100 protein-coding genes and 4 tRNA genes (2 of these 104 cut by a window edge) are annotated in these 115,343 nt (G+C 54.6%); 61 read left to right on the top strand and 43 right to left on the bottom strand.

Going from position 1 to position 115,343, the window contains the following annotated elements:
• The 5 genes from FNL37_RS07585 to FNL37_RS07565 all read left to right on the top strand — a co-directional run.
• On the top strand, nucleotides 1–1,022 hold the 3' portion of the coding sequence (locus FNL37_RS07585) for a sensor histidine kinase (RefSeq protein ID WP_159355703.1). 433 nt of this gene lie to the left of the window's left edge; only the last 1,022 of its 1,455 coding nucleotides appear in the window; the start codon falls outside the window, past its left edge; its stop codon occupies nucleotides 1,020–1,022.
• A gap of 509 nt (nucleotides 1,023–1,531) precedes the next feature.
• On the top strand, nucleotides 1,532–2,215 hold the full coding sequence (locus FNL37_RS07580) for a Crp/Fnr family transcriptional regulator (RefSeq protein WP_013442114.1): 684 nt from the start codon (nucleotides 1,532–1,534) through the stop codon (nucleotides 2,213–2,215).
• Between the two features lie 251 nt (nucleotides 2,216–2,466).
• A complete protein-coding gene (locus FNL37_RS07575; RefSeq protein WP_159355702.1) occupies nucleotides 2,467–2,970 on the top strand; it encodes a DUF2059 domain-containing protein in 504 nt (167 codons plus the stop codon).
• A 179-nt stretch (nucleotides 2,971–3,149) separates the two neighbouring features.
• Nucleotides 3,150–3,542, top strand: a complete 393-nt coding sequence (locus tag FNL37_RS07570) for a flagellar brake protein (RefSeq protein WP_013442116.1) — start codon at nucleotides 3,150–3,152, stop codon at nucleotides 3,540–3,542.
• Nucleotides 3,543–3,701: 159 nt separating this feature from the next.
• Nucleotides 3,702–5,339, top strand: coding sequence for a phosphoethanolamine transferase (locus FNL37_RS07565; protein ID WP_159355701.1), 1,638 nt, complete (start codon nucleotides 3,702–3,704; stop codon nucleotides 5,337–5,339).
• A 28-nt stretch (nucleotides 5,340–5,367) separates the two neighbouring features.
• Here the strand turns inward: FNL37_RS07565 and FNL37_RS07560 are convergent, their stop codons facing one another.
• The gene (locus FNL37_RS07560; RefSeq protein WP_159355700.1) at nucleotides 5,368–6,297 is read right to left on the bottom strand and encodes a helix-turn-helix transcriptional regulator; all 930 of its coding nucleotides are present in this window, start codon (nucleotides 6,295–6,297) and stop codon (nucleotides 5,368–5,370) included.
• A gap of 197 nt (nucleotides 6,298–6,494) precedes the next feature.
• Here FNL37_RS07560 and FNL37_RS07555 point away from each other — a divergent pair, with 197 nt between their 5' ends.
• Nucleotides 6,495–7,268 carry a nuclear transport factor 2 family protein gene (locus tag FNL37_RS07555; protein ID WP_041370402.1) on the top strand — a complete coding sequence of 258 codons (774 nt, stop codon included), beginning with the start codon at nucleotides 6,495–6,497 and terminating at the stop codon, nucleotides 7,266–7,268.
• Nucleotides 7,269–7,325: 57 nt separating this feature from the next.
• Here FNL37_RS07555 and FNL37_RS07550 read toward each other — a convergent pair.
• The 4 genes from FNL37_RS07550 to FNL37_RS07535 all read right to left on the bottom strand — a co-directional run bounded on the left by FNL37_RS07550 (nucleotide 7,326) and on the right by FNL37_RS07535 (nucleotide 10,018).
• Nucleotides 7,326–7,401 (bottom strand) — tRNA-Asn (locus FNL37_RS07550).
• A gap of 57 nt (nucleotides 7,402–7,458) precedes the next feature.
• A tRNA-Asn gene (locus FNL37_RS07545) sits at nucleotides 7,459–7,534 on the bottom strand.
• Between the two features lie 132 nt (nucleotides 7,535–7,666).
• Nucleotides 7,667–8,878, bottom strand: a complete 1,212-nt coding sequence (locus FNL37_RS07540) for a pyridoxal phosphate-dependent aminotransferase (RefSeq protein WP_159355699.1) — start codon at nucleotides 8,876–8,878, stop codon at nucleotides 7,667–7,669.
• Nucleotides 8,879–9,007: 129 nt separating this feature from the next.
• Nucleotides 9,008–10,018: a trypsin-like peptidase domain-containing protein gene (locus tag FNL37_RS07535; protein WP_159355698.1), complete on the bottom strand. Its 1,011-nt coding sequence runs from the start codon at nucleotides 10,016–10,018 to the stop codon at nucleotides 9,008–9,010.
• Nucleotides 10,019–10,167: 149 nt separating this feature from the next.
• On the opposite strand from FNL37_RS07535, the gene uvrB reads away from it, so the two are divergent.
• Nucleotides 10,168–12,204 (top strand): excinuclease ABC subunit UvrB, encoded by a 2,037-nt coding sequence (gene uvrB, locus FNL37_RS07530; protein ID WP_159355697.1) that lies wholly within the window; start codon nucleotides 10,168–10,170, stop codon nucleotides 12,202–12,204.
• Nucleotides 12,205–12,358: 154 nt separating this feature from the next.
• On the opposite strand, the gene FNL37_RS07525 is transcribed toward uvrB, so the two are convergent.
• Complete coding sequence (locus tag FNL37_RS07525) at nucleotides 12,359–15,106, bottom strand: Rne/Rng family ribonuclease (protein WP_159355696.1); 2,748 nt, start codon at nucleotides 15,104–15,106, stop codon at nucleotides 12,359–12,361.
• A gap of 547 nt (nucleotides 15,107–15,653) precedes the next feature.
• Here FNL37_RS07525 and FNL37_RS07520 point away from each other — a divergent pair.
• The 4 genes from FNL37_RS07520 to FNL37_RS07505 are packed head-to-tail and all read left to right on the top strand — an operon-like array spanning nucleotide 15,654 to nucleotide 18,614.
• Entirely contained in the window at nucleotides 15,654–16,655 is a 1,002-nt protein-coding gene (locus FNL37_RS07520; protein WP_015829998.1) for an RluA family pseudouridine synthase, read from the top strand.
• Between the two features lie 15 nt (nucleotides 16,656–16,670).
• Complete coding sequence (locus tag FNL37_RS07515; RefSeq protein ID WP_013442125.1) at nucleotides 16,671–17,330, top strand: HAD-IA family hydrolase; 660 nt, start codon at nucleotides 16,671–16,673, stop codon at nucleotides 17,328–17,330.
• Complete coding sequence (locus tag FNL37_RS07510) at nucleotides 17,309–17,671, top strand: Rieske (2Fe-2S) protein (protein ID WP_015829999.1); 363 nt, start codon at nucleotides 17,309–17,311, stop codon at nucleotides 17,669–17,671. Before FNL37_RS07515 ends, FNL37_RS07510 begins: the two co-directional genes overlap by 22 nt.
• Entirely contained in the window at nucleotides 17,664–18,614 is a 951-nt protein-coding gene (locus FNL37_RS07505) for a S49 family peptidase (protein WP_013442127.1), read from the top strand. The genes FNL37_RS07510 and FNL37_RS07505 overlap by 8 nt, the downstream gene beginning before the upstream one ends.
• A gap of 96 nt (nucleotides 18,615–18,710) precedes the next feature.
• Here the strand turns inward: FNL37_RS07505 and pgi are convergent, their stop codons facing one another.
• Nucleotides 18,711–20,366: a glucose-6-phosphate isomerase gene (gene pgi / locus FNL37_RS07500; RefSeq protein WP_015830000.1), complete on the bottom strand. Its 1,656-nt coding sequence runs from the start codon at nucleotides 20,364–20,366 to the stop codon at nucleotides 18,711–18,713.
• Between the two features lie 174 nt (nucleotides 20,367–20,540).
• Nucleotides 20,541–22,721 carry a 1,4-alpha-glucan branching protein GlgB gene (glgB, locus tag FNL37_RS07495; protein WP_015830001.1) on the bottom strand — a complete coding sequence of 727 codons (2,181 nt, stop codon included), beginning with the start codon at nucleotides 22,719–22,721 and terminating at the stop codon, nucleotides 20,541–20,543.
• A 162-nt stretch (nucleotides 22,722–22,883) separates the two neighbouring features.
• Between glgB and glgC the strand changes: the two genes are divergently transcribed.
• From glgC to FNL37_RS07470, 5 genes are all read left to right on the top strand, one after another.
• Nucleotides 22,884–24,164 (top strand): glucose-1-phosphate adenylyltransferase, encoded by a 1,281-nt coding sequence (gene glgC, locus FNL37_RS07490; RefSeq protein ID WP_159355695.1) that lies wholly within the window; start codon nucleotides 22,884–22,886, stop codon nucleotides 24,162–24,164.
• A 71-nt stretch (nucleotides 24,165–24,235) separates the two neighbouring features.
• The gene (locus FNL37_RS07485; protein WP_015830002.1) at nucleotides 24,236–25,954 is read left to right on the top strand and encodes a glycoside hydrolase family 57 protein; all 1,719 of its coding nucleotides are present in this window, start codon (nucleotides 24,236–24,238) and stop codon (nucleotides 25,952–25,954) included.
• 77 nt (nucleotides 25,955–26,031) lie between these two features.
• Complete coding sequence (locus FNL37_RS07480) at nucleotides 26,032–28,038, top strand: alpha-amylase/4-alpha-glucanotransferase domain-containing protein (RefSeq protein ID WP_013442132.1); 2,007 nt, start codon at nucleotides 26,032–26,034, stop codon at nucleotides 28,036–28,038.
• Nucleotides 28,039–28,069: 31 nt separating this feature from the next.
• Nucleotides 28,070–28,999 carry an ROK family protein gene (locus FNL37_RS07475; protein ID WP_015830003.1) on the top strand — a complete coding sequence of 310 codons (930 nt, stop codon included), beginning with the start codon at nucleotides 28,070–28,072 and terminating at the stop codon, nucleotides 28,997–28,999.
• A 95-nt stretch (nucleotides 29,000–29,094) separates the two neighbouring features.
• On the top strand, nucleotides 29,095–30,954 hold the full coding sequence (locus FNL37_RS07470) for a GGDEF domain-containing protein (protein ID WP_015830004.1): 1,860 nt from the start codon (nucleotides 29,095–29,097) through the stop codon (nucleotides 30,952–30,954).
• A gap of 120 nt (nucleotides 30,955–31,074) precedes the next feature.
• Here FNL37_RS07470 and FNL37_RS07465 read toward each other — a convergent pair whose 3' ends face one another.
• From FNL37_RS07465 to FNL37_RS07455, 3 genes are all read right to left on the bottom strand, one after another.
• Nucleotides 31,075–32,061, bottom strand: a complete 987-nt coding sequence (locus tag FNL37_RS07465; RefSeq protein WP_159355694.1) for a hypothetical protein — start codon at nucleotides 32,059–32,061, stop codon at nucleotides 31,075–31,077.
• A gap of 269 nt (nucleotides 32,062–32,330) precedes the next feature.
• Nucleotides 32,331–34,934: a glycosyltransferase gene (locus FNL37_RS07460; protein WP_159355693.1), complete on the bottom strand. Its 2,604-nt coding sequence runs from the start codon at nucleotides 34,932–34,934 to the stop codon at nucleotides 32,331–32,333.
• Nucleotides 34,934–36,580, bottom strand: a complete 1,647-nt coding sequence (locus FNL37_RS07455; RefSeq protein WP_159355692.1) for a glycoside hydrolase family 17 protein — start codon at nucleotides 36,578–36,580, stop codon at nucleotides 34,934–34,936. Before FNL37_RS07455 ends, FNL37_RS07460 begins: the two co-directional genes overlap by 1 nt.
• Nucleotides 36,581–36,777: 197 nt before the next feature.
• On the opposite strand from FNL37_RS07455, the gene FNL37_RS07450 reads away from it, so the two are divergent.
• Complete coding sequence (locus FNL37_RS07450; protein WP_015830008.1) at nucleotides 36,778–37,242, top strand: hypothetical protein; 465 nt, start codon at nucleotides 36,778–36,780, stop codon at nucleotides 37,240–37,242.
• A 117-nt stretch (nucleotides 37,243–37,359) separates the two neighbouring features.
• Here FNL37_RS07450 and FNL37_RS07445 read toward each other — a convergent pair whose 3' ends face one another.
• From FNL37_RS07445 to queG, 4 genes are read right to left on the bottom strand one after another with little or no spacing between them, the layout of a single operon-like run.
• The gene (locus FNL37_RS07445; protein ID WP_159355691.1) at nucleotides 37,360–38,178 is read right to left on the bottom strand and encodes a ChbG/HpnK family deacetylase; all 819 of its coding nucleotides are present in this window, start codon (nucleotides 38,176–38,178) and stop codon (nucleotides 37,360–37,362) included.
• A gap of 3 nt (nucleotides 38,179–38,181) precedes the next feature.
• Nucleotides 38,182–39,180 (bottom strand): glycosyltransferase family 2 protein, encoded by a 999-nt coding sequence (locus FNL37_RS07440; RefSeq protein ID WP_159355690.1) that lies wholly within the window; start codon nucleotides 39,178–39,180, stop codon nucleotides 38,182–38,184.
• Between the two features lie 23 nt (nucleotides 39,181–39,203).
• Nucleotides 39,204–40,823, bottom strand: a complete 1,620-nt coding sequence (locus tag FNL37_RS07435) for an ArnT family glycosyltransferase (RefSeq protein ID WP_159355689.1) — start codon at nucleotides 40,821–40,823, stop codon at nucleotides 39,204–39,206.
• 31 nt (nucleotides 40,824–40,854) lie between these two features.
• Nucleotides 40,855–41,967, bottom strand: coding sequence for a tRNA epoxyqueuosine(34) reductase QueG (gene queG, locus FNL37_RS07430; protein WP_159356172.1), 1,113 nt, complete (start codon nucleotides 41,965–41,967; stop codon nucleotides 40,855–40,857).
• On the opposite strand from queG, the gene tsaE reads away from it, so the two are divergent.
• The 8 genes from tsaE to miaA all read left to right on the top strand — a co-directional run bounded on the left by tsaE (nucleotide 41,968) and on the right by miaA (nucleotide 50,378).
• Complete coding sequence (tsaE, locus tag FNL37_RS07425; protein ID WP_159355688.1) at nucleotides 41,968–42,435, top strand: tRNA (adenosine(37)-N6)-threonylcarbamoyltransferase complex ATPase subunit type 1 TsaE; 468 nt, start codon at nucleotides 41,968–41,970, stop codon at nucleotides 42,433–42,435.
• Nucleotides 42,413–43,798 (top strand): N-acetylmuramoyl-L-alanine amidase, encoded by a 1,386-nt coding sequence (locus tag FNL37_RS07420; protein ID WP_013442145.1) that lies wholly within the window; start codon nucleotides 42,413–42,415, stop codon nucleotides 43,796–43,798. Before tsaE ends, FNL37_RS07420 begins: the two co-directional genes overlap by 23 nt.
• A 25-nt stretch (nucleotides 43,799–43,823) precedes the next feature.
• Entirely contained in the window at nucleotides 43,824–45,179 is a 1,356-nt protein-coding gene (locus FNL37_RS07415; protein ID WP_159355687.1) for an MBL fold metallo-hydrolase, read from the top strand.
• A gap of 68 nt (nucleotides 45,180–45,247) precedes the next feature.
• Nucleotides 45,248–45,619: a putative quinol monooxygenase gene (locus tag FNL37_RS07410; RefSeq protein WP_013442147.1), complete on the top strand. Its 372-nt coding sequence runs from the start codon at nucleotides 45,248–45,250 to the stop codon at nucleotides 45,617–45,619.
• Nucleotides 45,620–45,792: 173 nt separating this feature from the next.
• Complete coding sequence (gene mutL / locus FNL37_RS07405; protein WP_159355686.1) at nucleotides 45,793–47,667, top strand: DNA mismatch repair endonuclease MutL; 1,875 nt, start codon at nucleotides 45,793–45,795, stop codon at nucleotides 47,665–47,667.
• A gap of 2 nt (nucleotides 47,668–47,669) precedes the next feature.
• Nucleotides 47,670–48,494, top strand: a complete 825-nt coding sequence (locus tag FNL37_RS07400) for a DUF817 domain-containing protein (RefSeq protein ID WP_159355685.1) — start codon at nucleotides 47,670–47,672, stop codon at nucleotides 48,492–48,494.
• The gene (gene thiD, locus FNL37_RS07395) at nucleotides 48,491–49,327 is read left to right on the top strand and encodes a bifunctional hydroxymethylpyrimidine kinase/phosphomethylpyrimidine kinase (RefSeq protein ID WP_159355684.1); all 837 of its coding nucleotides are present in this window, start codon (nucleotides 48,491–48,493) and stop codon (nucleotides 49,325–49,327) included. The genes FNL37_RS07400 and thiD overlap by 4 nt, the downstream gene beginning before the upstream one ends.
• Before the next feature lie 94 nt (nucleotides 49,328–49,421).
• Entirely contained in the window at nucleotides 49,422–50,378 is a 957-nt protein-coding gene (gene miaA, locus FNL37_RS07390) for a tRNA (adenosine(37)-N6)-dimethylallyltransferase MiaA (RefSeq protein ID WP_159355683.1), read from the top strand.
• Between the two features lie 36 nt (nucleotides 50,379–50,414).
• Here miaA and dapC read toward each other — a convergent pair whose 3' ends face one another.
• Nucleotides 50,415–51,596, bottom strand: coding sequence for a succinyldiaminopimelate transaminase (gene dapC / locus FNL37_RS07385; RefSeq protein WP_159355682.1), 1,182 nt, complete (start codon nucleotides 51,594–51,596; stop codon nucleotides 50,415–50,417).
• Nucleotides 51,597–51,678: 82 nt separating this feature from the next.
• On the opposite strand from dapC, the gene FNL37_RS07380 reads away from it, so the two are divergent.
• A complete protein-coding gene (locus FNL37_RS07380; protein WP_159355681.1) occupies nucleotides 51,679–52,557 on the top strand; it encodes a DMT family transporter in 879 nt (292 codons plus the stop codon).
• On the opposite strand, the gene FNL37_RS07375 is transcribed toward FNL37_RS07380, so the two are convergent.
• Nucleotides 52,514–53,311: an intradiol ring-cleavage dioxygenase gene (locus FNL37_RS07375; protein WP_159355680.1), complete on the bottom strand. Its 798-nt coding sequence runs from the start codon at nucleotides 53,309–53,311 to the stop codon at nucleotides 52,514–52,516. The genes FNL37_RS07380 and FNL37_RS07375 overlap by 44 nt on opposite strands.
• A gap of 99 nt (nucleotides 53,312–53,410) precedes the next feature.
• A complete protein-coding gene (locus tag FNL37_RS07370; RefSeq protein ID WP_013442155.1) occupies nucleotides 53,411–54,499 on the bottom strand; it encodes a PilT/PilU family type 4a pilus ATPase in 1,089 nt (362 codons plus the stop codon).
• 223 nt (nucleotides 54,500–54,722) lie between these two features.
• On the opposite strand from FNL37_RS07370, the gene FNL37_RS07365 reads away from it, so the two are divergent.
• Entirely contained in the window at nucleotides 54,723–57,080 is a 2,358-nt protein-coding gene (locus tag FNL37_RS07365) for an EAL domain-containing protein (RefSeq protein ID WP_159355679.1), read from the top strand.
• Nucleotides 57,081–57,157: 77 nt separating this feature from the next.
• On the opposite strand, the gene FNL37_RS07360 is transcribed toward FNL37_RS07365, so the two are convergent.
• Together FNL37_RS07360 and mnmC are read right to left on the bottom strand one after the other, a co-directional pair.
• Nucleotides 57,158–59,251, bottom strand: a complete 2,094-nt coding sequence (locus tag FNL37_RS07360; RefSeq protein ID WP_159355678.1) for an O-linked N-acetylglucosamine transferase, SPINDLY family protein — start codon at nucleotides 59,249–59,251, stop codon at nucleotides 57,158–57,160.
• A 9-nt stretch (nucleotides 59,252–59,260) separates the two neighbouring features.
• A complete protein-coding gene (mnmC, locus tag FNL37_RS07355) occupies nucleotides 59,261–61,303 on the bottom strand; it encodes a bifunctional tRNA (5-methylaminomethyl-2-thiouridine)(34)-methyltransferase MnmC2/FAD-dependent 5-carboxymethylaminomethyl-2-thiouridine(34) oxidoreductase MnmC1 (RefSeq protein WP_159355677.1) in 2,043 nt (680 codons plus the stop codon).
• 155 nt (nucleotides 61,304–61,458) lie between these two features.
• On the opposite strand from mnmC, the gene FNL37_RS07350 reads away from it, so the two are divergent.
• Entirely contained in the window at nucleotides 61,459–61,986 is a 528-nt protein-coding gene (locus tag FNL37_RS07350) for a class I SAM-dependent methyltransferase (RefSeq protein ID WP_159355676.1), read from the top strand.
• 6 nt (nucleotides 61,987–61,992) lie between these two features.
• Here the strand turns inward: FNL37_RS07350 and FNL37_RS07345 are convergent, their stop codons facing one another.
• The 12 genes from FNL37_RS07345 to FNL37_RS07290 form a co-directional block, all read right to left on the bottom strand.
• Nucleotides 61,993–63,282 (bottom strand): SAM-dependent methyltransferase, encoded by a 1,290-nt coding sequence (locus FNL37_RS07345; RefSeq protein ID WP_159355675.1) that lies wholly within the window; start codon nucleotides 63,280–63,282, stop codon nucleotides 61,993–61,995.
• Nucleotides 63,283–63,309: 27 nt separating this feature from the next.
• Complete coding sequence (locus FNL37_RS07340; protein WP_159355674.1) at nucleotides 63,310–64,116, bottom strand: DUF1365 domain-containing protein; 807 nt, start codon at nucleotides 64,114–64,116, stop codon at nucleotides 63,310–63,312.
• A complete protein-coding gene (locus FNL37_RS07335; protein WP_159355673.1) occupies nucleotides 64,109–65,347 on the bottom strand; it encodes an NAD(P)/FAD-dependent oxidoreductase in 1,239 nt (412 codons plus the stop codon). The genes FNL37_RS07340 and FNL37_RS07335 overlap by 8 nt, the downstream gene beginning before the upstream one ends.
• On the bottom strand, nucleotides 65,344–66,297 hold the full coding sequence (locus FNL37_RS07330) for an acyl-CoA desaturase (RefSeq protein WP_159355672.1): 954 nt from the start codon (nucleotides 66,295–66,297) through the stop codon (nucleotides 65,344–65,346). Before FNL37_RS07330 ends, FNL37_RS07335 begins: the two co-directional genes overlap by 4 nt.
• Complete coding sequence (locus FNL37_RS07325) at nucleotides 66,297–66,875, bottom strand: lipocalin family protein (protein ID WP_013442164.1); 579 nt, start codon at nucleotides 66,873–66,875, stop codon at nucleotides 66,297–66,299. The genes FNL37_RS07330 and FNL37_RS07325 overlap by 1 nt, the downstream gene beginning before the upstream one ends.
• Before the next feature lie 2 nt (nucleotides 66,876–66,877).
• Nucleotides 66,878–67,510, bottom strand: coding sequence for a DUF6134 family protein (locus tag FNL37_RS07320; protein WP_159355671.1), 633 nt, complete (start codon nucleotides 67,508–67,510; stop codon nucleotides 66,878–66,880).
• 1 nt (nucleotide 67,511) lies between these two features.
• On the bottom strand, nucleotides 67,512–68,297 hold the full coding sequence (locus FNL37_RS07315; protein WP_159356171.1) for a DUF1295 domain-containing protein: 786 nt from the start codon (nucleotides 68,295–68,297) through the stop codon (nucleotides 67,512–67,514).
• Complete coding sequence (locus FNL37_RS07310; RefSeq protein WP_159355670.1) at nucleotides 68,290–68,841, bottom strand: DUF2878 domain-containing protein; 552 nt, start codon at nucleotides 68,839–68,841, stop codon at nucleotides 68,290–68,292. The genes FNL37_RS07315 and FNL37_RS07310 overlap by 8 nt, the downstream gene beginning before the upstream one ends.
• A 14-nt stretch (nucleotides 68,842–68,855) precedes the next feature.
• Nucleotides 68,856–69,902, bottom strand: coding sequence for an SAM-dependent methyltransferase (locus tag FNL37_RS07305; RefSeq protein WP_159355669.1), 1,047 nt, complete (start codon nucleotides 69,900–69,902; stop codon nucleotides 68,856–68,858).
• A gap of 25 nt (nucleotides 69,903–69,927) precedes the next feature.
• Nucleotides 69,928–70,857: a MerR family transcriptional regulator gene (locus FNL37_RS07300; protein WP_013442169.1), complete on the bottom strand. Its 930-nt coding sequence runs from the start codon at nucleotides 70,855–70,857 to the stop codon at nucleotides 69,928–69,930.
• 397 nt (nucleotides 70,858–71,254) lie between these two features.
• Nucleotides 71,255–71,956 (bottom strand): anti-sigma factor, encoded by a 702-nt coding sequence (locus FNL37_RS07295; RefSeq protein ID WP_013442170.1) that lies wholly within the window; start codon nucleotides 71,954–71,956, stop codon nucleotides 71,255–71,257.
• Nucleotides 71,957–71,960: 4 nt separating this feature from the next.
• Nucleotides 71,961–72,524, bottom strand: coding sequence for a sigma-70 family RNA polymerase sigma factor (locus FNL37_RS07290; RefSeq protein WP_013442171.1), 564 nt, complete (start codon nucleotides 72,522–72,524; stop codon nucleotides 71,961–71,963).
• 164 nt (nucleotides 72,525–72,688) lie between these two features.
• On the opposite strand from FNL37_RS07290, the gene FNL37_RS07285 reads away from it, so the two are divergent.
• The 3 genes from FNL37_RS07285 (at nucleotide 72,689) to FNL37_RS14080 (ending at nucleotide 79,010) form a co-directional block, all read left to right on the top strand.
• Nucleotides 72,689–74,425, top strand: a complete 1,737-nt coding sequence (locus FNL37_RS07285; RefSeq protein ID WP_159355668.1) for a pyrroloquinoline quinone-dependent dehydrogenase — start codon at nucleotides 72,689–72,691, stop codon at nucleotides 74,423–74,425.
• Between the two features lie 61 nt (nucleotides 74,426–74,486).
• Nucleotides 74,487–75,659, top strand: coding sequence for a phospholipase A (locus FNL37_RS07280; RefSeq protein ID WP_159355667.1), 1,173 nt, complete (start codon nucleotides 74,487–74,489; stop codon nucleotides 75,657–75,659).
• A 207-nt stretch (nucleotides 75,660–75,866) separates the two neighbouring features.
• Entirely contained in the window at nucleotides 75,867–79,010 is a 3,144-nt protein-coding gene (locus FNL37_RS14080) for a methyl-accepting chemotaxis protein (protein WP_159355666.1), read from the top strand.
• A 99-nt stretch (nucleotides 79,011–79,109) separates the two neighbouring features.
• On the opposite strand, the gene FNL37_RS07270 is transcribed toward FNL37_RS14080, so the two are convergent.
• From FNL37_RS07270 to FNL37_RS07260, 3 genes are all read right to left on the bottom strand, one after another.
• Nucleotides 79,110–80,033, bottom strand: a complete 924-nt coding sequence (locus FNL37_RS07270; RefSeq protein ID WP_159355665.1) for a choice-of-anchor A family protein — start codon at nucleotides 80,031–80,033, stop codon at nucleotides 79,110–79,112.
• Between the two features lie 238 nt (nucleotides 80,034–80,271).
• Nucleotides 80,272–80,347 (bottom strand) — tRNA-Glu (locus FNL37_RS07265).
• A gap of 90 nt (nucleotides 80,348–80,437) precedes the next feature.
• Nucleotides 80,438–80,513, bottom strand: a tRNA-Ala gene (locus FNL37_RS07260).
• Nucleotides 80,514–81,019: 506 nt separating this feature from the next.
• On the opposite strand from FNL37_RS07260, the gene FNL37_RS07255 reads away from it, so the two are divergent.
• Nucleotides 81,020–81,475, top strand: coding sequence for a PA2169 family four-helix-bundle protein (locus tag FNL37_RS07255; protein WP_013442177.1), 456 nt, complete (start codon nucleotides 81,020–81,022; stop codon nucleotides 81,473–81,475).
• 92 nt (nucleotides 81,476–81,567) lie between these two features.
• Here FNL37_RS07255 and queF read toward each other — a convergent pair whose 3' ends face one another.
• On the bottom strand, nucleotides 81,568–81,987 hold the full coding sequence (queF, locus tag FNL37_RS07250; protein WP_013442178.1) for a preQ(1) synthase: 420 nt from the start codon (nucleotides 81,985–81,987) through the stop codon (nucleotides 81,568–81,570).
• 115 nt (nucleotides 81,988–82,102) lie between these two features.
• Here queF and smc point away from each other — a divergent pair, with 115 nt between their 5' ends.
• The 19 genes from smc to FNL37_RS07155 all read left to right on the top strand — a co-directional run bounded on the left by smc (nucleotide 82,103) and on the right by FNL37_RS07155 (nucleotide 103,567).
• Entirely contained in the window at nucleotides 82,103–85,624 is a 3,522-nt protein-coding gene (smc, locus tag FNL37_RS07245) for a chromosome segregation protein SMC (RefSeq protein WP_159355664.1), read from the top strand.
• 52 nt (nucleotides 85,625–85,676) lie between these two features.
• The gene (locus tag FNL37_RS07240) at nucleotides 85,677–87,065 is read left to right on the top strand and encodes a cell division protein ZipA C-terminal FtsZ-binding domain-containing protein (RefSeq protein WP_159355663.1); all 1,389 of its coding nucleotides are present in this window, start codon (nucleotides 85,677–85,679) and stop codon (nucleotides 87,063–87,065) included.
• 24 nt (nucleotides 87,066–87,089) lie between these two features.
• Nucleotides 87,090–89,189: an NAD-dependent DNA ligase LigA gene (ligA, locus tag FNL37_RS07235; protein WP_159355662.1), complete on the top strand. Its 2,100-nt coding sequence runs from the start codon at nucleotides 87,090–87,092 to the stop codon at nucleotides 89,187–89,189.
• Nucleotides 89,179–90,003, top strand: coding sequence for a 3'(2'),5'-bisphosphate nucleotidase CysQ (gene cysQ / locus FNL37_RS07230; protein WP_159355661.1), 825 nt, complete (start codon nucleotides 89,179–89,181; stop codon nucleotides 90,001–90,003). Before ligA ends, cysQ begins: the two co-directional genes overlap by 11 nt.
• A gap of 2 nt (nucleotides 90,004–90,005) precedes the next feature.
• Entirely contained in the window at nucleotides 90,006–90,923 is a 918-nt protein-coding gene (locus FNL37_RS07225; RefSeq protein WP_013442183.1) for a tetratricopeptide repeat protein, read from the top strand.
• A gap of 119 nt (nucleotides 90,924–91,042) precedes the next feature.
• Nucleotides 91,043–92,017, top strand: a complete 975-nt coding sequence (gene msrP, locus FNL37_RS07220; protein ID WP_159355660.1) for a protein-methionine-sulfoxide reductase catalytic subunit MsrP — start codon at nucleotides 91,043–91,045, stop codon at nucleotides 92,015–92,017.
• A gap of 2 nt (nucleotides 92,018–92,019) precedes the next feature.
• Nucleotides 92,020–92,631, top strand: a complete 612-nt coding sequence (locus FNL37_RS07215; protein WP_159355659.1) for a protein-methionine-sulfoxide reductase heme-binding subunit MsrQ — start codon at nucleotides 92,020–92,022, stop codon at nucleotides 92,629–92,631.
• 59 nt (nucleotides 92,632–92,690) lie between these two features.
• Nucleotides 92,691–93,194, top strand: coding sequence for an HvfX family Cu-binding RiPP maturation protein (locus FNL37_RS07210; RefSeq protein ID WP_159355658.1), 504 nt, complete (start codon nucleotides 92,691–92,693; stop codon nucleotides 93,192–93,194).
• Nucleotides 93,195–93,411: 217 nt separating this feature from the next.
• Nucleotides 93,412–94,089: a mechanosensitive ion channel family protein gene (locus FNL37_RS07205; protein ID WP_159355657.1), complete on the top strand. Its 678-nt coding sequence runs from the start codon at nucleotides 93,412–93,414 to the stop codon at nucleotides 94,087–94,089.
• A gap of 105 nt (nucleotides 94,090–94,194) precedes the next feature.
• Nucleotides 94,195–94,527, top strand: coding sequence for a YnfA family protein (locus FNL37_RS07200; RefSeq protein ID WP_159355656.1), 333 nt, complete (start codon nucleotides 94,195–94,197; stop codon nucleotides 94,525–94,527).
• Nucleotides 94,528–94,561: 34 nt separating this feature from the next.
• Nucleotides 94,562–95,179: a cation efflux transmembrane domain-containing protein gene (locus tag FNL37_RS07195; RefSeq protein WP_159355655.1), complete on the top strand. Its 618-nt coding sequence runs from the start codon at nucleotides 94,562–94,564 to the stop codon at nucleotides 95,177–95,179.
• A 122-nt stretch (nucleotides 95,180–95,301) separates the two neighbouring features.
• Nucleotides 95,302–95,595 carry a hypothetical protein gene (locus FNL37_RS07190; RefSeq protein ID WP_159355654.1) on the top strand — a complete coding sequence of 98 codons (294 nt, stop codon included), beginning with the start codon at nucleotides 95,302–95,304 and terminating at the stop codon, nucleotides 95,593–95,595.
• 12 nt (nucleotides 95,596–95,607) lie between these two features.
• Complete coding sequence (locus FNL37_RS07185; RefSeq protein WP_159355653.1) at nucleotides 95,608–97,806, top strand: VTT domain-containing protein; 2,199 nt, start codon at nucleotides 95,608–95,610, stop codon at nucleotides 97,804–97,806.
• Nucleotides 97,807–97,879: 73 nt separating this feature from the next.
• Nucleotides 97,880–98,590, top strand: a complete 711-nt coding sequence (locus FNL37_RS07180; RefSeq protein ID WP_159355652.1) for an endonuclease/exonuclease/phosphatase family protein — start codon at nucleotides 97,880–97,882, stop codon at nucleotides 98,588–98,590.
• Between the two features lie 233 nt (nucleotides 98,591–98,823).
• A complete protein-coding gene (locus FNL37_RS07175; protein WP_013442194.1) occupies nucleotides 98,824–99,354 on the top strand; it encodes a DUF4142 domain-containing protein in 531 nt (176 codons plus the stop codon).
• Nucleotides 99,355–99,561: 207 nt separating this feature from the next.
• Nucleotides 99,562–100,725: a zinc-dependent alcohol dehydrogenase gene (locus FNL37_RS07170; RefSeq protein ID WP_041370406.1), complete on the top strand. Its 1,164-nt coding sequence runs from the start codon at nucleotides 99,562–99,564 to the stop codon at nucleotides 100,723–100,725.
• A gap of 569 nt (nucleotides 100,726–101,294) precedes the next feature.
• The gene (locus tag FNL37_RS07165; RefSeq protein WP_159355651.1) at nucleotides 101,295–102,179 is read left to right on the top strand and encodes a dihydrodipicolinate synthase family protein; all 885 of its coding nucleotides are present in this window, start codon (nucleotides 101,295–101,297) and stop codon (nucleotides 102,177–102,179) included.
• 185 nt (nucleotides 102,180–102,364) lie between these two features.
• Nucleotides 102,365–102,649, top strand: coding sequence for a hypothetical protein (locus FNL37_RS07160; RefSeq protein WP_159355650.1), 285 nt, complete (start codon nucleotides 102,365–102,367; stop codon nucleotides 102,647–102,649).
• A 6-nt stretch (nucleotides 102,650–102,655) separates the two neighbouring features.
• The gene (locus FNL37_RS07155; protein WP_159355649.1) at nucleotides 102,656–103,567 is read left to right on the top strand and encodes a hypothetical protein; all 912 of its coding nucleotides are present in this window, start codon (nucleotides 102,656–102,658) and stop codon (nucleotides 103,565–103,567) included.
• Here the strand turns inward: FNL37_RS07155 and FNL37_RS07150 are convergent.
• Nucleotides 103,564–103,965, bottom strand: a complete 402-nt coding sequence (locus FNL37_RS07150) for a hypothetical protein (RefSeq protein ID WP_159355648.1) — start codon at nucleotides 103,963–103,965, stop codon at nucleotides 103,564–103,566. The two genes, FNL37_RS07155 and FNL37_RS07150, sit on opposite strands and share 4 nt — an antisense overlap.
• Nucleotides 103,962–104,297 (bottom strand): hypothetical protein, encoded by a 336-nt coding sequence (locus FNL37_RS07145; RefSeq protein WP_159355647.1) that lies wholly within the window; start codon nucleotides 104,295–104,297, stop codon nucleotides 103,962–103,964. The genes FNL37_RS07150 and FNL37_RS07145 overlap by 4 nt, the downstream gene beginning before the upstream one ends.
• A gap of 160 nt (nucleotides 104,298–104,457) precedes the next feature.
• Here FNL37_RS07145 and FNL37_RS07140 point away from each other — a divergent pair, with 160 nt between their 5' ends.
• The 8 genes from FNL37_RS07140 (at nucleotide 104,458) to FNL37_RS07105 (ending at nucleotide 109,971) form a co-directional block, all read left to right on the top strand.
• Entirely contained in the window at nucleotides 104,458–104,739 is a 282-nt protein-coding gene (locus tag FNL37_RS07140; protein ID WP_159355646.1) for a hypothetical protein, read from the top strand.
• A 74-nt stretch (nucleotides 104,740–104,813) separates the two neighbouring features.
• Nucleotides 104,814–105,683 (top strand): rolling circle replication-associated protein, encoded by an 870-nt coding sequence (locus tag FNL37_RS07135; RefSeq protein ID WP_159355645.1) that lies wholly within the window; start codon nucleotides 104,814–104,816, stop codon nucleotides 105,681–105,683.
• A gap of 1 nt (nucleotide 105,684) precedes the next feature.
• Nucleotides 105,685–106,026 carry a hypothetical protein gene (locus tag FNL37_RS07130; protein ID WP_211371947.1) on the top strand — a complete coding sequence of 114 codons (342 nt, stop codon included), beginning with the start codon at nucleotides 105,685–105,687 and terminating at the stop codon, nucleotides 106,024–106,026.
• Nucleotides 106,010–106,210, top strand: coding sequence for a major capsid protein (locus tag FNL37_RS07125; protein ID WP_159355644.1), 201 nt, complete (start codon nucleotides 106,010–106,012; stop codon nucleotides 106,208–106,210). The genes FNL37_RS07130 and FNL37_RS07125 overlap by 17 nt, the downstream gene beginning before the upstream one ends.
• Before the next feature lie 112 nt (nucleotides 106,211–106,322).
• Nucleotides 106,323–107,633: a virulence factor TspB C-terminal domain-related protein gene (locus tag FNL37_RS07120; RefSeq protein ID WP_159355643.1), complete on the top strand. Its 1,311-nt coding sequence runs from the start codon at nucleotides 106,323–106,325 to the stop codon at nucleotides 107,631–107,633.
• A complete protein-coding gene (locus FNL37_RS07115) occupies nucleotides 107,633–107,932 on the top strand; it encodes a DUF2523 domain-containing protein (RefSeq protein WP_159355642.1) in 300 nt (99 codons plus the stop codon). Before FNL37_RS07120 ends, FNL37_RS07115 begins: the two co-directional genes overlap by 1 nt.
• Nucleotides 107,929–109,098 (top strand): zonular occludens toxin domain-containing protein, encoded by a 1,170-nt coding sequence (locus tag FNL37_RS07110; RefSeq protein WP_159355641.1) that lies wholly within the window; start codon nucleotides 107,929–107,931, stop codon nucleotides 109,096–109,098. The genes FNL37_RS07115 and FNL37_RS07110 overlap by 4 nt, the downstream gene beginning before the upstream one ends.
• Nucleotides 109,099–109,677: 579 nt before the next feature.
• On the top strand, nucleotides 109,678–109,971 hold the full coding sequence (locus FNL37_RS07105) for a hypothetical protein (RefSeq protein ID WP_159355640.1): 294 nt from the start codon (nucleotides 109,678–109,680) through the stop codon (nucleotides 109,969–109,971).
• Nucleotides 109,972–110,288: 317 nt separating this feature from the next.
• On the opposite strand, the gene FNL37_RS07100 is transcribed toward FNL37_RS07105, so the two are convergent.
• Complete coding sequence (locus FNL37_RS07100; RefSeq protein ID WP_159355639.1) at nucleotides 110,289–111,122, bottom strand: oxidoreductase; 834 nt, start codon at nucleotides 111,120–111,122, stop codon at nucleotides 110,289–110,291.
• A gap of 98 nt (nucleotides 111,123–111,220) precedes the next feature.
• Nucleotides 111,221–111,805, bottom strand: coding sequence for a TetR/AcrR family transcriptional regulator (locus FNL37_RS07095; protein WP_244948224.1), 585 nt, complete (start codon nucleotides 111,803–111,805; stop codon nucleotides 111,221–111,223).
• Nucleotides 111,806–112,031: 226 nt separating this feature from the next.
• Between FNL37_RS07095 and FNL37_RS07090 the strand changes: the two genes are divergently transcribed.
• Both FNL37_RS07090 and FNL37_RS07085 read left to right on the top strand, forming a co-directional pair.
• The gene (locus tag FNL37_RS07090) at nucleotides 112,032–112,442 is read left to right on the top strand and encodes a four-helix bundle copper-binding protein (RefSeq protein ID WP_159355637.1); all 411 of its coding nucleotides are present in this window, start codon (nucleotides 112,032–112,034) and stop codon (nucleotides 112,440–112,442) included.
• Between the two features lie 103 nt (nucleotides 112,443–112,545).
• The gene (locus tag FNL37_RS07085) at nucleotides 112,546–113,025 is read left to right on the top strand and encodes a DUF4142 domain-containing protein (RefSeq protein ID WP_244948223.1); all 480 of its coding nucleotides are present in this window, start codon (nucleotides 112,546–112,548) and stop codon (nucleotides 113,023–113,025) included.
• Nucleotides 113,026–113,135: 110 nt separating this feature from the next.
• On the opposite strand, the gene FNL37_RS07080 is transcribed toward FNL37_RS07085, so the two are convergent.
• From FNL37_RS07080 to FNL37_RS07070, 3 genes are all read right to left on the bottom strand, one after another.
• A complete protein-coding gene (locus FNL37_RS07080; protein WP_159355635.1) occupies nucleotides 113,136–114,041 on the bottom strand; it encodes an SDR family oxidoreductase in 906 nt (301 codons plus the stop codon).
• Nucleotides 114,042–114,159: 118 nt separating this feature from the next.
• Nucleotides 114,160–114,804, bottom strand: a complete 645-nt coding sequence (locus FNL37_RS07075; protein ID WP_159355634.1) for a response regulator — start codon at nucleotides 114,802–114,804, stop codon at nucleotides 114,160–114,162.
• 305 nt (nucleotides 114,805–115,109) lie between these two features.
• Nucleotides 115,110–115,343, bottom strand: the 3' portion of a protein-coding gene (locus FNL37_RS07070; protein ID WP_013442205.1) for a KGG domain-containing protein. It continues 3 nt past the right edge of the window; only the last 234 of its 237 coding nucleotides appear in the window; its start codon lies off the right edge, out of view — the gene reads right to left on this strand; the stop codon is at nucleotides 115,110–115,112.

The raw sequence follows: 115,343 nt of genomic DNA, 5'->3' as shown, positions 1-115,343 counted from the left end.
GGCCCCCGGATGGGCCACCGCCCGACATGCACGACCCCTCCGACATGCATCAGCCACCACCGGGCGAAGGTGCTGAGGACGGGCCACCACCTAATGGCGGCATGCGCTCACGTTTCTGGCGGGTGTTCCCATTAGTCCCGCTGTCGGCAGGGGTGATCGCCAGTCTGGTATTCGCTGCCTTGCTGGCATGGTATTTCTCCAAACCCATACGCAGTTTGCGTCAGGCATTTATTACGGCAACGGATGGCGATCTCGAGGTGCGTGTAGCCGGCTCCATGGGGCATAGGCGCGATGAGTTGAGCGATCTTGGGCGTGACTTTGACACGATGGCATCACGCCTTGGGGCTCTGCTACAAGGTCAATCAAGACTTTTGCATCATGTCTCGCATGAGTTGCGCTCGCCGTTGGCGCGCATGCAGATGGCAATCGGACTTGCACGGCAAAGCCCGGAAAAAGTCAGCAGCTCGCTCGAGCGTATCGAGCGCGAGTCCATACGCATGGATAAATTGGTAGGCGAGCTCTTGGCGTTTTCAAGGTTGGAATCCGGTGTGACCAATATCCACAAAGAGCGCGTTGATCTTAGTGATCTCCTGTTTACATTGGCGGAAGACGCGCAGTTTGAAGGCAAGGATCGCAAGATGGAGGTGAGATTACTGCCACACGATGATTTTGTGCTGGAAGCGCAACCAGACTTGCTGCATCGAGCGCTGGAGAACATCGTGCGAAATGCGCTCAAATATGGTCCCGATGGAAGTGATGTGGATATTGACGTCAGCAGTGATCCCGCCACACGCATGGTACTCATCCGCATACGTGACCAAGGCATGGGTGTTGCCCCACATGAGTTGGAAACCATCTTTCAGCCGTTTTATAGAGCCAACTCTGGATTGGGCTCAGATGGCCACGGCATTGGGCTTGCCTTGGCCAAGCAGGTGGTCGAGATGCATGGCGGCAAAATTGCCGCGCGCAATATTTCTCCTGTAGGCTTTGAAGTCGCCGTCCAACTGCCATATCTGGACTAGCGCTGCATCAACTCGACTCATGAGTGCGATGTAGCGCGCATCATCCCCTCAATATTTTTCTATCATTTCATCTCTCTGCAGATTTTCCTTCTCGCGGCGATTTCCTTCGGGTAATCGCCTGCGCATCGTAATGGCATAAGCCTCTTTTTGTACATTGAATTTATACTTTATTAAAATCAATGGCTTGAGATTTTATTTGGTCGCTTTTGATGCTCTTGCCTGCTTGTTTTTCCGTTTTATAACTTCCTGATAATCCTCTTCCGCACGTCTTCCATATAGCACCTTGAGCCAATGGTTGAGGTGTGAATCTACTGCTAGCCTTTCACTTGTTCATAGCAACTCTCCAGGCTGCAGAAAACTTGGCTTGCTCTGAGCAATGCATGGCAAATCCAAAATAAAAATTGATGAAGGAATGTTGTACCGGGTTGTGCATCCGGCAGCCATCAATACTGATGACCGGATACGCAAATAACTATAAAGCAGGTTCACAAGCGTCTATAGGGGTTCATATGAGTATTACACAAGTTAAAACGCTGCCCTTGCTCCAAGGGCTCCCTCAGCCATTGCTGGATGAGTATTCCCGATATTTCAGGATGTTTCGAATCGAGAAAAAGCATTTTGTATGTCATAAAGGGGATGAGGCCAATGAGTTGTTTTTCTTGCTGAGTGGTCGCCTCATGGTGGTGGATATTTCGCTGGAGGGCCGCCAGACCGGGCTTAATTTTATCGCTCCGGGTGATTATTTTGGAGAGTTGTCGGTGTTGGATGATCTGCCTCGTCCAGCTTCCATTGTTGCGGTTTCAGAGTCCCTCATCGCGGCCTTACCCAAAAGCAAGGTCAACAGCCTGGTCAACCATGTTCCAAAGGTTGCCGAGCGCATGTTGAAGGATATGTGCCATCGCATGCGAATGGTGACGGATCTTCGTTGTTTGCTGGGCGTGCCAAATGCATATAGTCGTGTTTTTTTACTGATTTCCCGCATGGCAAAAAATCAGCCATATGTCGATCATTTCCCCTCGCACCAGCAGGTGGCTATCATGGTTAACACGAGCCGCGAAACCGTCTCACGCGCCCTCGGTTTACTCGTGACTGAAGGTGTGATCGAGAAGGAAGGCATGCGCCTGATCGTCAAAAATCCAGCCGCCTTGCATCAGATGGCGAGTGATTTCATGATCTCTGGATCAAAAGTCTGAAGGGGGAATCAGGCCAGTATCTACCGGGTGCGTGTGGCAGTGACTGCGGGAAAGTGGAGGGGATTGCCTCTGGGTGAGGCAATCCAATGATAGTGAATGGGGGGAGTGAGGTGACTTAATGTTTTTTTGACACAGGGAGTATTTACATTAGCGGAGCACCCACAAGGTGACCCATTAGAGTATGATTTACGTTCGATAGTGGCCTGAATCGGGCTTTTGCCATCTAACCGACATACTCTACAGGAGGTCACGTGACACGTTTTATCGTATGTATCTTCGCTTTGCTTCTCTCTTTTCAATCGCTGGCAGCGGAAAGTGCGCCCACTGATGAGTCGATTAAAAATCTGCTGGATGCCATGAATGCCAAGCAGATGCTGGAAAAAATCCGGGCACAAAATGCAAGCTCGGTAAAAGCCTCGATTCTTGGGCAATTGGGCGGAAAGCAATTGAATCCGCAACAGGAAAAAGTTTTGAATACCACGTCGGAAAAAATTTCCAGCATCATGGCTGAAGTCATGACCTGGGAAAACTTCCAGAGCATTTATACCAGCCTCTACAAAAAGAACTTTACCCAGGAAGAAGTGAATGCCCTGACCGCATTTTATAAAACGCCAGCAGGCAAATCGGCCATGAACAAAATGCCAGCGGTTACCCAGCAAATCATCCTGGAAAGCCAGAAGCTGTTGGTCCCGGTACAGGATCGAATCCAGCAGGCGGCACAAGAGGGGGCTGTCGAGTTTCGCAAAGCACAGTAACAACTTTGCTTGAAATGTAAAAGTCATGCCACGCAAGATTTTCGCGTGGCATTTTTCATTCAGGCAGGAAAAATACCTGCTAGAATCCTACTCAAGGGTTATCGGTTTCAGAGGCGTCAGGGCGCGCCTGAAACCGACTTTCGGTTTTGTAATAACTTTAATTCAATGATAAAAAAACCATGATTCATCCAGAACATAATCAGCGGGAATTTTTCCGTATTCCACCACCGGGGCTGTTGTGCACTATCCCGATGATAGAAAGCGCACCTTCCTTCCCTGTACTTGATATCAGTATCGCAGGGCTGGCATTGGTATTACCCAAGAGCAAGCACAGCACACTTGAGGTTGGGGCGACGTATCACGACTGTAACTTTGTGGTGCCCGAGTTTGGCGAAATCAACGTCACCATGCTGGTCAGAAATGTACTGGAAATGAACGAAGGTACTGCACTACGCCATTTCCGTGCTGGGTTTTCCTATGTGGACGTTAAGCCGCAAACCCAAGCCCGCTTGATGCGCTATATTGCCTATCTTGAGCGCTTGCTGCACAAGCAGCAGATTGCGGCGGAATAAGCCGACTGCATTAATTGAATGAATCAACAGAGCCTGCTGATCGCAGGCTTTTTGTTTGGATTTGCATTGAAGTGATCGCCTGAGCATTTACGCTGGGCTTTGGAGTTTCTCCGTCAACGTGTCAGGCGTTGGCTACTTCATGATAACAATATTAAGGTGATGAACATTTTTACCCGCCAAACCCGCTTTCTCGCGATTGCCTCGCTGTTTTTCATACTCGCGGCCAATCTTTCGCTATGGGCCAAGTTGCTTGAAATTTATCCTCTGGATAAGCCTTTCAGTATCAACTTGCTGCACTTTTCCAGCATTGCCTTATTTTTTGCGCTAAGCACTGTGCTTTTCCTGTTGTGGGTATGCCATGGCAGGATGGGCAAATGGGTACTGACCACCTTGTTGCTTGTTTCGTCGCTGGCTGCTTATTACATGGATCATTACGGCGTGGTGATCGATGTTGTGATGATTAACAATATCTTTGAGACCGATGTCAAGGAAATCGCCGGCTTGGTCAATGCCAGCATGGTCTTGCGGTTCCTGGTTCTGGGCCTGATCCCAGCGGCGATCGCCATAAGCTACTGGCCGGCCTCCGAAGGACGTAAGCGAGAGCTGGTTTCACGCGTCAAACTTTCCTTGTGGCTGTTACTGGCGCTGATTCTGTCGATTGTCATTGCTCTCTCCAATTTCACCGGTTTTGTGAAAGAGCACAAGATTACCCGGCTTTATGCAAACCCAACGGGGTGGAGTTATTCGACCCTGTCATATGTCAGCCAATATGCACGAGCAGCAAGCTTGAAAACCGTGTTGCATGAGTCTGCGGCCGATACGCAGGAGGTGGGTGTGCATCCCGAGAACGAACTTGTCATCCTGGTGGTGGGTGAAACAGCCAGGGCGGATCGTTTTTCGCTCAATGGCTATGACCGCCCGACAAATCCCGAGCTGGCAAAGCGCGATGTCATCAGCTTCAAGCATGTCAGCTCCTGTGGAACATCCACAGGTGAATCGGTGCCTTGCATGTTTTCCTCCTTGGGCCGTGAACATTACACGCGTCAGAAGGCCAGCCAGTATAAAAACGCGCTTGATGTGCTGTCAGAAGAGGGCGTGCAAGTCCTCTGGCGTGATAACAACTCCGACTCCAAAGGAGTGGCTACCCGCGTTGAATATCAAGACTTCAAGAGTCCTACATTCAATCCTGAGTGCGATACGGAATGCCGCGATATCGGCATGCTTTCAGGCCTGGATAAATATATCGAAGGGCATAAAGGCAAAGATATATTGATAGTGCTGCATCAGATGGGTAACCATGGGCCGGAATACTACCGGCGCTACCCCCAAGCCTTTGAGTATTTCAAACCTGTCTGCATGACGGGCGAGCTTCGTAGTTGCAGCCAGCAAGAAATCAATAACGGCTACGACAACGCGGTTCGCTATACCGATTACTTTTTAGCCAATGTTATCGATTTCTTGAAAAAGTACGACAACACCCATGCAACCGCGATGTTTTATGTCAGTGATCATGGTGAATCATTAGGGGAGAAGGGCGTATACCTGCATGCAGCTCCTTATGCCACCGCGCCGATAGAACAAACCCACGTTCCTGCCGTTTTCTGGGCCGGTAAACACTTTGACTACCCGGTCAGCATGATCAAGGCATATGAAGATGCACCGCTTAGCCACGATGACTTGTTCTGTGCCTTGCTGATTGCCTTCGAGATGAAGACCAAAACCTGTGCAGCCAAGGATGACTGGCTATTTAAAAATCCTGATGTCAGCGGTACTTTTCGCGAAAAAAGTGCGCCATGATGCTGCCATGCCCAATGGCGATGTCTCGTCAGTTATAAATCGAATAATGTAGTTTGCGGAATGCATTCGGTGCCATTCCGCTATTGCGTTTAAAAAATTTGACGAAGTTAGTTGCTTCATCAAACCCCAACACTTCAGCGATGATGGTGACCGGCATCTGGGTATGTGTGAGCAGGCGTTTGGCTTCCAGGTTAATTCTGGCTGCAATGTATTCCTTGGCCCCCATGGTAACCGCTGCCTGTGTTGCCCGTGTCAGACTCTTCACTGTGCAGCCCAGTTCAGCAGCATAGTCGGCCACTGCGTGTTGATGCGCGAACTTCTCTTCAACCAGTTTTCTGAATCGCCGGAACCGGGAAAGCTCAGCCGGATGCGGCTCAGTCTCCGCCATCTGTTCTCCCAGCATCGTCAGTCTTAGCATCACCGCCTGCAACTCAAACCTCAGCATGGCATTCTTCATGGCTTTGGTGCCGGCTGCCAGGGTATCTGCATGCATCTGCTTCATGCGTGCGCAAATAATGCTTTCTGCATCCGCCGCCAGATTCAGCTTGGCTGCAGCACCATGCATCGCATTGGCCATGAAGATATTGACGCCTGCATCTTCATTCGAAGACGTCAGAAACTCCGCCTTGAAAATGATCATCCATCCATCGCAACCTTCATTAAGATCAAATTGCAGCGCCTGGTTAGGGCTCAGCAATAGCAGCGTCCCTTTGCTGCATTCAATGGGGCGGTAATCCACCACCGGGGTAGAGCTACCCTCCGTGATCAGCAGCATCAGGTAGAAGTTAATCTGGTGCGCCTGCCGGAAACGGTTTTCAAGAATTCGCGTTCTCAGGATGGCAAATGGAATCACTTCAATGTCCAGCCCATAAGACGCTGGTGGTGTATAGACCACGCGTTCCAGGGCGGGAGGCGATGTTTTTTCGCGCGTGTTCAGAAAATGTCTTTTATTTACCATAAATAGCGCCAAAAATACCTGTGATTACCTCAATCAATTTCCTAATATTACCTCGTCTTATCTTTAATGTCTTTTTCCCTATGGAGCTTTAAATGCGTATGAATGTTGACAAGATGCCATCGCTTTTTGCGATAGGGCTTTTGCTTCTGGCGATGAAAAGTTTCGCCGCCCCCACCTCTGAAAGAAAGGAAACTGCTATGACACCCACAGCAAAGGAACAGGTAATTCAGTTACTCAAAAGTATCGAAACCGGCGAACAGGCACCCGTTGGCTACATTAATGCCGAAAAATATATTCAACATAACCTGAATGTAGGCGATGGTTTGGCAGGGTTTGGTGCGGTCTTGCAGCAATTGCCCAAAGGCAGTGCCAAGGTCAATACCGTCAGGGTGCTGCAAGATGGCGACTTTGTGATCACCCACACGGAATATGATTTTTTTGGCCCCAAGATCGGGTTCGATATATTCCGGTTTGAACATGGAAAAATCGTCGAGCACTGGGATAACTTGCAGCAAACGCCTGCACAAGCCAACCCGAGTGGGCACACCATGACGGACGGGGATAAAACCATCAAAGACCTTGAAAAAACCGCCGCTAATAAAAAGCTGGTGGCCGATTTCGTCGATGATGTCCTGGTGAATGGCAAGCTGGAAAAGCTGGCGTCTTACTTTGACGGTGATCATTACATCCAGCATAACCCGGCAATTGCAGATGGCTTGTCAGGCCTGGGTGCAGCCCTTAAATATCTGGCCGAGCAAGGCATCACCATGAAATATAACCGCGTGCATCAGATATTGGGCGAAGGCAATTTCGTACTGGTGATCAGTGAAGGGGAGTTTGCCGGCAAGTGGACTTCTTTTTACGATCTTTTCCGCGTGCAGAACGGCAAGATCGCTGAACATTGGGACACCATGGAAGCAATCCCGCCGCGGCAGGGTTGGAAAAATCAGAATGGAAAATTCGGATTCTGATTGAGCGCTGAGCTGTAAAACAAAAAAGCCCACAAAACGGTGGGCTTTTTTTATATCTGGCTCCCCGACCTGGGCTCGAACCAGGGACACACGGATTAACAGTCCGTTGCTCTACCGACTGAGCTATCGGGGAATATCGGTCAAAGTTCATCGGAAAAAAAGCCCACAAGACTGTGGGCTTTTTCATATTTGGCTCCCCGACCTGGGCTCGAACCAGGGACACACGGATTAACAGTCCGTTGCTCTACCGACTGAGCTATCGGGGAATCGATGAAGGCGCTACTATAAAGACTCGGCGGGCTTCGGTCAACATTTTTGTGCAAAAAACAGCGTGTAAAATCGACTGTTTTTTTGCGGAAAAATGTGGCTAAAATCCGCCTGATCTTATGCTTTTATAATCAAACAGTAAGTGCCTTTTCAATCCGGTCGAGGGCGTTTCTCAGGTTTTCCATGGACGTGGCAAACGAGATACGGAAATAGCCTTCGGCACCGAATGCAGAACCGGGAACGACGGCAACGCCGACATTTTCCAGCAGGTATTCTGACAAGGCCATATCGGTGGTATCGCTAATTACGCCTGCCTTGTGCAGGTTGGCGATGGCAACGCGCGCATCGGGGAAGGCATAAAACGCGCCGCCAGCCTTGATACACTTGAGGCCTGGCATCTGGTTGAAGCGATTCACCACGTACTCGTGACGCTCGCGGAATGCTTCTACCATGGGGGTGATGCATTCCTGCGGGCCTTCCAGCGCGGCTTGCGCAGCGACTTGTGAGATGGAGGTGGGGTTGGAGGTGGATTGCGACTGCAAAATCTCCATGGCCTTGATGATGTGAGCTGGGCCTGCAGCATAGCCAATGCGCCAGCCGGTCATGGAATAGGCTTTGGATACGCCATTCAGCACTATGCAGCGGCTCTTGAGTTCAGGCGTGGCATTCAGGATGTTATGGAATTTTTCGCCAGTGAGGTTGACGTGTTCGTACATGTCATCTGTGGCAACCAGAATCTGCGGATGCTTCTTCAGCACCTCACCCAGGGCCTGCAACTCAGCCAGGGTATACACCGAACCTGTGGGGTTGGATGGCGAGTTGATCATGAACATGCGGGTTTGCGGCGTGATGGCGGCTTCGAGTTGTGCTGGCGTGAGTTTGAAGCCTTGTTCAATGCCGCACTCGATAATCACGGGCTTTGCACCTGCCACCATCGCGATGTCAGCGTACGATACCCAGTAAGGCGCAGGCACAATGACTTCGTCGCCCGGGTTGAGCACTGCCAGCGCCAGGTTGAAAATACATTGCTTGCCACCTACGCCGACAATCACTTCCTTTTCGGTGTAATCAAAGCCGTTTTCATTTTTGAACTTGGCAACGATGGCTTTTTTCAGGCCAGGAATGCCACTGACAGGGGTGTACTTGGTGAAGCCGCTGTCGATGGCTTTTTTGGCGGCATCCTTGATGTGTTGCGGCGTATCGAAATCGGGTTCGCCAGCGCCGAGACCAATAATGTCGCGGCCTTCAGCCTTTAGCTTGGCTGCACGTGCCGTCACAGCCAGAGTAGGGGATTCTTTGATGGTTTGAACGCGCTGCGAGAGCGGTAAAGCTAAGGGCTCCAAAGTAACTTCCTTGAATGGGGGTGAGTGATAAAGCGCTAATTTTACTCACAAAACCCATCCTGCGGAACTGGCAGCGCGTTTTTTTGATTGTTCTTTCATGCGCTTGTCATGAAATTCATGCTCGGTATTTCAGCATTCCAGCTTGCAACCCACGGTGTTGCCGAATTCCTCTGCGATATTTTTATCCAGATTGAGCAAAGCCACGCTGATTTTATGCACTTCCTGCTTGTCGCCCTTGTCGTTGGCGATAACACCTATCCTGAATAAGGCGTCGGTATTGTTGGCATCCAGCGCCAGCGATTTGCGGTAGTGTTTTTCAGCTTGTTCGGTGCGTGCAAGCTTTTCCTCAGCCCATCCCAATTCGTACCATGCCTCGGTATTGTTGGGTTCTGCCTTGGCCCAGCTCTGGGCGATCTGTTCCAGTTTCAGCCAGTCTTCCTGCAGCTCTGGCACGGCGATGCGCAGGAAGTAGGGTTTGGTATCTTCCTCTTCCTCCCAGAAAGCCTTGCCGGTGATTTGCATGACACTTTCAGCAGGCTGCTGGGCTACCTTGTCCAGCCACTCAATCGGTACCGCATAGAAGTAAGCGACTCGCCCTATGGTTTTGAAGGTATTGATGCCCACCAGCTGACCTTCTTCGTTAAACAAGCCGCTGCCGCTGGCGCCAAGGGCAAAGCGGGCAGTGCTGCGCAGGATGATGCCATCATCCAGCGGGTAAGCTGATTTCACCGTGCCCAGTGACGTGACGGGGGCAGGGGAGCCGCTGGAGTGGCCAATGGCGATCACCTCTTCGCCTTTTTTCATGTCGGAGGCTTTGCCTAGCGTGGCAGGTTTGAATGGCAGGTTGTCTGTCGTTATCAGGCAGAGGTCATGCCAGCGGTCCGCCTGTATCGAGGCAATGGTGTAAGTATCTTCGCCGCGGGATATCCATGGTTCTTTGGTCTGGCGAAAAATATGACAGTTGGTCAGCACTTTATTAGGGGCGACGATCACCCCGGAGCCATAAGCCAGACTACCATTCTGGTTATATCCACGGATCATGACGATCGAGAAAAAGGAATCCATCAGTTTTGCACGGTCAAACGCATGCGCAGTGGGGATAAGGCTTAATGCCGTGAGCAGGGGCAGCAGGTAACGCATGAGTCATTCTCCATAATGTCGTTATTGTTGCGGCCTATGGCCGTCTTGTTTGTAAGTGAGCCTGCCAGAAAGACATTTAATTAATAATCGAGTTCGGCTTAATAGATTTGAACTGCTAGAATACCTATTCGCTTTTATAGGTGTTTGATGTGATTGTTACTTTCCCCAATAGTCGATACCAGCTTCATCAGCCTTTCCCTCCCGCCGGCGACCAGCCTGCCGCCATAGAAAAACTCATCACCGGTATAGAGCAGGGCATGCAATACCAGACCCTGCTGGGGGTAACCGGCTCTGGTAAAACCTATACCATGGCCAATGTGATTGCCCGTACCGGGCGGCCGACCATGGTCATGGCGCCCAACAAGACGCTGGCTGCACAGCTGTATTCGGAGTTTCGCGAGTTCTTTCCGAATAATGCGGTGGAGTATTTTGTGTCCTATTACGATTACTATCAGCCCGAGGCCTATGTGCCCTCGCGCGATCTGTTTATCGAAAAAGACTCCAGCATCAATGATCACATTGAGCAGATGCGGCTCTCAGCTACCAAGTCACTGCTGGAGCGCGAAGACAGCATTATTGTCGCCACCGTCTCGGCCATTTACGGCATCGGGGATCCGGGTGAGTACCATGGCATGGTGTTGCATATTCATCAGGGCATGAAGATCAGTCAGCGCGACATTGTGAACAAGCTGATTACGATGCAATACGACCGTAATGACTTTGACTTCTCACGTGGTGCTTTTCGGGTGCGTGGCGATGTGGTGGATGTGTTCCCATCAGAAAACAGTGAGACGGCCGTCCGCATCAGCCTGTTTGACGATGAAATCGAAACCATACAGCTGTTTGATCCCCTGACCGGGCAGGTATTCAATAAGATTCACAATTTCCGCATCTTCCCTTCCAGTCATTATGTGACCGCGCGGGAAGCGACAGTGCGGGCGATGGAAACCATCAAGCAGGAACTGCGTGATCGCGTGGACTTCTTTATCAAGAACAACAAGCTGGTTGAGGCACAACGCATAGAGCAGCGCACGCGGTTTGACCTGGAAATGCTCAATGAAATCGGTTTCTGCAAGGGAATTGAGAACTACAGCCGCCATCTTACTGGCCGCTCCCCGGGCGATGCGCCGCCGACACTGATTGATTATCTGCCAGCCAATGCCTTGATGATCATTGATGAAAGCCACGTGACTATTCCGCAGATCGGTGGCATGTACAAGGGCGACCGCGCGCGCAAGGAAAACCTGGTGGATTATGGGTTCCGCTTGCCTTCGGCGCTGGATAACCGGCCGCTGCGATTTGAAGAGTTTGAGCGCATCATGCGGCAAACCGTGTTTGTCAGCGCCACGCCTGCCGATTATGAAGCCACGCACCAGGAGCAGGTAGTGGAGCAGGTGGCCCGGCCGACTGGCCTGATCGACCCGGAAATCACCGTAAAACCGGCAGATACCCAGGTGGATGATCTGCTCTCGGAAATCAAGCTGCGGGTGGCCGTGGGCGAGCGCGTGTTGGCGACGACCCTGACCAAGCGCATGGCCGAGGATTTGACAGACTATCTGTCTGAGCACGGCGTGAAGGTACGCTATCTGCACTCGGACATTGATACCGTGGAACGGGTGGAAATCATTCGCGACTTGCGCCTTGGCGAGTTTGATGTACTGGTCGGCATCAACCTGCTGCGTGAGGGGCTGGATATTCCTGAAGTATCTCTGGTTGCCGTGCTGGATGCTGACAAGGAAGGTTTCCTGCGGTCAGAACGCTCCCTGATTCAAACGGCAGGCCGCGCTGCGCGTAACCTTAATGGCAAGGTGATCTTTTACGCCAATAACATTACCCGCTCGATGAAGCTGGCCATGGATGAAACGCAACGGCGTCGTATCAAGCAGATGGCATTCAATGAAGCACACGGTATCGTGCCCAAGGGGGTGACCAAGCGCATCAAGGATATTATTGATGGCGTGTATGACAAGGATGACGCAAAACGCGAACGGCAGGCCGCGCAGGATCAGGCCAGCTATGAAGCCCTGAGCGAAAAGCAGATCATCAAGGAAATGAAACGCCTCGAAAAATCCATGCATGACAGCGCACAAAATCTGGAGTTTGAGAAAGCAGCAGAATTCCGTGACCAGCTGAAAAAACTCAAGGCCAAATTCTACGGAACAGATGTTCCCGATATTCTGCCTTGACGCATGAAAGCCAGTCACTGAAAGATGGCTTGATATGATGTAGCTTAAATCATGGCAGTATCATGGCAGTGCCAGGCATAAAAAAGCCCGTTCCGAGTTGGAACGGGCTTTTTATTTGGCAGCCGTTGACCGGCTGCCAATAGGGTCTACATGTTTACTTCTGTGTTTCGATCAATACCAGTGGCGCTTCAGCACTTTCATCGCTGGTGGCTTTTTGCTGCCATGCCGCTGGTTTACGGCTGCGTGGGGCTGCAGGCTCTGCTTCCACTGGCGCAGCTGCTACCGGCGCATCGGCTTTGGTTTCCACAAGTTGCAAGCCACTTGCTGCGAGATCCAGAGGCTTGGTTTCTGCCTCAGCCTTGCGGCGGCGTGGTGCGCGAGGTTTCTTCTCGGGCTTGTCAGTAGCTTCTGGTTTTTCTGCCTCTACAACAGTTTTGGCTTCGGCTACAGGTTCTGCGGCTGGTGCTGCTTCAGCCACTGCGGCAACAGGTTCTGCTGCCACTACCGGAGCTGGGGTATCACTGACCAGTGCCAGATCCGCTTGTTGAGGTTCCACTGCCTTGGCAACAGGCTCGACTGCGGGGCTGGTCTCAACGGCAGGTGCCGCTGCAACTGTTTCCACGACAGCAGGCGCTTCGTTCACGGTATTGTTTTGAGCAACGGTTTCAACTGCGGCCGCGACAGGTGCTGCTACTTGTTGCGCCACATCATCTGCTACCGGGGCGCCAATAGCGGCATCATCGGCTGCCTTGCGTGCCTGGTTTTCACGTGGCTCGCGTGCTGGGCGCTCACGGCGACCATTACGGCCGCGACGGCTGCGTGGCTCATTGCCAGCTTCGCCATTGGCGGCTTGTTGGGTTGCTGCAGGCGCTGGAGATGCGATGGCCGGTTTTTCACGTGGCTCACCACGCTCTGCACGCGGTTGGTTTTGCTGGCGTGGTTCACGGCCTTCCTGCTGACGTGGCTCCTGGCGATTGCCACGTTCCTGGCGTTCGCTACGCTCATTGGCTGGGCGCTCACCGCGTTCTGCGCGCTCGTTGTTGCGTTCGCCACCACGTTCCGCATTGCGTTCCGCAGCTGGACGTTCACCGCGCTCACCATTGCGGCCATTGCGGTTGTTACGCGCATTGCGTGGCTGATTGCGATTGTTACGGTTGTTGTCGTTGCGTTGCTTGGTGGTTTCAGGCGCAACCACTTCTTCCTTGGTTTCGGTGATCTTGCTAAGCCAGTTCTTGAAACGGCCAAACAGGGAAGGGGCGGCAGGCACTTCAACTGCTTTTTCCGTGGCAATCGGCGCTGGAGATGCAGGGGTAATGCCCTTGACGGCAGCTTCGGCGCGCACGGCTTTGACTTCCTGTTGCGCAGCCGGGTTGTATTCACCCTCGGTTGGCAGCTCTACCATCTGGTAGCTGGCGCGGCTGGTTTCCTCGTTGACATCATCACTGCGAATACGCGAGATGTTGTAGTTCGGGGTTTCCATGTGAATATTAGGGATCAGCACAACCTGTACACCGGAGCGTTGCTCGATCTTGTGTATCTCGGCACGCTTTTCATTCAGCAGGAAGGTTGCTGCTTCCACCGGCAGCTGCACCTGAATAATGGCGCTGTTTTCCTTCATGGCTTCTTCCTGCGTGATTCGCAGGATATGCAGCGCAGTGGACTCGATGCCGCGGATATGGCCTGTGCCATGGCAACGAGGACATGGGATATGGTTGGATTCGCCCAGGCTTGGACGCAGGCGCTGGCGTGACAGCTCCAGCAGGCCGAAGCGGGAAATCTTGCCGGTTTGTACGCGGGCACGGTCATGATGCAGGGCGTCGCGCAGGCGGTTTTCGACTTCGCGCTGATTGCGCTGGTTTTCCATGTCGATGAAGTCGATCACCACCAGACCACCCAGGTCGCGCAGACGGAGCTGGCGAGCTACTTCATCGGCAGCTTCCAGGTTGGTATTGAACGCGGTGTGCTCAATGTCGCTGCCTTTGGTGGAACGACCGGAGTTGACGTCGACGGATACCAGGGCTTCCGTGTGGTCAATCACGATGGCGCCGCCGGAAGGCAGGCGCACTTCACGTGAAAACGCAGTCTCAATCTGGTGTTCGATCTGGAAGCGGGAGAATAAAGGAATCTCGTCGCGATACAGCTTCACACGCGATACATTGCCCGGCATGACGTGGTTCATGAACTGCACGGCTTGCTCGTGAATGTCGGCGGTGTCGATCAGGATTTCGCCAATGTCTGGCTGGAAGTAATCACGGATGGCACGAATGACCAGGCTGCCTTCCTGATAGATCAGGAAAGGGCCGCTTTGCATGGTGGAGGCACCCTCAATGGCTGTCCACAGTTGCAAGAGGTAGTTCAGGTCCCATTGCAGCTCTTCGATATTGCGGCCAATACCTGCGGTACGGGCAATGATGCTCATGCCGTTAGGCACTTCCAGCTGGGCCATCAGATCACGCAGTTCATTGCGGTCTTCGCCTTCGATGCGGCGCGATACACCACCACCACGAGGGTTGTTCGGCATCAGCACCAGATAACGGCCCGCCAGGGAAATAAAGGTGGTGAGGGCTGCGCCCTTGTTGCCACGTTCGTCCTTGTCAACCTGGACGATAAGCTCCTGGCCTTCCTTCAGTACATCCTGAATGCGGGCGCGGCCATCGCTGTCGTTCTGGAAATAGCTGCGAGCGACTTCCTTGAAGGGGAGAAAACCGTGACGGTCAGTACCGTAATTGACAAATGCAGCCTCAAGAGAAGGCTCGATGCGGGTGATGATACCCTTGTAGATATTGCTCTTGCGTTGTTCCTTGCCAGCGGATTCGATGTCGAGGTCGATCAGTTTTTGACCATCGACGATGGCGACACGTAGTTCTTCCGACTGTGTCGCATTGAAAAGCATGCGTTTCATTGTAAGGCTCCCGCGCTCTAAGCGGTCTGGCAGACCTTGTCGCTTCAACGACAAGCAGGATTGCTGATGTCCGGCAGGGAGTGCTCCTGTGAATCACAGTGTATATGAGTGCACTTTTACTGCGTGAGCAGAGTTTGCTGCAGGAGGTAAAACCAGGCGGTTAGGCCGCTTTTTTCATCGCACGGGTTGCGATTCTGTCGCATGGCGGAAAAAAGAATTCTGATCGTTTTAATGTATCAGACTGATTTAGTTGACGAAAAATCTCGTTAACGGGTTGCTTTAAACCTCGGTGCTTTAATTCTGTCTCTGGTTAGCCGTCATATCGGCTAAAATTCTTTAGTTCCAGCAATTCCTGGCCGCGCATTTATTAGCGATTCTGGTTTGCAGCGGCTTGAGCGCAATTAGTAATGTTGCAGAAAATCGCTACGATGTTTTATTTGGCGAGCGAGTTAACCAAGGTATTTTTCAAGGTGTTTTTTCAAACATCAATTCATTCCCGAATAAGCGCTTAGCGCATTTATTTCGAGATTTTCGTAGTATAGGTGAGATGACTAATTTAAGCAAAGCAAGTAATGCAAATGGCACGACCATTGGACCCAACAGCGCAGCCATGCTGACGGTGGACGAAGGTTCGGCTGGCCAGCGCATCGATAACTTCCTCACCAAAACCCTGAAGGGTGTGCCCAAAAGCCATGTCTACCGCATATTGCGTAGCGGGGAGGTGCGGGTCAACAGCAAGCGCATAGATGCGACTTACCGTTTGCAACTGGGGGATCTGGTGCGGGTGCCGCCTATCAGGGTGCAGCCGCAGCCTGTCGCAGAAGAAACTCGGCCAGTTGCCGCCAGGTTCGAAGAGGCCGTCATTTTTGAAGATGAAGCGATGCTGGTCATCGACAAGCCTGCTGGCTTTGCCGTACACGGTGGCAGTGGCGTCAGCCGCGGGGTTATCGAGCAATTGCGTCTGGAACGTCCCCATGCCAAATTTCTGGAGTTGGTTCACCGGCTGGATAGGGAAACCTCGGGTGTGCTGATGGTGGCTAAAAAACGCAGCGCATTGGTCGGCCTGCACGAAGCCATGCGCGCCAATCATATGGACAAGCGTTATCTGATGCTGGTCAGCGGGGACTGGAAAGAAAAGAAAAAGCGCGTGGTGCTTGCCTTGCAAAAGCATGTCACGGCCAATGGCGAGCGCAAGGTGACGGTGGAAGAGGAGGGGCAGAACTCGGAAACCATTTTCCACCTGAAAAAATCGTATGGGGAATTTACCCTGCTGGAAGCGCAACTGATTACCGGCCGCACCCATCAGTTGCGGGTGCAACTGGCCCATTTGGGATTCCCTATCGCTGGCGATGACAAATACGGCGATTTTGCTTTGAACAAGGCGTTGCAAAAACGCGGACTTAAACGCATGTTCCTGCATTCGGCGGAAACCGGCATCCGTCATCCCTTGTCTGGTGACAAGCTGAAGTTGATTGCCCCGCTACCGGCAGCGTTGCAAGCTTTCCTCACCTCCCTCGAAAAATCACCATCCACCAAGAATTCTGAATAGAAGCAAGAGTCCACCATGCGCAGTAATCAATTCGATCTTATTATTTTTGACTGGGATGGCACGCTTGCCAATTCCACCCAACTCATAGTCGACGCCATTTGCCAGAGCAGTGTGGATGTCGGCTTGCCCTTGCCCACCCAAGAGGCCGCGAGCGGCATTATTGGCCTGGGCTTGCGTGAAGCCCTCATTGAACTGTTCGGTACAGTGCAGGAGTCGCAAATTCAGCAACTGATGGCGCGATATGCACTCTATTACAATAGTGGCGAAAACGAGATTCCCCTGTTTAACGGCGCAGCGGAAGCGGTTGCCGAGTTGCATGGCCGCGGTATTGCATTGGCGGTGGCCACGGGCAAGGGGCGGGCGGGCCTGAACCGTGCCTTGAAAAACAGTGGCATAGGGCATTATTTTCATGCAACCCGTTGTGTGGACGAGTGCCATTCCAAGCCGCACCCCCAAATGATCCATGAGTTGATGGACGAGGTGGGTGCGAGCCCGGAGCGTACCTTGATGATAGGAGACACCAGTTTTGATTTGCAGATGGCGAGCAACGCCGGGGTGCGAAGCCTGGGGGTGAGCTATGGCGCACACCCGCTGGAGCGCTTGCTGCCACATGCGCCGCTTGCCCATTTCGATGAATTTACTAAATTAAATCAATGGCTGATAATGAACGCCTGATCTGTGAAAGCGCCAGCCTGCTGGAAAAAGGGCAGGGTGTGCGGTTTGAGTTGCCTGAATTCGGGCAGCGCGTGACCGGGTTCGTGGTGCGCTATAAAGGCAAGGTCTGTGGATTTATCAATCAATGTGCCCACGTGCCGGTGGAGTTGGATTGGAATCCTGGCGATTTTTTTGATCTCACCCAGCAATATATTATTTGCGCCACGCACGGCGCGCACTTTATGCCGGATAACGGGTATTGTGTGATGGGGCCTTGCAAAGGCCGCAGCCTCAAGCAGCTTCCCGTATTCGAGCGGGATTCCTTTGTTTTCATTAACCTTGAAAGTTTGAAGCATGTCTGACACTAATCAAAACGATCCGAACTGGGAACGTCAAACGCTGGAAAAGCTGGCTTTTGCCGCCATTCGGGAGCAACGCCGTAACCGTTTCTGGGGCGTGCTTTTCAAATCGCTTACTTTTATCTACCTCTTCATGTTGTTGTTTTATGCGCTGGACTGGGTAGGGGGCGATAGCAGTGCCAATAGCGACCATACCGCCATCATTGATATTTACGGTGTGATCGGCAGTGATGATCAGGTGAGTGCCGATGATGTCATCGGCAGTCTTGAGTCTGCCTACGAAAACAAGCATACCAAGGGCATTATCCTGCGTATCAACAGCCCGGGTGGCAGTCCAGTGCAGGCGGGCATTATCAATGACGAAATCCATCGTCAGCGCAAACTGCACCCCAATATCCCGGTATACGCCGTGGTGGAAGATATTTGCGCATCCGGTGGCTACTATATCGCGGTTGCGGCTGACAAGATTTTCGTCGACAAGGCCAGTATTGTTGGTTCGATTGGCGTTCTGATGGATGGCTTTGGCTTTACCGGCATCATGGACAAGGTCGGGGTTGAGCGTCGCTTGCTCACCGCTGGTGAAAACAAGGCGATTCTGGATCCGTTTTCCCCTGTGAATCCCAAGCACAAAGAATACGCGCAAAGCATGCTGAACCAGATTCACCAGCAGTTCATTGCCGTTGTGCGTGAAGGTCGTGGCAAGCGTCTGAAAGAAACCGATGATACCTTCAGCGGCTTGTTCTGGAGTGGCGAAACCAGCGTGCAAATGGGCCTAGCAGATGGCTTTGGCAGCTCGGATTACGTGGCGCGTGAAATCATCAAGCAAGAGAAAATCGTCGACTTTACCGCACGTGAAGGCCTGGCAGACAAATTTGCCAAACGCATCGGCGCTTCTATGGGCAATGCCGCCATGGGCACCGTATTCAATGGCATGAAGATGCATTGATCCTGAAAGTCCGGCCTGGCTTGTAGCCAGGCATGGCAATAAAAAAGCCCCGATATTCGGGGCTTTTTTATTGCGGTAAACCGCTGAAGTACGTTGCTAGATGTTTTGTGACTTGATGTAATCAATCAGCTTGTTGGTGGACTCATCGTAATCGCAGGTCAGTTTGCCATCGGTGAGTTGCGGCAGAATCTTCTGGGCAATCTGCTTGCCGTATTCCACACCCCATTGGTCGAAGGAGTTGATGTTCCATACAATGCCCTGCACAAAGATCTTGTGCTCATACAATGCAATCAGCTTGCCCAGGGTTTTCGGGTCCAGCTTGTCGAACAGCATGGTGCTGGTCGGGCGATTGCCACCAAAGACGCGGTGCGGCAGCAGGTTCATGATGGTGTGGTGATCCAGGCCTTGGGCTTCCAGCTCAATCTTGGCTTCCTTGGCGGACTTGCCTTGCATCAGCGCGCGCGTTTGCGCGAGCAGGTTGGCAATCAGGATATGGTGATGTTCATCGCCATTTTTGCCAATCGAGTAATGGCTGTGCAGCGGCATCAGGAAGTCACAAGGAATAAGCTTGTTGCCCTGGTGAATCAGCTGGTAAAACGCATGCTGGCCGTTGGTGCCGGACTCACCCCAGATGATGGGGCCTGTGGTGTAGTTGATGCGTTCGCCCGCACGGTTGACAAATTTGCCATTACTTTCCATATCCGCTTGCTGCAGATATGCCGTAAAGCGTGACAGGCCTTGATCGTAGGGCAGGATGGCGTGGGTTTCTGCCTCGAAAAAGTTGTTGTACCAGATACCCAGCATGGCCATGATGACAGGCAGGTTCTGCTCCAGCGGTGCGCTGCGGAAATGCAGGTCCGTTTCATGACCACCTTCCAGCAGCTGCTCGAAGTTATCCATGCCGATATAAATGGCGATAGGCAGGCCAATGGCCGACCACAGCGAGTAACGTCCACCCACCCAGTCCCAGAATTCGAACATGTTGGCAGTATCGATACCGAAGTCGCTCACAGCCTTGGCATTGGTGGACAGCGCCACGAAATGCTTGGCAACATGGGCTTCATCCCCTGCGGCCTCCAGGAACCATGTGCGGGCAGAACGCGCATTGGTCATGGTTTCCTGAGTGGTGAATGTTTTGGAAGCGACGATGAAAAGCGTGGTGTCGGGCTGACATTTTTCCAGTACCTGCGCGAGGTGGGCGCCATCAATATTGGATACAAAATGCGCATTCAATTCCGGACTGGCGTAAGCCTTGAGCGCGGTACAGACCATGACAGGCCCCAGATCGGAGCCGCCAATGCCGATATTGACGATATCGGTAATGCGCTTGCCGCTATAGCCTTTCCAGTCACCTGAGCGCACCTGCTCGCTGAAGCTGCGCATTTGCCCCAGTACGCGATTCACATCCGGCATTACATCCTTGCCATCGACCAGCACCGGCGTATTGCTGCGGTTGCGCAAGGCGGTATGCAGTACCGCACGGTTCTCGGTGAAGTTGATTTTTTCACCGCTGAACATGCGCTCACGCCACTGCTCAACATCCGTTTCGCGTGCCAATGTGAACAGCAGCGACATGGTCTCCGCCGTGATGCGATGCTTGGAATAGTCCAGCAACAGATCACCCCATTGCAGCGAGAATTTCTCAAAGCGCTTGTCGTCTTGCGCAAACATGTCGCGCATTTGCAGAGGGAATATGTCTTGGAAGTGGCGTTGCAGCTGTTGCCATACAGGCAAATTTGTTGGATTACTCATGCAGTTTTTTAGTTTATTCGGTATTGGAAGGTTGTGTTGTTAGCGGTATGCGCACTTGCTGCGTGGCATTTGGCTACTAGTCTAACTATTTTTACGATATTTCGATACTGCCAGCCCAGTCTAGACTGGCTTAATTAACATTTTATTAATAAATCAGCGAATGTGATGCAGGCCTTATGCAGATTCGGGCTTCAATATCAGTCCGGCAAGCGGTGGCAAGGTAAGTTCAATGGAGTGCTGACAACCCATCCAGGGCACAGGTTCACTGTGCAACAGGCCGCCATTGCCCATATTGCTGCCGCCATAGCATTCGGCATCACTGTTGATCAGCTCGCGATAGCTGCCTGCCTGAGGAACACCAATCCGGTATTGCATGCGCGGCACTGGGGTGAAGTTGAGCAAGACAACCAGAGCTTCGCCCGCCTGACCTGTACGTACAAAGCTGATCGTGGATTGCTCGGCATCGTTGCAGTCTATCCAGCGGAATCCGGTCTGCTCGAAATCCAGCGCGTGTAAGGCGGGATAGTTTTTATAGGCATGGTTAAGATCGCGGCAGAGGCGCTGAATGCCCTGGTTGAAATGCTCTCCCAGCAAATGCCAGTCCAGCGATGCGTTAACATTCCATTCGCGACTTTGCCCAATTTCATTGCCCATGAAGCTGAGTTTTTTGCCGGAAATCGTGGCCTGGTAAGTCATTAGCAAACGCAGGTTGGCAAACTTTTGCCAGGTATCGCCCGGCATTTTTTCCAGCAAGGAGCGTTTGCCATGGACAACTTCATCATGCGAGAAGGGCAGCAAAAAGTTTTCCGTGTAGGCATAGAGCTGCCCAAACGTGAGCTTTTGCTGGTGATAACGCCTATGTATAGGATCATTGGTCATGTACGACAGCGTGTCGTTCATCCAGCCCATATTCCACTTCATGGAGAAACCAAGGCCGCCCAGATAAACCGGGCGTGAAACCATGGGGAAAGAGGTGGACTCTTCGGCGATGGTGAGGGCGCCAGGAAAATCCTCATGCACCATCATGTTGAGCTGGCGCAGAAAGTCGATGACTTCCAGATTCTCGCGGCCGCCAAATTTGTTGGGCAGCCATTGGCCCTCTTTGCGCGAGTAGTCGAGGTAAAGCATGGACGCCACGGCATCCACGCGCAAACCATCAATGTGCAATTCCTTAAGCCAGTAATAGGCATTGCTGATCAGGAAGTTACGTACCTCATTGCGGCCGTAATTGAAAATATATGTGCCCCAGTCCTGGTGTTCACCCAGGCGCGGGTCTTCGTGCTCAAACAGCGCCGAGCCATCAAAGCGGGCCAGCGCCCAGTCGTCTTTGGGGAAATGCCCAGGCACCCAATCCAGAATCACGCCAATGCCCGCCTGGTGACAGCGATCCACGAAGTAACGGAAATCATCGGGACTGCCAAAACGGTTGGTGACACCAAAATAGCCCGTGGTCTGATAGCCCCATGATTCATTGAGGGGGTGTTCGGATACTGGCAATAGCTCAATATGGGTGTAGCCCATGTCCTGAACATAAGGGATCAGTTGCTCGGCCAGCTGCCGATACCCGAGGAAATGGCCGTGCTCATCGCGCCGCCAGGATCCGAGATGCACTTCGTAACAGTTAAGTGGGGCGTGCAGCCAATCCCGTTCTGCACGTGCCTTGAGCCAGGCATCGTCCTGCCATTGGTAGCCGTCCAGCCGGGTGATCTTGCTGGCAGTGCCGGGCAACTGCTCAAAGCTGAAGCCGTAAGGGTCGGTTTTGACATGAAGATTGCCGGTGTTGCGATTGCGAATTTCAAATTTATAGAGCTGATTTTCGGTGAGCTGGGGGATGAAGAGCTCCCACACGCCGCTGGAGCCATGGCAATGCATGGCGTGAACCCGGCCATCCCATTGATTGAAATCCCCGACAACGCTTACACGCTCGGCTGTGGGCGCCCATACGGCAAAGCGAACGCCGGCAACCCCTTGGTGCGTACACAGATGTGCGCCCAGTGTGCGGTAGGCCAGCTTGAGTTTGCCTTCACCTAGCAAGTACAACTCGTCATTGCTGAGCATTGGGCCAAAGGAATAGGGGTCCCAGGTTTCAATGATTTCCCCATGTTGCTCAATCCTGAGCTGGCATGGTGTTTCAGGCTGTTCCTGGCCTGACCACTCAAAAAAACCATCTGATTCGCCACGGACTAGAGGTTGCCAGGCATGCCCTAATTTGAGCCATGCCTGTTCGGCGAATGGCAAAAATGCGCGAAAACTGTGCTGCCCGTCATGCACATGCAATCCAAGCACGTTATGCGGGTTGTAATGTTTCGCTTGAAGAATCAGCGATAATTCATCGTTTTTATTGGGCTTTGGCAAAATGGCAATCGAAAAAAAATATCTGGATTAAGGAATTAAATCTACTGGATATCCGTCAATTATCGTGACTATAATGAGTCACAACGGCCTCTACACAGGCTGTGGAGTCCATAACGGCGGCCTTCACGCACTAATTACAACTATAATTCAGGAGTAGTAATAATGCACCAGGATTTGACCTCAACTCGCTTCATTAGTGCCCTGACCAAAAATACGGTCGCTTTAATTCTCGCTGGCGGTAAAGGTAGCCGTCTCAAAGATCTCACCAATTGGCGTGCCAAACCGGCGGTGCCGTTCGGCGGCAAGTTCCGCATCATTGACTTCCCGCTGTCCAATTGCATGAACTCGGGCGTACGCCGTATCGGCGTTGTCACCCAGTACAAATCACATAGCCTGATGCAGCATATCCAGCGCGGCTGGGGCTTTCTACGCGGTGAATTCAATGAGTTCGTCGAGCTTCTTCCGGCGCAGCAGCGCATTCAGGAAGAGTGGTACAAAGGCACGGCGGATGCCGTTTTTCAGAATCTGGATATCTTGCGTAACACAGGTGCCGAGTATGTGCTGATTCTGGCTGGCGACCATATCTACAAGATGGATTATGGTCAGATGCTGGCTTCGCATGTGAAGAACAAAGCCGATATGACGGTGGCTTGCGTGAATGTCCCTGTGGAAGATGCCAAGGCCTTTGGCGTAATGGGGGTGGATGATGAAGACCGCGTCATCGACTTCAGTGAGAAGCCAGATAATCCCAAGCCACTGCCGGATAATCCGGACCAGGTGCTCGCCAGCATGGGTATTTATGTCTTCAATGCATCGTTTCTTTACGAGCAATTGATTCGCGATGCTGACGCTCCGCATTCGCAACATGACTTTGGTCGCGACATCATTCCCTACATGATCAAAAAGTATCGTGTTTACGCCCACCGGTTTACCGAAAGTTGCGTTGGCGCATCCGACGGCAATTATTACTGGCGCGATGTTGGTACGGTTGATGCTTATTGGGAAGCGAATATGGAGCTGACCAAAGTGATTCCCGAGCTGAATCTTTATGACCGTCACTGGCCAATATGGACCTATCAGGAGCAGCTGCCGCCCGCCAAGTTCGTGTTTGACAATGCAGATCGTTGCGGCATGGCAACCGACTCCCTGGTATCCGGCGGATGCATTATCAGTGGTGCCAAGGTCAGCCGCTCGGTGCTGTTTTCCGATATTCGCGTCAATAGCTATTCGAATATTGAAGACTCGGTCATTCTGCCCAAGGTGGACATAGGCCGCTATGTCACGCTCAAACGGGTAGTGGTCGACAAAGGCACTCGAATCCCCGACGGCATGGAAATCGGGGTAAACCCGGACCAGGATCGCAAGCGGTTTTACGTATCTGAAAAGGGAATCACGCTGGTCACCCCGGATATGCTGGGGCAATCCATACATCAAGCAAGATAGGCGTTCCCGGGCACTGGCCTGGGGACTTTCATTGTTCAGTACAGCAGCAGCCTGCTGTCTTGAGAGGCCACATGACGGATAAACGCCCCAAGCTTTACCTTAATCTTTACTGGCACATGCATCAGCCCGACTATCGCGATACGCTGACCGGGCAATATGTGCTGCCTTGGACCTACCTGCACGCCATCAAGGATTACACCGACATGGCATGGCACCTGGAGGCCAACCCGCAGGCCCGGGTTACCTTCAATTTTGTGCCTGTATTGCTCGACCAACTGGAAGATTACAGCGATCAGTTTGCAACGGGCGATATTCGCGATCCATTGCTGGCGCTTCTGGCTGAAGAGGCGCTGGACAATATCAGCACCGATCAATGCAATCTGATTATTGATAGTTGCTTCAAAAGCCACCACGAAAAAATGCTGGCGCCCTTTGCGCATTACCAGCGACTGCACAATATTTACAAAGCACTGCAGATCGAGGGCAGTGCAGCCTTCAATTATCTTTCTGCCCAGTACAAGGCTGACTTGCTGGTTTGGTATCACCTGGCATGGACGGGCGAAAGCATACGCCGGACCAACACCTTTGTTCAAAAGCTGATGGAGAAAGGGACGCAATTTACCCTGGACGAGCGGCGTGCCCTGTTTCGCCTGATCGGCGAGCTGATCAGCGGCTTGATCCCGCGTTATAAAGCCTTGCAGGATCAGGGGCGCATCGAGCTCTCCACCACTCCGCATTACCATCCCATCGTCCCTTTGCTGCTTGATTTCAAATCTACCCGCGACGCCATGCCGTATGCGCCTTTGCCGCATAGTCCAAGGTATCCGGGCGGTAGCGATAGGGCCTGTGCCCATATCCGCCAGGCGCAGGCATCGCATGCCACGCGTTTCGGCAAGCCGGCAACCGGCATGTGGCCGGCCGAGGGAGCCGTGTCTTACGCCACACTCACCCTGATGGCGCAACACGGACTTAAGTGGGCCGCTACCGGCGAAGGCGTCCTGACGCACAGCCTTTACAAATCATTTGAAGGCTTCGGCCTGGCCAAGCAGGATTACCTGTATCAGCCATACCGCATTACCGATGGTCATCATGACATTCTGTGTTTCTTCCGCGATGACGGGCTGTCGGACAAGATCGGCTTCGAATATTCCAAGCTTTACGCCAGCGAGGCGGTGAGCGACTTTATCCGCTCGCTGGAGCAGATTCAGTCAGCCAATACCCGCACGCAGTGCCCCGTGGTCAGTGTGATTCTCGATGGCGAAAATGCCTGGGAATACTATCCCTACAACGCTTATTACTTTCTCAGCGAACTTTATGCCGCTCTGGTGGATCATCCCAATATCGAGATGGCAACCTTCAGCGACATTCTTGCCATGCCAGGCAATACGGTGGCGATGGAAACCCTGCCGGAGGTGGCAGCTGGCAGCTGGGTCTATGGCAGCTTCAGCACCTGGATAGGTTCTGCCGAAAAAAATCGGGGCTGGGATCTGCTGTGTGATGCCAAGGAATGCTATGACCGGGCGATGCAGGATGGCCTGCTTACTCAGGAGGAAATCGTGGCGTGCGAGCGGCAGCTGGCCATTTGTGAAGGCTCCGATTGGTTCTGGTGGTTTGGCGATTACAACTCCGCCATGAGTGTCGACAGTTTTGACCGGCTTTACCGGCGCAACCTGAGCAATCTGTACCATTTGCTCAAGCTGCCAGTGCCGGAGGTATTGAATCACCCCATCAGCGTGGGCGCTGGAGACCCTGCAGTCGGCGGTACCATGCGGCGTGGGCAGGAAGCCTAACTCATCGCGCTTTAAGTGCATCCCACTTTAAGTCATGAAACATACACTTTTAACGATTGAAGCGACAGGAGCGTAATTTGGCCAAGACCGTTGCACTTTTGCTGGGAGTCCATGCGCACCAGCCCGTGGGCAATTTCGAGAGCGTGCTGGATGATGCGCATGTACGCTGCTATGGGCCTTTTTTGCGTGTGTTGCATGAGTACCCGGCATTCAAGTTTGCCATTCACATCAGCGGCTGGCTGCTGGAGTACATGTTGAACAAATACCCGGAAGACATGGCCTTGCTCAAGGAAATGGTGGCGCGTGAACAGGCGGAACTGGTAGGGGCGGGGTTTACCGAGCCTGTGCTGGCTTCTATTCCCGCTCGCGATCGCGTCGGGCAAATCGGCATGCTTTCCACCTGCCTCAAGAAAAAATTGGGGCAGACGCCACAGGGCGCCTGGCTGACCGAGCGCGTTTGGGAGGCCACGGTAGTGCCCGCGCTGTCGGATTCCGGCATCCGTTATGTCATGGTCGACGATTATCACTTCATGTGCACCGGCCGCGGCGGCGACGCGCTCAAGGGCTACTACACCACGGAAGAAGATGGCCGCCAGATTGATCTCTTCCCCATCTCCGAGTCCCTGCGCTATCGCCTGCCGTTCTCCCCAGCCGAAGAAGTGGTGGGCTACCTGGAAAGTCTGGCTGACGACAGCAAGCAGGCGGCTGCCATTTACTTTGATGACATTGAAAAGTTTGGCATCTGGCCCGAAACCTATGAGTGGGTGTATGAGCGTGGCTGGCTGCGTAACTTCATTGAAGGCGTACTGGCTTCATCGATTATCAAACCCATGCGCTATATTGATTACCATGCCATGGCCAAAACTCGCGGCGTGGTTTATCTGCCAACCGCTTCGTATATTGAAATGAACGAATGGACCCTTCCTGTGCCAGCGGCGCATCATTACGCCGATCTGGTCGGGCAGGAAAAATACAATAATCGCTACGAGATTACCAAGCCCTATGTGCGTGGGGGTATCTGGCGGAATTTCTTCATGCGTTATCCGGAATCAAACTGGATGCACAAGCGCATGCTGGCCTTGTCAGAACGCTTTAACCAGCTGCCGGACAACAAGAAAACGGCCGATATGCGCCAGGCCTTGTATGAATCGCAGGCCAATGATGCCTACTGGCATGGCTTGTTCGGCGGTCTTTACCTGCCGCATTTGCGGCGGGCGGTCTATAACGCTATGCTCAAGCTGGAAAGCCTGCTGGACAAAGTGTCCAGCCGTCCCATCAAGGTCATGGAGGATATCGACCTCGATGGTCACGATGAAGTGTTCTTGCATAGTGGTGAGGTTCAGGCGGTGATTCGTCAGGATGGGACAGCCTCCGTTTGTGAATTTGACACCTACCGCTTGCATCATAATTTCGGCGATACCTTGACCCGGCAAGAGGAACATTATCACCGCAAGGTACACGCCCAGCCCGAGCATACGCATAGCGGGGAGGGCATCGCCAATCCGCATGAGCGCCTCAGCCTCAAGCACGAGATTACCCAGGCTGATCTTGCTACGGACAGTTATCGAAAAGTACTGTTTTGTGACTTTGTCATGCACGAGGCCGATAGTTTTACTGGCCTCAGCTACAAGCCTGCTGCGGGTGGCAAAAATGCGGTGCATTACAAAGCCGAACATAAGGGACTGACTTTCCAGAAGAAAATCAGTGTGCAAGGCGAGTCCCTTGATGTCAGCTATGAAGTAACGTCCAGCGCAAATGGTGTCTTCAAGGTTGAAATCAATCTGGCCATGCCCAGCTGCGATGGTCCCGCCGGTCGGTTTGTCATTGGGGACCACATTCCCGGTGGATTCGGTCAGCCCTTGCAATGGCCCGAACTGAGTCGATTGACCCTGGAAGACGAAGTCCTGGGCGGCGCCCTCCAGCTGGATGTCAATATTCCGTGCCATTTGAATACATACCCGCATTTCAGTGTGTCGCAATCCGAGGCCGGGTTTGAAAAAATCATGCAGGCGGTGACGCTGGAACTGAGCTGGCCATTGAATCAGATGCATGGTCCGTTGACCATCAGTCTGCATGTCAAATAACCGTAAAAGCTGTTGAACAGGGGATAGGCATTTGTTTTTAGGCGTTGATATAGGCGGCACCAATCTGCGAGTGGGCGTGGTGCAGCACCACGCATTGATTCATGAGCAGCGCGCACTGGCTGACTTTTCTGGTCTGTGTGCCCGGCACCCCCCGGACGAGGCATGGCGGCAGATTATTGCGACTACGGCGGCCACCTTGCGCCAGTGCCTCATGCAATATCCCCAGGCAAAGGCCGTTGGTATTGGTTTCCCAGGCTTTATTGATCCGGTGCACGGTACCGTAGCGCAGTCGCCCAACCTGCCTGGCTTGCGCAATGTGGACCTGGCTGGCGATCTGTCGGCCGCCATTGGTCTGCCGGTCGTAGTGGAAAACGATGCTCTGGCTGCGGCCTATGGCGAATATGTACTTTGTGATCCCAAGCCACACAGTCTTCTTTATGCCGGGCTCGGTACTGGTGTGGGTGGCGGCATGATCTATGCTGGCCGCCCATTTACCGGCGAGCACGGGGTTGCCATGGAAATCGGCCATTTGATTGTGGAGCCTGGTGGGCGGTTATGTGGCTGCGGCAATCATGGCTGCATGGAGCAATATGCGTCCGCCAGTGGCATAGCGCAGAGTTACCACATGGCGACCGGTCAGCGCGTGGAGGTCAATGCCATTGCCCAGGCTGCGCGCGAAGGTGGGCAGGCGGCGGTGGAGGCTTTTTCCCTTGCCGGTGCCGCACTGGCACAAGCGCTGGCGCATGTCGTCAAGAGCGTAGATGTCGGGCTTATCGTGATTGGTGGTGGCGTTAGTCAGGCTTGGGACTTGATGGCACCTGCTTTTTTTACCCGACTGGAGCACGACATGATACCGGTGCTCCGCGACAGACTGCGCGTCCAGCCTTCTGCCAGTGGCGATCGCGCTGGCATTATCGGTGCTGCTGCGCTGGCTGAGATCATTCTCGCGTCATCTTCCTGACAAGGGTTTGCCTCAAAACTGCCAGCCAAACTCCGCAAATCTGCCACAAAACTGTCATCTACCGCTGTTAAGCTCGCCTCCGAAAAGGGGGCATCATGAGACAAGTTCATGTACAACAATCGCATTTAAGTGGCTGGGGCGCCAGGGTAGTACTGCAACCCGCACTTGCCGTTCGGGCGGCAGCGCAGGATGAAACAGCCATTTCATCACTGGAATTGCACAAGATACTCAAGCACCGCCAGCTAACGGCGGTCTTTCAGCCGATTGCAGATTTGCGCAGTGCCAGCATTTTTGGACATGAAGGCTTGATTCGTGGGCCTGCCGATACACGTTTACACATGCCACTTGCCTTGTTTGAAGAGGCGGAGCAGCATCATCTGCTGCTCGAAGTGGAACATCTCAGCCGCCAGGTGGTGCTTGAGTCCTTTGCCCAGCAGGGGGCGAATGCTAAACTGTTCCTGAATGTCAGCCCGGCCTCTCTGCTACAGCCGCACGTCGCAAGGGGCGCCACGCTTTCCTATATACATCAGCTTGGGCTGGACCCGCACGATGTGATTATCGAGCTCACCGAAAACTCGCCTACCTTTGATTACGATACCTTGCGCCATGCCGCCGAGCACTACCGCAGCATGGGCTTTGAAATCGCCATGGATGACCTGGGCGAGGGCTTCTCCAGCCTGCGTTTGTGGTCCGAGCTGCGTCCGGATTACGTCAAGATAGACAAGCATTTCATTCGCAATATAGACCGGGATCAGGTGAAGCTCGACTTTGTGCGCTCCATCCAGCAGATTGCGCTCAACTCCGGTACCAAAGTGATAGCCGAGGGCATAGAAACCGAAGCCGAACTCATGATCGTGAAAGATCTGAAAATCCCGTATGGGCAGGGCTATCTGATCAATCGACCGCAAGCCTCCTTGCATACGGCATTAAGCCCGGTGGCGGCCGAACTGATGCAGCGCAATGCCGTGCATGTCTACCAGAGCGCTGCCGTGCCCGTGCAGGCGCGTTCCAACATCAGCAAGCTGATACGCTATGTGTCGCCTGTCAGCCCGCAGACCAGCAATGATGATGTGTATCAGATATTTGAAAAGCAACCTTCGCTGTATTCGCTGCCTGTGGTGGCCCAGGGACGCCCGGTGGGGCTGATCAGCCGCTACAACATGATTGATCATCTGGCGCGGCCATATACCCGTGAGCTCTACGGCAAGCGCTATTGCAGCATTTTCATGGATAACCAGCCCCTGGTCGTGGACAACAGCCTGAGCCTGCAGGCCCTGAGTGACCTCATCATCAATATGGAGCCACATCACTTATCCAATGGCTTCATCATTACGGAGTCGGGCAATTACCTGGGCATGGGCAGTGGTCACGACCTGCTGCGCGAGATCACCCAGATGCAGATCAATGCCGCGCGCTATGCCAACCCCTTGACCATGCTGCCGGGCAATGTCCCGATCAACGAGCACATGGACAGGCTGCTGCAGGCAGGCATTACCTTTCACGCCTGTTATTGCGATCTTGATTCGTTCAAGCCGTTTAATGATGTGTATGGCTTCCGGCGCGGCGACGAGCTGATCCAGTACACGGGCAAACTTTTGAATGAACAGATCGCCAATGAGCTGGATTTTGTCGGTCATGTTGGCGGCGATGACTTCATCCTGATTTTTCAGAGTGAGGATTGGGAAGAGCGCTGCCTGCGTGTTCTGAATATTCTGGCGCAGGCCATACCGGCTTTCTATGATGAGGCAGACCGGCAGCGTGGGGGTATTGCCGCCGAAGACCGTCAGGGGAATCCGCTGTTTTACCCTTTTGTCAGCATGTCAGTCGGCAGCGTCAAGGCAGACCCGGTAGGATTCAGAAGCCATCATGAAGTGGCGGCGGCCATGACAATTGCCAAGAAGCAGGCGAAAAAGATCAGTGGTAATAGCCTGTTTCTGGAGCGCCGTGGCAAATAGCCCATCGCCTGTTGGGGGCTGATGATACACAAAACACCAACGCCCGGGAGATGATCTTCCCGGGCGTTGCTTTATCCATACCTTGCCTGCGCGGCTTACGCCGTAGAGCAGGCGAGGGGATTAATAACGGGTGGTGGTCTTCACTACTGTGCGGTTTGCACGGCAATTGCTACCGGCAATACCACCCAGTGTTGCAGCGACAGCACCGAGCAGAAAGGCCAGAAAGCCCCACAAGGTCAGGTGTGCACCAACGCGTGCAGTCTTGTCTGCCGCTACAGCAGCCTTGTCACCCGCTACTTCAGCAGTGTGGTTAATGGCAGCCTGAGCATCCTTGGCAGACTTTTCCCATGCATCCAGCTTTTGCGCAGCTTCTTCCTTGCTGATGCCGGTTTTTTCAGCCATCAGGTCAATCACTGCTTGGCGATCTTCCGGAGTCGCATTGCTGCCTTTATCGACCAGGGTTTTCACCTTGGCGTAAATTTCGGCTGACTCGCTTTTATTGGCGGCATCCTGATTGGCAGCGGCCTGACCACTTTGATTGGCCGCGTGTGCCAGCAGACCTTGCAACTCACGTTCTGCGGTTTCCCAGGAGAAATTGCTGTTAGCAGCTTCCTGTTTGCCTTGGTTGATCAGCTCAGGGGCTGCGGCTGCGGCACCATGTGCTGCCCCGCTGACTGCCGAGCTGGCAAGATTGCCAACACCCGCCAGCGTGCCACCGATCAGGCTGCCAACCAGATAAACACCAAGCAAGGTGGCGGTTGCCCAGGTAACGATGCCATGCAAGGCACCATCCATTCTGGCCGGCAGGCCTGCCATTTCGCCCGCTACAATACCGCCGACGACCAGGGACAGGAAGAAGGACACAACCCACCATAAGCCAGCGCCCAGGCCAAATGCCTCAGCCGTTGGTGTGCCATTGGCTTGCAGGGGATCAAGCGTGCTGAGGCCGATACCGGCACCCAGCATGCTCAATAAAAACTGGACAGTCAGTGTTACGGCCACGCCTGCAAAAATGGCGGACCAGGAAATAGTTTTAAGGGTAGGTGCGTAGGGGTAGGGCCCGCTTCGTACCGTTGTGGTTTCATCGTAGGTTTGTGTCGTTGCCATGGTATTCCTCCAGCTGAATATTGTTGATCTTGGAAAGTACGATCAGCATGGCATGCTGACACGTACCTCATGCAAGGCACTGATGACTCGGTGTTTGCAGTGGGATCATTCTATGATCAGCGCCAACTAACGCCTGTCAGCGTGCTGCTTGAAATCGGCTAGGCAATCTGGAGCCTGGCTATAAGCTGATTCTGACAAACGCGTAGGTGAATATTGAGTCCACGTGGATGCACCCCATGAAAAAAGGCCCCGAAGGGCCTTTGCTGTAGCTAGTTTGCCGGAAGGGCTTCGGCTGGAGGTGCTGCCTTGTCTTTGCGATCAGGCATTTGCGCCAGAATCTGGCAGGCAACCGTGCTGAGGTAGGGCAGGGATTGCAGCGCCAGCATGGTGACCCATAGCTGGGCATCTGCATTTTCGATGCCACGCGAGTAAATCATGGCGGCAGCGGCGACAATCAGCGCCAGCAACAGCAGGATTTCTTCACGGATGGGGGTGATCAGGCTGCGCTTGCCGGTGCCTTTGCCTTTGGCAGTCGTCTTGAAAACGCCACGTTTTTGCACCAGCCCCGCAATAATGCCGCGGGCAATGGCATGCGAAAGACCCAGGCTAGCCAGCGAAGCGCCAAAGATATCCATCCATTTGCATTCCTTCATCGTCTTGCGATAAAGCACAGGCCCCAAGGCGCCCTTGACCACGAGGAAGCACAAGATCGGCGTCAGCATGATAGGCACCGGCAGACTGAAGGATTTGGGGAAGGCCAGCATGGCCATAGTCCAGCCGATGGAGCTCAGCGTGAATACCAATTGCAATGCATCGCCCAGCCAGCCAAACCAGCCAGTCAGGAAGTGATAGCGCTGACCAAAATTGAGGGTAGAGGATCCCAGCAACTTGGGCATGTGACGTTTCAGGATCTGCATGGCGCCAAACGCCCAGCGAAAGCGCTGCGATTTCAGGGCGTTAAAGTCGGAAGGCGTCAGGCCGCGACCAAAGGTTTCGTCGATGTAGCGCAGCTCATATTGCTCTTCAAGCAGGCGCAGGCCGAGCTCGGTATCTTCACAAATGCACCACTCGGACCAGCCGCCCACATCCACCAATGCCTGGTGACGCACTAGTGTCATGGTGCCGTGCTGAATAAGGGCGTTACGCTCGTGGCGATGGTGCATGCCAATGCGGAAGAAGCCTTCGAATTCCCAGTTGCTCATGCGGCGGAAGAAATTGTTTTCCCATTCACGGTGGGCTTGTGGAGCCTGGACCACGGCCACTTTTTCTTCGCTGAAATGCGGCACCAGCGCACCCAGCCAGTCGGGAGTGACGACGTAGTCAGCATCCACCACGCCGATGACTTCGGTGCGTGGATCGGTCTGTTGCAGGGCAAAGTTGAGTGCGCCCGCCTTGAACCCAGGCCATTGCGGCAGATGGAAGAACTTGAAGTTGTCCGGCATGTTCGCCATGTAGGCTTCCACGGGCTTCCACTTGCTTTCATCCTTGGTATTGTTGTCGACCACAATCACTTCAAAATTGGTGTAATCGAGCTTGCCCAGGCTTTCAATGGTGGCAATCACCATCTCCGGCGGCTCGTTGTAGCAGGCCAGATGCACGGAGACGAATTTTTCCTGATCAGCTGGCAACGGCTGGGCACGCTTGAATGCCCGCAGCCAGCCACCCTTGAACATCACCTCGCTGAACTCCACCCCGTAGATCATCAATACGGCGGAGGTGAGCGCCATACCCACAATCAGGCCAATCAGCACGATAAAGTCACGCAGGCTGTAGTAGTAGTCGCTCGGCAGGTTGTAGGCGATGACCAGCGTGGTAATACACGCTTGCAGCAATATCGCCATGGATAGGCGGCCACCCAGGCCCCAATGCCGGAAACGGTAGGCAATGAAGAGGATAGGCAGGAAGCCCAGGAACGTAGCCCAGCCAGCCTTGATAAGCCAGCGCGTATCGGTAGGTACGGCACCTTGCAGCGAGTATTTCATCTGGCGCTTGCCATCAAACATGCCCCAGTACGCACCAGCCCAGCCTTCAACCTTGACTTTCCATGGCTGGTCGATGGCTTCCATCAGGTAGTAGTCGTAATTCTGGTAAGCGCTTTTTGCCAGGAACTCGCGGACAAACTGCGCCTGATTCACCTTGGAGGCTACCGCAGCACCAATGGCCGGACCTTCGCTCGGCCAGCCGATTTCGCCAATGACGATCTTCTTGCGCGGGTACTTCTCCATCAACTCCTGATAACGCTGAAATGCATAGTCAACGGCTTTGTCCGCAGGCACGCCCTCGTGGTAGGGCAGCAAGTGCACCGTAATGAAATCGACATGGCGCACCAGCTCGGGGTTTTTCAACCAGACGTGCCAGGGTTCGGCGGTGGAGACCGGCACATTGACGTTTTCACGCACCTCATCCAGGTAGCCTATCATTTGCTCCACCGTGAGGTCGGCGCGCAGCAGCGCTTCGTTACCGATGATCACGCGTTCGATTTGCGGATAGGTGGCAACCTGTGTTTCCAGAGCAGCAATTTCGCGACGATTATCGCCGTCGTTGCCTTGCAGCCATGCGCCAGCCGTTACCTTCATGCCCAGGCGCGAAGCCAGCGCCGGGATTTCAGCCAGTTCTAGGGAGCCATAGGTCCGGATGCGATTGGTGTAGTTGTGCAGCATGCGCAAGTCGCGCATCAATTCGGCACTGCTGGGGTACTTTTTATCCAGCGGGCTCTGGTCAAGCTGGTAACCACTGTAGGCGAAGCCGCGAACCAGTGGTGGGGCATCAATCAGCTCAAGCGTGCCATTGGTGGCAGCCCATAATCCGAAATGCGCAGCGGCGATAGCGGCTGCAAACAGCAGCGGGGTGACAAAACGTTTGGCAATAGTCATTAGGCGTTCAGCGTTTTAAGTTTGTGTAAAAGGGTAGTCCGCGGCCAGGTGGCATAGGTCGTCGCCAGCACCAGCAGCAACCAGGCAATGGCCTGGCGGTTTTCTGTTTCGAAGGCAATGCAGGCCACCATGGCGGCCAGTGCCAGCAGATTGATCGCCTTGTAAGGCCGCCATGTATTGCTGCGGCTGATGTTCAATATGGTCAGGCCAATGGCCAGCTGGATAACCGGCAGCGCATACAGCGGCAGCGGGAAATCACGATAGCGACCATCGATCTCGAACAGCCAGCGCGTGGCAAATGGATCGGTAAGCCCAAAAATATTCACGATCTGCAATGTCGGCAGGCTCAACATGCAGCAGGTAAATACGCCAATGGCAATCAGCCACATGCACAGTTTTATCAGCTTGTTACCACTGTCCGACTGCCGTTTGAACTGGGTCGGGATCGCAATCAGCAGCAATATGCCGGCGATGGTGATGCCGCCTAGCAAGCTCCACTCCAGAGTGTTGCGGCAGGCCTCGATCAGGTATTGCCATTGCAGCTTGGCACTCAGCCCGGCAAGTGCACCCAATAGGCCAGAACCAATCAAGGCTGGCAGACGACGTTCGTCAGCCAGCAAGGTAAACAGGATCAGGATCACAGCGCCAGCAGCCAGCCAGATGGCAAGCTCAGCAGGCTGGTCATGACGCTCGCTGACCGGGCCGTTAAACGGGAACTTGGGCTCAAGATCCGTGGTGTAAAGCCCCCAGTAGCCGCCGACCGCGCCTTCCAGTTCGCGCTTCCAGGGTTGATCCATCGCTTCGATCACATTGTATTGCCAGCCATTGTGCTGGGCGGTGCTGACAAAAGCGCGGATGTATTCGGCCTGATTAAGCAGGCTGGGCACCGAGCCATTGCGCTGACGCCCAACAGAAGGCCAGCCAGTTTCGCCGATCAGCAGCGGCTTGGTGAAGCTCGCCTGCAGGCGCTGCATCACGCCAGTCGCATGGCTGATGGCGCGCTCAATCGGTTGCGGATCATCTTCCCAGTAGGGCAGCACATGCACGGTGACAAAATCTACCGAACTTTCCAGTTCCTTGTGCTTCAACCAGAATTCCCACACATCCGCGTAAGTAATCGGCACATGCGTGGCGGCTTTTACCTGATCAAAGTAAGCCTTGAGCTGGTCGGCTGTTTGTTCCTTGCGCAGCAGTACCTCATTGCCAATGACCATGGCGCGGATCGCCTGTGGATACTCATTGGCAAGTTTGATAGCCAGCGCAACCTCGCGATCATTCTCTATCTTGTCGGCACCTATCCAGGCACCCATCAATACTTTAAGACCCAAACGCGCAGCCGCTTCAGGAACATAATCCAGGCCCTGGCTGACTGAGTAGATACGTACACATTCAGAGCGCTTTGCCAGCAACTCCAGATCACGGTCAATTTGTTGACGGCTGATCACGGTGCCCTTGATGAAAGGCGTCTGGTCTTTGCCATAATACGGAGCATAGGACACGCACTGCAGTTTGCCGCTTTCCGGCAGCGTGGCTTCCGTCAGGTTCACTGGCTTGTTTTGAGACCACAGCCATGCACCGAGTAGAACAAGCAGGCTTAAATTGAATATACTGTATATCCACAATCGTGGAGTGCTGACGTTAGGCATAGGTTCCCGAGCGGTAGGTGTTGGACTCTTGGTGACATCTAAATAATGAATGACTGACGCAGGGCGTGCAAATTCTTCCGAATGATAATGCAGGAGCCCGCTTAAGACAAAATGAAACCTGCAAATACCTGCTGAAGCGCGTGGCTTCGCGGTACAATAGCAAAGAATTGTAAATGACTGGTAGAGAAAACAACCCAATGAAAAACCTCATTTTGGCCATCGCATTACTGGGCGTTGCCAGTGTTGCGCAAGCAAAAATCCCTTTTTCCGGCAAGAATTACAGTGGTGTGTATGAATGCAAAGGCAATAATGATCAAGTAGGTGACTACACGGTTACCGCCACCTTGCGTCTCAACAATGTCAGCAGCTCCGGCACGTTTGGCGCATACCATTACGAAGTTGAAACCGAGAACTCGGTAACGTATCGCGGGCAGGTGGCAGCAGACGGCAATCGCCTCGCCATCAGCTTCAATTTCTCCGAAAAGAAAAACCTGGATCACAGCACTGGCGTGGCCTTAGTTAAAAAGAACGCGCAGGGTCACTGGACTTTCCGCCGTCTGTATTACGAAGGTGATGATAACGGTGGCGTATACGGTAGCGAAAATTGCGTACTGAAAGCACCGCTGGCAACCACCGTAAAACCCAAGGATAAAAAGAAATAATCAGTTCAGCTCCCCTGATGCATAAATAAGGTGCATAAAAAAGCCCGGTACATCCGGGCTTTTTTATTGGGTATCAGCTTTTGAAAACAAGTGAATTGCCGAGAGGCGAATTTGAATCTATGTAGATAGGTATGCACTTCCACGTAGCGGGCTGATCGCAAACTGCTGGAGCAAGGAGGCAAAGCCAGAGCCGCCCAGCGCGCTAAACTCGGCGCCACGCGCGTGGGCAATGGGGTCGCTCGCTGGGGCTTTAGCGTCCGGCAGGGCGGGGTGACACATCAGCACTGGCATGTCACCGGCGTCTTGCGCTTGTTGCAGGCAGATACGCAGCCGGTCGAGGTAAGGCATGGAGGTGTCATTGAAGTCATAAACACCCAGCAGGCGACTGCTGCAATGCAGGCCTTGCTTGGTGGCGTCGCGCTGCAGTGCCTGCGCACCCAGGCCGCGAATGATGTGGCCTTTCAGACCATCAGCAGATGGCGGGTTGGAAATACGCAACCAGGGGCCGTGCTGACCGTAGCGCTGCTGGATGATCTCAAGCAGCGCTTGGCGTATCTGCGGAAGCTGATGTACATGCTGATGACCATCGATATAGTCGGGTCTGGTACCCAGCGCCTCTTCAAAACGGTCAAGTTGCACCTGAATGTTCTGGCGAATTGCATGGGCTGACAGGCTATGCAAAAAGGTACGCAGGATAAGTCGGGAAAGAGGCTGGCGCACAGGCGCGCCGAATTCCGTAAAGTCGAGGTGCAGGCCGATATCCGCTTTCTGCCGGATATCAAGAGTCAGCGCTTTGGCGGCCTCTGGCCAGCGCGGGCTCATGACCATGCACGAGGTCGCGGTGAGCCTGCCCTGGCGAATCAGCTCCAGAATGCCATCATCAACTGCCTGATGGTAAGCATAATCATCGGCGCTGATAACCAGGGGATGCGTCACGGCTTACTCGCTCGTGCCCGCAGTTTCGTTCTCGGTGGGCGCCGACTGCGCTTTTTGTGGGCTTGTTACCTCGGCCACGATGTAAGGCGGACGCCCTTTGACTTCATCGTAGATACGGGCCAGATACTCGCCCAGAATGCCGATGAACAGCAGTTGCACGCCTGAGAAGAACATGATGCTGGCGATGGTCGTCGGCCAGCCAGGGATCGATTCATGCAGGAATAGCTTGTCGACCACGACGGTCATGCCGTAAATGAATGCCAGCAATGCCAATATGCCGCCTACCGCGCTCGCGAGCCGTAATGGAATAACCGAAAAACTGGTAATGCCTGTCCACGCCAGGCTCATCAGCCGCAGGCGTGAGAACGCGCTTTCGCCGTGCAGGCGAGGCAAGGGGGTGTAAGGAATGCCTATCGACTTGTAACCGACCCAGGCATACATGCCTTTCATGAAGCGATTGCGCTCGGGCAGCGCACGCAAGGCGTCCACAACTTTGCGGTCCATCAGGCGGAAGTCACCTGCATCGCGCGGGATATGAATCTGCCCACCCAGGCTGATGGCGCGATAAAACAGGCGTGAACCCCAGCGCTTGAAACGTGACTCCACGGCGCGATCATTGCGCACGGCATACACCATGTCGTAGCCCTGACGCCATTGCGCCAGCATGTCGGACACAAGGTCTGATGAGTGTTGGCCATCGGCATCCATGCAAACGACGATGTCACCCGTGGCATATTCGAGCCCCGCGCTGATGGCGTATTCCTTGCCAAAATTCCGCGAAAAACGCACCAGGGTGGTGTTCAGGAAAGGCGGCATATTGCGCACGATCTGCGCGGTACGATCCCGGCTGCCATCGTCGATCACGACGATATCCCAGTTAGGGCTTAGCTGGTTCAGCTGATTGGCAATGTTTTCCAGGGTCAGGTGTATCGCGGCCTCTTCATTAAAAGCCGGTACGATCACCGTAATGTGTGGGTTAGCGCAGGCGCGGTCTAGTACCATAGTTGTCGACTCATGAGTCCGGGTTAATGAGGGGCAGGGCGCGGGAAGCGATACATGGGATGCAGGTTACGCCTGTCCTTGACCACCGCCAGAATAGCGCCCATGCGTTCCACCGTGCCAATAATCTTGCCTTGCAACACTTTATCGCAGTTCATATTGGTGCTGGAAATAAAAAAGTCCGCACTGACCCAGTCACTCGTGATCTGGAAGCGATGATCCAGATAGGCATCACCCTGTATGGATTCGGCGCATACCGCCACTTTGTAAGGGGCATGATTTAGGCCATCTCCGGCCTGCTTGTCTACAGCCTGCAGTTCAGGGAGCTTGTCTTCCAGTATCTCTGCGGCTTCACGCAGGCTGCTTGACCAGTAATCGCCTTCCCAATGGCTTTCTGCATAGGGCATCGAACCCGCCAAACGGTTGTAGTAGATATATTCATACGGGTGAAGCTGCACCATGGTGACGGTCGTTGCCAGCGTAAGGGCAGTCACGACACCGGCACCCAGCCATCTCAGCTTGGGTGTTTTTGCCAGTGCATCCCAGCTCATACTGAGACCCAGGCCCGACAGAATGGCAAGCGGGGGAATCAGGAAGGTGAAGTGTCGCACCCCGTTATACAGGGCCGGTTTGTCCAGTAAAATGAACACCAGCGGGAACAAGGCTGCCACCGCGACCAGTAGCCATGGCAGGAATTGCCGGGATTTGGGGCGCCATTCACGCAGATGGAACAAACCGATCACCAGCATGGCGAGCAAGCCCAATAAAAATACCTCCGGGAGCCGCACCAGCAAATAGGAAGGCAAGTATTCGCGCGGGACTTCGCCTATCTTCATGACCTCACCATCCATCACAGTCAGCATGTTGAAGGCAAAGTGGGAAAATGCCTCTGCCGCCTGCAGAGGATGGTCGGGCGCCATCACGCCCCAGGGCCAGAATAAAGCCATGAGCGCAAAGGCCGTGATACCTGCTGGTAACAGGCGCCAGGCGGAGGTCAGCCAGTAGCGCCATTTTTCGCCAAAGCCAGGTCCGGCGATCCAGCCGCCGATCAACACAGCCAGCAGCAGATAAAACACAGAGAACACGCCACCGATGCGTAACCCCAGCGCACAACCGACGGCAATACCCAGCTTGATGCACAAACCCAGGCTGGGGGTAGGCAATTGACGAGACAAGCGCATGGAGTAATACAGGGCCCACACCATGCAGGTGGCAAACGGAACATCCTTGGTGTGGGTAAACATGGCGCCTGTCCATGCACCCGTAATGGCAAGAAGTACCGCTACGATAAACCCGCTGCGCTCATTGCCCAGCAAGCGGGCTGCCTTGTAGGAAGCAATGATGCCGGACAAGCCGAATGCGGCAGAAAGCAGGTGGCGCAGATCCCAGATCCAGATCGGCACAAATTTTTCCAGCACGGCAGCTACCAGATCAAAGAAGCCGCCATACAAATAGAGATTGCGATAGTGGAACGCATCCTGATCGGTAAACCCGGAGGTATAGAAATCTAGCAGCAAGCGCCCATAAATATGCTGGACCTCTTCATCATTACTGATGCCGTATTGTTCAAAGGTCAGCAGAATGAAAAGCCCAAGGGCAATCAGAAGAATAATCGTCAGGCGACGGAAAACCGATGGATTAAACAATTGAGTTTATGGCACTAGTTGAGGTGCGGCATTATAGCGCTGCCGCCGATAAATGTTCATGCTGTTTTAACGCCCAGCGCACATGCTCGTTGACCAGTGTGGATGGGTGATCCAGCCTTTTCTTCAGGGCGCTGATGACCTCCGGGCTGGACGGGGCATTGCCCAAGCCCACGGCAATGTTGCGCAGCCATTGCTCATGGCCAATACGGTAAATGGCGCTACCCGCCATGCGCTCCTTGAAGGTGGCCTCATCCCAACCGAACAGTTCTACCAGGCTGGCATCATCCAGGCCATGGCGCACATGAAAATCCTCCTGCGCGGTCAGCTGGCCAAACTTGTTCCATGGGCAGGCCAGCTGGCAGTCATCGCAGCCATAGACGCGATTGCCTATCAGCGGCCGCAAGCTTTCGGGAATGCTATCCTTGAGCTCAATGGTCAGGTAGGAAATGCAGCGGCGGGCATCCACTTCGTATGGCGCCACAATGGCCTGGGTTGGGCAGATGTCCAGACAGGCGTGGCAAGTGCCACAATGGTTCTGCCCGGGCGTATCCACCGGCAAGGGCAGATTGGTATAAATCTCCCCCAGAAAAAACCAGGAACCGGCATCGCGCGACAGCAGCAGGGTGTGCTTGCCGCGCCAGCCTAGCCCGGCTTTCTGTGCCAGCTCAACTTCGAGTACCGGCGCGCTATCGGTAAACACGCGATAATCAAAACTGTCGTCTGTCAGCGGGGCAATATGGGCAGCAATACGATCGCACAACTGCTGCAGCCGGCTGCGCAATACCTTGTGATAATCCCGGCCCAGGGCATAACGCGAGATAAAGGCGCTTTCTCCATCGGCCATGACCTCCCAGCTGTCGCGCGTGGCGGGTGGCTGATAATTCATGCGGACTGACAAAATACGTAAGGTGCCGGGGACTAATTCCTGCGGGCGGGTACGTTTGCTGCCATGTTTTGCCATATAATCCATGGCACCATGAAATCCTTTTTCCAGCCAGGCCTGATGGGCAGGCTCAGCGGCGCTGAGATCGGTATCGGTAATGCCAAGCTGGCTGAACCCAAGCTCTTGCGCCCAGCGCTTGATATCCAGCGCCAAGGCTGGCAGATCAATGGGCAACACAGGGCTGTCTGAAGTAAATTGCATATGGCACATGATATTACATTTGACCTGGCCGATGAGGCTGCCACCCTGCATTTCGGGGCGCAACTGGCAAAGGCCGTCACCCCAGGTTTAACCGTTTACCTGCATGGCGACCTCGGCGCCGGTAAAACCACGCTGGTGCGTGGTCTGCTGCATGCATTGGGCCATGTCGGCAAAGTCAAAAGTCCCACCTATACCCTGGTTGAACCTTATGTGCTGGATGCGCTAGCCGTATACCATTTTGACCTGTATCGTTTTGTTGATCCTGAGGAATGGGATGCGGCAGGCTTTCGCGATTACTTCAATCCGGCCACGATTTGCCTGGTGGAGTGGCCGGAAAAAGCCGGTGATCTCATTCCGCAACCCGATCTTGATATTCATCTCCAACCCAACGCTGGCGGCCGCAAGATAACCGTCAGCGCCAATAGTCAAACAGGGGAAGCTGTCGTTGAATCTCTTGCGCACGCTTAAACTGGCATGTTCATTCCTGCTGGTCTTTTTCAGTCTTCAGGCGGTAGCCGCGACTACGGTGACGGCAACCCGCGTCTGGCCAGCACCCGATTACACCCGCATCACCCTGGAGTCGAACAAGCCGATCAGCTATAACCTGTTGCGGCTCAAAGACCCGGAGCGGCTGGTCGTTGATCTGGTAGACGTGGACCTCGGCTCCAATCTCAAAAGCCTGAGCGATCGTGTATTGGCGTCGGATCCGTACATCCGCCAGATACGCGTTGGCAATTTCAAGCCTGGGGTGGTGCGCATGGTGATCGACCTGAAAACCGACATCCGCCCAGAGCTCGCCACGCTGTTGCCTGCCGGTGAATACCAGCATCGCCTGGTGCTGGATATTTATCCTGCGCTTGATCCATTGATGGCCATGCTGGAGCAGCGTGAAACGCCAGCCTCCAGTGCGGAGCAGGTAATGAAGCCGGATGTGAAGGTGCTGGCGCAGCCAGAAACGGCGGCTCCACTGGATACCAGCAAGGCGCCAGAGATCAATCTGCCCGGCAAGCCTGAGCAGACCATGGCGCAGTCCATGCCCGAAGCCGCCAAAGCGCCTGAGAGCGCCAAGGCAGCTCCCGTACTCAAGGCCGAACCCAACAAGAGTCGGGAGGGCGGGCGCGTGATTACCATCGCCATTGATGCAGGGCACGGTGGCGAAGACCCTGGTGCCAAGGGCGCCAATGGTTCCTACGAGAAAAACATCACGCTCGCGATTGCTAAAAAACTAAAGCAGGCAGTGGATGCTGAACCCAATATGCGTGGCGTGCTGACGCGCGATGGCGACTACTTTATTCCTTTGCATGGCCGCGTGGTCAAGGCGCGCAAGCTGCAAGCGGATCTTTTTGTCTCGATTCATGCCGATGCGGCACTCAGCTCTCAAGCCAAGGGCTCGTCGGTATTTGCCTTGTCCGAGCATGGCGCCACCAGTGCCATGGCGCGTTTGCTGGCCCAGCGCGAAAACGAGTCTGACCTCATCGGCGGCGTGAGCTTTGATGTGAAAGATCCTTACCTTGCCCGTACCTTGCTTGATCTCTCGCAAACCGCCACCATCAATGACAGCCTCAAGCTGGGTAAATCCGTGCTGGATAACGTGGGCAAAATCAACAACCTGCACAAGCAAAGCGTGGAGCAGGCCGGATTCGCCGTACTTAAATCGCCGGACATTCCCTCCATTCTCGTAGAAACAGCGTTTATTACCAACCCGGAAGAGGAGCGCAAGCTCAATGATGAAAATCATCAGGACAAGCTCGTCGCCTCCATTCTGACCGGCATCAAAAAATACTTCGCCAGCAATCCAGCCCTGGCCAAGCCTAAAATGGCTGAAAAATAAGCACTAAAAAAACAGGCTTCTGCTCATGAAAATAACCTTCCTCGGCGCCACTGGCACCGTGACCGGCTCAAAATACCTGATCACCAGTGGCAGCAAGCGCGTGCTGGTGGATTGCGGTCTGTTTCAGGGCTTAAAGCAATTGCGGCTGAAAAACTGGGCCAGGCTGCCGATAGACCCCGCCAGTATTGATGCTGTGGTACTGACGCATGCACACATCGACCACACCGGCTATCTGCCTTTGCTGGTAAAGAATGGCTTCAATGGCCGTGTGTATTGCAGCAGTGCCACGCGTGATTTGTGCGAAATCATGCTGCCAGATTCTGCGCACCTGCAGGAAGAAGAAGCCCGCTATGCCAACAAGCGCGGCTTTTCCAAGCATAATCCCGCCTTGCCCTTGTACACCCAGGAAGATGCTGCCCGCGCGGTAGCGCTGCTAACGCCGGTGGAGTTTGAAGAGACAGTGGAAGTGGTGCCCGGTGTGACCATCAAGCTGTCACCTGCAGGTCATATTCTGGGCGCAAGCTTGGTGCTGCTTAAGGGTAGTGAGACTTCCATTCTGTTCTCTGGCGACCTGGGGCGCATGAATGATCCACTGATGCTGCCGCCAACGCCGGTGGCTGAGGCGGATTATCTGGTGGTGGAGTCGACTTACGGGGATAGATTGCATGATCAATCCACGCCCGATGAGCGTCTGGCCGAGATTATCAACCGTACGGCGCGTCGTCGCGGTGTGCTGCTGGTGCCCGTATTTGCCGTGGGTCGTGCACAGGAGTTGCTGTATTACATCCACAAGCTGAAAAAGCAGGGACTGATACCGGATATTCCGGTGTACCTGAACAGCCCGATGGCGGTGGATGCCACGGATATTTTCATGCGGCATGCAGGCGAACACAAACTCAATGCAACCGAGTGCCGCGAGATCATGCAGACCGCACGCATGGTCAACAGCGTGGAAGAGTCGCAGGCCCTGAATGAGATCAACCACCCGGTGATTATCCTTGCCGCAAGCGGCATGGCCTCAGGTGGGCGCGTGGTTCACCATATCAAGGCTTTCGGGCCAGACCCACGCAACACCATTCTGTTTGCGGGGTACCAGGCTGCTGGCACGCGCGGGGCGGCGATGATCAATGGCGCCACCAGCGTCAAGATTCATGGTGGCTATGTGCCCATAAATGCCGAGGTGGAATTCATTTCAAGCTTTTCTGCACACGCGGATTACAATGAGATATTGCACTGGCTGGATAATTTCAGCGCACCGCCCAAGCGCACCTTTATCACGCACGGCGAACCAATTGCGGCTGATGCCCTCAGACTTCGCATTGAGGAACGGTTTGCATGGAATGTGACCGTCCCTGAATATCTTGAGTCCGTGGATTTGTGATCCATAGCCACGACGCAAGCATGATGTCGATGTATCGTTAATTTGTAACACCTGACCAAGGATAGGAAATGAGTAAAACAGCGTTATACGTTCGTCTGGAGGCAAAACCGGAAAAGGCGAAAGAGGTAGAAGAGTTCCTGAAAAATGCGCTGCCTCTGGTGCTGGCCGAGAGCGAAACCATTACCTGGTATGCGCTCAAGTTCACTGATACCGCATTCGGTATTTTTGATAGCTTCAGCAGCGAGGATGGCCGCAACAGCCACCTGAAAGGCAAAGTGGCAGATGCCTTGTTTGCTGTGGCGGATGATCTGCTGGCGGAACAACCCGTGATCATCCCCGTGGATTTGCTGGCATCCAAAATTGGTGCTGAAAGCGAAGTAGCGGGTGCCCAGAGCGTGAACACCAAGAAATACGGCCTGCGCTTTATCGACGGTTTGTAAGCTCTAAGCTTTGTAAGCCGTTTGCCTCCCATGCGCTTGCTTGTTGCATGGTGAGCAAGCCTCCCACCGATTTTAGCCACGCTTGATGGCTAAAATCGCATAGGTAATCATGGCCGGCTGCGGTTAAAATAGGCTTTCCATGATTACCCGGCCCCCTTTGTGCCCATGCATCCATGTCCCTGATTAAACTTCTGCCCGACCAGCTCATCAGTCAGATCGCGGCTGGCGAGGTAGTAGAGCGTCCCGCTTCTGCCTTGAAGGAACTGCTGGAAAACAGCCTGGACGCCGGCAGTTCGGATATCGCTGTGACACTGGGGCAGGGCGGTGTGAAATTGCTGCGTGTAACGGACGACGGCAATGGCATTCCCCATGGCGATCTCACCCTCGCCCTGACACGGCATGCCACCAGTAAAATTGCCTCGCTGGATGATCTTGAAAGCGTTGCCAGTCTGGGCTTCCGTGGCGAGGCGCTAGCCAGTATTGCCTCCATTTCGCGCACCTCCATTACCAGTCGCCACGCAGAAGCCAGCCACGCCTGGCGTATTGCCGCCGACGGCGGACTATTGGGTGATGCGGCACCCGCCGCGCTGGATCGCGGCACGATTGTGGAAGTGCAGGATATTTATTTCAACACGCCAGCCCGGCGCAAATTCCTCAAAACCGAGCAAACCGAATTCGGGCATTGTGAAGAAGCCTTCCGGCGCATTGCCTTGTCGCGCCCCGATGTCGGCTTCATGCTGCAGCACAATGGCCGCGCCCTGATGCGACTCGCGCCAGGCGAGGCCAAGCGCAGATTCACCGAAGTACTGGGGCCGGATTTTTCCGCCGAGGCGTTTGAACTCGATGAGTCTGCCGGTGGTTTGCGCCTGTGGGGCATGGCCGCCAAACCGACGTTTTCACGCAGTGCGCGCGATACGCAATATGTGTATGTCAACGGCCGTTTTGTGCGCGACAAGCTTATCAGCCACGCCATACGTCAGGCCTATCAGGATGTATTGCATCATGATCGCCACCCGGCTTTTGCCTTGTTCCTGGAGCTGGACCCTACGCTGGTGGATGTGAATGTGCATCCCAGCAAAACCGAGGTGCGTTTCCGCGAAGGGCAGGCGGTGCACCGGTTCATTTTCCATGCGCTGCACAAGGCGCTGGCGACCCCTGTTGGCTTGCCAGCCAATGGACTGGTGCCACCGCCTGTTGCCGCACTTGCCACCAGCTATTCCTCCGGCATCCCGGCTGGTCAGCCTTATCCGCGCCAGCAGGGCAGCTTTGATCTGCGCGCCAATGAAGCGCCGGGTTTTTATCAGACCCTGTTCGGCGGCCTGCCTCGCGAGGCGGTGGATACGGCATCGTCATTTGTGCCCAGTGCTATTTCCTCTGCCAATTTGCAGGCAACCTTGTCGCCATCGCAGGCTTCTTCGAGTCTGAGTCCGGAGCAGGCTGCGCAGGAGTACCCCCTGGGGTTTGCGCTGGCCCAGTTGCACGGGGTTTATGTGCTTGCACAAAACGCCCTTGGCTTGATTGTGGTGGATATGCATGCCGCCCATGAACGCATCATGTACGAGCGCCTCAAAAACGCGCTGGATGGCGATAGCGTTCCCATGCAACCATTGTTGTTGCCCGTCAGCTTTAATGCTGACCGCTTTGAAGTCGCCACGGTGCAGGAGCAACTGTCGACGCCAGAAGGCCAGCAAACCCTGCATCAGCTCGGGTTCGAAATTGTGCAATTATCACCATCTACCCTCGCGGTACGCGCCATTCCGGCCATGTTGCAAGACGCCGATGCGGTGGCACTGGCCCGCGATGTATTGCGCGACCTGCGCGAATACGGCGGCAGCCGCGTGTTGACCGAACGCCGCAACGAGCTGCTGGCCACCATGGCCTGCCATGCCGCCGTGCGCGCCAATCGTATCCTCAGCATCCAGGAAATGAATGCCTTGCTGCGCGACATGGAAGCGACCGAGCGTTCCGGCCAGTGCAATCACGGCCGTCCCACCTGGTTCCAGGCGACGATGGCCGATCTGGATAAAATGTTCATGCGTGGCAAGTAAGCATGCATCGCTTTCTCCGCGAGTTCTGGTTATTCGGCCTTAAGCAGGCATACGCATGCATGTTCGGGGGATATTTGCTCGGCTTGATTTTCCTTACTAATTACTGGTATCCATTTTCACTCCCTCGGTATGATTTCCTCTTTTTGGCTGCGGTAGCATTCCAGCTTTTTTTGCTTGGGTTCAAGTTTGAAACGCCCAAAGAAGCTATTGTGATTGTGCTGTTTCATTGTGTGGCCACCGGCATGGAGTTATTTAAAACATCTGATGCCATAGGCTCATGGCATTATCCCGAAGCTTTTTATTTTGGGATCGGTAATTTTCCCTTGTTTGCCGGGTTCATGTATAGCGCTGTAGGGAGTTATCTGGCGCGCATCTGGCGGATTTTTGAATTCAGATACTCGGCGTATCCTGAGGCATGGAAGCCTGTTGTTCTGGTTGTCCTGATTTATATTAATTTTTTCACCCATCATTATTTCTATGATCTTCGATGGATATTGCTGGCGGCCAGCGTGATTCTTTTTGGCAGAACTTACATTTATTTCAAGGTTGATCAGGTATACAGGCGCATGCCCTTATTGCTTGGCTGGCTATTGGTCGCTTTGTTCATTTGGTTTGGCGAAAATATTGGCACCTACAGCCGTGCCTGGGTTTATCCTGATCAATCCTCACAATGGCACATGGTGTCACCAAGCAAATTGCTGGCTTGGTATCTGCTGATGATGCTTAGTTTTGTGCTCGTTTCTTTTGTACATAAACCAAAATTTGTACGCTTAACAATACCGTCTGGGAAAGTTGAGCATGCAACGTCCATGGATACACCCCTGTGAAAACGCATTACACCTATCCCCGTATACTCTCCATCGCCGGCTCCGATAGCGGCGGCGGGGCGGGCATACAGGCGGACCTCAAGACCTTCTCGGCGCTGGGTTGTTATGGCATGACAGCCATCACCGCACTCACAGCGCAGAATACCTGTGGCGTACGTGCGATTCATGGCGTGCCGCAGGATATCCTGCGCGCGCAAATTGACGCGGTGGTGGAGGATATAGGCGTGGATGCGGTAAAGATCGGCATGCTGCATGCGCCTGAGGTCGTCATCACCGTGGCGCAGGCGCTGGATGATCATGGCTTGTCGCAGATAGTGCTGGATCCGGTCATGGCGGCGGCGAATGGCGCCCGGCTGATCAGCGATGAGGCCGTGCAAACCCTGGTGCGTGAGTTATTCCCGCGGGCTAGCGTGGTGACGCCCAATCTGGACGAAGCCGCCATGCTACTGGGACGACCATTGCTGACGCAGGATGACATGCTGCAGGCTGCCTCCGATCTTTTGCAGCTGGGTGCACGCGCGGTGCTGGTGAAAGGTGGCCATATGCCGGGGCACGACGTGGTGGATATTTTTCAGGAAAAGGGTGGCGAGCCGCTGGTCATGCGCTCGCCCCGTATCGTCACCTTGAATCTGCATGGCGCTGGTTGCACGCTTTCATCGGCGATTGCTGCCTTTCTGGGCTTGGGCGAAAGCTTGCCACAAGCGGTGGTTGCGGCCAGAGATTACGTAATGCAGGCCATTGCGGCCGGCGCAGCGGTGAAGATAGGCCAAGGCACCGGTCCCATGAATCATGGATACTCACCGGTTGAAATGAAAATAAAGTTAAATAAATAACAATAAGTTAAGAATTATTATTCATGTTGATTGTAATTAATAACCTGTCCCACATGGATTTCATTGATGCGCATGTACGCATGCGCAGGTTGGCATGAGCGAGCCGCTCGCACTTCCGCCAGCCATCTTTCTGATGGGTCCCACCGCCAGCGGCAAAACCGGTCTGGCTGTCGCCCTTGCCCAGCAGCTGCCGGTAGAGTTGATCAGTGTGGACTCAGCGCTGGTTTATCAGGATATGGACATTGGTAGCGCCAAGCCGGATGCCGCGACTTTAAAGCAGGCGCCACACCATCTTCTTGACGTGATTAGTCCTTTGCAATCGTATTCCGCGGCGCATTTTCGCCACGATGCCTTGCAACTGATGGCCGAGATTACGGAGCGTGGCCGTATACCGCTGCTGGTGGGTGGCACCATGTTGTATTTCAAAGCCTTGCAGGAGGGGCTTAATAATCTGCCGCAAGCGGATGCCGATCTGCGGCAGCGCCTGGATGAAGAGGCCGCTGTGCTGGGCTGGCCTGCCATGCATGCGCGCCTGGCAACCCTGGATCCGGAAACCGCTGCTAGATTGAAACCTACGGATTCGCAGCGCATACAGCGCGCTCTGGAAGTCTGCGAGTTAAGTGGTGGCCCCATGTCGGCCTTGTTTGTCGACGATAACGGCAGCACCTTCCCTTACCGCCTGCTCAAGCTGGCGCTGGTGCCGTCTGATCGGAGCGTGCTGCATGCACGTATTGCCGAGCGCTTTGACCTGATGCTGCAACAGGGCCTGATTGCCGAAGTGGAGCATCTGCGCCAGAAATATCCCGCCTTGCATCTTGGGCTGCCCTCCATGCGGTGCGTAGGCTATCGGCAGGTGTGGGAGTACCTGGATCAGCAGATCGACCATTTCACCATGCGTGAAAAAGGCATCATCGCCACCCGGCAACTGGCCAAACGCCAGCTTACCTGGTTGCGTGGCATGCAGGATACGGTCGAGGTGGATTGCCTGGCCCCTGATCTTGAGGCCAAGGTTTTTTCTACAATTAATCAGTTTCTTGCGGTGGGAACCTGATACCGATTATACGAAATCAGGTAGGGTGCTTGGGGGCTAGCTGAGCGATTGTATGCGCTTGGCTGCGTCCAGGCATTCTTGCAAAGAGGCCACCAGCGCCATGCGAATGAAACCCTTGCCGGGATTGATGCCATGCGCCTCGCGCGCCAGGAAGCTACCCGGTAGCACCGTGATATTCAGGTCACGATACAGGCGAATGGCCAGGTCGGTATCGCTGCCATCTGTTTTTGCCCACAGATAAAACGCAGCATCTGGCCGCGAAGTTTCCATGGCACCTTGCAGCAACGGGGTTACCTGATCAAACTTTTCGGCGTACAGGCGGCGGTTTTCCTGCACATGCACTTCATCATTCCAGGCGGCAACGCTGGCGGCCTGCACCGCAGGGCTCATGGCGCAACCATGGTAGGTGCGGTACAGCAGGAATTTCTCAAGAATGGTGGCATCGCCCGCTACGAAGCCCGAACGCATGCCCGGCACATTGGAGCGCTTGGACAATGAGCTGAAAATCACCAGCCGGCTGAAATCACGTCCCAGCAGATGGGCGGCCTGCAAAGCACCAAGCGGCGCTTCACCTTCCGTGAAATAGATTTCCGAGTAGCATTCGTCGGCAGCAATGGTAAAGCCATAGCGATCCGAGAGCATAAAGGCCAGCTTCCATTGCTCCAGCGACATCACCTTGCCCGTGGGATTGCCCGGCGAGCACAAGTACAAGAGCTGGGTACGCAGCCACACGCTTTCCGGCACGCTTTCCAGATCCATGGCAAAGTCGTTTTCGGGCAGCGTATTCAGGAAATACGGTTCGGCGCCTGCCAAGAAGGCGGCTCCTTCATAAATCTGGTAAAACGGATTGGGGCAGACCACCACTGGCGCTGGCCGACTGTTATCGATCACCGCTTGAGCAAAGGCAAACAAGGCTTCGCGGCTACCGTTGACCGGCACGATTTCCGTTTCGGGATTCATCAACGGGATGCCATAGCGACGGCTTAACCACGCCGCAATGGCTTCACGCAGGGCGGGCACCCCCAGAGTTGTGGGATAATTGGCCAGCCCGGCCAGATTGTCCACCAGGGCTTGCTGAATCAGCGCAGGCGTCGCGTGCTTGGGCTCGCCGATAGAAAGATTGACGGGGCTATAGTCCGGATTGGGCTTGATGCCGGCAAACAGGTCGCGCAGTCGCTGAAAAGGGTAGGGCTGTAATTTATTCAGGTTTGGATTCATTCGTATATTTTAACGCAAGTCCGCCGGGCTTGGGCTGCGGCAGCCAGCCAAATGGCGGCTTAACTTCAAGAAAAGACGTTCTGTGGTATCGCAAAAAACAACACAAACCATCGCAAGCGCAGGCTTGCTGTTTGGCGCCCTCTGTTGGGGTGTGGTCTGGTATCCCTATCGCCTCATGCAGGAGGCAGGCGTCTCTGGCGTGGCTTCCAGCTTTTATACCTATAGCCTGACGGTTTTTCTGGCGGCACTCTTGTTCGGACGGCACTGGCGCGGGCTGTTCAAGCAGCCTGCCAGTATTTTCTGGTTGTGCCTGGTCGCAGGCTGGACCAATCTGAGTTATGTATTGGCGGTCATTGATGGCGAAGTGATGCGCGTCATGCTGCTGTTTTATCTTTCCCCATTGTGGACGTTGATTCTGGCGCATTTCTGGTTGAAGGAGCGGGTGGATGCCAAGCGGTTGGCGGTGATAGCAGTATCGCTGACCGGTGCATTCATCATGCTCTGGCAGCCTGGAGAATGGCCGCTGCCGAGTAGTCGCGCTGACTGGCTGGGGCTGTCTTCCGGTATTGGCTTCGCGCTGACCAATGTCATTACGCGCAAGTCGGCGCATTTGAGCATCGTCGCCAAGTCGATGGCGGTATGGGTGGGGGTGATCGGCATGTGTCTGGTGTTTCTGCCGTTTCAGCCTCTGGCATTCCCGACACCCGCGACTTTCAGTCTCACTAGCTGGCTGATCATGGGCCTGATTTCGCTGTTGCTGATGGCGGCGACCCTGTTTGTGCAATATGGCATCACCCATATACCCGTTACCCGGGCGTCCGTGCTTTTCCTGTTTGAACTGGTAGTGGCCGCGGTGGCGTCGTATTACTGGGCTGGCGAAACCATGCAATGGAACGAGTGGCTGGGGGGCGGGCTGATTATCCTCGCTGCGGTGGCCGCAGCCCGGGCGGAGGCGGCATAGGACGACCATCCGGGCCCAGTGGCATGCTGAACCCATCGGGAGCGCCGACCTTGTCATCGCTCAAGTCCAGAGCCACAGTGATGTTGGCATGATAGCCATCTGCCTTTTCTATCGGCGACAACAGTAGCTGGTTGCCATCTTTGCCATAATGTATGTCACGCGTATTGCGCGTGTCGCGTGGCTTGGGCCGTTTGTATGGCGCATGCTGAAAAACAGCATCGCTCAGCCTGTCATCAAAAAACAGTTGCGAAGTAAATTCGTAACTTGCCCCCACGCTGTTCTGGGTACGTACCTTGAAGTGGACATGCACGGCCCGGCCAGAATACCAGCCGGGATAGATGGTTTTGAAGGTCACGCTCCCAGCCTGATCTGATACCTGATACCCGCGCAAAAACTTCTTGCCCAGCGTATTCATGTCACTCACCCCTGAGTACACCCCCTGTGCGTCGCAATGCCACACATCGACAGTGGCGCCCGCCAGCGGCTCGCAGCTGTGCTGGGCCAGATTCAGCAGGTCTATGCTCAATATCAGCGGTACACCGGGGCTGAACAGATGTGTGACAGGATCAAGGCGTATATCCCTGCGATTCAGCTGATGATCGACAAAATACGGGCCTTCCGTGCGCTCGGGCTTGGCGATGCAGGTGATATTGTTACTGGCGCTCGCCCATATGGCGCGGCCTGCCATTGGCGCGGTCAGCAGAAAAGCAAGCAGTTTGCGGCGTAAGCCGGAGAAAGCGCGGGTAGTGCACATGCGTGGAATCGTCGGGGTAACAGAACGGCACCACTATAGCGCGCTCAGCCTGCCCCGACAGGGGCTCCACAGGCAAAAAAATGTAAAGCCTGATTAAGCTCAGGATTCCTCGGACTCATCCGCAAACCGGATGCGCAAGGACAGGTCATTGCGGGAATCGGCATTTGCCAGCGCATTTTCCTCGGTGATCCTGTCGTTGCTGTACAAGCGGAATAGCGACTGGTCGAAAGTGCACATGCCGATATCGTTGTTGTCCGCCATGACATCCTTGATCTCTTCCAGCTTGGATTTCTGGATCAGCTCGGAGATATAAGGCGTGTTGATCAACACCTCGATAGCCGCTGCGCGTTTGGTCAGCTTGCCCGGGATCAGGCGCTGCGAAACAATGGCCACCAGATTCATGGAAAGCCCCAGCAGCAAACCGGCTTTACCCTCGGGCGGGAAGAAGGAAATGATGCGCTCAATGGCCTGGTTGGCGTTGTTGGCATGCAAGGTAGCCAGGCACAAGTGCCCGGTTTCGGAGTAGGCCATGGCGTGCTTCATGGTTTCCATGTCGCGAATTTCCCCTATCAGAATCACATCCGGCGCCTGCCGCATGGCGTTTTTCAGGCCATTGTCAAAAGACAGCGTATCAATGCCGATTTCGCGCTGATCGACGATGGATTTTTTGTGCTTGTGGATGAATTCGATCGGGTCTTCCAGCGTCAGGATATGGCCGGTGGTATTTTCATTGCGGTAGTCGATCATGGAAGCGAGCGTGGTGGATTTGCCAGACCCGGTAGAACCCACGACCAGCACCAGGCCGCGTGGCTTCATGATCAGCTCTTTCAGGATAGGCGGCAGCCCCAGCGCTTCAAATGTGGGAATCAGCGCCTTGATACAGCGAATGACGATGGCGACATCGCCACGCTGGCGAAAGATATTGACGCGGAAACGCGCATCTTCGATTTCATCCACGCTATAGGCAAAGTTCATTTCCAGCGTGGCTTCAAATTCCTTGATCTGCTCGGGGGACATCAGGGCATAGGCCACCTCTTTTACCATGCCGGGCGCCATCACCTGCGTGTTCACCGGCACGGTTTTGCCCTCAATCTCGATATGGATAGGGGTACCCGTGCTGAAGAAAAGATCTGATCCGTTTTTATCGACCATGAAACGCAAAACCGGCGTGATATCAATGGCTGCCATAGTCCTCCCCTGAGCGTGTAATCGGCCTACTTTACCATAAGGCGACGCCAGCGAAATTCGAGATGACAAAATGCAGTTGCGCGATAATGGTGCGCTATACTTCGCCATGCACGCGATGCTGGCAGACTGACGATTCCCAGGGCCCATAAACGGGCATTCAGCACATGCCGGGGATGGCACAAGGCTTGCATTAACCAACCGGGATTTCACAACGACCTCATCTATGAAGCTTTATCTCAATACACATTATCAAACCCTGAATATCACGGGTGGCAAAGCCATTGCGTCCTTTGAATGTGCGGACGAAGCCGCCTTGCTGGCGCAGCTGGAAGCCATCACCAAGGAATACCCGGCCGCCGCACTGGATGAGGCGCTGGTTTACCTTGCCGAGAGCGATAATCCGGCCAGCCTGGAAGCTGCCCTGGCCGACATCATGCCGTTCCGCACCTTTTATGCGCGCCGGCGTTACCCCTGGTTGCTGGATGATCTTGAGCAGCATGTGCAGATGCATTTTCAGCCCATCGTCGACTTCAGCCAGAATGGCAAGATTTTTGGCTACGAAGCCCTGTGTCGGCTGCGTGATCCCGATGGGCACCTGCTGAATGGTGAAGAGGCCTTTCAGCTGGCACGGCAGGTGCGCCGCACCATGGAGCTGGATATTGTCTGCCAGCGGCTGGCACTGGCCGGCAAGGCGAATTCGATAGCCAAAGGCATCCCAGTCTTCGTGAATGTACTTCCGCAAACCATCATGCGGGACGACTGGTTGCCACCTTTGCTGGAAACTCTGACACGGCTCGGCATCGAGCAGCGCGATGTGGTGGTGGAGATTGTGGAAAGCGAAGATGTCTCGCCCGAGCTTCTTGCCAAGTATTGCGACATTATCCGTACCCATGGCCTGCGTATTGCGCTGGATGACATGGGTTCCGGCTTTAACGGCCTGCGTGCGCTGGCTGCCGTGCGGGCCGACTTTATCAAGATCGACCGCGCCATTGTGCACGAGGCGCAGGGCAGCCGTGTACGCACGGTGCTGCTGGAAGCCATCATTTCCATGGCGCAGCGCTTGGGGTGCACGGTGGTGGCCGAGGGGCTGGAGCGGGTGGAAGACATTACCTACTGTCAGGATCTGGGGCTTACCTATGCCCAGGGCTATTATTTCGCCAAGCCGCAGCAAAAGCCCGTCAGCACGGTAAATTCGCTGCCCACGCGCGATGAATCCCACCGCTCGCACATCCCGGATGAGTTCCGCATTACCGAATATGTGACGCGCGGCATGACCATGGACGTCAATACCCCGATAGATCAGGCCCGCCGGACCTTTCTTGAATTTCCGGATGTGGCCATGGCCGTGGTACTGGATGGGCAGCGCCCGATTGGCCTGCTGAAGCGCGGCAAAGCCTTCAGTTATCGCAACCTGGCGCTCAGCAATTACTGTGATCCACTGCCGCGCATGGTGACCAACCGCATGCCAACCAGCATGCTGGCCCGCGGCTTGTATCTGGAGCGCGGTGAAGTCGAACCCTGGGTGATGGTGCATGAAGATGGCACCTACATCGGCATTCTGCAGCCGCTGGAAATCCTGTCGCAACTGATCAGTCGCAAGACCAGCACCGGTAGCCTGCACCCATTGAGCCAGCTGACCACCGGGCCTACGCTGCGCCAGTCGCTGGATATCAGTCTGCGTAACAATCCGACCACCGAGCTGGTATATATCGATCTTGATCACTTCAAGGCCTACAACGACCGCTATGGCTTTATCCGTGGCGATGCCATGATCCGCCTGCTGTCTGAAATCGTGCGCCAGGAATTCCAGGGCCGGGTTGGCATGCTGGTCGGCCATATTGGCGGCGATGACTTTGTGCTGATTCTGGATCACTACGATCCCGACTTGCCGCAAACGCTGCTGTCGGTCATCCATCATTTCCAGACCCTGGCGATACACCTTTACGACGAAAGCGACTTGCAGCGCGGCTTCTTCACGACCGAAGATGGCAAGGAGCATCCGGTGGCGAGCGTGTCGATTGCCGTGGTCAATGGCAAGCAGGGGCGCTTGTCCAACAGCGTGGCCGCCGCCGAGCGCGCGGCAACGCTGAAGAAAATCGGCAAGTCCAACATCGGCAGCATCATTGTGGTGGAAGATGAGCCGCCACAACTGATCCTGCCGGAAACCGAGGATTATTCCGACTGGCAGGGCCGGGCGCTGGAAGCCTTGCGATCACTGCTGGCATGGCACCGCAGCGAAGATGCCCACTGCCTGGATAGCTGCTTCTCCGAATATCCGTTCTTTGAGGTGGTGTTTGAGCTGGATGACAAGGGCGTGCAACGCTATCCGAACTGGATCAACCCCAATATGTACGGCAAGATCAAGGCCGGCGGCGCCGGGGTAGACAGAAGCCCGCAAGCCTATGCCAATGTCGTGCTGCAAAGCCTCAAGCCGTATATCTCCAGCATTTACCTGTCGACTGCCACCGAGGACTTCTGCCTGACGGTGTCGCTGCCCATGCTGGATGACACTGGCCGCTTGACCGGCATCCTGGTTGCCGACATCAGCATTGCCGCCATGGCCATGCTGAGCAGTACCTGATCGTTAAGTCATTTCTGAATAAAAGCCGGGCGGACTCTGCATAAGGGCCGCCCGGCTTTTTGCATCTTGAGGAATTGCTAGCGCTGCGCCCGCCAGATGTCCTGATATACCGATTCCAGCTTCCGGGCAAAGTGGCGGGTATCAAACAGCGGCAAGTCTGCTGAGGCTTGCTGCAAGCGTTCGCGCAATCCCTCCAGGGTTGCAGGATCATGTCTCAGGCTGATCGCCATGGCCTCATAGGCCGCCATGTCAGGCGCAATCAGTTCGGGCAAATTCACCGCATGCAAAAGACTGCCCGCCACGCGCGAGGCAAAGGTCTCGCCGCTGCAGGTCAGCACCGGCAGGCACATCCACAGGGCATCGCTGGCGGTGGTGTGGGCATTGTAGGGCAAGGTATCCAGGAACAAATCGGCCAGCGCGTGGCGGGCCAGATGGTCGGCCATGGCAACGCGCGGGGCAAACACCAGCCGTGCCGGTTCTACGCCCGCGGCTTTGGCGGCCTGCTGCAGGTTGGCGGTGGCAGTGGCATTGCTCTCCAGCAGCCACAGCACGCTGTCGGGCACCTGCTGCAAGATTCGCATCCAGCAGGCGAAAACTGCCGGGGTGATCTTGAAGCTCTGGTTAAAGCAGCAATAAACGAAAGCCTCTTCAGGCAAGCCATAGTCAACGCGGGCAGGGGTTTTGCCGATAGGGCGGTTTCTGTCATTGGGCTGATAGCTGCCCGGCAGCAACAGCAAGCGCTCGGCATAATCCGGCTGGCTGGCAGCTGGGGTGATGTAGGCATCGCTCAGCACATAGTCAAACAGCGGCTTGCCGTGCAGGCTGCCCATGCTGCCGGGGAAGCCCAGCCAGTTGATGCTGATAGGCGCAGGACGCAAGGCGACAATGCCGGTGCGGCTGCTTTGGGTAAAGCCGGTAAGGTCAACCAGAATATCAATTCCATCAGCATGGATGCGCTTCGCAGCATCGACCAGCGAGAGTGCGCGAATGTCGACAAAGTGATCGACCGCATGCTGCAGGCGTTGCCGCTCGGGACTGTTGTCATCCACGCCATACGAATAAGCAAACACCTCCAGCTGATCGCGATCATGCAGCTCCAGGAGCTCGGTTACCAGCGCCGCCAGCGGATGTCGCCGAAAATCGGCCGACAGATAACCGATGCGCAAGCGCTTGTTCTCATGGCGGATATGGGTAAAGGCCAGCTCGCTGGCCTGGGCGGTCAGGCTGGCATAGCGATTTTCCAGCCAGCGCTCTGCGCACAGGCGCTGCTCGGCGGCCGTGGTGCCCGGCATGGACAGAAAGGCAAACGGCGAAATCTGCGCAGAGGGCGCGCTATGCAGCCAGCCCCGCACTTCGTCTATCTGCTGCTCCAGGCCTCGCCAGTCGGCCGCATGCTGTTGCTGGTGTATCAGGTGAACCCGTGCATGGTAGAGATCAGGCTTTAGCGCCAGTGCGCGCTGGTAGCAGACAATCGCCTCCGGCAGCTGGCCCAGCTCGCGCAAAGCGTTACCCAGATTGTTGTGGGCATCGGCATCGTTAGGAGACAGCGCAATGGCACGCTGGTAGCTGGCGGCGGCCTGCGCGGTTTTGCCCAGCTCGCGCCTGGCATTGCCGAGGTTGAAATGCAGGGCTGCATCGTTGGGCGCCAGCGTCAGCGCTTCTTCGTAACAGCGCTCGGCCTCGGCATAGCGTCCAGCATCCTGGCAGGCATTGCCCCAGCCCAGCAGGCTATGGCCGAGGGCATCCCGCACTTCGGCTTCGCCCGGATGCACGCGCAGTACGCGGCGGTAACAGGCGGCGGCGTCTTCAAAACGCCCCAGCTCATGGTAGAGGTTACCCAGATTGTTTTGCAGCACCAGATCCTTGGGCGTTAGCAGCATGGCGCGCTCGTAGCTTTTCAGGGCCTCTTGCCGCTTGCCTGCCGCACGCAGGGTCAACCCATGGTTGATCAGCATATCGGCATTGCGCGGCTCCAATGCGACCGCTTGAGCAATCAGTTCGGCCGCCTCGGCGGCGCGCTCGGTCTGGTAGCAGAGGATGCCCAGCATATGCAGACCATCGGCATGGCGCGGCGCATGTTGCAGCAATTGACGGTAGAGAAGTTCAGCCTGCTGAAAGCGGCCTTCACGATGGGCGCCGCTGGCCTGTTGGTAAAGTTGCGTGGGTGACATAAACCGATTTTACGAGGGATAGGCAGCGAGGCCAAGCACCAGGCGCTTCAAGCCCATGCTGCGCAGCAGAAAACGGTTGGGGTCCAATGCCGCGAGCAGTTTGCTATCGACCGGGGCAGGCTCACCCGCAATGGCACTCGCCAGCATCTCGGCGCACAGCGGGGCATTGATCAGACCTTTGGAGCCGTGGCCGGTATTGACATACAAGCCCGGCAGCCAGGGCAAGTCCGCCGGGTTGGCGGTATGGCGCGGTGGCTGGGCTTGCAGGGCCGCCGCATCAAGTACCGGGCCCGCCATGGGCAGGTAATCCGGCGTGGCGGCACGAAATGCGGTGCGCCCCTCCAGGGTGTCAAAATCCAGCGGTGGCAGGCTGGCGTGCATGGCGGGCAGAGTGCGCGCCAGCATGGCGAGGTTGCTGGCATGGTCCTGTGCTTTGACGCTGGTATCGGCATCGTCCGCGTCAAAGGTGGCACCCAGGCAATGGCGGCCTTGCACGGCGGGGCTGATATAGCCATCGCTGCAGACAATATTATTCAGCGGGACATCCGTAGCGGTGGCTGGCAGCAGGGTGATCTGCCCGCGCACATTTTGCAGGGGCAAATGCGCTGTCAGGTCAAAGCGCGCGCTATCGGTGGCAGCGGCAATTACCAGCACCGGTGCAGTCTCCAGCAAGCCATCGATGCCGATGACCTGCCATTCATCGCCCACTCGCTGGATGTTGAGCGCCTCTGTGGACACGCGCTGATGGATGTTGGCATGGTTCACCAATGCGCGGCAGAAGGCGGGGGGATGCACCCAGCCACCTGCGGGAAAATACAAGGCATCCTGCGCTACTGCCTGTCCGGCAAGCGCACTGGCTTCAGCACTGGATAGCCATTGCACGAGATCCGGCGGCAAATCACGTGCGGCTATTGCCAGGCAGCGCTCGCGCTCACGTGCATCGTACGCCAGCTGCAGCAAACCGCAGCGCGCATGGTCCGCTGCGCTCAGTTGCAATTGCTGCAACAGGCGCAAACTGTGCAAAAACCCGTGCTGCGCGAGGCGGCTGAGTATGATGTCTTGCCCGGCCAGCCGCGGGTAAAGCACGCCCAGTGGATTGCCGGAGGCGGCCTCGGCAATCTGTGGGTGACGCTCAATCAGCGTGACCTGCCAGCCGCGTTGAGCCAGGGCGTGACTCGTTGCACACCCGGCAATACCACCGCCAATAACAATGGCCTTGCCTGGGGAGTGTGGGGCAGGGCGCGCAGGCGCTGCATGACGTTGCCTGGCGGTGGATGCCGGAGCATCTTGCGCCGTTGCTTGATTAACGGATTCGCCAGCGCGTTGCTCAAGGGGCTTGTCGCCAACATGCCCGGCAAGCATCTCGCGCTTACGGCCATGGCCGGGCACCTTGCGCACCACAAAGCCTGCCGCCTGCAAACCGCGTTTGACGATACCGGCGCTGGTGAAGGTGGCAAAGGTGGTCTCGGCATGCGAGAGGCGGGCCATCTGCGTAAACAATGGTGCCTGCCACATCTCCGGATTGCGCGACGGCGCAAAGCCATCGAGAAACCAGGCGTCGACAGAGGCTCGCAGGCTGGGCAAGGTTTGGGCCACATCGCCAATCAGCAAGGTCAGTATCACGCGGCCGTTCGCCAGCGAGAGCCTGTGCATGCCAGGGGCCAGCCATTGGTATTGGGCTAGCAGCTCCGCGCTGTAGCGTGAAAATTCCGGCCAGCTGGCCCAGGCCTGCTGCATGTCGCTGAGGCTGAGCGGGTGTTTTTCGGTGCTGATGAAATGCAGGCGGGCATCATGCGGGGCGGTTTCTTCCCACAGCTGCCAGGCGCAAAGCAGGTTGAGCCCGGTGCCGAAGCCCGTTTCGGCGATGGTGAAATGGCGCGCCTGACGCCCCTCATTTCCCTGGCCTGGCTGACCATGCATGGCAAGCCAGCGCTCGCGCAACTGGTTGTGCTGCAGAAAGACATGGCGCGTTTCGTCCGGCCCGCTCTCACGCGAGAAATAGACATCCTGGTAGACCGTGGAGTAGGGCTCGCCATCGCGCCATTCAATCATGGGCGTACCTGCGTTTGGAGTATCTGACTTGGGCTTGCATGCTGAGGTGTGAAATTCCGGATGGCTGTCTTGAACGCTGTCTTTAAAAGACTGCGCTGTATAATACGATATATGCGCACCCTGTACATCCCCATTCTCCCCGTCACGCTTGCCAGATGACGCCGCTACCGACCAATGAAGCCTCTGCCTGGCTGCGCCAGCATCTCACCGGGTTGCCAGCGGGTGCCCATGTGCTGGATGTGGCGGCGGGTTATGGCCGCAATACGCGCTGGCTGGCAGCCCAGGGCTTTCGCGTCGAGGCGGTGGATATTGATGCGACGGCCTGCATATGCCTCAGCAAGCTCGCCAATGTAGAGGCGCTATGTGCTGACCTGGAGTCGGATCCATGGCCTTATGGCGTAGATCTTTTTGATGCCGTGGTGGTGTGCCGTTATCTGCACCGGCCCTTGTTTCCCTCGCTGTTATCCAGCATCAAGCCCGGCGGTCTCTTGATCTACGAAACCTTTATGCGCGGGCAGGAGCTGCTGGGACGGCCGCAGAACCCGGACTTTCTGCTGGAGCCGGATGAACTGCGGCAAGTGGTGACGCCGGGCTTTGAGGTGCTCGCCTTTGAGCAGGGTTTGTTCAAGCAGCAGACACCCGCCATGATGCAGCGCATTTGCGCGCGCAAGCGGGCCAGCTGATTCAGATTAAGCTACAGCCACCGGTGCCCGGCGGTTTTCCGGCTTGACCAGCAGCATGTGCACATCGCCCAGCGCACGCTCGGCAAAGCCACCCTCGCAATAGCACAGATAAAACTCCCACATCCGAATAAACTCATCGGGGTAACCCAGCGCGCGTATGGCGGCTTCATTGCGGAAGAAGTTGTGGCGCCACTCGGCCAGGGTGCGAGCGTAATGCGGGCCGATGTCTTCCAGGTCAAACAGGCGCATATCAGTCGCCCGGGTAATGCTCTGCAGCATGGCGGTGACCGAGGGGATGCAGCTGCCGGGGAAAATATAGCGCTGGATGAAATCTACCGAGCGGCGGGCCGCATCGTAGCGCTGGTCGGCAATGGTGATGGCTTGCAGCAGCATCATGCCTTCCGGCTTCAAAAGGCGGGCGCACTGCGCGAAGTAGGTATCGTAAAACTGATAGCCCACGGCCTCGATCATCTCGATCGATACCAGCTTGTCGTATTGGCCTTCCAGTTCACGATAATCCGTCAGCAGGATATTGATCTTGTCGCTCAACCCGGCTGCGGCCACGCGCTGTTGCGCCAGGTCATACTGCGCTTGCGAGATGGTGGTGGTGGTCACCTTGCAGCCATAGTGGCTGGCGGCATAAATGGCAAAACCGCCCCAGCCGGTGCCAATCTCGACCACATGATCCGCCGGACTGAGCTGCAGCTTCTGGCAGATGCGCTCCAGCTTGTGCAGCGAGGCTTGTTCCAGCGTCATGTCATCACGCGCGAAGATGGCGGAGGAGTACATCATGGTCGGGTCCAGAAACAGCTGGAACATGTCGTTGCCCAAATCATAATGCGCGGCAATATTCTTGCGGCTGCCTTGCTCGGTATTGCGGTTCAGCCAGTGCAGGCCTTTCAGCAAGGGCTTGAACAGGCTGGCAAAGCCGCCTTCCAGCGTATCCATCACCGATTGGTTGATCGCCATCAGACGAATCAGTCCGGTGAGGTCATCGCACTGCCAGTAGCCTTGGATGTAAGCCTCGCCTGCGCCTATGGAGCCCGCAAAGGCAATATCCGCATAGAAACGGGCATCCAGCACGGTGAGATGCACACGCAAGCCCGAACCAGGTTGGCCAAAATGTAGCGTTTCCTGCTGCTCGCTCACGATCAGCTCGCCCCGACTCAGGCGGGCCAGACGTTGCAGTACCAGTTTTCTGGCAAGCGATTGCAACCAGCCGGCTTTTTGCGGCAAGCTGGTGATCGGGCTAACGGTGGGCAAGGCAGGCTTGGGCGTCATGGATTTCAGGCTCATGTTTTTCATGTGAAGACTCAGCGAGAGTTAAGGTTGCCGGGAGTCGGCGGGTTGCGGATGACTGAAAAAGGGCACGCGCTTCAGCCACAGCCGTAGCGCTTGCCAGTAGATGGCACGAATCACGTTCAGCGTCATCAGTGGGTACTGCAACATCAGCAGGTTAAGACGAACACCACTCAGCGGCTGTCGCTGCAATTGCAGGGTGGCATCAAACATCTTGCCGTCGGCATGCAGATTGCGCATGTGGACATTCAACTCAGCACCCGGCGCCGAAAAAAACCAGTCGTAGTCGATATCCATGGGCATGAACGGCGACACATGAAAATCCTTGCGCATGGCAAAGCGAAAACCACCTTTTTGCGGGTTATCGCAGTTCAATACATAGGCGTGGCGCTCGCCCCAGGGCGTGTTGGTGATGTCGGCGACGATGGCGCGCAGGGTGGTGCCATCCGCATCAAAGCAATAGTAAAAACTGACCGGGTTGAAGCAATAGCCAAAATAGCGCATATGCGTGAGCAGGCGGATGGGGCCGGTCAGCGTGATGCCAGTTTGCTCATGCACGAGTTGCTGCACCGCGGTCTTGAGCGGCATAGTCGGATCGCCCAGATAATCACTGCGCTTGAACCAGGCCAGATTGCGTCGGCGGGATGACCAAAGCCAGCGCTGGCTGAACAGCGTGGGTAGCTCGTCGAGATCGAGGTACATCATGAACAGCCGATAGCGGAAGGCATGCAGCACAGGCATGAAGCGGCGATGCCGCACTACGCCGCTGTAGATCGCGCTCTTTGGCGTCTTCAGGCTGTTGCAGGTGTCAGAATGACGCGGATCAGGCATGCTTGAAATGCTCCAGCGCACGCAGGGCACTGACCACGCCATCTTCATGAAAACCATTGCGCCAGTAGGCGCCTGCATAAGCGGTGCGATTCACACCGCTGATCTCGGCATGGCGCAGCTGGGCTGCCGCCCCGGCAGTGGTGTATACCGGGTGATGATAGGTGAGCCGCTTGATGATCTTGTCTTCGGCGATGCCAGCAGTATGATTCAGCGTCACCAGCAATGGCTCGCGGGACTGCAAACCCTGCAGGATGTTCATGTTGTAGGTGACAGCCACCCGGTCGGTCGGCGTTGGGGTTACGTGGTAATTCCAGGCCGCCCATGCCAGCTTGCGCTTGGGCAGCAGGCGCCGGTCACTATGCAGGACTATGCTGTTTTCCTGATAGGGAATCGCCCCCAGCACTTCGCGCTCAGCTGGCGTTGCATCGGCCAGCAGGCGCAGAGCCTGATCGCTGTGGCAGGCAAAAAACACCCAGTCGTAGAGTTCTTCTGTGCCCCCCGCCGGGGTGATGGCGACTGCGTTTTCCAGGCGACGTACCTGGCTCACCGGGGTGTTGAGGCGTATGCGATCTGCAAAACCGGCGGTCAACGCCTCGGCATAGCGCGCCGAACCGCCACGTATCACGCGCCATTGCGGCCTGTCGTTAACCGTGAGCATGCCGTGGTGATGGAAAAACCGCGCAAAAAATCGGGCCGGGAACGCCAGCATCTGGCGCGGTTCGGTTGACCAGATGGCCGAGCCCATGGGGATGATGTAGTAATCGATAAAATCCTGGCGGTAGCCGTGGCGCGCCAGATAGTCACCCAGCGGGATTTCTTCGCCTTCTTCCAGCAGCTCCAGCGACTCGCGGTTAAAGCGCAGGATGTCATTGATCATGCGATAGAACGCGGGGCGCAGCAGATTGCGGCGCTGGGCAAACAGCGAGTTGAGCGTGGTGCCGTTGTACTCCAGCCCGGTTTTTTCGCAGCGCACGCTGAAGCTCATGTCGCTATCCTGCCAGCCCACGCCGATCTCATTCAGCAGCTGGATGAAATTGGGGTAGGTGCGGTCATTGAACACGATAAAGCCGGTATCCACCGCATAAGACTTGCCCTCGTGCTGGATGTCATGGGTATGCGTATGGCCGCCAATGTAGCTTCCCGCTTCAAAGACGGTGATGTCGTGTTCGCGATGCAGATGATAAGCCAGGGTGTTGCCGGCGATACCGGCGCCGATAATGGCGATTTTCATAAGGTGCTCTCGTTGCTATTTACGCGCCGGGCATTGCGTATGTCTGCGGGAATGCTGCGCAAATCGCGAATCAAGCCCAGCGCCTGCAGGGCTTTCAGCCCATACCAGGTAATGTCGATTTCCCACCAGTAAAAGCCCTGGCGCGCGGCCCCGGGGTAATGGTGATGGTTGTTGTGCCAGCCTTCGCCCAGGGTGAACAGGGCAATCAGCGCATTGTTGCGGCTCTGGTCGGCGGTCTGGTAGCGACGGCTGCCCCAGTGGTGTGCCAGTGAATTGACGCTGAAGGTGGCGTGGTAAAGCAGCACGGTGGAGATGACAAAGCCCCACACCAGCATCTGCCAGCCATTGGTGCCCCACTCGGGCCGTATGCTCTCCAGCCATGCGCCCAGCGCATAAATACCAGCGGCCATCAGCAAGGGCACCACGACGTCAAAGCGGTCCAGAAAACGGAGTTCGGGAAAAGCGGCCAGCTCCTTCACACGCTCGGTGCGGGTGGCAAAATGCGCATCCGATAAAAACCAGCCCACATGGCTCCAGAAAAACCCATGATGAACGGGCGAGTGAGCGTCTTCCACCCGGTCTGAATTGGCGTGGTGATGGCGGTGCATGGAAGCCCACCACAACGGCCCACGCTGCACAGCCGTCGCCCCCAGCAAGGCAAATACAAACTGCATGAAACGGCTGGTCTTGAAGGCGCGATGCGAAAAATAGCGATGGTAAAACCCGGTAATGGCAAACATGCGCACCAGATAAAGTAGGCCCGCCACCAGCACGGCAACCGGGCTCCAGCCCACCCAGATCACCGCCAGGCAAGCGAGATGCAAGGCCACAAAGGGCAGGGCGCGCAGCCAGTCCACTTGATTGCTGGTATGGGCATCCACGTTTGCGGGCGCAATAGAGCTGTCCAGCCACCGCAGTAGCCGTTGCTGTATCGGTCTTGCCTGCGGCATCAATCCGCCCCCTTGGCTGGCGTGGTCGGCAGGGCTTGCTGCGGCACCTTGCGCAAGGCGCGGCTATCGTAGCCCAGCGCAATCACCTCGGCGACCAGCTTCTGGTAGGTGTCTTCGCTGATCTGCGGCTGCCGCGCCATGATCCACACGTAATCGCGGGCATTGCGGGCAATGATGGTGTGCTGATAGTCGCTATCCAGATAGGCAATCAGGTATTCCGCCTTGATCGGCCAGATAAACTGCATGCCCCATACGGCGTTATTGGTGCCTTCACGGACAAAACCGCGTGGGTTATAGGTTTTAAGCGGGCCATCAAACGCCCCCTTGTTGAAGGTGAAGGTCGTGGCGATGGTGCCGTCCTTGTCCAGCTGGTAGGACTCCACGGCGTTATAGGCTTCGGTTTCAATCGCGGTGGGAATCACGGCGATGACATACCAGGGCCCCATGAAACGGGCGAGATCAACCTCGGGTACCGGCGTGATGGGTGGCAGCTGTTGCGTCGCACAACCGCCAAGCAGGCTGGCGACAAATGCGGCAACACACGCCAGGCTGCGGGATTTGAAACGGGAATTTTGCATGATTAGCGTAGCCTGTAGTTGATGATGTAGCCTTCCGGGGTGGTAGAGCGCAGTGCCAGCCATTGCTGATCACTGGAATACCACAGGTCTATCTTGAGTTTGGGCGCCTCCAGCCGGTAATGCTCGGCATCGGTGGGTTGGCCTTTTACGGTAATGCTTTCCTTGCCCAGGGCGGTAATTCGGGTGTCCAGGTACTCGCCGGTCTGCGGATTGAGCAAGCGCGTCTGCTTCAGCATGGCCGGATTCCAGTAGGCAAAGGTCATGACGCAATCACCCAGCGTTTTGGGCTTGGGCGATTGCAGCACAAAGGCGCCTTTATCCGTACTTTTGTCCAGGGCGCCCTTGACGATGGTAGTCTCGCGGTTCTCTTCGGTACGGGCCTCAATCGCGTTCAGGCAATTGCCATTCCACTGCTCTTTGGCCGTGTGGCGATAGCGATAGGCGTTGACGAATAAAAACTTCACATCAAAGCTGGCTTCGCTGGTAAGGGGACGCTGGGCGCCGTTTTCCTCCAGCGCAAAGCGATGCTGGCCTATGGGTTTTTCATCCAGGAAGACATTGAATTGCCACTCCTGCGCATGCGCGCTGTGGCAAACAAAGGCCAAAGCAATCCCGCTGACGTGCCAGAACTTCATCTTATTTCTCCTCGGGCAGGCGAGATTCTGGAAACCAGGGAAAGAACGCCGGGGTGGTTTTTACGTAGTGGGCGTAAGCAGGGCGCCGGTCGGCTATATCTTTCTCCAGCAAGGCCACACCACTCACTTTTAGCAGCAGCAGCGTCATCAGCAATGGCCCGGGCAGTGCCCACCAGGCACCAGCTGACAGCGCCAGCAAATAGAAGCCCCACCAGATGCTGAACTCGCCGAAGTAATTCGGATGGCGGCTGTAACGCCATACCCCGCGATCCATCACTGCACCGGCGGGTGCACTGGCTTTGAAGCGGGAGAGCTGCGAGTCCGCCAGGCTTTCCCACACCAGCCCGTTCAACCAGAGTGCGACCCCCAGCACATCGAGCCAGCCGAGTGGATCACTTGATAGCAGGCTGCCCAGCAAGGGCAGGGAAACCAGCCAGGCCAGCACCGCCTGCAACCCAAAAATGATGTAGAGGCTTTTCAGCCAGAAATGCGGCTCGTTGTTGCGGCGTATGGCCTGGTAGCGATGGTCTTCATGTGGGCCGCGATTGCGCCAGCTGAGGTAAATGGTCAAACGCAGCGCCCAGATCGTGACCAGGCCGAGAATCAGCCAGGTGCGTGGCTCGACGCCGCCCAGCCAGGCATAAACGCCAGCGCCGAGCAGGAAAAACAGGCTCCACATGCTGTCGACAATGGTGACGTTGTGCCGGTAGACACTGATACCCCAGCCCGCCAGACCAAATAAGGCCATGGCGGCCAGCCCTTGCAAATAAATGCTGCCGTCAAACATGAGACCACCCGTGCTGTTGATCTGCCGCCACGGCATAGCCATCAAAGCGGATTGAGAGCCACAATAACAGTGGCGTGAGGATTGCCCAGGCCAATGCAAGCACCAGCCATGGCAGGTAACCCGATGCCAGCGTCACAGCGCCTATCCGGCTTGCCGCCAGATATGCCAGCGGTCCACCGATCAAGCCGAACACCGCTGCCAATGGCATGGAGCCGCGCAGCCAGCGCAGGCTGACATTCAGGGTGGAGGCAAACAGCAACCACAGGCAAAGCATCCATAGCGGCAGCAAGCCTGCCGGCCATGCCGAGGCGGGGTAGCTCACCAGCTCAAGCGTCAGCAAAGCCTGGTCAAACAACCCGCCCATGACCATGGCAAGCAGGAGCAACCTGGTTTCCTGCCCGGGAAGCAATGCCTGGCGCAGGTGCCAGTAGAGGATGGGCACCGTGCATGCCACGCCCAGCCAGGGCAATCCATGGGCGCCGCCCCAGACACAGGCCATCCAGCCCATCTGAAACAGCACGAAGTTGATTACTTTCAATGACATGGGGGGTGACGATCTCAAGCCGCGGGACGCTCAAACTGGTAGTGGCTGACCCACCACTCCTGGCCGTAGTTATAGCCAAACAGCTCTGCACATGACATGAAAAAGATGCGCCAGCGATTGCGCCACATTTCGGTCTGTTGGGCGCCATAGGTGGCGGCCAGCACAGGTTCAATCGCCGCTGCATGCTCGTCCATATTGGCCAGCCATGCGTTGGCCGTTTTTTCATAGTGGGTGCCATCCCAGCGCCACATCTGACGCAACTGCAAATGCCGCTGGAAGCGCAATGGCAGGTCGTCGCTAGGCATCATGCCGCCCGAAAAGAAGAACCGGCTCATCCAGTCATCATCGCCGGCGACTTCAAAGGCATATGGCGTAAGCTTGTGCACGAAGATATGCATGAAGAAGCGCCCGCCGGGTACCAGCCAGTCATGCACATGCTTGAACATGGTGTCGTAGTTGCGCATATGCTCAAACATCTCGACCGACACAATGCGGTCAAACTGCATGCCGGGATTGAATTCGTTCATATCGCAGGTAATCACCTGAATATTCGGCAAGCCGCGCTTCAGGGCTTCCGACATGATGTATTCACGTTGCGACTTGGAGTTGGAGACTGCCGTGATGCGGCTGGAGGGATAATGCTTGGCCATCCACAAGGTGAGGGAACCCCAGCCGCAGCCCAGCTCCAGTATGGAGTGTCCATCCTGCAGGTCTGCATGCTCGCAGGTCAGCTGCAGGGCAAGAGCTTCTGCTTCGTCCAAAGTGCGCGTATTTTTATCCCAGTAGCACGAGCTGTATTTGCGATGCTTGCCCAGGCAATGCTGAAAAAACTGGGCTGGAACCTCGTAATGCTGTGCATTGGCCAGCTCAGGCACCAGAGCAATCGGCGCTTCCCGCATGCTGTTGATGAAGGTGTTTTCAATGTCTGCGGCCGCGGCGCAATCTGCCGCTGCGATGTCCTGCAAGCGAACTTCCAGCAGGCGCCGTATACCGGCGCGTATCGCATAATCAGGGACCAGTCCGCGTTCAGACCAGTCAATCGCCAGTTTGGTGACTTGCATGAAAAATCCTTAATAAATACAGAGGTTAAACGCTTGCCACATTCAGGCTCTGCGCAAATTTGTTCTTGAATGACTCAGCTATGCGCTTGAAGCTTTGCTCGATCTCCATGCCTAGCGGCACGGCACCGGCTTCCTTGATGGCGTCATGCAGCGTGACGGAGGACTGGCCGCCGACAAACACCGGCACATTGGTCGCATTCACCAGGTGGGTGAGCTGACGTTTGATCAGCGATGCATCGGTGATGAACGAGGCGGACAAGACAATGCCGCGCGACTTCGATTGCACGACAGCGGCCGGCAGTTCTTCCAGCGGCATGTCCGTGCCCAGCAGAATGCAGCGATAGCCATGGTCATAAGCGCTTAGGGCAAACAGCAGGATGCCAGCTTCGTGGCGCTCGCCTGGCATGCAGGCAGTCAACAGGGCAGGGCCATAATCGCGACGTTTGCGATGGTGAAAGCGAGCCCCCAGCTTGTTGCGCAGATACACGCCAAAGAAGTGTTCCTCGGCCACGGTACCGTCGCCTCTTTCCCAGCGCTCACCCAGACGTATCAACATGGGCATCAGCAGCATGTCGGTCACGATTTCAATGGAATAAAGCGACAGCGCTTCGTTATAGGTACTTTCCAGCACCACTTCATCAAAATTGGCCACGGCCGCGGTCATGCGGGTGATCAGGCGGTTCCAGAACTCTTCTTCCTGATTGCTGTAGGTATTAGCTTCGCCGGAAATCAGCGAAAAATTGATGCGACTAATGGGGATGCCCTTATCCAGCAGATCCACCACCCTGTGCAAAATCGCGATCTGGTCTTTGGTATACAGACGATGTCCTTTGGGAGTGCGTACCGGCTCGATCAATCGATAACGGCGTTCCCAGGTCCGCAGCGTGACAGGATTGATCCCGGTTAATGCCGAGACGGTACGTATAGGATAAGCATCTACATCTGGATTGGGCATGGCTGACTCCTAAAAAGGAAACACTGTTTTAATAGCGTGTGATTCATCTCACATGCTTTTGTTATATTTCGATTCAATACTTATTCAAAAGTTTAATTTATTTATACATCAATAACTTATTCAGAAAATATCTATTCAATACTTATTCAAATTAACTTATGCAATTCAGCAAAGCTGTTTGTGATTCGCTATATGGCTATATACGTTGCAAGCTGAAATTTGGATTCAAGAAAATGTACAAGCAGGCGAATTGATTCCAGCGCAACGTGGACAGGCATAGCCACACCAGAGTGCCGCTGCCACGAAGTGCATAAACTCTGGCTGCACAAGCTGATACAGCAGACGCTGAGTTAGAAAGCCTGGCTTGGCGGTTTGCGGAGGCTTGCTGAACTGCCTGTTAAATTTGAGCGAGCTTGCCTTGGTAGAGCACTGGGCCGGTAGGCGAACCTGATGGCGAGCCGCCCTGCGGTTCAAGAGTGACAGCCAGACCGCCCGTATCAAGCGCAGCAAGCAGCGTTGGGGGGATCGGCATGCTGCCTTTGCCTTGCTGCGGCAAAATGCCTAGCGAAACCGGGGCAGATTTATCCGCTGGCAATATCCAGAGTTCGAAGGATTTATCAGGGATGGCCTGGAGTGATGGCAAGGCTGCCGCGTGCATCTCGGCTTTGCCATCGGCGCTTCGGGTCAGGCTGAGCATCCACCCGGCCTTGGCATTATTATCGGTCAGCACCGCGACATTGGTCGGAGCGGGCGATGTCACACCGGCAGGCTGCTGGGCTTGCAGCACCATGAACACGGCCAGCACCACGACAAAACCGCTGGCAGCCAAGGCCAGACCGCGCCACCAGTTAAGTGCAGAGCGCAGGCGTTGTCCATACAGGCGGATCTCGATGTGCTGCCATACCTCCTTGCGCGGTGCGATGGCAGGCACCATGTCCGCCAGCAAATTCAGTCTGTGACGCCACCAGTCGATGGCTGCCTGCCATTCAGGCCGGGTTTCCACCAGCCGGAGAAAGCGTCGCCGCGCTCTGCCTCGCAGGGTGCCCAGCACATATTCTGCTGACAGCATGTCTTTCAGGTTGTCGTTGTCGTAGTTCATATTCTCAGGCCTTCGCAATGCAGTTTTTCAGAGACTGCAATCCCCGGCGTATCCAGGTCTTGATCGTGCCTAGTGGCTGAATCAATTGCTGGGCCAGTTGTTCATGTGCCAGACCATGGAAATAACTCATGGCAATCGCCTGGCGCTGAAGGGGTGCCAGGGCTTTCATGCAGTTCAGCAGCACATGGGCTTCCTGGCCTGAAATAGCCTGCTCGATGGGACTGAGATCTTCCGATGCCCATTGGTCAAAATCCTGATCCTCCCCCAGTCCGTGCTCATGCGGCATGGCTCGCAACAGATCCAGGCAGCGGTTGCGCACGATAGTAGTCATCCAGGTCATGGCCGAGGCTTTGTCTTCATTAAAACTGCCGGCGTGGTGCCAGATACTGACAAATGCATCCTGCAAGGCCTCCTCCGCCAGATCGCGTCTGGTCAATATACGTACGGCAAGCCCGAATAGTTTCGCCGAAGTTGCGTCGTAGAGTTTGCTGAAGGCATGCCGATCACCCTGCGATGTTCTGGCAAGCAGCAATGAAAGTTCGGCGGGAGAGGGAGGGGAGGTGGCCATTGTGCTTATTAGTCTGGTTAGTGGTATGGCATTTGATAAGTCTTTATACTCCGGCTCATGCTAGAAACACTCCCGGCTTTAATCAAGAGGTGGATATGAGAACAACAGGCAAAAGCCTTCCTGCACAACTAGTTTCAATGATTTTTCTATGCATGCAGCTGGCTATGCCTACCGCACAAGCCGATAGCGACAGCGAGCACATTCATCACCCACAAAAAGCCGAGTGGCCAAGCTTCGGTCGCGATTACAGCAATCAGCGCTTTGCGCCTTCCACCATCATCAATCGCCAGAACGTGAATCAGCTTGCTGAAGCCTGGCGCTTCAAGACCGGCGTGACAGGCAGCTTTCAAACTACGCCTATCGTGGCGAATGGCGTGATGTACCTTTCGCTTCCTTACAACCATGTGGTGGCATTGGATGCGCGCACGGGCAAGGAGCTCTGGCGCTATGAGCACCAGCGCCGCCCGGAGTGGAAAATGTGCTGTGGCCCGGCTAACCGTGGCGTGGCGGTGGCTTATGGCAAGGTATTCATGGGCACGGTGGATGCGCGCCTGATCGCGCTGGATGCCAGGACCGGCAAACTGGTGTGGGATATTGATGCCGTAGACCAGGCAGTGGAAACCGAAGGCCAGGCATCTCTGGATAGCAAAGACCCCAACAGCCGTGCCAAGGTGTCAGGTGGCACCGGTATCGGCATCGCCATGGCGCCTATTGTGTACAAGGGCAAGGTGCTGGTCGGCATTACCGGTGTTGGTTACGGTTTGCATATCGATAATCCACGGGAAGATGCGCCGCTGGGTGCGGTAATTGGCTTGGCCGGGCGCTATGGCAGGCCGGGGTTTATTGCGGCATTTGATGTCGATAGCGGCAAACGCGTATGGCAGTTTGATACGATTTCACCGGAACAGTGGCTGGGGAAATTTACCGTCAGGACCGCCGATGGCATCACGCTGGATCGCGATGTGGCGACGGAAAAAGCCCAGGTCAGGCAGCATCCCGATGCCTGGCGCTATGGTGGCGGTTCCGCCTGGAGCACGCCAGCACTGGATACCGACTTGGGACTGCTTTATTTTGGTACGGGCAACCCATCGCCCCAGATGAATGATATTGAACGGCCTGGCGATAACCTATACACCGTGTCCCTGGTGGCGCTGGATATTGAGACTGGCAAGCTGCGCTGGCATTACCAGCAGGTACCGCATGACCTCTGGGGCTACGATCTTGCCAGCCCGCCAGTCCTGTTTGACTGGCAGCATGATGGCAAAACCATTCCCGCGGTTGGTCAGGCCAGCAAAACTGGCTGGTTTTATGCCCATGACCGGGCGACGGGGCGTTTGCTGTTCAAGTCGGACGCCTTTGTGCCACAGAAAAACCTGTTCCATAAAGCCAGCAAAGAGGGCACCACGCTTTACCCGGGCATTCTGGGGGGCGCCAACTGGTCACCCGTCGCACTGGATGCGGCAGCCGGGCAGGTCTATGTCGCCGCCATACACGCCCCTATCACGTATACCCTGCATGAATCGGTCGACGCCGACGGCAAACTGTTGCGCTACACCTCATCCGAACCGGCCGAAGAGCCGCGCTGGGGGCTGCTATCTGCCATCAACCTGGCCGATGGCAAGATCACCTGGCAACACAAAACCGCCCAGCCCTTGGTGGGCGGCGTGCTGGCCACTGCAGGCGGGCTGGTATTTACCGGCGAAGGTAATGGAAACTTTGCCGCCTATGACTCCTCCAATGGTAGGCTGCTATGGCAGGCAAAGGCGGATGCAGGCGTAAACGCACCCGCCATCAGTTATGAAATCGATGGCATTCAATACATTGCGGTAGCCGCGGGCGGCAACGCAATTTTCGGGTACAAACAAGGTGATAGTGTGCTGGTATATGCATTAGGCAAATAAACGCCAGGCCTCCTTGTGACTGCTGCCCGCATTAACAACGACAACAATAAGGAAGGCCTGCATGACAAGATTACCTTACCCGCTGGCGCTAGCTTTGGCGCTGGCATTCACTCAGCCAGCATTGGCTGCGGACACCTGGATACTCGCTAGCCAGGGAGAATCACTGACCACGGGCCAGACTCTGACGCTGGATGTGGTCAAGCCTGACAACCAGGCCGACTGGCCGCAAACCTTGCAACTGAAACTTTCAGGAAGCGGCATCAGTGAAACCGTGGACCTGACGCTGCAGCCTGCCGCCAACAGCACCAGCGCGCGGCGACAATATGCAGGGCTAGTGCGCTCGTCATACAAAGGCGTTGTGCGTGCTGACCTGGTTAACGCGTCTTCCAATCGTATTCTGCTGGTAGCAGCCGATGGCGACAGCAGCCCGCCCATGCAGGTGGTCAGTGCGTCACAGGCAAACCAGCCTGCAGCGGCCGATGCCCCGCCTAAACTGGTCATTGCCAAGCCAGGTGAGGAGCCTGCGCTCACGGCGAATGATCCCATCTACTTCCTGCTGGGCTCCAATGATGAGCGCGGTGAAGATGCCCGTTTCCAGATCAGCTTCAAATATCGTCCTTTCGCCCCGGATGGCGCAGTGGCTGATTTTGCGCCCTTCCTGACCAATCTGTATTTTGGCTACACCCAGACCACCATCTGGGATATAGGCGAGAAGTCCAGTCCGTTCCGGGATACCTCGTATCGCCCCAGCCTGTTCTACGAATGGGGTGGCAGTGGCCGCGGCCTGATGCCGGATGACTGGCGTGGTGGCGTCGAGCACGAGTCAAACGGGCAGGGCGGAGTGGATTCGCGCTCCATCAACACCGCCTTTGTGCGCCCAGCCTGGCATTGGGCCATGCCGAGTGGGCGCAGCCTGAGTTTTATGCCCAAAATCTACCAATATCTCGACAAGGAAGACGGCAACTCGGACATACAGCGCTATCGCGGTTATGTGGACTGGCAGGTACGCTATGGCCGTGAAGATGGCTTGATGCTGAATGGCCTCTATCGCCAGGGCACCGCCGGATACAGCACGGGGCAAGTGGATGTGACCTATCCCATTAGCGACAAGATATTCAACCGCACAGGTGCGTTCATCCACTTGCAGGTGTTTTCTGGCTACGGCGAAACCTTGCTTGGTTACAACCACAATAACGACACGCAAATACGTCTGGGCTTATCGCTCACGCGCTGATCAATGAGGCAGGTCAATAGTGTAGAGCAATGGAACACCTGTTGCGATACGGTACACCCCGGCATTGGTACCGAAGGCAGGGGTCTGGAACAATTTAAAATTAAGTTTTTGATTAAATGATGTAATTTATTTTTGTGTGGCGTGGCATGTGTCTTGCGCTATCCCAAGAAGGCGTCCGTCCGGACACCGGTCGAGGGGAGAGCTCACATGCTGTTAAATTTCAAATCCATACAAACGAAAATAGCCGTTGTTGCTGGTATTTCATTGCTGGCAAGTGCCGCCATCCTGGTGACCTTCGGCTTCATTTCTTCAAAGAACAACCAGCAAGTCGTGTCAGAGCAAGTCTCTGGCCTGGTTGACCAGAATACCCGGGAGAGCCTGAAAAACCTCGCGGGGGCCGAAGCTGGCAAAATTCAGGCCAAATTTGATGTGGCGCTGGATGCGGCACGCACCATGGCACATACCTTTGTGCTATCAAAAGACACGGCCGAAAACCTGCCGCTGGGCCGCGATCAAATCAACGCTATTTTGCTGAGTGTGTTGAAAAACAATCCTGACTTTAACGGCACCTATTCCTGTTGGGAGCCTGACGCGCTGGATGGACAGGATGCTCAGCACCGCACCGGCAAGAATGGCAATAATTCGATCACAGGCCGTTTTACACCGTATTGGAACCGCGATGCCAAAGGCAATATTGCCGTGCAGCCGCTCGTGGAGTACGACACGCTGGACAAGCACCCGAACGGCGTCATGAAAGGGGGCTGGTATATTGGCCCGCATGACACCGGAACCGAAAGCGTGCTCGACCCTTTCCCTTATATCGTGCAGGGCAAGCAGGTATGGCTGACCACTCTTTCTGTGCCCATCAGCCTGCGCGGCAAGTTTTACGGCGTCGCCGGAACCGATTACAACCTGGCATTTGTGCAGAAGCTGGCGGAGGAGGCTGACAAGCAGCTGTTTGAAGGCAAAGGCGAAGTCGCGATTGTCAGTAACATGGGCTTGATCGTTGGCGAGAGCGAAAACCCTGGCCTGGTTGGCCAGGCGTTCAACACGCTGGTGGGTGATGGCGCGGCTGAGCAGTTAGCGAATATCCAGTCTGGCGCTGCCAATGTCAGTGTCAACGACAAGAGCGGCCAGATGCTGGCATTTGCCCCGATTAACCTGGGCCGCACCGGCAAACCGTGGGCCGTGATGATCAAAGTGCCAACGGCGGTGGTGATGGCCAAGGCACATGCGCTGGATCAGGAGCTGTCCTCACGCGCCACGCATAGCACCATACTGCAGGTAGCTGTCGGTGTCGGGGTGGCGTTGGCAGGCATTCTGTTCTTGTGGTTTGCGGCGGGTACGATTTCCCGGCCCATCCGGCATGCTGCGGATGCCGCACGCAAGCTATCCCAAGGCGACACCTCAGCCGTGATGTCGGTAAAAACCCGCGATGAGACCGGTCAACTGATGACTGCCATGCAGGGGATGTCCGATTCCATCAAGCGCTTGATCAGTGACACGACCATGCTGTCGCAGGCTGCGATTGAAGGGGCGCTGGCAACCCGTGCGGATGGCCAGCAGCACCAGGGGGATTTCCGCAAGGTGGTCGAAGGCGTCAATGCCACACTGGATGCCGTGATCACGCCGTTGAATGTGGCGGCCAATTATGTAGATCGGATCTCGCATGGCGATATTCCGCCGCTTATTACGGACAGTTACAACGGTGATTTCAACAAGATCAAGCACAACCTCAATACCTGTATCGAGGCCATTCAGAATCTGGTGAGCGAAGCGGGGCATCTTGAACGTGCCGCCGTTGCCGGACAACTGTCGGTTCGCGGCGATCTGGAGCGTTACCAGGGCGAGTTTCGCCGGGTGGTGGAAGGCTTTAATGCCACGCTGGATGCCGTGATTACGCCACTCAATGTCGCGGCGACCTATGTCGACCATCTGGCCAAGGGGCAGTTTCCACCCAAGATTACCGATGCTTATGAAGGAGATTTCAATGTCATCAAGAACAATCTGAATGATTGTATTGATGCAGTGAAGGGGCTGGTGCGCGATGCCAGCATGCTGGCCAACGCGGCTGCGGACGGCAAGCTGTCTGTCCGCGCCGATGTCAGCCAGCATCAGGGCGATTATCGCAAGGTGATCGAAGGCATCAACGATACTCTGGACAATGTGATTGGCCCCCTGAATGTCGCCGCAGATTATGTGGCCCGTATTGCCCAAGGGGACATTCCTCCGGTGATTATTGAACAGTACGCAGGCGACTTTGCCATCCTGAAAGACAATATCAACACCTGTGTGCTCGCCATCAACAATCTGGTGAAAGATGCCGACATGCTGGCGGATGCGGCGCGTCAGGGCCAAGTGACGGTGCGGGCAGATGCCAACCAGCATTCCGGGGACTTCCGCAAAATTGTACAAGGCGTGAATGCCACGCTGGAAATGATTGTCACGCCTATTGTCACGGTAAAAGAAGCCACCGAGGCGATCAACACCGCGGCGAAGGAAATCGCCCAAGGCAACGTCGACCTTTCGCAGCGCACCGAAGAGCAGGCCGCCTCCCTGGAAGAAACCGCATCCAGCATGGAACAGCTGGCGGCGACCGTGAAGCAGAATGCCGATAACGCCATGCATGCCAATACGCTGGCCACGGCCGCATCCGGCGTCGCGGTCAAAGGCGGCGCGGTGGTAGCCGATGTCGTCAAGACCATGGCATCGATCAATGAAAGCGCCCACAAGATCGAGGCCATTATTACTGTCATCGATGGCATCGCATTCCAGACCAACATCCTGGCACTCAATGCCGCTGTGGAAGCAGCACGTGCAGGCGAGCAGGGCAGAGGCTTTGCCGTGGTGGCTGGCGAAGTTCGTACGCTGGCACAGCGCTCTGCTTCGGCAGCCAAGGAGATCAAGGAGCTGATTACGGATTCGGTGGATAAAACCATGGCCGGTACCCAGCTGGTGGAGCATGCCGGCACTACCATGAGCGAGCTGGTCAGCTCGGTAAAGCGCGTCAGCGATATCATGAGCGAAATTGCCGAAGCCTCTTCAGAGCAGAGCGAAGGTATTGCCCAGGTCAACAAGGCAGTGACGCAGATGGATGAAGTCACCCAGCAAAACGCAGCGCTGGTAGAAGAAGCGGCTGCGGCTGCCGAGTCACTCATGATGCAGGCAGATGAGCTGAAGTCAGCTGTCAGCGTATTCAAGCTCGAACAATCCGCATCTGGCAGTGCGGTTCGCCTTGCTACCGTCAGCAAGATGAATGCGACGCGCAAGCCGCCCGTGCAGGCGCTGGTCAGCCGCAAGCCGGTACTGGCAGCCACCAATACGGATGGCGATGACTGGCAGACGTTCTAACGAGGTTCAGGCGTATCAACAGGACTTTGCCCGCAAAACAAAAAGCCCCGCAAATGCGGGGCTTTTTGTTTACTGAACTGGTTTTACTGTATATGCCAGTTAAACGTAGTAACGACGTCTTGTCGCCATGAAGCCGATCAGGCCCAGACCTGCAAACAGCATCATGTAGCTTTGTGGCTCAGGAACTGCCGATACTGGAATCGTAATATCTGCACCAGTGAAGTAATGGTTGGCGTTGATCTGAATGTTGGAATTCCAGGCATTCACGATCACGTTGCCGTTGATCTGGCCACCACCACCTTGCACTGTTGCATATGGCGCCAGGATGGAGCCATACACGCCGACATTGTTGAAATTCAGTGTCGTGGCTTCATAGAAGTTGAACAGCACATTGTAGTTGCTGAAGCCATTTGGCGTACCACCCTGGAAACCAGCCACATCACCGCTTACATTGACGATGATGGTCTGGTTGGATGCCAGTTGGGCAAAGTTGGAATAGTTCACGGAATACAGATCAGCACCGCTCACATTAAATACTTGCACAGCGCTGGTGCCATCGCCAGTAAAGGTGACGCCGCCATATTGATAAGTTGCCGAACCGTTGGCACTCAGCTTTGAAAGCGAAGAGGACAGGGCGATCAACTCGGTCTTTTCATCCGAGAATGAAAAAGGAGCCGTGCCGCCACTGATCGTTGCACCGCCACCCAGGCTGGAGGTTGTGCTGGTGCCAGCCACATAGGCATTGCCATTATTAATGGAGCCGTTGGTGTAGTTGAGATTGCCACCGACAACCAGAGAGTAGCCGTTATATGGCTTGTTGTTGGCGTTAACACTGTAACCGTTGACGGTTGTGTTTCCACCGACCGCTACTGCGCCTTCAGTATCACTATATTGGCTGTTGAATGTGGAAAATACGAACGCGTTGAATTTCCCCGCAACCCCCAAATCAACTGCAGCATTTGCCGATGCAGCAAGCGTCATGAATGCGACTGCCAAAACGGCCTGAGTTGTTTTCTTAAACATGATGAATTTCCCCGGATTATTTAAGTTATGGGCGCATTCTAATGGCGGGGAACTGGCGGGTATATAGTACCTTAGTACTAGTGAAGGCGTTTGAAACAAGAATTTGTCACTCATCGTATTTAAGACGATGTGCTGGCTTCGTTCATCAAAAAGAAAAAGCCCCAAGTTTTTCAACTTGAGGCTCTGTCTTTTTTGAATCTACCGGCCAACTTATTCAGCTAACCAGTGGACGCTTTATTGGCGTCCCCACGGGGATTCGAACCCCGGTCGCCTCCGTGAAAGGGAGGTGTCCTAGGCCTCTAGACGATGGGGACAAGAGAGGCAGTATTCTACACTACTTTTGCATTAATTCAAACTTCTAAATTAAGCATTTTTTTACTTTTCGTAACCCGGTCAGTGAAGACTGGTGGAGGTAAGCGGGATCGAACCGCTGACCTCTTGCATGCCATGCAAGCGCTCTCCCAGCTGAGCTATACCCCCGAAAAAGTTGCGCCATATTAATGACCGAAGCCGCGCCTGTCAACGACTTTTAGCGAAATGACCTAAAAAACTTTGGCATGCCGATGTGGTGATCAAGCAAAACAAAAGCTAAGCCAATGATGAAAAACATGAATCCCGACCGCACCGGGATTTACCCGAATTTTTCCGATTCCAACCCCGTTTGTAACTATGCAAATAAGCTGGCATCAACGAAAAAAAAAGCCCGACAAAAATGTCGGGCCCAAGGGATTGAAGTTTGCAGTTTTTGCACTGCTCCTCACCATAGTCCGGCGTGTGGCAAGGTGTAAAGCCTGAGCGGGCTTGCATAAGTAGTTGAAGATTTATTTGAATTGCTCTTCGCTAAGGTGAGTAACCCAAGCCAGCATGAAAGATGCTCGTCACTAAGGTAATTCTTACATGGTTTTGCTGCTTTATCTTATAGCCGATCTGGATGCAGGCGGGGAAACTGAGTGTTCATCCATTAATTAAAAACAAGGAGTTACGCTATGGATAACAAAGAAGTAATTTCCACACTGAATGATCTCATCGAAATCTCCAAAGACGGCGAAGAGGGCTTTCGCAATGCGGCCGAGAATGTAGAGGTAACGCCGCTCAAGGAATATTTTCTTGATCGCTCGCAACAGGTTGCTACCTCGGTTCATGAGCTTCAGGATCTGGTTCGCACCCTTGGTGGCCAACCTGAGACCGAGTCCAGCGTGTCCGGTGCTCTGCACAGGCGCTGGCTCGATTTCAAAACCGCATTGACCAGCAATGATACGGTGGCTGTGCTGAATGAGACCGAACGTGGTGAAGATGTCGCCCTGGCCAAATACAAAAAAGCCATCGAGAAAGAATTGCCACCAACCGTCCGCAATGTGGTGCAACGTCAGCTTGAAGGCGTGCAGCGCAACCATGATCGCGTGAAACAGCTGCGCGATGCTGCCCGGGCAGAAGTGGGCTAATCATTAGCCTGTATCAAGGCAGAGGCTTAATCCCTTTGCCATAAATAATAAAGGCACGCCTTGGCGTGCCTTTATTATTTGCTGTTGGGGTGTTAACCGCGAATATTCGACTGCGCGTCAAACTGGCTGAGCTCGACTCTGGGCAGTGGCTGCCAACCTGGTTTGCGATGTTCGGCCACCACATTGGTGAAAATGCCGCCACGCACATAAAACTTGGCGGTCAGACGCATGAATTTGGGGTCTGTGGCGGCGACCAGATCGTCCAGAATGCGATTGGTCACGGCTTCATGGAAACAGCCCTCATCGCGGAAAGACCACATATACAACTTGAGACTCTTCAGCTCCACGCACTTCTGATCGGGGATGTAATCCAGATACAGCACAGCAAAATCGGGCTGGCCGGTTTTGGGGCACAGGCAGGTAAATTCAGGGATTTCCATATGGATATGAAAATCGCGGCCTGGCTGCGGGTTGTCAAAGGTTTCGAGTGCTTTCGTGGGTTGACTAGACATAAGGGCTACCGTATAAATTGAATGGATTGGATGTGGACTCGCCCGGGAGAGTTCGGTTCACATCGCACAATCGCTTATTATACAAGCTCGCCCTCACGATAAAACACATTATAAAGTGCGCCTCACTCACCTTAAACTTGCCGGATTCAAATCCTTCGTTGATCCCACCACCTTGCATATTCATGGTCAGCGGGTAGGGGTTGTGGGTCCCAATGGCTGTGGAAAATCCAATGTCATGGAATCCATACGCTGGGTGCTTGGTGAATCCAGCGCCAAGGAAATGCGCGGCGACTCCATGGATGCCGTGATTTTCAATGGCTCGGCCAATCGCAAACCTATTTCGCGTGCCAGCGTGGAGTTGATTTTTGACAACAGCCTGGGCGGCGCGGGCGGCGAGTGGGCGCAATACGCCGAAATCTCCGTCAAACGCGTCATTGAGCGCGACAAGGGTTCCAGTTACTACATCAACAATAGTGCCGTCAGACGCCGTGATGTCGCCGATCTTTTCCTGGGAACAGGCCTGGGCGGCCGGGCTTACGCCATTATTGGCCAGAACACTATCTCCCGCATTATTGAAGCCAAGCCTGAAGAGATGCGCGTGTTTCTGGAAGAGGCCGCCGGCATATCCAAATACAAAGAGCGTCGCCGCGAGACCGAGCTGCGCCTGCGCGATACGCGCGAAAATCTGCTGCGGGTGGATGATATCCGCCAGGAAATGGTCAAGCAGATTACCCGCCTCGAATCACAAGCGGTCGTCACGCTGCAATACCACGAGCTGCAAAAAACCCTCAAGCTAAGCCAGGGGCAGCTGTGGTTGCTCAGGAAACGGGACGCGAGCAATGCCTGGGAGAAAACCCAGCGCCAGGTTGAAAAAATGGTCAACGACCTGGAGGCGCAAATGGCAGCATTGCGCCATAGCGAAAGCGAGGTCGAAACCTTGCGCCAACGCTATCAGGAAACCAACATCATCACCCAGCAAGTGCAGACCTTGTATTACGAAAGCAATGCAGAGCTGGCGAGGCTGGAGCAGCAGGTCAAACACACGCAGGAGGCCCGCGACCGCTTGCAGCAACAGCTGCAGCAGATTGAGGCCCAGCGCACCCGGCTGGAAAGCCAGCAAGCCGCTTTCAAGGAGCAGCTTGCTGCCTTGCAGGCACAACAGCAAACGGCATCCACTGGCGAAACGGAAGCGAGCGCAGCCCTCGCGACGCAAAAAGCCGCCATGCCCGACATCGAGCGCGCATTTCAGGCGGCCTTGCACACGCACTCCGCGGCTCAACGCAGCCTCAACGATGCCGAGCAATCCATCCGGCTTGAAACCACCAGTATTGAGCATATGGAGCGCAGCCTCGCCGAGTTGAGCCAGCGCGAACGCAAGCTGGAAACGGATCGTCAGCAGTTAAGTGTGCCCGATGAAAACGTACTTTCCCAACTGCAGGCCGAGCATGCCGCTCAGCAGGAGGCAATCACCACGCTGGAGCAGGGTATCGCGCATCTGCGCCAGCGCGAGCAGGAGCAACAGGATGCCCTGCGACTGGCCCGCGAAGCGTTATTGGCTAGCGAGCGGCTTTTCGCGCAAACAGAAGCCCAGGTCAATTCGCTGAGCAAAATCCAGCAATCGCTGGGGCGGGAGAGCCAGCTTGAGTCCTGGCTCAAAAATAGCGGTATCGCATCGAGTGAACGTTTGTGGCAACAGCTCAAGATCGCCGATGGCTGGGAAGTCGCTGTGGAAGCGGCTCTGGGCGCCAGGCTGAATACCCTGATGCAGAATGGCGGCAAGTCCCAGGCATTCCCATCCCGGCCACCCGCCGCCGTTACGCTTGGTGCGATGTTGGCGGAGGCCTCTGTACCCACCAGTGCCTCAGCTGCACGTGCTTGGCCGCGATTGCTGGACCGCATAGATCTCAAGCATGCCGGAGCCGCTGGCGTGCTGGCTGACTGGTTAAGCCAGATTTACATCGTAGAAGACGACAGCCAGGCTGAGGGCAGGCAGGCGGAGTTGCAATCGGGCGAAATGCTCATCAACCGCCATGGCGACATCTATACACGTTACAGCGTCAGCCTGCATGCGGCTAAATCCGAATTGAACGGCGTGCTGGAGCGCCAGCGTGAGCTGGATGCCCTGAACAGCGAGCTGCCACAGCAGGCAGCCAAGGTAAGCGAAGCCAAAGCCGCATTGCTGGCGCATGAATCCACCTTGCAAACCCTGCGCCAAGATAACCAGCAACAGCAACAGGCATTGCGGGTACAAACCCAACAGCATCACCAGCGGCAACTGGAAATTCAGCGCTTGCAGCAACAACGGCAGCACGCGCTGGAGCGTGGCAAGCAACTGGCGCATGAGCTGGAAACGCTGCGTGAGCGCCGCACTGAGGTGCAAGCCCAGTTGCAGGAAAAACAGAATGGCATAAAAACCTTGCAAGCCTCGGTGGCGCAGCTACAGGAAGAGCGCCAACGCACTCAGCAGCAACGCTTCACCGCAGAAAACGCGCTGGCGCAGGCACGCGCCAATCTGCAGAAAGCAGAACGCGAAGCGCAGGAGCAGGTGTTTAACAACAAGCTAATCACAAATAATATCAATGATTTAAATAACAGACTTCAATCCACTTCAGAAGAAATGGATGCCCTGGTGGTGCGCCAGCAAGAAACAGACGCCATGCTGGCTGCAGCCAAGATGGACACCCTGAAATCCAATCTTGAACAGGCCGTCAATGCCAAACAGGCGCGTGAAACCGAGCTGGCTGCAGCGCGGGATGCGATGACCGTCGCCGAGCAGGGTTTGCAGGTGCAGGAACAGCAACGTATGCAGATTGAGCAATCGATGCACCCCATGCGCGACAGGCTGGAGCAGGCACGCCTGGCAGAGCAGCAGGCCAGATTGCAATTTGAGCAATGCCAGCAAGGGCTGGAGGCCACAGGGCTTGACGAAGCCGTGCTCGGCGAAAACCTGCCTGCACAGATCAAGGCCAGCGATCTTGAGCGCAAGCTGGGCACGTTGAATGAAGAGATTGAGGCATTAGGCCCGGTCAATCTTGCCGCCGTACAAGAGCTGGAAAGCGAAAAAGAACGCAAACAGTACCTGGATAGCCAGGCGACAGACCTGGACCAGGCCATACAGACGCTGGAAGATGCGATACGCCGCATTGATCGCGAAACCCGCAGCCGTTTGCAGCAGACCTTTGACGAAGCCAACCGTCACTTTGGCGAGCTGTTTGCCTCCTTGTTTGGCGGCGGGCAGGCGCGTCTTGAGCTGCTGGGCGATGAGATACTGGATACCGGCATGCAGGTGTTTGCGCAGCCACCGGGCAAGAAAAACAGCACCATTCACTTGTTATCGGGTGGTGAAAAGGCCCTGACAGCGCTGGCGCTGGTATTTGCCTTGTTCCGGCTTAATCCGGCGCCGTTCTGTTTGATGGACGAGGTGGATGCGCCGCTGGATGACAGCAATACCGAGCGTTTTTGCGCGATGGTAAAAAAAATGTCGGAACGCACGCAATTCCTGTTTGTAAGTCATAATAAAATAACAATGGAGATGGCCCAGCAAATGATAGGGGTCACTATGCAGGAGTCGGGGGTTTCTCGCGTGGTGGAAGTTGACATGCAAATGGCGCTGCAGATGCACGAGTCGGCCGCATAAATCAACGATTCCGCTTTATTTACAAGTAAACACCAATAGAGTGCATTAACACATGACCGATTTACAGCTAGCATTGATTGCCCTGGGCGCACTGATCATCATCGCAGTCGTGCTCTTCAACTGGTGGCAAGAGCGTAAGCTGCACAAAGAAACCGAAAGCCGTTTTGTCGAGCCTGAAACCGATGTGCTGATGGACGAAGACTTTCGCATCGACCCCCATACTGTGTTGCGCGGTGACAAACGCGAAGAACCCGAAGAAGAAGAATTCGTGGTTCGTGTGCGCATACAGGACGACGAGCCTGCACCGCAAGTGGCGCCTTCCTATGCTGCTGAGCCGAGCCTCAGCGTCGAAGAGCCAGAAGTCAAGGCAGCGCCCGCTATCAGCGAACCTGCTTTTGATGAAGCTCCCGTCAGGATAGATAGCGCAGAAGATGTTGCCGAAGAAGAAGCACCCGCCTTATATGCATCTACCGTTGCAAGTGACTTGCCTCCCGAACAAGAACCTGTTGCCCTAGCCCAGTCAGAAGAGCCTGTCGTTAACCTCGGCTCGGCAACCGCCCCGTGGGATGAACCTGCCGCAGAACCCGAGCAAGCCGACGCTCCGGAATCCATTGCACTGCCTGCAGATGTTGATGCGCAAATCGACCTTAGCGCGATTCTTTATCTGCCACGCCCTTATAGCGGCGCCGCCTTGCGCCAGCAGTTCCTGAATTTCTCCGAGATCGACAAGCCGGTATATGCCTTCGGCCTTGATGCGTTCCGCGAGTGGCATTTGCTTACACGCGAACAAGAGCAGGGCGAGTTTACCCGCTGTGTATGCAGCCTGCAGATGGCAGACCGCTCTGGCGCGGTCTCGCGCGAAATGCTGATCCGCTTTCAGAATGCCGCTGAAGATATTGCCCTTAATCTGGGCGCGCAGGTGGAATGGCAAGGCGCGCCTGATCCGCTGGTGTACGCCCAGGCGCTGGATGCGTTTTGTATCGAAGTCGATAAACTGGTCAGCCTGCATATTGTGCAGGGCAGCAATGGCCCGTTCACTGGCACCAAGTTCCGTGGCCTGGCCGAGGCCAGTGGTCTGGTGCTCGGCAATGATGGCGCTTTCCATTATCGCGATGAGCAGGGCCACACCTCGTTTTCACTGATCAATCAGGATAGCAACCCCTTCAACGCCGATATGCTGCGCACGGTCGTGATCAAGGGTGTGGTATTCCAGCTGGATATCCCCCATGTGAAAAACTGCACCGAGGTATTCAACCAGATGGTGCTGGCCGCACGTCAGATGTCCCACAGCCTGAACGCCAACCTGGTGGATGACAATTACCGCCAGCTCACTGATACGCAGATAGACCGGATTCGCCAGCAACTGAAAATGCTGCACGCGCAGATGATTACCCGCGGCATCATGCCCGGTGGTCAGACGGCCGCCCGATTATTCTCCTGAGTTTGAATTTATTGCCCCCTGCCTATGACGAAGCCAGACCCCAGCCAGGGAGCATTGTTTGACAATGCACCAGCCACCGTGACCTCTGCCACGCCAGAGGTCCAGATCCGCCAGCTGCGCGAGCAGATCAATCTCTACAACTATCAGTACTATGTGCTGGATGACCCCAGCGTCCCGGACAGTGAATACGACAGGCTGTTTCGCGAATTGCAGGCGCTGGAGCACGCTCACCCCGAGCTGCTCACGCCCGATTCCCCCACGCAACGTGTAGGCGCATCGCCGCTCAAGGCGTTTGCCAGCGTGCAGCACCGGCAGGCCATGCTCTCGCTCAACAATGCGTTTGAAGAAAGCGAGCTGACCGCCTTTGACAAGCGTATCCGTGATGCCCTGGGCATTGCGCAGGTGGAATATGCAGTAGAGCCCAAGTTTGACGGTCTGGCCATCACCCTGACTTATGAAAACGGCCTGTTCGTGCAAGGCGCCACTCGCGGCGATGGCTACACCGGCGAAGATGTCAGCTCCAACCTGCGCACCATACGCGCCATCCCCATGCGCCTGCCGGTAGAAAACCCACCTGCACTGATCGAAGTACGCGGCGAAGTGCTGATGCTGAAACGGGATTTCGACAAGCTGAACCGCCAGCAGGCCGAGCGCGGTGAAAAGCTGTTTGCCAACCCGCGCAATGCCGCCGCTGGCAGCCTGCGTCAGCTTGACCCAGCCATTACCGCGACGCGCCCCTTGATGTTTTTTGCCTATGGCCTGGGCATCGCCGAAGGCGTGCCGCAGCTCAGCACGCATGCGGCCGCCATGGACTACCTGGCATCACTACGCCTGCCGGTGAGTGATCAGCGCGATACGGTGCAAGGGCTGGCAGGGCTGCTGGACTATTACACCCGCATAGGTGCAGCCCGGCCCAATCTGCCGTTTGATATCGATGGCGTGGTTTACAAGGTCAACAGCATTGCCCAGCAAAACGAACTGGGCTTTGTGTCGCGCGCCCCGCGCTGGGCAGTCGCGCATAAATTCCCGGCACAAGAGGCGCTCACCGAAATACAGGCGATTGATGTGCAAGTGGGTCGCACTGGCGCCATTACCCCCGTCGCACGGTTGAAACCGGTATTTGTCGGCGGCGTGACCGTCACCAATGCCACTTTGCATAATCAGGATGAAATCGATCGCAAGGATGTGCGCGTGGGCGATACCGTCAGCGTGCGCAGGGCAGGGGACGTGATTCCGGAAGTGGTCGCCGTGGTGCTGGAAAAACGCCCGGCCGATACCGTTGCCTATCGCCTGCTGGAAGCCATCAACCACCAATGCCCGGTGTGCGGCTCGCACGTCATCCGGCAAGAAGATGAAGCCGTGGCACGCTGCACCGGCGGTCTCTTTTGCTCGGCCCAGCGCAAGCAGGCTGTGCTGCATTTTGCCTCGCGCCGCGCCATTGATATCGAAGGCCTGGGCGAAAAGCTGGTCGATCAGCTGGTAGATGGGGCGCATATCCATACCCTGGCAGATATCTACCGCCTGGATCTCGCTACGCTGTCGTCGCTGGATCGCATGGCCGAAAAGTCTGCCCAGAACATTCTCGATGCCCTGCAAGCCAGCAAAGCCACCACGCTGGCGCGGTTTATTTATGCCTTGGGCATACGCAATGTAGGTGAAGCCACCGCCAAAGACCTGGCGCGCTACTTTGGCAGCCTGCAAGCCTTGCTGGCGGCAGATATTGAACAGTTGCAACAGGTACCGGATGTCGGCCCCATCGTCGCCGAATCCATACGCCAGTTCCTCTCCGAGCCACATAACCAGCAAGTCATCCAGGACCTGCAGGACGTCGGGCTGCACTGGACGGAATCCGACGGCGCGGGCACGCAGCAAGGCGTGCTTACCGGCAAAACCCTGGTGCTCACCGGCACGCTACCCAGCATGTCGCGCGATCAGGCCAAGGCCTTGATTGAAGCCGCAGGCGGCAAGGTAGCAGGCAGCGTTTCCAAGAAAACCGATTTTGTCGTCGCTGGTGAAGAAGCCGGCAGCAAGCTGACCAAGGCGCAGGAGCTGGGTGTTGCCGTGATTGATGAAAGCGGCCTGCTGACATTGCTGGAGGACAACCAGTCCAGCCATGACGACTGATACGCCCACCGCCTTGCAGGCGCTCCTGCCGGAAGTCATCCGCATCGCAAAAGAAGCTGGCAAGGCGATCATGGAGGTGTATCAGGGCGAGTTTTCCGTTACCCGCAAGGCCGATGCCTCGCCCGTTACCGCTGCCGACCTGGCCGCACACGAGGTCATCGAAAAAGGCCTCAGTGCCTTGCCCTGGCAACTGCCCGTGCTATCAGAAGAATCAGTGCTGGCACCTTACTTCGTCAGGCAGCAATGGCAACATTACTGGCTGGTGGACCCGCTGGATGGCACGCGCGAATTCATCAAGCGCAATGGCGAGTTCACCGTCAACATTGCGCTGATCCATGAGGGTATTTCGATACTGGGCGTCGTCTATGCGCCCGTCACCGGTGATCTTCACTATGCAGCGCAGGGCGCAGGTGCCTTTCACCAGGCAGACCAAAGCGAGCCACGCCAGATTCATGCGCGTGCACTGGCATTGCCTCACATCACCATCGCTGGCAGTCGTTCGCACAGCCAGGTCCGTATGCAACATTTTATGGACCAGCTCAGCCGGAACTATTCGCCTCCGCAGGTAATCTCTATCGGCAGCTCCCTTAAAATCTGCCTGGTGGCAGAAGGGCGGGCGGATGTTTATCCCCGGCTGGGGCTGACCTCGGAATGGGATACCGCGGCTGGCCAGTGTGTGCTGGAGCAAGCGGGCGGACATCTGGTGGATATGGCAGGCAACAGGCTGATCTATAACAGCAAGGAAAGCCTGCTGAATCCTGAATTTTTCGCATGTGGCGCCACGCCGCATGCCTGGCAACTTTATCTGGAATAACGATGCGTTTAAGAGTCTTTTTGTTTGCAGTGATGGTGGCCGCCAGTACGCTGGCCCAGGCCGGAGATGAAAATCTGGCGGAGAAAATTGCCGCCTGTAACCGCGCCATAGGCGAGGGCGATGCCTCCAAGGCCTTGGCCTTTGCCGAGCAGGTATTGAAGCAGGATAAATCCAACCGTCAGGCCTTGCTGTGCAAAGGCCGTGCACACGGCGGCACCGGCCAGTTTGATCAGGCCATCAATGCCCTGATGGCCGCGGAAAAGCTGTCGACCACCCCCATGGAACACATCATCGCGCTGACCTTAATAGGCAATGTGCAAAAAAGCGCCCAGCGCTATCCCGAAGCCCTGGCGGCTTACCAGCAAAGCCTGGCCCTCGCCAAAAGCGCCAACGATGCCAATTTCCAGCGCATAGATCTCAACCTGATTGGCGATACCCTGGTCGCTTCCGGCGACCTCAAGGGTGGCCTGCAGCATTATCTGCAAGGCAGCGGCCTGGCGGCGAATGACAATGAGCGTGCCGATGGCTTTGCGCGCATTGCCTCTACCTACAGCAGCCTGCAGCAACACGACCAGGCGGTGGAATACCAGCTCAAGGCCGTGCTGATGCAGGAGCGGGCAGGGGATATGGACCAGTTCTGCGATGCCAACCTTGAGCTTGGCCGTATTTACACCGCGGCACAGGATTACCCCAACGCCGAAAAATACATCCAGAAAGTGATCAAGATCGCCAAGGATCAGGGCGGCGCCTACTGGGAAGCCAAAGGCTATTACTACCTGGCACAGGCCAAGGCCGCCAGCAAGCATCCGGAAGAGGCCCGTCAGCTGCTGGCCGATGCCCAGCACATTACGCAAGACATTGGTGCCGAGCGCCTGGGGGATGAGATCGCCCGTAGCCAGCAAAGCTTGCCACGGCCGTAAATTTTCACGTGGGCCTGATGAAAATGTAAGGCCTTCGCTTTCTGTACGACTAAGGGGTAAGCCTGGCAGCTTGCTGCTGGACTTATTCCGACCCACAGGCAGGTTTACGCAGGAGCATCATGATGCTGATAGGCAAACAATCCGATATCACCCCGTCTGAAATCACCCCACAAAGCGTGTATCAGGACAGGCGGAAATTCATCAAGGCTGCCGGTTTTGGTCTGCTGGCAACGGCGGCCGCTGGTTATGGCCTGCTACCCAGGCATGCCTGGGCTGCTGCCGAGCAGCGCAAAAAAATCACGGGCTATACCAAAACCGCTTATGGGGCCGATGAAAAACTCACCCCGTATGACGACGTCACCACCTACAACAACTACTATGAGTTTGGCACCAGCAAGAGCGATCCGGCAGAGCATTCCAAGCTGTTCAAGCCCACGCCATGGAGCGTTGCTATTGAGGGCGAAGTAAAAAATCCGCGCACGGTCAATCTGGAAGATATCCTGAAAATTGCCCCGCTGGAAGAGCGCATCTATCGCATGCGCTGCGTTGAGGGCTGGTCCATGGTCATCCCCTGGGTAGGCTTACCCCTGACGCAACTGGTCAAATGGGCGGAGCCCACCGCCAATGCCAAGTTCGTGGAATTTGTCACGCTGGATGATTCACTCAGGATGCCCGGCGCCCGCGTGCCTATCCTGGATTGGCCGTATACCGAAGGCCTGCGCATGGACGAGGCCATGAATCCACTCACCATTCTTGCCGTAGGTCTCTATGGCGAGGTGCTACCCAATCAGAATGGCGCACCGCTGCGATTGGTGGTGCCATGGAAATATGGCTTCAAAGGCGCCAAGGCCATCGTCAAAATCCGCTTTCGCGAAACCATGCCGCAAACCACCTGGGTAAAAGCCGGGCCGCGCGAATATGGCTTTTATGCCAATGTGAACCCGACCGTGGACCATCCGCGCTGGACGCAAGCCTCAGAGCGTCGCATCGGCGGCAGTGTATTCTCGCCACGCATCAAGACGCAGATGTTCAATGGCTACGCCGAGCAGGTTGCCCACCTGTATAGCGGCATGGATTTGCGCAAGAACTTCTAACCATGCTCCCACCCAATCGAAAACAGCTGGGCCTGATCAAGGCCGGCCTGTTCCTGCTCGCGCTCATTCCGCTGGCCCGCCTGCTGTGGCTGGGCATGCACGATGACCTTGGCGCCAACCCCATCGAATTCATCGAGCGGTCTACTGGCACCTGGGCCCTGGTCATACTGCTGGTCACCTTGTCATTCACACCATTACGGCTGCTGACGGGCACGGCGTGGCCGGTGCAATTGCGGCGCATGGCCGGGCTTTTCATGTTTTTTTATGCCTGTCTGCACATCACCACCTATGTCTGGCTGGATCACTGGTTTGATTGGCAGGAGATTGCCAAAGACATCATCAAGCACCCGTATGTGCTGGTGGGGTTTGCGGCATTCGTGCTCAGCGTGCCGCTGGCGCTGACATCGAGCAATGCCATGATCAAGCGCCTGCGCCAGCGCTGGAAAACCCTGCATCGCCTGGTGTATCTGGTCGCCATCTTTGCCGTGCTGCATTTCTGGTGGCTGGTGAAAAAAGACATCACTGAGCCCATGCTGTATGCCCTGGTGCTGGCGGCGCTGCTGGCAATACGCCTGGTATTCAGTCTGCGCAAAAGAAAAGGGCAGATGGTGTAAGGATACGCGCGCCAGCTCGACTAAGCCTTGTAACACTCACTATTTACAAGGGGAATCCAATGTCGACTTCTTTACGCGTTTATCAATCCTTTCAACACATCAGCAACCGCATAGGCGATGCCTTGCCGCCGCTGGTGCTGCGCCTGATTCTGGCGTGGGAATTCGGCGAAGCCGGGTATGAAAAGCTCATGGGCAGCAACTGGTTTGCTGACGTGAGCTTTCCTTTTCCATTCAGCCTGTTACCACCCGAAGCCAGCTGGCAGATCGCCACCTGGTTTGAGCTGGGTGGGGCCGCGTTGCTGGTGCTGGGGCTGGCCACTCGCTTTATCAGTCTCTCCCTTATCATCCTGACCATCGTTGCCATTGCCGCCGTGCATTGGCCAGCCGAATGGCACAGCCTGCGTGAGTTGCTCACCGGTTACCGCATCATCGACGAAAACGGCGATGGCCTGGGCAATTACAAGCTGCCGCTGCTATACATCGTCATGTTCCTGCCGCTATTGTTCCGCGGGGCAGGCACCCTCAGTCTGGATCACCTGCTACAGCGCCGCTTGTTTAAATAATCCCATATTAATATTTTTATTTTCAATATTTACATATAGATAGGATTAAAATCTAAAGTAAAATGAAACGATCAAGCCCTAAGTTTATTGCGAGATGGGACTAATTGCGCCAAAATGCAGCTCGGCTTTTTTGAGTCTACGCAGCACAACATCCATTCCACAGCTGCGGCCTTAGCGGTATTCAAGGTATCTCGCAATACATATTTAGGAGGATCCAATGCAAACTCAGATCGATATCTTTTTATCGTCTCTCAATCAGTTCTGGGGTCAGGTCGCGACATTTTTCCCCAAGTTGTTAGCCGTCATGGTGATCCTGTTTTTTGGCTGGGTACTGGCAAAAATCGCCTGTGTCGGCGTCAAGCGCGTCCTTGAGTTCACCCATTTCGATAAATTCGCTGACAAATCCGGCCTTGAAGCCTTTCTGAAGCACAGTGAATTCGACCTGACGCTCAGCGGCGTCATCAGCCAGGTGGTTTACTGGCTGGTTATCCTGTTGTTCGTGATCACCGGCGCCAATGCCCTGGGCCTGAACGAAGTGGCCGTGATGCTGCATCAGCTGGCGAACTACCTGCCCAAGATCATCATCGCCATTCTGGTGCTGCTGTTTGGTACCTTGCTGGCCCGCTTTGTTAACCGCCTGGTATTTGCATGGCTGCACGGCATCAAGTTCAGCGGTGCGCTCGCCATCAGCACCTCGGCCGAATATGGCATCCAGATCCTGGCCATGTTTGTGGCCCTTGAGCAGCTGGATATCGGCACGCAATTACTGACGTCGCTGTTCGTCATCGTATTCGGTGCCATTTTCCTGGCGCTGGCGATTGCCTTTGGCTTGGGTGGCAAAGAGTGGGCCGCTGGCATTATCGAAAACTTCCAGAAAAACAAAAACCAGAAGTAAGCCTGCTGGTTGTGGTACTCCTGAAAGCGCCTGCGGGCGCTTTTTTATTGTCCGCAAGCCGGGCAAAATGCAGGTATATTCAAGGCTTAACCTGACCCATCCCATATGAATCCGCTCACGACCTTTTTATTATTTGTGCTGACCGCGCTAGCCGAGATTGTGGGCTGCTACCTGCCATATTTGTACTTAAGCAAGGGCAAAAGTGCCTGGTTGCTGCTGCCTGCAGCGCTGTCACTCTCACTATTTGCCTGGCTGCTTTCCCTGCATCCCACGGCAGCAGGGCGGGTGTATGCCGCCTATGGCGGGGTGTATATTGCCGTCGCCATCGTCTGGCTGTGGCAAGTCGATGGCATACGGCCAACCGGCTGGGATCTGCTGGGCGCAAGCATTGCCCTGTGCGGCATGGCCATCATCATGTTTGCGCCCAGAGCCGCCTGAGCGGGCAGGGGACTTTCATAACAGGAGGTGACGCATGGCAGATTGTTGTAATAACACATCGTGTGCCATCGAGGTGCTGAAGCAGCGCCAGAGCAAAACCCTGAAGATCGTGCTTGGCATCAATGCCACCATGTTCGTGGTGGTGTTCGTCGCAGGCTGGCTGGCCCATTCCACCGCGTTGCTTTCCGATAGCCTCGATAACCTGGGCGATGCGCTGACCTATGCGCTCAGCCTGTATGTAGTCTCGCGCAGCGCGCGCGAAAAGGCCGTGGTGGCTTTGTTCAAGGGCGGCCTCATTCTGCTGGCAGGCCTTTTTGTGCTGGGGCAGGTGATCTACCGGCTGTTTGTGCCAGCATTGCCACTGTTTGACGCCATGGGCGGCATAGGTGTGCTGTCGCTGCTGGCGAATAGCCTATGCCTGTTCCTGCTCTGGAAGCACCGCAGTGATGACATCAACATGTCGTCGGTCTGGGCCTGCTCCCGCAATGACATTGCCACCAATCTCGCTGTGATCGTGGCTGCGGGGGCCGTGTGGCTGTTTAACTCTGCCTGGCCAGATCTGGTGGTCGGTCTGGCGCTCTCCGTGCTCCTGATCAGCTCATCTGCCAGGGTGCTGGCAGCAGCATTGCATGCGCGGAGAAGCGCTGCATGAGGCGTTTCATAAAGATCGTCTGACAAGCGCAAGCGGAACTGTAAGGCGCCTGGCTTTTCATACAGGCATGGCTTCTGCCATAAGGCATGTTTTTCATGACATTCACCTGACTGGAGCCCACCATGCCCATGCTACGTTTATGCTTGTTTGCAGCATCGTTGTGCTTGATGGCGATGATCTCCGTCAGCCATGCGGCCGATCCGTCTGGCAGTACGCTGCCGCCCTGTGACCAATCATCCGCCACCAGCAAACCGCCATGCAGCGCTGATAGCAAAAGCGTGACCATTCCCCCTGCACACCCGCAAGAGCATAAAAGCGTGATTGTGCCGCCACGCATGCCGCAAGAAGACCAGCCTGATCGCAGCACCAAGCCAGGCACGGACATCCACCAGCCCACCCCATCGACCAAACAATAGGCGCAGCCGACCGTGGATGCCTGGGAGGACACCAAGTTGCCGGATACTGAACACGCCAAGCCAGCGCAGCCCATGCAGCTGCACGACGCCAATAGCTGGCATGCCGCGCAAGCCACGCACGCTGCGCTGCTGGTAGATTGCGCCAATTACTATCGCGCGCTTTATCACGCCATTTGCGAAGCCCGCCACAGCATTTTCATACTGGGATGGGATATCGACAGCCGCATTGAGCTGTTGCGCGGCGAAGAGGCCGCCAGTGCCAGCTGCCCACCCATGCTGTATGAGCTGCTGACCTGGAAAGCCGGGCAGAATCCGGCGATCCAGATCTACCTTAACCGCTGGAATTACTCCGTGTTTCTGGCCGCCGAGCGCGAGAGCTTTTCCGAATTCAAATGGAAATGGCAGGACGCTGACAATATCCATTTCGTGTTCGATGGCCAGCTGCCACTGGGCGCCAGCCATCATCAGAAAGTGGTGGTGGTGGATGATGAACTTGCCTTTTGTGGCGGCATGGATGTCGCCATCGCCCGCTGGGACAAGCGCGAACACCATACCGAGGATGATCGGCGGGTAGACCCGGATGGCACTCTCAAACTGGGCGCCAAAAAGGAGTTCGGGCCTTACCATGATATTCAGGCCGTGGTGGCAGGGCCAGTTGTGCAACCGCTGGCAACGCTGGTACGCGAGCGATGGCATCAAGCCACTGGCAAGCACGCCATTCCCACCCGCATGCCCGACAGCGATGCCTTGCCAGCTGTCTGGCCCAAGTTTGCCAAGCCTGCGCTGACCAATATCCGCACCGCCGTGGCATTAACGCAGCCCGCCTTCCTGCGGCAGCCCGTGCGCACTCAGATCAAGCAGCTTTACCTGGACATGATTGCCCGCGCCGAGCAGTTCATCTACATGGAAAACCAGTTTTTCACGCAGAAAGACATTGCCCGGGCGCTCAACAAACGGCTGAAGGAACGTCCTGGCCTGCGTGCACTGCTGATCAGCTGCGACCGGCCGCAGGGCATCATGGAACGTAAATCCATGTACACTGGGCGCGTGCACTTCAAGGAACTGCTGGAAGCCGGTGGAGTTGGGGATCGCGTAGTCATGGCATATCCAGCCAGCAGCGAGCATGGCGAAGAAAAAGCCATTCGCATCCATTCCAAACTGATGGTGGTGGATTACCACTACCTGCGCGTGGGCTCCAGCAATATCAACCGCCGCTCAATGACGCTGGATACCGAATGCGACCTCATGTTTGAGGCCCATGACGAGGCCACGCAACAGGCGATTGCCGGCATGCGCAATGACCTGATCCGTGAGCACACCGGCCGCGAGTTAGACGATATTCAGCAGCTGATCTCCAGCGGCGCCAGCGTGCAGACATTTCTGGACGATATTCCGCATAGCCGCCAGCATCTGCGCCGTATCAATGACGAAGCCTATCGCCATGAGCGCTTTTCGCGCATCGCCACCTGGCTGGCTGATCCCGCGCATCCCTTGTTGCCGCGCCTGATCACCTCGCGTGGGCAGCGCAAACAGTTCAGGGCGTCCATTCCGCCCAAGCTGGTGATTGCCGTGCTGGCGATCATCGCCTTGGTGCTGGCCTGGAAAGTCACGCCGCTGAGCGAATACGCCACTCCGGAAAAAATCGTCCCCTTGCTGGAGAAAGTGAAAAACACGGCATGGGCCTTCCCGGCGGGCATGGCGGCCTATATCGTCGGTACGCTGATTTTCTTTCCGCACATGATCATGACCGCCACCGTGGTGATTGTGTTTCCTCCACTGGAGGCGTTTCTGATTGCCATGCTGGGCTCGCTGGTGAGCTGCATCATCGGTTTTTTTGCTGGCAATCAGCTGGGGGAAGATTCGCTGCGCGCGCTCACCGGCCGCTATGCGAAAAATATCGCGCATTACGCGGACAAGGGCGGCCTGGTCGGGCTGACCTTGCTGCGGCTGGTGCCGATTGCGCCTTACACTGTGGTTAACTTGGCGCTGGGCATGATGAATGTGCCTTTCTGGCGGCTGATGGCGGCCACGGCACTGGGCATGCTGCCCGGTACCGCCGTCTCCGTGTTATTGGGGCAATCGGCACTCTCATTCTGGAAGCATCCGGACATGCACAACATGCTGCTGCTGGGCGGCGGGCTGCTGGCCTGGATACTCATCATCGTTTTGAGTCATCTGGCCGCCAAACACTGGCAGACTGCAGCAAAATGAGCCGCATCATGCTTGTCGCCTGCCAATACGCTTGGCGCTATCTGCCTGCATGCCATGCAAGGGCTGTTTGCCTATGAGTCGTATGCGGTTGCTGTGCTTCAACATTCATGGTGGGCGCAGTCTGGATGGTCAGCGCGATCTCCAGCGCATACACCATCTCATGCAGCGTCTGGATATTGATGCAGGGGTGATTCAGGAGATGGAAACGCGGCCCTCACGGGGTGGCCAGCCAGATGATGTTGAACGCCTGGCGGGGCCGGATCGCCCGTTTCACCTCATCTGCCCCAGCATGCTGGAAGGGCAGGGCTGGTATGGCAATCTCATCGTCAGCCGTTATCCCATCGTGCGCGGGCTGATTCACAATCTGGAAACCCGGCCCAGCCTGGAGCCGCGCATGGCGGCCGATGCCCTGATTGCAGGCCCGCATGGCAATCTGCGTGTGATCGGCACTCATCTCTCGCTCTCGATCTACGAACGACGCAGCGAGGCGCGTAACCTGATACGGCTGATACAAGCGGTGGAGGAGGAGACCAAAAGCCCCTTGCTGCTAATGGGCGACATCAACGAATGGCAACGTCCCTCTGCATTGCTGCGCTTTCTTGATGGTCATTTGACGCCGGTGCCCTGCAAGGCGACTTTCCCTTCCCTGTGCCCGGTGTTGCGCCTGGATAGGGTGTGGTACGAGGCGGAAGGTATCAAAATTACCGCGCATCGCATCCATGGCAACGATATCCGAAGGCTGTCAGACCACTTGCCTATCGTGATTGAGCTGGAGTGGGATTGAAATTAACAATTTTCACTAAATCAATACATTAAGAATCACTATTAATCTTAAAAGTTAGGTTTAGCCGAGCGCATCTGCAGATAAGGCGGCATGCCAATCGTCAACCTCATCTAAATAGACCTACCACCCTTGTGGGGTTCTCCCACATGCAAATCAGACATCCGCTGATCGCGAAGCCATGCAAACCCGACTACCTTGTCACTGTGCCCGCTACTATCACCAAGGAGAACACCATGAGTCTCACCCGAATGAAACTGCTATCTGTCTGCACGCTTGTTGGCTTGATGACATTGAGTACCATCCACCAGGCCTGTGCCGCGGATGTATCGATGAGCGACAAAAATTTCTTTGAAAACGCTGCTCAGGCCAACAAAGCCGAAATCGCCGCCAGTGAAATGGCCAAGAGCAAATCCAAAAACCCTCAGGTATTGAAGTTTGCCGACCAGATGATCAAGGATCACACCGAGGCATATGCCGCGCTGAGCGCACTCGCCAAAACCAAGGGCGTGGAAATCCCCACGGAGCCTAGCCTGATGCAAAAAGCCAAGGCCAAGCTGCTCTCCACCAAGGATGGCAAGGATTTTGACGAGGAATATGCCGAATCCATAGGCGTGGCTGCGCACAAGGATACCGTCGAGCTGTTTGAAAAAACCGCGAAGAATGCCGACGATGCCGACGTAAAACAATTTGCCAACAAAATGCTGCCTGGCTTGAAGCACCACTTGGCAGAGGCAAAGAAGCTTAAAGCCAGCACCGACGATTAATCTCTAGACTCTTCGCCGCACATGGCGGAGTGTTTTCTCCACTCGCTCATGCAGCTTATATGGGCGAGCTTTTTATTGTCTGCCTGCCATGCATCGTGGCAGGCGGCCTTGCAAATTCACCCTACAGCAACTCCCGGTTGGCGCCTACAGGGCCTGGCGCCATACGCCATTAGCATCATGCAATTGATTACCTTCCGGGAGAGCACCATGCGCGCATTAACCTACCACGGCAGCAAAGATGTCCGCATCGAGACCGTGCCAGACCCCATTATTCAGGAGCCGGATGACGTGATACTGCGGGTGACCGCTACTGCCATTTGCGGCTCGGACCTGCATATTTACCGCGGCAAAATCCCCATGGTGAAAGATGGCGATATTCTCGGCCACGAATTCATGGGCGTGGTGGAAGATGTGGGCAAGGATGTGGTCAATGTCAAAAAGGGCGACCGCGTCATCATCCCGTTCGTGATTGCCTGCGGCGACTGCTTTTTCTGCCAGAAGGAACTGTATGCCGCCTGTGAAACCACCAACACCGGCCGTGGCGCCATCCTCAACAAAAAGGAGTTGCGACCCTCAGCCGCCTTGTTCGGTTACAGCCACCTGTATGGCGGCGTGCCAGGCGGGCAAGCCGAGCTGGTGCGGGTACCCAAGGGCAATGTGGGCCCGTTTAAAATCAATGGCAGCCTGGCCGACGAGCAAGTGCTGTTTCTCACCGACATCCTGCCTACTGGCTATCAGGCGGCGGAATACGCTCACATACGCCCAGGTTCCAGCGTTGCCATCTTCGGTGCCGGCCCGGTCGGGCTCATGGCCGCTGCCAGTGCCCGGCTCATGGGGGCTGAAACCATCTTCATGGTCGATCACCATGCTTATCGCCTGGCCTATGCCGAGGCGCAATACAACACCATCAGCATCAATTTTGAAGATGTGGATCCCGCCGAAGTCATTATTCAAAACACCAGCTATCGCGGCGTAGATGCCGTGATCGACGCCGTAGGCTTTGAAGCCAAAGGCAGCACGCTGGAAACTGTGATGGCCAACCTGAAAATAGAAGGCAGCAGCGGCAAAGCCCTGCGCCAGTGCATCGCCGCCGTCAGGCGGGGTGGGGTAGTGAGCGTGCCTGGCGTGTATGCAGGCTTTATCCATGGCTTTTTGTTTGGCGATGCCTTTGACAAAGGCCTGACCTTTAAAATGGGCCAGACCCATGTGCAACGCTATCTGCCCAAGCTGCTGGAACATATTGAAAATGGCGATTTGCGCCCGGCCGACATCATCACCCACCGCATGTCACTGGAAGATGCCGTCAAAGGCTATGAGATATTCAACAACAAGGAAGAAGACTGTAGAAAAGTGGTGCTCACGCCAGGCTGATGCTCAAAACAAAAGCCCCATATTTGGGGCTTTTGTTGACCTGCAACATGTGGCTAATAGATCCAGCGTAGTGAAAATATCAGACACAAGACAATAAAAAGAAAAATCGGCCCAGCAAACCCCCAGCTCTGTTTCTGGGTACCATTTGAATCACGTGCTTGTCTCTCATTTTTCATAAGAGCCACCTTTCCTTAACGCATTTAAGGACCAGCACTCCCTGCAATATTGAACCCTTCAAAATTCTCAGCTTGTCATGAAGCTATGCAGATTTGGATAGACCCCGACGCTCACGCCTCAGGTCTAATGATCTGCCTGGATAAATTTCGACAATACGCTCTCTGGTTATAAGTTAGCTGCCTTCATCGGAAGCTAGCGTTCAATATAGGCCTGAAATTTCCGTTTCACTATGACAAATCACATTTAAGCAACTTATTTTTAAAGGTTTTTTCAATTAAATATGCTTTTTGAAGGGTAGAGCAGGGCGCACCGGCCAATTAGCGCTAAGCAAGCCCCTGAAGTTCGCTTTAGAAAGCTAAAATGACGCATTTACTCGCATAGAAAGTTTCGCCATGTTTACAGGTTTAAGCGCCTTCCCGTTAACCCCCATGGACGAAGTATCCATCGATGAAAACGCCTTCAGCCAATTGGTGAGCAGGCTTGCCCAGGCCCAGGTAAATTCCATAGGCGTATTGGGGTCCACCGGCAGCTATGCCTATCTCAACCGCGAAGAGCGCAATCTGGTCACCCGACTGGCAGTGGAGAGCGCCCAAGGCACCCCCGTGGTGGTTGGCATAGGCGCATTGCGCACCAAAGATGTCCTGAAACTCGCCGAAGATGCTCAAAAAGCCGGCGCAAACGGCCTGCTGCTAGCCCCGGTCTCGTACCAAAAACTCACCGAAGACGAAGTATTCGCGCATTATCAGGCCGTCAGTCAGCACAGCTCTATCCCCATCTGCGTGTACGACAACCCCACCACCACCCATTTTGAATTCAGCGACGTATTGCATGGCCGCATCGCCGCCTTGCCCAACATCGCCTCCATCAAAATCCCGCCGCTTTCAAACCATCTTGATGAAGCCAAAGAGCGCGTTGCCCGCCTGCGCGCCCATATTCCCCATCATGTGACGATAGGCATCAGCGGTGACCACTCCGGCGCCACAGGCCTGATCGCAGGCTGCCAAGCCTGGTATTCCGTGCTTGGTGGCTTGTTCCCATTACCTATCCTGACAATAGTCAAAGCATCGCAGCGGGGCGACATTGATGAAGTCAACCGCCTATCCACCGCCCTGGAGCCCATCTGGGCCTTCTTCCGCCGCTACGGAAGCCTGCGCGTCATCGCCACCATCGCCGAATTAAAAGGCCTGGTTAAAGTCCCCAGCCTGCCATTGCCAATTAAATCGCTGAGCGGGGAAGAGCGGGAACGATTAAACGCCTGCATTGCGGATTTGCTATGAAATAGGGTGGCTGTGCGAATCGAGAGCGCCGAAAGGCGCTTTTTTTTGGCGTCTTCGTGACGAGACGGCAGTCCGGCGCGAAGCGCCGTCTAGATTTATATTACGGACACAATACAACCAGCGTGAGTTTTCCTATTCGGAATCCCTGCGGCCAAGGACACAATAAAAAGAAAAGGGCGTAGATAGTGCAGGGATTTCATCACCGCGGGGAATACGGGGTTCCAGATTGGGCGCATAATCTGCAAAATTATTACTGGTTCATCCGCGTTGAGGGTCGCGATAAAGCTAAAAGACGAAAATTTTATCGATTAATTGAAAAAGAAAAACTAAGGCTTGCAGAGTGCTACGTAAATCAAGAGCTAATTCTCGCGGTGTGCCGATACTTAGCTACATTGAAGGCAGTAGATGGGAAAAAATTAGCTATTAAAGAAGCCAATTCAAATTCGCAAATGGTTTTAATATGGGGATAATGAATAATGAAAAATCTACCTCTCTTACAGGAAACTCAATTCGTTGTTTGGGCAATACCAGTACTAGGATTTTTGCTTTCTATTATTTTTGATTGGGGATATTTAAATTACTTTGATATTCCTTTTTTCTATGCTGAGGTTAATTATTACACTGCTTCATCGAGTATCTTATCGATAGCTATCATATGCATGGTTTCTTTTGCTGTGCTATCTGTAGGATTCACTTTGTCTGATCACAAAAATATATTCATATCTTTTCTATTTGATAGATTCATTATCACTTTTTGTTTTTTACTTTTTCTTCTTACTTTAGCTGCAAATGAACATTTAGAACGTCCTCTTTACGCTTATCTCGCATTTATATTTTTTAAAGTTATCTACTCATTAATATTATTTTTTGGTGGAACCCCCTTACCTAATAGCCTTGAACAGTCATCTTCATCGTATATGTTTGATTCTAAAGAGGCAGAAGATACAGCGGATAGTGCCTCAACTAAAGGGAAGCCCCCTTTACAAGACTCTATGTATAAATTAGGAAGTTATATATTCGTTGCACTAATTATTATTGCGTTCATGAGCATTGCCGGTTCTATTTCAGCTCAATTTATTACTCAAAAATGGACTATATCGGGTAAGGATAACATTGTCGTAATTCCCAGGAATAATGGGATTTACCTAGTAAAGTCATTTGATCCAAAGACTTTAGTATTAGATGAATCCATTCAAGTGCTCAGTGCAAATGAAAAGGAAATTTCTTTGCATCCAATTGCCATCGATGGAAAGTTGATCAGAAAGCATCAATATGACGAACAGTTAAAAGAAGAGAAAAGAGATAAAGATTTTTATGAGGCTTTGACACTTTTATCCTCTTCATTGAAGAGTTTTTTCTTAAATACTCATGTGACTGATTGGCTCTAATGCATTAACTTCATCATTAGCGGCTTTTGGCATCGCCTCGTTAATTTTACATAATATACAGTCGCGGCGCCGCTCACTGCGATAAGCCCGGCAAGAGCAGGGGAGTGTGTCACTGCAAGTAATGACAGGCCTGTTAAGGTTCCCATCATTGTTAAGTTTGAATATCCCGCCTGCTTAAATCTAGCTGCTTCCATTTCTTCCGCAAATTTCAAAGCTTCTTCAATAGACATATCTGCACAAGTGGCAAGTTTTAAGAAATTTCTTGCATTAGGAATTGCTCTTCCAGCTTTCCAGTCCGATATGTTTTGCACAGTGAAGCCATTATTGATTGCGAACGCCCGATCGCTTTCTATACCTTGTTTGCTTTTTGCTATTTTTACTAGCTCATATGAATTCATGGCAACCTCTGTTCTTTCTTAAAGTTAGCAATTTCATCACGTCGCATTTCTACGTAATGATCTTTATTGCATTCGACTACACGGTTATTAATTTCATTAACCTCTAAAATTTCCATGCATGTCTTTGAATCTCTTCCAGGCACAAAAAGCTTAATTTTTTCCGCATTGTAGCTATTGACCCGAGACTGCTCCGCTTGCCTTTTCATTTCTGCGGACATATTTGTGCTTTGTTCCATGAATCTATTTATAGCTTCTTCATGCCGTCTATATTTGGGTTCGTTGATTATCAGTATTAAAGCTAGAACTGCTATTGCACCTGCTATCCACTTCATAGCTACCCCCCTCTTTTTTAAGAATCTTCTTATATAAGAAATTTCTTTACAAGATAAGAATTTTCTTATACCTTTGTATGAAATTTCATATCCCCACGTTAAACCGCCGACGAAAGGGGCCTAATTTCAAAAGGGCGGTACCTCATAGGAGCGTTTAAAAATGGCGACACAGTTGAAAGTACAGGTTCTCGGCGTAGGTGAGATTGAAAGCGGCACAGCACGCAGCGGTGGTGCATGGCACCGTCGAACCCTTCAAATTTGGACTGGCGAAATTGCCGGCAATCACAGCGTTTATGCAGATGAAGACACCCTCAAAGGCTTGATGCCAGGTTCTTACATGGTGGATGTCAGCCCCCGCGCAGGTGATCGCGGTCGCGTTGAGTTTGTGATTACAGGCATTACGCCTGCAACTCCGGCACAGGAAGTGCGCAAGCAATCGTAGAAAAAGCAAAAGGCCAATGAGGTAACGTCTCACTGGCCTTTCTAATCTCAACGTTTGTCTAGTAACGCTGAAACATGGAAAACATTCTACACGGTAATTTGACTTACGAATACAACGCCTTACCGGATTATCAGGTAACGATCCGGGAATTTAAATCGGGGCTTGTTGAAATTGTACAAAGGCTAGTGAATCCCATGGATGAACTGAGAAAAAGCCGCTCCCTTGGACTTAGGGGGCCTTCAGTCCCCAAGACTGACGAGGAAATAGAAGCCGCTAAGGAAGAGAACCTTAGAAGGGCAGAGCGCCGCGCGCGCCAGCAAGTCAGCTTCCGTATTCGCACCATTGGTGCCGATCATCTGCTAACCCTTGTCTACCGCGAAAACATGCAGGATTCGGACAAGTTAAACCGTGATTTCACTAGATTTATCCGTCTGGTGCGTGAGCGTTACCCCGATTGGCAATATGTCGCAGTGAAAGAGTATCAAGAGCGGGGCGCGCTCCATATGCACGTAGCTTGTGTGGGTAAACAAGACCTCGCCCATATCCGCTCATGCTGGTATGTCGCCATTGGTGGTAATGCCACGGACACAGGCGAAAACACAAAAGGCCAAGTAGACCTTCAATACCGTAAAAAGCGCTTCTCTGGCGCTTCACCTGTCTATCGCTCTCAAGAGCTATCCAACTATCTCACCAAGTACATTAGTAAGACCTTTGAGCATGATCGTGAGCTTGGCGAGCGTCGATATAAATGCAGCCGTGGCATAGAAAAGCCAAAAGTTACCCGGTTTTTCTTCGGTGCCTTTTCAGCCACTGATTCAGATTCCCAATTTGGCGCGGCTGCTGCCATGACGACCCAATTGGCCTATCAACGCGGCATCCGTGACATTTCCATCTGGAACAAAGGCATGGATTTGCTTGTGATACGCGGCATTCAAGAGGTTTGATATGCGGCTGATCCGATCTTTGGCATTTCTCACCATCGGCCTGATTTTTGGAGCTGCTTTTACATTTGCTTGGGGCATGTCAGATGCACATGCTGCTGAGTGCTTAACGGATATTGGGGCAGGGCAGTACCAAGTGACCAGCCCTCAACCTACAGACATTACAAGCTGTGTTTATGTCATCGCACAGCCTCAAGAATTGACCTCGGGCGCATGGTCGCTCACGGTCGAACAGGGTCAACAGATAGCGGCTGCCATAGCGCTACTGTGGGCAATTGGCGCGGTATTCCGGGCCGTTATCTCTCAACTTAAAAGTAAAGGAAATTCAAATGAAGCTGATCAATAACATGTACGTTCGTGCAACTGGCGTAGCTCTGGCACTCGTTGCCAGCACTTCTCAAGCTGCGATCGATGTAACTGCTGCAACTACCGCCCTGGGCGATGGTGTGGCTGCCGTAACTGCCATTGGTGGCGCTATCTTGGCTGTATGGGGTGTCAAGAAAGTGTTCTCCATGGTGCACGGCGGTTAATTGCACGATTGAGACCAATCGGCCCGGAGCTTCTAAGCCCTCCGGGCCTTTTTTCTTAAGGGGTAGGGGATATGGACGGATGGTTAGTAATGCTGGGTTTACTGGGGGCGCTATGGCTCATTTTCTCCGCCTGATCGTTGGGGCAATTCTCCTTGTCGCGATCCAATCGCCTGTTTTTGCATTCGATGCGGTCAAGGTCTATTTGCTTACCAATAACGCCATATACGATGATCCTGCTCAAGCCATACAGGCGTATATCGATATCCAAAATCCCACGCTATCGCTCTATCAGTACACTTCCGGCACGGTAGCCTCTAATCCCACCTCTGGCAGTTTGACCGCCAATCTCGCTAAGTCGAACGGGGATACCGCTTACGGGGTTTCTATCGCGGCCGTTCGTTATCGCTGTTACGGCAAAACCACCTTGTACACTTCGCCTTACGCTGGCTGCGATCTTACACCTCCGCCCAAGTGCAATACGGGCTACGTTTCCGGCGTATCAGGCTCTAAATATTTCGGCTCCGATGGCACGACAGACTGCCTCAATAATTGCACCTATTCCATTGCGGTGGATATGTGCATTAGCTTAACTGGCGGGCAGGGCGGCTGCGTCGGTCAATACGGCAATGGCACCGGTGCTTCTTGCTCTATGCCAACAAACAATAAAGCGCCTACACCTGAGGCTAACTGCATGAGCCAAGGCAAAAGCTTTGTGAGTGTCGGCGGTGTTACCTCTTGCGTGTCGGCTGGCTCTCAAGGGTCTACGCCTGTCACCACAAAAAACAATTCGTCTTCCAGCTCCAGCAGCTCGACCAAGGATGCCAACGGCAACCCGACCGGGAGTAGCTCCAGCAATAGCACTACCAATTCAAGTGCCACCTTCAATGGCGATGGCACCGTGGTTGTCGTCACTACGACAGAAAAGACCAATCCAGACGGCACAAAGGAAACGAAGACCGAAACGAAAACGGTCAGTCAGACCAGCTATTGCGCTGAGAATCCCACGGCTGCGCAATGCAAAGCGGCGACCGATTCTGATATCTCCGGGGCATGCGACGCCGTGGCGTGTAAGGGCGATGCGATCCAGTGCGCCATGGCAAAAGAACAGGCCCGCCGTAACTGCGAGTGGTTCAAAGAAAACGCCACAGCCAAAGCGCTAGGGGAAGCCATGACGAATGGCACGGATACCACGCCGAACCCTGCCGACAGCTCGAACCGCGAACACGTTAACGTCCAGTCCAGCTTGGACAATTCAAGCCCCATCTCGGCGAGCTGCTTTACTGATCTGACTATCACGCTGCTGGGGCAGTCTGCCACGCTTCCCCTGTCTGACTGGTGCCCATTCTTTGAGGCGCTGGGTTATATCTTCTTGGCCCTGTCGTATATGGCCGCCCTTCGTATCGTTGCCGGAGTAATCGTCTAATGCCTGTCTTTATATCGATGTTGTGGGGCGCTCTTGCCCTGTCCATAAAGTCCCTTGTTGGCCGCGTTCTGGTCGCGTTGGGTATCTCGTTTATCACGTATCAGGGTATTGATCTGCTCATTGCGTCGATCAAATCTGACGCGCTGGCCATGCTCACCAGTGTCCCGCCTCAACTGATTGGTGCAGTCGGCATGCTGCGGCTCGGTGAATCGCTATCCGTGATTGCCTCGGCCGTGGTGGCCAAGTACGCAATCATGGGCCTGCAGGGTGGCAGTATCACGAAGATGGTGACCAAATGATTCACCTCATTACAGGCTTGCCCGGCTCTGGAAAGAGCCTTTACACCCTTAAGAAGGTCAAGGACCGGGCGGACAAGGAACAGCGCCCGGTGTTCTATCACGGAATCCCGGAATTAACGCTCGATTGGCAGTTGATGGAATCGGCCGATAAATGGGTTGAGTGTCCCAAGGGGTCGATCATCGTCATTGATGAATGCCAATCCACTTTTCGGCCGCGTGCAGTGGGTTCACAAGTGCCATTACACGTTAGCCAGCTCGAAACGCATCGGCACGATGGACATGACCTGTATTTGATCACCCAGCACCCTATGCTGGTTGATTCCAATCTGCGACGCCTGGTCAATTATCACTATCACGTTGAGCGTTTCTTTGGTTTTGCAAAGTCCAAAATTCACGAGTTCCATAAGGTTCGGGAGAACGTCGACAAGTCCACCAAAAACAGCATAGAGACCCATTTCGTCTATCCGAAAGAGGTCTACAGCTGGTACAAGTCTGCCGATATGCACACCGTGAAAAAGCGTATCCCTATGCGCTTGCTATTAATGGTCGTCCTGCCGTTACTTGTCATTGCACTCCTTTACTACGGCTACACGGTGCTGCATGGTGGCGTCCAGTCGCACGTGTTAGAAGAGGGTGCTAAAAAAGACGTTCTGGATCCTGACGGCCACTTAAGTTTGAGCGGATCCGCTCAACTTCAAAAGACGGTTTACACGTGGGGCGAATCCCAGCGGCCACGGGTGCCTGATCTGCCGTTCACGGCTCCCAAGTATGACGAAATAACTAAGCCCGTTATGGCCCCCAGAATCGCCGCTGCCGTGTTAATTCGTGGCAGGTGTACCGCATACACTCAACAGGGCACAAAAATCGCCATGGATGAGGCTGTGTGTCTCCAGTTTGTCGAAAACGGAATGTTTCAGGATTTCGATGATGGTTCGGCCAAGTACGCTAAAGACCAATACACCCTCAACAAACGAGAGCAGGATCAGAACGCACTGAGCGACGCGCAGCGCCCGCAGGGTGAGACGGTAGGGCCCGCGGCGGTAGCCGTGATTCCTTATCCTGAACAGGATCAGGAATCAGCCCGTAGCCCGTCGAATCGAGTGCGTGAATCGCAATCGCAAAACCGCTTCCCGAATCAACCCCAGCCATACGCTACTGGTAGTTGATCATGCTGGGATGGTTACTGACAGCGCCGAAAGGCGCTTTTTTTTGGGTGTCTGGATGGCGTCTTCGTGACGAGACGACAGTCCGGCGCGAAGCGCCGTCTAGATTTATATTACGGACACAATACAACCAGCGTGAGCTTTTCCTATTCGGAATCCCTGCGGCCAAGGACACAATAAAAAGAAAAGGGTGTCGATAGTGCAGGGATTTCATCATCGCGGAGAGTATGACCCGCCAGAGTGGGCAAACAATCTAAAAAACTATTATTGGCATATTCGCGTTGAAGGACGTGATAAAGCTAAACGGCGTAAATACTATCGCAAAATTCGTATGGAAAAATTGAGGCTCGTTGAAGCCGGCCTATCGGAGAACCTTGTAAATGCTGCATGTCGTTATTTGGTAAATTTGAATACCACTTCAGGGAAAAGGCTTGCTGAAATTTTAGATTCCCCGGTCGTCCAATTGTGTTTACCATTTATGTGAAATGGTTATTGACTAGGGAGATTAAGAGGCTAATACTGAAAATGTAAATTCACAATAAAAACAAAAACATAATAACTATCTTTACTATGGGATTTCTTATGAATTGTTATCATGTTCGGTGCGCTACAAAAAAAGGGACGGGGAACTTTAAAAATGTTACTCACCTTGGGGGAATAGATGGCAATGGTGAAAAATGGTATGAGCCTGTAGCCGTAGTAATACGCTCTATTAGCAATGGGCACGTTTTCTATATAACTGAGGATGGCAGAAGAAAGATTCTTAAAGTAATTCATGATGCTGAAATGCATCCTTATCTCATGGTCTTTGCTGACGGTTTGTTAATGGATAGTTTGTCAGTGTTAGAGGAGTGCGAAATCAATGAATCGAAATAAGGACTATCCTTCAAAAAAGCAAAATCTAGAACACAGACTACTAATCGCCTTAATTCTAGTTTTTATCATTTCGTTCGTTTTATTTGTACTATCGGTAATATTCATTATCAACCCCGAGTGGGTGTATCAGTTATTACATGGTTAAGTGAGCCTCATATTTTTCATCGTTTGCCGCCTCCGGCATCTCGTGACTAGATTTAACATAATATACATTATGCGCAGTTAAGTAATAATATGGTTAAACCAAAAGTCATACGGCGCCCGCCTTAATGGGCTCTTCTTTCCAAGCCCACCAAGGCGCTGCGCCGCATATTGCTTTATGCCTGGCTGGCGATGCTGTCGAGTGAGTCCAGTTTCATTTCTTTGCGAATACCCATATCCACCAATGCTGCAGGTGCAAATCTTCTCAGCAGGCTCAAGCGCCGCGCTAACTTTCCGGCGGCATATCGAAGCTTGGGGTTTTTGGCACTGGCCGCTTTCAATACGACTTCGGCGACTACGCCAGGGTCATCTCCAGCGGCCACGGAAATTTTGATCAATTTGGCGAGGGCTTTACGTGCTGTCGCGTATTCCGCCAGCTTGGAGTCTAGCTCCTGGGTGTTGGATTCAAATTGCGTGTTGGTATAGGCAGGCTCTATTACCGAGACCCGGATGCCCTGGGTGCGCAGCTCATGATCGATGGATTCGGAGTAGCCTTCTACCGCGTGCTTGGTGGCGGCATAGGTCGCCATGTAGGGTGCGGGTATCAGGCCCAGGATAGAGCCGATATTGATAATTCTGCCCGCGCCCTGCTTTCTCATATAAGGCAAAACGGCTCGCGTCATGCGGACAAGGCCAAAAAAGTTGGTATCAAATATCCGCTGGGTTTGCTCGATGGAGCTTTCCTCCGCGCCTCCCGGGGCTACGCCGAAGCCTGCGTTATTCACCAGCAGATCAATCTGGCCTTCGATATCAATGACTTGCTTTAATGCGGCTGCGACTGAGGCCTCGCTGGTCACATCCAGTGTGATCATCTTGTAAGGTCGATTACTTACCTGATCTGCTTTGCGGCTGGTGCCATAGACCTTGTAACCCGAGTTTGCGAGTAATTCTGCTGTCGCTTCACCAATGCCGGATGAAGCGCCTGTTACGATTGCGACCCTTTTTTTCATACCTGTCTCCTATGTCATTCGATTAAATATATATGTCTTAATATGATGATCGTCATATTAAAGGGCCAAAAAAAATACACGCCTGCTTTACAACCCTATTACTTGATGGCTTTGTAGTGCGATAACGCTGCCTGCCGAAAATCCTGACTCAGCTCAGGCTCATCAACCGCACGTGCCAACAACAATGTCCCGACCATGGTGGATATAGCGAGTAGTGCTTTCTCATGAGCATCGGGGCCTGTCAGCCGGCTTTCAACCAGGCTGATCATTTCCTTGATACGGCGCGTAGACGCTTTTCTCACTTCTGGCGCCTGACGTGGCATTTCTGAACCCAGCGCAGCTAAGGCGCAACCCGATTCAATATTGGCCATGTGTTCATTGGATAAATAGGCATTCATGAGGGCAAATAGCGCCTGCTCCTGAGGTGCCTCGGCAAATATGCTTTCTGCGATGGCAAGAGTGTCGGCGCCTGCCAGATCCGCCGCCTCTGCCAACATGGCATCGCGAGAGGAAAAATGGGCATAAAAGCCACCATGCGTAAGACCTGCCTCTTTCATGATATCGGCTACGCCAGTGCCATCGTAACCACTGCGGCGAATAGCGCGGGCCGCGGTTTCTACAATGCGTTTATGCGTTGTTTCTTTGCGATTGATGGTGTTACGTGGTGTCGTTGCTTTTTTCATGATGATCATCATATATGACGACCATCATACAATGCAAGAAAGTTATGATCTTCAGCATTGAAAATAATGGCCATGTAGCCAAACCTCCCCACTCTCATTGCGCAGTCAGGCGCTGCAGAGCATCTCAACGATGTCCTACCCGTCAATGCGGTGTTGGCTTATAACGCATAGCCCGTGCGTGGTTTAGCGTGAACCCTTCAGGTAATTACATACGTTGGAGGTCATCATGCTAGGTTCTATTCTTGGTAAAGCCACGTCTGGTCAACATGATCCCGTGGACATGCACATCAAGACCTGTACTGAGGATTGCTTTCATTGCGCGCGCTGGTGTGAGCTTTGCGTGACGGAATGCATACAGATGGATACGCCGGGGATGTCGCACATGACGGCCTTGTGCCGCGATTGTGCCGAAAGCTGCTTCATGGCGATCAAATTCATGTCGCGCAAGTCGCCCTATTTTTTCATGACGTGCCATGTGTGCGCTGAAATCTGCGATGCCTGTGCTGCGGCATGCGAACAACATGCCATCGAGCATGCGGATAACGAGATCTTCCATAATTGCGCTGCTGCATGCCGCCAATGTGCCGAGCGTTGCCTGGAAGCGGATGCGTTGATCAAAAATGCCGTGGAGCACTGATTCGTGATTTTCATGGGCAAATTTTCAAGCCTGGTTGAGCCTCGTGTATAGGCCAGCGAAAAAAATGCGTTACAGGCGCTTTATGGCGCTTCTGGTCTTGAGCATGGCCGCAATGCCTTGTTTTGCTGCGGCTTTATCCATGCAGGATGAGATGTTCCTGAAAAATGCCGTCAAAGCCAGCGTGATGGAGATGGAGTTTAATCGCCTGGCGGTCGTGCACAGCAAAACGCCGGCGGTAAAGGAATATGCGCAACGTGTATTAAAAGACAATGAAAAGTGCGGGGACAAGCTGAAGCGCATGGCCCTGAAGCTGGAACTGGAGCTGCAGGAAGAGCCCAGCCTGGTGGAGAAGCTGCGATTGCATTTGATGTCTGCCAAAAATGGCAAACCGTTTGATCTGGCATTCATCGAGGATATTGGCGTGGAAGCGCATCAGGATGAAGTCGAGTTATTCGAAAGGGCGGCTGCCAAGGTGGAAAATCCAGAGCTGAAAGCGTTTGCCGCTCAAAACCTGCCCATGCTGAAGCAGCATCTTGAAGCGGGTAAACGGCTGGAAATATCGCTCAAGGAACCGCCGCACTAATGATTTAAAACATTAACTTTACTAATTATTTAATTGATTATTAATGGTTTATAAAACACAAAAAGGGGCCAAAGCCCCTTTTGTTTTGACGCACTTTTTAAGGTTAAAGCTCAGCCGTTAACCGAGGTGCCGCCGTTGGGGTGTATGACTTGCCCGCTGATATACGAGCTGTCATTAGAGGCTAAGAAGACATACGCCGGGGCCACTTCACTCGGCTGGCCGGGGCGGCCCATCGGGGTGTCATGTCCGAACTTCTCCACCTTTTCTGCGGAGAAGCTGGCGGGAATCAATGGAGTCCAGATCGGACCGGGGGCCACGGCGTTGACGGTAATCCCCTGCTCGCTCAATTGCTGCGCCAGGGAACGCGTAAAGGCCACGATGGCGCCCTTGGTGGCGGAATAATCCAGCAGTACCGGATTACCTTTATAAGCTGTAACAGAGGCTGTGTTGATAATGCGGCCGCCTTTTTTCAAGTGTGGCAGCGCTGCCTGCGTGAGGTAAAACATGCCGAACACATTCACCTTAAACGTCTGCTCCAGCTGCGATGGCGCAATATCCACCAGGCTCTTCTGCTCAAACTGCTGCGCCGCATTGTTGACCACGATATCCAGCTGGCCAAATTTGTTCAGTATCTGGTCCACCACACTGCGGGAAAAGCTGACCTCGCTGATATCGCCCTGGAATACCTCGGCATACACACCATAGTCGCTCAGGATATCCAGCGTCTTGTAGGCATCCTCTTCTTCGGCGTCGGTGTAGTAGATGATCGCTACATTGGCGCCCTCTGCGGCGAAATGCACCGCCACTGCACGCCCTATTCCACTATCCCCTCCGGTAATCAGCGCCACCTTGCCTTTCAGCTTGCCGCTGGCCTTGTAAGCAGGGTCAATATACTGGGGACGCGGCTCCATGTCTTCTTCACGGCCCGGCTGCTGGTGTTGCTGCTGCGGAGGTTGCTGCATGTCGCGATGATCGTGCCCGTGAGAGCCCTCTAATACCTGGTTATCTGTTGGCATGGCGAAATCTCCTGCTGAATGAATGAGAATATTCAGCTTAATTCAGACCCGCCATGCTGGCTGTCAGGATGCACGTCAAACCCGTGTAAGAATATATGGGGTCTGGGCCTGGCTGTGCTTAACGAGGCTGGAAAATATAATTGGGCGGCAACCACTCTTGCCGCAACGCGTACATGATCAGCTCACGCCGGTCGCGCAACTGCATTTTGCGCATAATGTTGGATTTGGTGACGCTGACCGTGCTGGAGCTGATTTTCAGCTCATTGGACATGGATTTCGTGGTCATGCCCTTGATGGTCTTGAGAAATATCTGCATTTCCCGGGAGGACAGGCGCTTGGGATACCGTGATTTCTCCGGCAACTGGGCACTCGACTGATGGATGGAGGGGAAGTACGAATCGCCCGCGAGTATGGCCTGGATGGCCTTGCACAGCTCGGCGTAATCCGCATCCTTGGTCAGGTAGCCTTCGCAGCGGATATCCAGAAAGTGGTCTGCGTATTTCGCATGGTCGGGCCCGTTGATCACCAGCACGGGAATCTTGGGAAACAGCTGCTTGAGATCAAGCAGGGCTTCGAGGCCGTTTTTGGTGGGCTTGGAGATGTCCAGAATGACCAGATTCACCCGCTTCTGGCGGATGATGGCCTCGGCATCGACCACATTCATGGCCTGATCCACGGCATACTGTTTCTGGGTATTACTGATGAGTTGGCACAACAGCTTACGAGTGCCAGAGAAACCATCCACGACAATAATGTGTTTCATAAGACCTTGTATTTACGTTGTGTAGATGGTTTTTACTCTAGTCGCTATTCGAGCTCATCTGCATAAGGAAATCCTTATTCAGGTGTAGGACTCTCTTTATGCTGGCGCCAAGCGAACATGAAAAAAGCAAGGCATGCGCCCTGCTTTTCTCTCACAGGTTTTATTACTACAGGTTTCTAAAGGTTTAAGTTAAAACCTTACTTGGCTTCAATACCGGTTAGAAAGTCGAACCCTGACTTTTACCAGTAAGTGGCTGATTTAACGGATAGACAAGTGAATGATGAAGACAAGACGAGGCTTGTCGATTAATGTTGACCGCCCTTGCGGCCAGCTTCACGGGCCGACTGGGAGTCAAATTGATGGGCTGTGCCCTTGCGGTGTGCAGCTTGCCCGCCTTTCTGTCCTGCGAGCCGGGCTTCCTGCGAGGTGAATTCATGCGCAGAGCCCTTCTGGTGAGCGGCTTTGCCGCCCATGCTGGCGATCTCTCGCTGCTTGGCAGCGTCCATTGCGGCAAACCCGCGGTTGCTTTGCTTTTGAGC

Origin of the sequence: Methylovorus glucosotrophus, from assembly GCF_009858335.1 — a bacterium.
Lineage (GTDB): Bacteria > Pseudomonadota > Gammaproteobacteria > Burkholderiales > Methylophilaceae > Methylovorus > Methylovorus glucosotrophus.
This window is presented reverse-complemented; position numbering and strand designations above follow the sequence as displayed.

Coding starts and splice junctions, on each gene's coding strand:
- FNL37_RS07210 (WP_159355658.1), top strand. CDS start 92,691: ATGTCGACTTCTTTACGCGTTTATCAATCCTTTCAACACATCAGCAAC.
- FNL37_RS07350 (WP_159355676.1), top strand. CDS start 61,459: ATGACGCCGCTACCGACCAATGAAGCCTCTGCCTGGCTGCGCCAGCAT.
- FNL37_RS07080 (WP_159355635.1), bottom strand. CDS start 114,041: ATGCCAACAGATAACCAGGTATTAGAGGGCTCTCACGGGCACGATCAT.
- FNL37_RS07360 (WP_159355678.1), bottom strand. CDS start 59,251: ATGTCACCCACGCAACTTTACCAACAGGCCAGCGGCGCCCATCGTGAA.
- FNL37_RS07460 (WP_159355693.1), bottom strand. CDS start 34,934: ATGACTATTGCCAAACGTTTTGTCACCCCGCTGCTGTTTGCAGCCGCT.
- FNL37_RS07130 (WP_211371947.1), top strand. CDS start 105,685: ATGCGGCTGATCCGATCTTTGGCATTTCTCACCATCGGCCTGATTTTT.
- FNL37_RS07470 (WP_015830004.1), top strand. CDS start 29,095: ATGAGACAAGTTCATGTACAACAATCGCATTTAAGTGGCTGGGGCGCC.
- FNL37_RS07415 (WP_159355687.1), top strand. CDS start 43,824: ATGAAAATAACCTTCCTCGGCGCCACTGGCACCGTGACCGGCTCAAAA.
- FNL37_RS07115 (WP_159355642.1), top strand. CDS start 107,633: ATGCCTGTCTTTATATCGATGTTGTGGGGCGCTCTTGCCCTGTCCATA.
- mnmC (WP_159355677.1), bottom strand. CDS start 61,303: ATGATTGAATGGCGCGATGGCGAGCCCTACTCCACGGTCTACCAGGAT.
- FNL37_RS07580 (WP_013442114.1), top strand. CDS start 1,532: ATGAGTATTACACAAGTTAAAACGCTGCCCTTGCTCCAAGGGCTCCCT.
- FNL37_RS14080 (WP_159355666.1), top strand. CDS start 75,867: ATGCTGTTAAATTTCAAATCCATACAAACGAAAATAGCCGTTGTTGCT.
- FNL37_RS07345 (WP_159355675.1), bottom strand. CDS start 63,282: ATGAGCCTGAAATCCATGACGCCCAAGCCTGCCTTGCCCACCGTTAGC.
- FNL37_RS07285 (WP_159355668.1), top strand. CDS start 72,689: ATGCCTACCGCACAAGCCGATAGCGACAGCGAGCACATTCATCACCCA.
- FNL37_RS07335 (WP_159355673.1), bottom strand. CDS start 65,347: ATGAAAATCGCCATTATCGGCGCCGGTATCGCCGGCAACACCCTGGCT.
- FNL37_RS07565 (WP_159355701.1), top strand. CDS start 3,702: ATGAACATTTTTACCCGCCAAACCCGCTTTCTCGCGATTGCCTCGCTG.
- FNL37_RS07485 (WP_015830002.1), top strand. CDS start 24,236: ATGACGGATAAACGCCCCAAGCTTTACCTTAATCTTTACTGGCACATG.
- FNL37_RS07315 (WP_159356171.1), bottom strand. CDS start 68,297: ATGTTTGACGGCAGCATTTATTTGCAAGGGCTGGCCGCCATGGCCTTA.
- FNL37_RS07215 (WP_159355659.1), top strand. CDS start 92,020: ATGCTCCCACCCAATCGAAAACAGCTGGGCCTGATCAAGGCCGGCCTG.
- glgC (WP_159355695.1), top strand. CDS start 22,884: ATGCACCAGGATTTGACCTCAACTCGCTTCATTAGTGCCCTGACCAAA.
- FNL37_RS07310 (WP_159355670.1), bottom strand. CDS start 68,841: ATGTCATTGAAAGTAATCAACTTCGTGCTGTTTCAGATGGGCTGGATG.
- FNL37_RS07300 (WP_013442169.1), bottom strand. CDS start 70,857: ATGCCCAATCCAGATGTAGATGCTTATCCTATACGTACCGTCTCGGCA.
- FNL37_RS07145 (WP_159355647.1), bottom strand. CDS start 104,297: ATGAAGTGGATAGCAGGTGCAATAGCAGTTCTAGCTTTAATACTGATA.
- ligA (WP_159355662.1), top strand. CDS start 87,090: ATGACGAAGCCAGACCCCAGCCAGGGAGCATTGTTTGACAATGCACCA.
- FNL37_RS07240 (WP_159355663.1), top strand. CDS start 85,677: ATGACCGATTTACAGCTAGCATTGATTGCCCTGGGCGCACTGATCATC.
- FNL37_RS07555 (WP_041370402.1), top strand. CDS start 6,495: ATGACACCCACAGCAAAGGAACAGGTAATTCAGTTACTCAAAAGTATC.
- FNL37_RS07295 (WP_013442170.1), bottom strand. CDS start 71,956: ATGAACTACGACAACGACAACCTGAAAGACATGCTGTCAGCAGAATAT.
- FNL37_RS07510 (WP_015829999.1), top strand. CDS start 17,309: ATGGCTGATAATGAACGCCTGATCTGTGAAAGCGCCAGCCTGCTGGAA.
- FNL37_RS07325 (WP_013442164.1), bottom strand. CDS start 66,875: ATGCAAAATTCCCGTTTCAAATCCCGCAGCCTGGCGTGTGTTGCCGCA.
- dapC (WP_159355682.1), bottom strand. CDS start 51,596: ATGAATCCAAACCTGAATAAATTACAGCCCTACCCTTTTCAGCGACTG.
- FNL37_RS07330 (WP_159355672.1), bottom strand. CDS start 66,297: ATGCCGCAGGCAAGACCGATACAGCAACGGCTACTGCGGTGGCTGGAC.
- FNL37_RS07400 (WP_159355685.1), top strand. CDS start 47,670: ATGCATCGCTTTCTCCGCGAGTTCTGGTTATTCGGCCTTAAGCAGGCA.
- tsaE (WP_159355688.1), top strand. CDS start 41,968: ATGGCACATGATATTACATTTGACCTGGCCGATGAGGCTGCCACCCTG.
- FNL37_RS07095 (WP_244948224.1), bottom strand. CDS start 111,805: ATGAAAAAAGCAACGACACCACGTAACACCATCAATCGCAAAGAAACA.
- FNL37_RS07455 (WP_159355692.1), bottom strand. CDS start 36,580: ATGCCTAACGTCAGCACTCCACGATTGTGGATATACAGTATATTCAAT.
- FNL37_RS07340 (WP_159355674.1), bottom strand. CDS start 64,116: ATGCCTGATCCGCGTCATTCTGACACCTGCAACAGCCTGAAGACGCCA.
- FNL37_RS07370 (WP_013442155.1), bottom strand. CDS start 54,499: ATGGCAGCCATTGATATCACGCCGGTTTTGCGTTTCATGGTCGATAAA.
- msrP (WP_159355660.1), top strand. CDS start 91,043: ATGATGCTGATAGGCAAACAATCCGATATCACCCCGTCTGAAATCACC.
- FNL37_RS07125 (WP_159355644.1), top strand. CDS start 106,010: ATGAAGCTGATCAATAACATGTACGTTCGTGCAACTGGCGTAGCTCTG.
- FNL37_RS07280 (WP_159355667.1), top strand. CDS start 74,487: ATGACAAGATTACCTTACCCGCTGGCGCTAGCTTTGGCGCTGGCATTC.
- FNL37_RS07110 (WP_159355641.1), top strand. CDS start 107,929: ATGATTCACCTCATTACAGGCTTGCCCGGCTCTGGAAAGAGCCTTTAC.
- FNL37_RS07075 (WP_159355634.1), bottom strand. CDS start 114,804: ATGAAACACATTATTGTCGTGGATGGTTTCTCTGGCACTCGTAAGCTG.
- miaA (WP_159355683.1), top strand. CDS start 49,422: ATGAGCGAGCCGCTCGCACTTCCGCCAGCCATCTTTCTGATGGGTCCC.
- FNL37_RS07090 (WP_159355637.1), top strand. CDS start 112,032: ATGCTAGGTTCTATTCTTGGTAAAGCCACGTCTGGTCAACATGATCCC.
- FNL37_RS07450 (WP_015830008.1), top strand. CDS start 36,778: ATGAAAAACCTCATTTTGGCCATCGCATTACTGGGCGTTGCCAGTGTT.
- FNL37_RS07100 (WP_159355639.1), bottom strand. CDS start 111,122: ATGAAAAAAAGGGTCGCAATCGTAACAGGCGCTTCATCCGGCATTGGT.
- FNL37_RS07560 (WP_159355700.1), bottom strand. CDS start 6,297: ATGGTAAATAAAAGACATTTTCTGAACACGCGCGAAAAAACATCGCCT.
- FNL37_RS07465 (WP_159355694.1), bottom strand. CDS start 32,061: ATGGCAACGACACAAACCTACGATGAAACCACAACGGTACGAAGCGGG.
- FNL37_RS07225 (WP_013442183.1), top strand. CDS start 90,006: ATGCGTTTAAGAGTCTTTTTGTTTGCAGTGATGGTGGCCGCCAGTACG.
- queF (WP_013442178.1), bottom strand. CDS start 81,987: ATGTCTAGTCAACCCACGAAAGCACTCGAAACCTTTGACAACCCGCAG.
- FNL37_RS07255 (WP_013442177.1), top strand. CDS start 81,020: ATGGATAACAAAGAAGTAATTTCCACACTGAATGATCTCATCGAAATC.
- FNL37_RS07105 (WP_159355640.1), top strand. CDS start 109,678: ATGAATTGTTATCATGTTCGGTGCGCTACAAAAAAAGGGACGGGGAAC.
- FNL37_RS07180 (WP_159355652.1), top strand. CDS start 97,880: ATGAGTCGTATGCGGTTGCTGTGCTTCAACATTCATGGTGGGCGCAGT.
- FNL37_RS07535 (WP_159355698.1), bottom strand. CDS start 10,018: ATGCGTTACCTGCTGCCCCTGCTCACGGCATTAAGCCTTATCCCCACT.
- FNL37_RS07170 (WP_041370406.1), top strand. CDS start 99,562: ATGCGCGCATTAACCTACCACGGCAGCAAAGATGTCCGCATCGAGACC.
- FNL37_RS07135 (WP_159355645.1), top strand. CDS start 104,814: ATGGAAAACATTCTACACGGTAATTTGACTTACGAATACAACGCCTTA.
- FNL37_RS07195 (WP_159355655.1), top strand. CDS start 94,562: ATGGCAGATTGTTGTAATAACACATCGTGTGCCATCGAGGTGCTGAAG.
- FNL37_RS07150 (WP_159355648.1), bottom strand. CDS start 103,965: ATGAATTCATATGAGCTAGTAAAAATAGCAAAAAGCAAACAAGGTATA.
- mutL (WP_159355686.1), top strand. CDS start 45,793: ATGTCCCTGATTAAACTTCTGCCCGACCAGCTCATCAGTCAGATCGCG.
- FNL37_RS07320 (WP_159355671.1), bottom strand. CDS start 67,510: ATGAAGTTCTGGCACGTCAGCGGGATTGCTTTGGCCTTTGTTTGCCAC.
- FNL37_RS07515 (WP_013442125.1), top strand. CDS start 16,671: ATGCGCAGTAATCAATTCGATCTTATTATTTTTGACTGGGATGGCACG.
- FNL37_RS07205 (WP_159355657.1), top strand. CDS start 93,412: ATGCAAACTCAGATCGATATCTTTTTATCGTCTCTCAATCAGTTCTGG.
- FNL37_RS07155 (WP_159355649.1), top strand. CDS start 102,656: ATGAAAAATCTACCTCTCTTACAGGAAACTCAATTCGTTGTTTGGGCA.
- FNL37_RS07305 (WP_159355669.1), bottom strand. CDS start 69,902: ATGCAAGTCACCAAACTGGCGATTGACTGGTCTGAACGCGGACTGGTC.
- pgi (WP_015830000.1), bottom strand. CDS start 20,366: ATGAGTAATCCAACAAATTTGCCTGTATGGCAACAGCTGCAACGCCAC.
- cysQ (WP_159355661.1), top strand. CDS start 89,179: ATGACGACTGATACGCCCACCGCCTTGCAGGCGCTCCTGCCGGAAGTC.
- FNL37_RS07120 (WP_159355643.1), top strand. CDS start 106,323: ATGGCTCATTTTCTCCGCCTGATCGTTGGGGCAATTCTCCTTGTCGCG.
- FNL37_RS07190 (WP_159355654.1), top strand. CDS start 95,302: ATGCCCATGCTACGTTTATGCTTGTTTGCAGCATCGTTGTGCTTGATG.
- FNL37_RS07270 (WP_159355665.1), bottom strand. CDS start 80,033: ATGTTTAAGAAAACAACTCAGGCCGTTTTGGCAGTCGCATTCATGACG.
- queG (WP_159356172.1), bottom strand. CDS start 41,967: ATGCAATTTACTTCAGACAGCCCTGTGTTGCCCATTGATCTGCCAGCC.
- FNL37_RS07290 (WP_013442171.1), bottom strand. CDS start 72,524: ATGGCCACCTCCCCTCCCTCTCCCGCCGAACTTTCATTGCTGCTTGCC.
- FNL37_RS07520 (WP_015829998.1), top strand. CDS start 15,654: ATGACTAATTTAAGCAAAGCAAGTAATGCAAATGGCACGACCATTGGA.
- FNL37_RS07525 (WP_159355696.1), bottom strand. CDS start 15,106: ATGAAACGCATGCTTTTCAATGCGACACAGTCGGAAGAACTACGTGTC.
- FNL37_RS07165 (WP_159355651.1), top strand. CDS start 101,295: ATGTTTACAGGTTTAAGCGCCTTCCCGTTAACCCCCATGGACGAAGTA.
- FNL37_RS07085 (WP_244948223.1), top strand. CDS start 112,546: ATGGCCGCAATGCCTTGTTTTGCTGCGGCTTTATCCATGCAGGATGAG.
- FNL37_RS07570 (WP_013442116.1), top strand. CDS start 3,150: ATGATTCATCCAGAACATAATCAGCGGGAATTTTTCCGTATTCCACCA.
- FNL37_RS07175 (WP_013442194.1), top strand. CDS start 98,824: ATGAGTCTCACCCGAATGAAACTGCTATCTGTCTGCACGCTTGTTGGC.
- FNL37_RS07410 (WP_013442147.1), top strand. CDS start 45,248: ATGAGTAAAACAGCGTTATACGTTCGTCTGGAGGCAAAACCGGAAAAG.
- FNL37_RS07440 (WP_159355690.1), bottom strand. CDS start 39,180: ATGGTACTAGACCGCGCCTGCGCTAACCCACACATTACGGTGATCGTA.
- FNL37_RS07140 (WP_159355646.1), top strand. CDS start 104,458: ATGGCGACACAGTTGAAAGTACAGGTTCTCGGCGTAGGTGAGATTGAA.
- FNL37_RS07200 (WP_159355656.1), top strand. CDS start 94,195: ATGAATCCGCTCACGACCTTTTTATTATTTGTGCTGACCGCGCTAGCC.
- FNL37_RS07365 (WP_159355679.1), top strand. CDS start 54,723: ATGAAGCTTTATCTCAATACACATTATCAAACCCTGAATATCACGGGT.
- FNL37_RS07375 (WP_159355680.1), bottom strand. CDS start 53,311: ATGTGCACTACCCGCGCTTTCTCCGGCTTACGCCGCAAACTGCTTGCT.
- FNL37_RS07505 (WP_013442127.1), top strand. CDS start 17,664: ATGTCTGACACTAATCAAAACGATCCGAACTGGGAACGTCAAACGCTG.